Origin of the sequence: Streptomyces sp. CG 926 (assembly GCF_003148825.1) — a bacterium.
In the GTDB taxonomy this organism is placed as follows: Bacteria; Actinomycetota; Actinomycetes; order Streptomycetales; family Streptomycetaceae; genus Streptomyces.
Window position 1 is genome coordinate 113,694 of record NZ_QGGZ01000011.1, and the last position, 112,406, is coordinate 226,099.

Annotated in this window: 105 protein-coding genes, 1 tRNA gene and 1 pseudogene (2 of these 107 cut by a window edge); 58 read left to right on the forward strand and 49 right to left on the reverse strand. The window is 71.9% G+C overall.

Annotated elements, in window-relative coordinates; all coding sequences use genetic code 11:
• From trpC to lgt, 6 genes are all read left to right on the forward strand, one after another.
• On the forward strand, positions 1-204 hold the final stretch of the coding sequence (trpC, locus tag BCL76_RS27575) for an indole-3-glycerol phosphate synthase TrpC (RefSeq protein WP_109782100.1). The gene continues 606 nt to the left of window position 1, outside the view; the window shows 204 of its 810 coding nt (coding positions 607-810); its start codon lies beyond the left edge, outside the window; its stop codon occupies positions 202-204.
• Positions 205-213: 9 nt separating this feature from the next.
• Positions 214-423: a tryptophan biosynthesis modulator TrpM gene (trpM, locus tag BCL76_RS27580; RefSeq protein WP_109782101.1), complete on the forward strand. Its 210-nt coding sequence runs from the start codon at positions 214-216 to the stop codon at positions 421-423.
• Between the two features lie 205 nt (positions 424-628).
• A complete protein-coding gene (gene trpB / locus BCL76_RS27585) occupies positions 629-1,900 on the forward strand; it encodes a tryptophan synthase subunit beta (protein WP_109782102.1) in 1,272 nt (423 codons plus the stop codon).
• Complete coding sequence (gene trpA / locus BCL76_RS27590) at positions 1,897-2,724, forward strand: tryptophan synthase subunit alpha (RefSeq protein ID WP_109782103.1); 828 nt, start codon at positions 1,897-1,899, stop codon at positions 2,722-2,724. The genes trpB and trpA overlap by 4 nt, the downstream gene beginning before the upstream one ends.
• Positions 2,725-2,832: 108 nt before the next feature.
• Positions 2,833-3,846: a DsbA family protein gene (locus BCL76_RS27595; RefSeq protein WP_109782104.1), complete on the forward strand. Its 1,014-nt coding sequence runs from the start codon at positions 2,833-2,835 to the stop codon at positions 3,844-3,846.
• An 88-nt stretch (positions 3,847-3,934) separates the two neighbouring features.
• A complete protein-coding gene (gene lgt, locus BCL76_RS27600; protein ID WP_109782105.1) occupies positions 3,935-4,924 on the forward strand; it encodes a prolipoprotein diacylglyceryl transferase in 990 nt (329 codons plus the stop codon).
• An 83-nt stretch (positions 4,925-5,007) separates the two neighbouring features.
• Here lgt and BCL76_RS27605 read toward each other — a convergent pair whose 3' ends face one another.
• The 7 genes from BCL76_RS27605 to BCL76_RS27635 form a co-directional block, all read right to left on the reverse strand.
• The gene (locus tag BCL76_RS27605; RefSeq protein ID WP_109782106.1) at positions 5,008-5,823 is read right to left on the reverse strand and encodes an HpcH/HpaI aldolase/citrate lyase family protein; all 816 of its coding nucleotides are present in this window, start codon (positions 5,821-5,823) and stop codon (positions 5,008-5,010) included.
• Positions 5,820-6,995 carry a CaiB/BaiF CoA transferase family protein gene (locus BCL76_RS27610; RefSeq protein ID WP_109782298.1) on the reverse strand — a complete coding sequence of 392 codons (1,176 nt, stop codon included), beginning with the start codon at positions 6,993-6,995 and terminating at the stop codon, positions 5,820-5,822. Before BCL76_RS27610 ends, BCL76_RS27605 begins: the two co-directional genes overlap by 4 nt.
• A gap of 293 nt (positions 6,996-7,288) precedes the next feature.
• Complete coding sequence (gene rbsK / locus BCL76_RS27615) at positions 7,289-8,191, reverse strand: ribokinase (RefSeq protein ID WP_109782107.1); 903 nt, start codon at positions 8,189-8,191, stop codon at positions 7,289-7,291.
• On the reverse strand, positions 8,188-9,663 hold the full coding sequence (locus tag BCL76_RS27620; protein ID WP_109782299.1) for an ADP-ribosylglycohydrolase family protein: 1,476 nt from the start codon (positions 9,661-9,663) through the stop codon (positions 8,188-8,190). The genes rbsK and BCL76_RS27620 overlap by 4 nt, the downstream gene beginning before the upstream one ends.
• Before the next feature lie 74 nt (positions 9,664-9,737).
• On the reverse strand, positions 9,738-10,883 hold the full coding sequence (locus tag BCL76_RS27625; protein WP_109782108.1) for an ADP-ribosylglycohydrolase family protein: 1,146 nt from the start codon (positions 10,881-10,883) through the stop codon (positions 9,738-9,740).
• Between the two features lie 7 nt (positions 10,884-10,890).
• The gene (locus tag BCL76_RS27630) at positions 10,891-12,372 is read right to left on the reverse strand and encodes an ADP-ribosylglycohydrolase family protein (RefSeq protein WP_258309934.1); all 1,482 of its coding nucleotides are present in this window, start codon (positions 12,370-12,372) and stop codon (positions 10,891-10,893) included.
• Entirely contained in the window at positions 12,369-13,355 is a 987-nt protein-coding gene (locus BCL76_RS27635; protein WP_030773179.1) for an ADP-ribosylglycohydrolase family protein, read from the reverse strand. Before BCL76_RS27635 ends, BCL76_RS27630 begins: the two co-directional genes overlap by 4 nt.
• 259 nt (positions 13,356-13,614) lie before the next feature.
• Here BCL76_RS27635 and BCL76_RS27640 point away from each other — a divergent pair, with 259 nt between their 5' ends.
• The 3 genes from BCL76_RS27640 (at position 13,615) to BCL76_RS27650 (ending at position 20,711) form a co-directional block, all read left to right on the forward strand.
• Positions 13,615-14,346 carry a VIT1/CCC1 transporter family protein gene (locus BCL76_RS27640; RefSeq protein WP_109782109.1) on the forward strand — a complete coding sequence of 244 codons (732 nt, stop codon included), beginning with the start codon at positions 13,615-13,617 and terminating at the stop codon, positions 14,344-14,346.
• Between the two features lie 373 nt (positions 14,347-14,719).
• A complete protein-coding gene (gltB, locus tag BCL76_RS27645) occupies positions 14,720-19,258 on the forward strand; it encodes a glutamate synthase large subunit (RefSeq protein ID WP_181382773.1) in 4,539 nt (1,512 codons plus the stop codon).
• The gene (locus tag BCL76_RS27650) at positions 19,251-20,711 is read left to right on the forward strand and encodes a glutamate synthase subunit beta (RefSeq protein ID WP_109782111.1); all 1,461 of its coding nucleotides are present in this window, start codon (positions 19,251-19,253) and stop codon (positions 20,709-20,711) included. Before gltB ends, BCL76_RS27650 begins: the two co-directional genes overlap by 8 nt.
• Before the next feature lie 187 nt (positions 20,712-20,898).
• Here the strand turns inward: BCL76_RS27650 and BCL76_RS27655 are convergent, their stop codons facing one another.
• A complete protein-coding gene (locus BCL76_RS27655; protein WP_146228435.1) occupies positions 20,899-21,207 on the reverse strand; it encodes a hypothetical protein in 309 nt (102 codons plus the stop codon).
• Positions 21,208-21,668: 461 nt separating this feature from the next.
• On the opposite strand from BCL76_RS27655, the gene BCL76_RS27660 reads away from it, so the two are divergent.
• Positions 21,669-22,892 carry a DNA sulfur modification protein DndB gene (locus tag BCL76_RS27660; protein WP_109782113.1) on the forward strand — a complete coding sequence of 408 codons (1,224 nt, stop codon included), beginning with the start codon at positions 21,669-21,671 and terminating at the stop codon, positions 22,890-22,892.
• 132 nt (positions 22,893-23,024) lie between these two features.
• Here BCL76_RS27660 and BCL76_RS27665 read toward each other — a convergent pair.
• The 4 genes and pseudogenes from BCL76_RS27665 to BCL76_RS27680 form a co-directional block, all read right to left on the reverse strand.
• Positions 23,025-23,571 (reverse strand): annotated as a pseudogene (locus BCL76_RS27665) (UTRA domain-containing protein).
• On the reverse strand, positions 23,555-24,394 hold the full coding sequence (locus BCL76_RS27670) for an alpha/beta fold hydrolase (RefSeq protein ID WP_109782114.1): 840 nt from the start codon (positions 24,392-24,394) through the stop codon (positions 23,555-23,557). The pseudogene BCL76_RS27665 and the gene BCL76_RS27670 overlap by 17 nt, the downstream one beginning before the upstream one ends.
• Positions 24,391-24,777: a DUF1048 domain-containing protein gene (locus BCL76_RS27675; protein ID WP_109782115.1), complete on the reverse strand. Its 387-nt coding sequence runs from the start codon at positions 24,775-24,777 to the stop codon at positions 24,391-24,393. The genes BCL76_RS27670 and BCL76_RS27675 overlap by 4 nt, the downstream gene beginning before the upstream one ends.
• A gap of 2 nt (positions 24,778-24,779) precedes the next feature.
• Complete coding sequence (locus BCL76_RS27680; protein ID WP_109782116.1) at positions 24,780-25,109, reverse strand: PadR family transcriptional regulator; 330 nt, start codon at positions 25,107-25,109, stop codon at positions 24,780-24,782.
• A gap of 187 nt (positions 25,110-25,296) precedes the next feature.
• Here BCL76_RS27680 and BCL76_RS27685 point away from each other — a divergent pair, with 187 nt between their 5' ends.
• From BCL76_RS27685 to BCL76_RS27700, 4 genes are all read left to right on the forward strand, one after another.
• Complete coding sequence (locus BCL76_RS27685; protein ID WP_109782117.1) at positions 25,297-25,737, forward strand: GntR family transcriptional regulator; 441 nt, start codon at positions 25,297-25,299, stop codon at positions 25,735-25,737.
• On the forward strand, positions 25,734-26,627 hold the full coding sequence (locus BCL76_RS27690; RefSeq protein ID WP_109782118.1) for an ABC transporter ATP-binding protein: 894 nt from the start codon (positions 25,734-25,736) through the stop codon (positions 26,625-26,627). Before BCL76_RS27685 ends, BCL76_RS27690 begins: the two co-directional genes overlap by 4 nt.
• Complete coding sequence (locus tag BCL76_RS27695; RefSeq protein WP_109782119.1) at positions 26,624-27,658, forward strand: ABC transporter permease; 1,035 nt, start codon at positions 26,624-26,626, stop codon at positions 27,656-27,658. Before BCL76_RS27690 ends, BCL76_RS27695 begins: the two co-directional genes overlap by 4 nt.
• A 273-nt stretch (positions 27,659-27,931) precedes the next feature.
• Positions 27,932-29,221, forward strand: coding sequence for a DUF1906 domain-containing protein (locus BCL76_RS27700; RefSeq protein ID WP_109782120.1), 1,290 nt, complete (start codon positions 27,932-27,934; stop codon positions 29,219-29,221).
• A gap of 39 nt (positions 29,222-29,260) precedes the next feature.
• Here BCL76_RS27700 and BCL76_RS27705 read toward each other — a convergent pair whose 3' ends face one another.
• Genes BCL76_RS27705 through BCL76_RS27720 form a run of 4 tightly spaced genes read right to left on the reverse strand, consistent with a single transcriptional unit; the run spans position 29,261 to position 33,218 of the window.
• On the reverse strand, positions 29,261-29,773 hold the full coding sequence (locus BCL76_RS27705) for a pyridoxamine 5'-phosphate oxidase family protein (protein WP_109782121.1): 513 nt from the start codon (positions 29,771-29,773) through the stop codon (positions 29,261-29,263).
• Positions 29,774-29,808: 35 nt separating this feature from the next.
• Positions 29,809-30,537, reverse strand: a complete 729-nt coding sequence (locus tag BCL76_RS27710; protein WP_109782122.1) for a VWA domain-containing protein — start codon at positions 30,535-30,537, stop codon at positions 29,809-29,811.
• A gap of 30 nt (positions 30,538-30,567) precedes the next feature.
• On the reverse strand, positions 30,568-31,629 hold the full coding sequence (locus tag BCL76_RS27715; protein ID WP_109782123.1) for an acyl-CoA dehydrogenase family protein: 1,062 nt from the start codon (positions 31,627-31,629) through the stop codon (positions 30,568-30,570).
• Positions 31,626-33,218 (reverse strand): FadD3 family acyl-CoA ligase, encoded by a 1,593-nt coding sequence (locus BCL76_RS27720; protein ID WP_109782124.1) that lies wholly within the window; start codon positions 33,216-33,218, stop codon positions 31,626-31,628. Before BCL76_RS27720 ends, BCL76_RS27715 begins: the two co-directional genes overlap by 4 nt.
• A 101-nt stretch (positions 33,219-33,319) precedes the next feature.
• Here BCL76_RS27720 and BCL76_RS27725 point away from each other — a divergent pair, with 101 nt between their 5' ends.
• Positions 33,320-33,859, forward strand: a complete 540-nt coding sequence (locus tag BCL76_RS27725) for a flavin reductase family protein (protein ID WP_109782125.1) — start codon at positions 33,320-33,322, stop codon at positions 33,857-33,859.
• Here BCL76_RS27725 and BCL76_RS27730 read toward each other — a convergent pair.
• On the reverse strand, positions 33,772-34,365 hold the full coding sequence (locus tag BCL76_RS27730) for a PadR family transcriptional regulator (protein ID WP_181382759.1): 594 nt from the start codon (positions 34,363-34,365) through the stop codon (positions 33,772-33,774). The two genes, BCL76_RS27725 and BCL76_RS27730, sit on opposite strands and share 88 nt — an antisense overlap.
• Before the next feature lie 112 nt (positions 34,366-34,477).
• Between BCL76_RS27730 and BCL76_RS27735 the strand changes: the two genes are divergently transcribed.
• The 5 genes from BCL76_RS27735 to BCL76_RS27755 all read left to right on the forward strand — a co-directional run bounded on the left by BCL76_RS27735 (position 34,478) and on the right by BCL76_RS27755 (position 38,768).
• Positions 34,478-35,608: an LLM class flavin-dependent oxidoreductase gene (locus BCL76_RS27735; RefSeq protein ID WP_109782126.1), complete on the forward strand. Its 1,131-nt coding sequence runs from the start codon at positions 34,478-34,480 to the stop codon at positions 35,606-35,608.
• A 9-nt stretch (positions 35,609-35,617) separates the two neighbouring features.
• Entirely contained in the window at positions 35,618-36,343 is a 726-nt protein-coding gene (locus tag BCL76_RS27740; protein WP_109782302.1) for an SDR family NAD(P)-dependent oxidoreductase, read from the forward strand.
• Entirely contained in the window at positions 36,340-37,311 is a 972-nt protein-coding gene (locus tag BCL76_RS27745; protein WP_109782127.1) for an alpha/beta hydrolase, read from the forward strand. Before BCL76_RS27740 ends, BCL76_RS27745 begins: the two co-directional genes overlap by 4 nt.
• 70 nt (positions 37,312-37,381) lie before the next feature.
• Positions 37,382-37,930: a hypothetical protein gene (locus tag BCL76_RS27750; RefSeq protein ID WP_109782128.1), complete on the forward strand. Its 549-nt coding sequence runs from the start codon at positions 37,382-37,384 to the stop codon at positions 37,928-37,930.
• A 112-nt stretch (positions 37,931-38,042) separates the two neighbouring features.
• Positions 38,043-38,768 carry a class I SAM-dependent methyltransferase gene (locus BCL76_RS27755; protein WP_109782129.1) on the forward strand — a complete coding sequence of 242 codons (726 nt, stop codon included), beginning with the start codon at positions 38,043-38,045 and terminating at the stop codon, positions 38,766-38,768.
• On the opposite strand, the gene BCL76_RS27760 is transcribed toward BCL76_RS27755, so the two are convergent.
• The 3 genes from BCL76_RS27760 to BCL76_RS27770 are packed head-to-tail and all read right to left on the reverse strand — an operon-like array spanning position 38,749 to position 41,746.
• Positions 38,749-39,744 (reverse strand): acyl-CoA dehydrogenase family protein, encoded by a 996-nt coding sequence (locus BCL76_RS27760; RefSeq protein ID WP_109782130.1) that lies wholly within the window; start codon positions 39,742-39,744, stop codon positions 38,749-38,751. The genes BCL76_RS27755 and BCL76_RS27760 overlap by 20 nt on opposite strands.
• Positions 39,744-40,889, reverse strand: a complete 1,146-nt coding sequence (locus BCL76_RS27765; protein ID WP_109782131.1) for an acyl-CoA dehydrogenase family protein — start codon at positions 40,887-40,889, stop codon at positions 39,744-39,746. Before BCL76_RS27765 ends, BCL76_RS27760 begins: the two co-directional genes overlap by 1 nt.
• On the reverse strand, positions 40,889-41,746 hold the full coding sequence (locus BCL76_RS27770; protein ID WP_109782132.1) for an enoyl-CoA hydratase: 858 nt from the start codon (positions 41,744-41,746) through the stop codon (positions 40,889-40,891). Before BCL76_RS27770 ends, BCL76_RS27765 begins: the two co-directional genes overlap by 1 nt.
• 63 nt (positions 41,747-41,809) lie before the next feature.
• Between BCL76_RS27770 and BCL76_RS27775 the strand changes: the two genes are divergently transcribed.
• The 4 genes from BCL76_RS27775 to BCL76_RS27790 are packed head-to-tail and all read left to right on the forward strand — an operon-like array spanning position 41,810 to position 45,567.
• On the forward strand, positions 41,810-42,958 hold the full coding sequence (locus tag BCL76_RS27775) for an acyl-CoA dehydrogenase family protein (protein WP_109782133.1): 1,149 nt from the start codon (positions 41,810-41,812) through the stop codon (positions 42,956-42,958).
• Entirely contained in the window at positions 42,955-43,737 is a 783-nt protein-coding gene (locus tag BCL76_RS27780; protein WP_109782134.1) for an SDR family oxidoreductase, read from the forward strand. Before BCL76_RS27775 ends, BCL76_RS27780 begins: the two co-directional genes overlap by 4 nt.
• A gap of 15 nt (positions 43,738-43,752) precedes the next feature.
• Positions 43,753-44,382 carry a TetR/AcrR family transcriptional regulator gene (locus BCL76_RS27785; protein ID WP_030773955.1) on the forward strand — a complete coding sequence of 210 codons (630 nt, stop codon included), beginning with the start codon at positions 43,753-43,755 and terminating at the stop codon, positions 44,380-44,382.
• A gap of 27 nt (positions 44,383-44,409) precedes the next feature.
• Entirely contained in the window at positions 44,410-45,567 is a 1,158-nt protein-coding gene (locus BCL76_RS27790) for an acetyl-CoA C-acetyltransferase (RefSeq protein WP_109782135.1), read from the forward strand.
• A gap of 172 nt (positions 45,568-45,739) precedes the next feature.
• On the opposite strand, the gene BCL76_RS27795 is transcribed toward BCL76_RS27790, so the two are convergent.
• Positions 45,740-46,381, reverse strand: a complete 642-nt coding sequence (locus tag BCL76_RS27795) for an SIMPL domain-containing protein (RefSeq protein ID WP_109782136.1) — start codon at positions 46,379-46,381, stop codon at positions 45,740-45,742.
• 445 nt (positions 46,382-46,826) lie between these two features.
• On the opposite strand from BCL76_RS27795, the gene BCL76_RS27800 reads away from it, so the two are divergent.
• Positions 46,827-47,030: a cold-shock protein gene (locus tag BCL76_RS27800; protein ID WP_030010141.1), complete on the forward strand. Its 204-nt coding sequence runs from the start codon at positions 46,827-46,829 to the stop codon at positions 47,028-47,030.
• A 101-nt stretch (positions 47,031-47,131) separates the two neighbouring features.
• Complete coding sequence (locus BCL76_RS27805) at positions 47,132-48,817, forward strand: DEAD/DEAH box helicase (RefSeq protein ID WP_109782137.1); 1,686 nt, start codon at positions 47,132-47,134, stop codon at positions 48,815-48,817.
• Between the two features lie 75 nt (positions 48,818-48,892).
• Here the strand turns inward: BCL76_RS27805 and BCL76_RS27810 are convergent, their stop codons facing one another.
• Genes BCL76_RS27810 through BCL76_RS27830 form a run of 5 tightly spaced genes read right to left on the reverse strand, consistent with a single transcriptional unit; the run spans position 48,893 to position 53,355 of the window.
• The gene (locus tag BCL76_RS27810) at positions 48,893-49,825 is read right to left on the reverse strand and encodes a tyrosine-protein phosphatase (RefSeq protein WP_109782138.1); all 933 of its coding nucleotides are present in this window, start codon (positions 49,823-49,825) and stop codon (positions 48,893-48,895) included.
• A 30-nt stretch (positions 49,826-49,855) separates the two neighbouring features.
• The gene (locus tag BCL76_RS27815; RefSeq protein WP_258309952.1) at positions 49,856-50,974 is read right to left on the reverse strand and encodes an NAD(P)H-dependent flavin oxidoreductase; all 1,119 of its coding nucleotides are present in this window, start codon (positions 50,972-50,974) and stop codon (positions 49,856-49,858) included.
• A gap of 22 nt (positions 50,975-50,996) precedes the next feature.
• Positions 50,997-51,752, reverse strand: coding sequence for a CoA-transferase subunit beta (locus tag BCL76_RS27820; RefSeq protein ID WP_109782139.1), 756 nt, complete (start codon positions 51,750-51,752; stop codon positions 50,997-50,999).
• On the reverse strand, positions 51,749-52,609 hold the full coding sequence (locus tag BCL76_RS27825) for a CoA transferase subunit A (RefSeq protein WP_109782140.1): 861 nt from the start codon (positions 52,607-52,609) through the stop codon (positions 51,749-51,751). The genes BCL76_RS27820 and BCL76_RS27825 overlap by 4 nt, the downstream gene beginning before the upstream one ends.
• Positions 52,606-53,355 carry an enoyl-CoA hydratase family protein gene (locus BCL76_RS27830; protein WP_109782141.1) on the reverse strand — a complete coding sequence of 250 codons (750 nt, stop codon included), beginning with the start codon at positions 53,353-53,355 and terminating at the stop codon, positions 52,606-52,608. Before BCL76_RS27830 ends, BCL76_RS27825 begins: the two co-directional genes overlap by 4 nt.
• A 56-nt stretch (positions 53,356-53,411) precedes the next feature.
• On the opposite strand from BCL76_RS27830, the gene BCL76_RS27835 reads away from it, so the two are divergent.
• The 9 genes from BCL76_RS27835 (at position 53,412) to BCL76_RS27875 (ending at position 61,594) form a co-directional block, all read left to right on the forward strand.
• Positions 53,412-54,176: an SDR family oxidoreductase gene (locus BCL76_RS27835; RefSeq protein ID WP_109782142.1), complete on the forward strand. Its 765-nt coding sequence runs from the start codon at positions 53,412-53,414 to the stop codon at positions 54,174-54,176.
• Between the two features lies 1 nt (position 54,177).
• The gene (locus BCL76_RS27840) at positions 54,178-55,089 is read left to right on the forward strand and encodes an SDR family oxidoreductase (RefSeq protein WP_109782143.1); all 912 of its coding nucleotides are present in this window, start codon (positions 54,178-54,180) and stop codon (positions 55,087-55,089) included.
• 66 nt (positions 55,090-55,155) lie between these two features.
• Positions 55,156-55,593 (forward strand): VOC family protein, encoded by a 438-nt coding sequence (locus tag BCL76_RS27845; RefSeq protein ID WP_030773925.1) that lies wholly within the window; start codon positions 55,156-55,158, stop codon positions 55,591-55,593.
• Positions 55,594-56,189: 596 nt separating this feature from the next.
• Entirely contained in the window at positions 56,190-56,993 is an 804-nt protein-coding gene (locus BCL76_RS27850) for a 2-keto-4-pentenoate hydratase (protein WP_109782144.1), read from the forward strand.
• Between the two features lie 50 nt (positions 56,994-57,043).
• Positions 57,044-57,961, forward strand: coding sequence for an acetaldehyde dehydrogenase (acetylating) (locus tag BCL76_RS27855; protein WP_109782145.1), 918 nt, complete (start codon positions 57,044-57,046; stop codon positions 57,959-57,961).
• Positions 57,958-58,998, forward strand: a complete 1,041-nt coding sequence (gene dmpG / locus BCL76_RS27860) for a 4-hydroxy-2-oxovalerate aldolase (RefSeq protein WP_109782146.1) — start codon at positions 57,958-57,960, stop codon at positions 58,996-58,998. The genes BCL76_RS27855 and dmpG overlap by 4 nt, the downstream gene beginning before the upstream one ends.
• A gap of 43 nt (positions 58,999-59,041) precedes the next feature.
• A complete protein-coding gene (locus BCL76_RS27865) occupies positions 59,042-60,220 on the forward strand; it encodes a Rieske 2Fe-2S domain-containing protein (RefSeq protein ID WP_109782147.1) in 1,179 nt (392 codons plus the stop codon).
• Positions 60,220-60,495 (forward strand): hypothetical protein, encoded by a 276-nt coding sequence (locus BCL76_RS27870; RefSeq protein WP_109782148.1) that lies wholly within the window; start codon positions 60,220-60,222, stop codon positions 60,493-60,495. The genes BCL76_RS27865 and BCL76_RS27870 overlap by 1 nt, the downstream gene beginning before the upstream one ends.
• A complete protein-coding gene (locus tag BCL76_RS27875) occupies positions 60,488-61,594 on the forward strand; it encodes a ferredoxin--NADP reductase (RefSeq protein ID WP_109782149.1) in 1,107 nt (368 codons plus the stop codon). Before BCL76_RS27870 ends, BCL76_RS27875 begins: the two co-directional genes overlap by 8 nt.
• A gap of 86 nt (positions 61,595-61,680) precedes the next feature.
• On the opposite strand, the gene BCL76_RS27880 is transcribed toward BCL76_RS27875, so the two are convergent.
• Entirely contained in the window at positions 61,681-62,559 is an 879-nt protein-coding gene (locus tag BCL76_RS27880; protein WP_258309935.1) for an IclR family transcriptional regulator, read from the reverse strand.
• Between the two features lie 241 nt (positions 62,560-62,800).
• Between BCL76_RS27880 and hsaA the strand changes: the two genes are divergently transcribed.
• The 5 genes from hsaA to BCL76_RS27905 all read left to right on the forward strand — a co-directional run bounded on the left by hsaA (position 62,801) and on the right by BCL76_RS27905 (position 68,072).
• Positions 62,801-63,970, forward strand: coding sequence for a 3-hydroxy-9,10-secoandrosta-1,3,5(10)-triene-9,17-dione monooxygenase oxygenase subunit (hsaA, locus tag BCL76_RS27885; protein ID WP_109782150.1), 1,170 nt, complete (start codon positions 62,801-62,803; stop codon positions 63,968-63,970).
• Complete coding sequence (gene hsaD, locus BCL76_RS27890) at positions 63,970-64,830, forward strand: 4,5:9,10-diseco-3-hydroxy-5,9,17-trioxoandrosta-1(10),2-diene-4-oate hydrolase (protein ID WP_109782151.1); 861 nt, start codon at positions 63,970-63,972, stop codon at positions 64,828-64,830. Before hsaA ends, hsaD begins: the two co-directional genes overlap by 1 nt.
• Before the next feature lie 85 nt (positions 64,831-64,915).
• A complete protein-coding gene (locus BCL76_RS27895; protein WP_109782152.1) occupies positions 64,916-65,830 on the forward strand; it encodes a VOC family protein in 915 nt (304 codons plus the stop codon).
• The gene (locus BCL76_RS27900) at positions 65,818-66,378 is read left to right on the forward strand and encodes a flavin reductase family protein (RefSeq protein ID WP_258309936.1); all 561 of its coding nucleotides are present in this window, start codon (positions 65,818-65,820) and stop codon (positions 66,376-66,378) included. Before BCL76_RS27895 ends, BCL76_RS27900 begins: the two co-directional genes overlap by 13 nt.
• A gap of 32 nt (positions 66,379-66,410) precedes the next feature.
• Positions 66,411-68,072, forward strand: coding sequence for an FAD-dependent oxidoreductase (locus BCL76_RS27905; RefSeq protein WP_109782305.1), 1,662 nt, complete (start codon positions 66,411-66,413; stop codon positions 68,070-68,072).
• 82 nt (positions 68,073-68,154) lie between these two features.
• Here BCL76_RS27905 and BCL76_RS27910 read toward each other — a convergent pair whose 3' ends face one another.
• Entirely contained in the window at positions 68,155-68,841 is a 687-nt protein-coding gene (locus tag BCL76_RS27910) for an HAD family acid phosphatase (RefSeq protein ID WP_258309937.1), read from the reverse strand.
• A 112-nt stretch (positions 68,842-68,953) separates the two neighbouring features.
• Positions 68,954-69,889, reverse strand: coding sequence for a hypothetical protein (locus BCL76_RS27915; RefSeq protein ID WP_109782153.1), 936 nt, complete (start codon positions 69,887-69,889; stop codon positions 68,954-68,956).
• A gap of 176 nt (positions 69,890-70,065) precedes the next feature.
• Here BCL76_RS27915 and BCL76_RS27920 point away from each other — a divergent pair, with 176 nt between their 5' ends.
• On the forward strand, positions 70,066-70,818 hold the full coding sequence (locus BCL76_RS27920) for a serine protease (RefSeq protein ID WP_375137974.1): 753 nt from the start codon (positions 70,066-70,068) through the stop codon (positions 70,816-70,818).
• Between the two features lie 151 nt (positions 70,819-70,969).
• Positions 70,970-71,599, forward strand: coding sequence for a response regulator (locus tag BCL76_RS39995; protein ID WP_258309938.1), 630 nt, complete (start codon positions 70,970-70,972; stop codon positions 71,597-71,599).
• Here the strand turns inward: BCL76_RS39995 and BCL76_RS27930 are convergent.
• Both BCL76_RS27930 and BCL76_RS27935 read right to left on the reverse strand, forming a co-directional pair.
• The gene (locus BCL76_RS27930; RefSeq protein WP_109782155.1) at positions 71,576-71,914 is read right to left on the reverse strand and encodes a winged helix-turn-helix domain-containing protein; all 339 of its coding nucleotides are present in this window, start codon (positions 71,912-71,914) and stop codon (positions 71,576-71,578) included. The genes BCL76_RS39995 and BCL76_RS27930 overlap by 24 nt on opposite strands.
• Positions 71,911-72,330 (reverse strand): hypothetical protein, encoded by a 420-nt coding sequence (locus BCL76_RS27935; RefSeq protein ID WP_109782156.1) that lies wholly within the window; start codon positions 72,328-72,330, stop codon positions 71,911-71,913. The genes BCL76_RS27930 and BCL76_RS27935 overlap by 4 nt, the downstream gene beginning before the upstream one ends.
• Before the next feature lie 146 nt (positions 72,331-72,476).
• Between BCL76_RS27935 and BCL76_RS27940 the strand changes: the two genes are divergently transcribed.
• The 5 genes from BCL76_RS27940 (at position 72,477) to BCL76_RS27960 (ending at position 80,202) form a co-directional block, all read left to right on the forward strand.
• On the forward strand, positions 72,477-72,833 hold the full coding sequence (locus tag BCL76_RS27940; RefSeq protein WP_109782157.1) for a chorismate mutase: 357 nt from the start codon (positions 72,477-72,479) through the stop codon (positions 72,831-72,833).
• Positions 72,834-72,874: 41 nt separating this feature from the next.
• Positions 72,875-75,412: an aminopeptidase N gene (gene pepN / locus BCL76_RS27945; RefSeq protein WP_109782307.1), complete on the forward strand. Its 2,538-nt coding sequence runs from the start codon at positions 72,875-72,877 to the stop codon at positions 75,410-75,412.
• Positions 75,413-76,054: 642 nt separating this feature from the next.
• Positions 76,055-77,482 (forward strand): pyridoxal phosphate-dependent decarboxylase family protein, encoded by a 1,428-nt coding sequence (locus BCL76_RS27950; RefSeq protein ID WP_109782158.1) that lies wholly within the window; start codon positions 76,055-76,057, stop codon positions 77,480-77,482.
• Complete coding sequence (locus BCL76_RS27955) at positions 77,479-78,888, forward strand: lysine N(6)-hydroxylase/L-ornithine N(5)-oxygenase family protein (RefSeq protein WP_109782159.1); 1,410 nt, start codon at positions 77,479-77,481, stop codon at positions 78,886-78,888. The genes BCL76_RS27950 and BCL76_RS27955 overlap by 4 nt, the downstream gene beginning before the upstream one ends.
• A 162-nt stretch (positions 78,889-79,050) precedes the next feature.
• Positions 79,051-80,202, forward strand: coding sequence for an ALF repeat-containing protein (locus BCL76_RS27960; RefSeq protein ID WP_146228436.1), 1,152 nt, complete (start codon positions 79,051-79,053; stop codon positions 80,200-80,202).
• 111 nt (positions 80,203-80,313) lie between these two features.
• Here the strand turns inward: BCL76_RS27960 and BCL76_RS27965 are convergent, their stop codons facing one another.
• Positions 80,314-82,122 (reverse strand): bifunctional metallophosphatase/5'-nucleotidase, encoded by a 1,809-nt coding sequence (locus tag BCL76_RS27965; protein ID WP_109782161.1) that lies wholly within the window; start codon positions 82,120-82,122, stop codon positions 80,314-80,316.
• A gap of 127 nt (positions 82,123-82,249) precedes the next feature.
• Here BCL76_RS27965 and BCL76_RS27970 point away from each other — a divergent pair, with 127 nt between their 5' ends.
• Both BCL76_RS27970 and pyk read left to right on the forward strand, forming a co-directional pair.
• Complete coding sequence (locus tag BCL76_RS27970; RefSeq protein ID WP_109782162.1) at positions 82,250-82,951, forward strand: SIMPL domain-containing protein; 702 nt, start codon at positions 82,250-82,252, stop codon at positions 82,949-82,951.
• A 146-nt stretch (positions 82,952-83,097) separates the two neighbouring features.
• A complete protein-coding gene (gene pyk / locus BCL76_RS27975; protein WP_109782163.1) occupies positions 83,098-84,525 on the forward strand; it encodes a pyruvate kinase in 1,428 nt (475 codons plus the stop codon).
• An 82-nt stretch (positions 84,526-84,607) separates the two neighbouring features.
• On the opposite strand, the gene BCL76_RS27980 is transcribed toward pyk, so the two are convergent.
• Positions 84,608-84,859, reverse strand: coding sequence for an EF-hand domain-containing protein (locus tag BCL76_RS27980; protein ID WP_109782308.1), 252 nt, complete (start codon positions 84,857-84,859; stop codon positions 84,608-84,610).
• Between the two features lie 62 nt (positions 84,860-84,921).
• Here BCL76_RS27980 and BCL76_RS27985 point away from each other — a divergent pair, with 62 nt between their 5' ends.
• Complete coding sequence (locus tag BCL76_RS27985) at positions 84,922-85,380, forward strand: MarR family transcriptional regulator (protein ID WP_109782164.1); 459 nt, start codon at positions 84,922-84,924, stop codon at positions 85,378-85,380.
• Positions 85,381-85,690: 310 nt separating this feature from the next.
• Here BCL76_RS27985 and BCL76_RS27990 read toward each other — a convergent pair whose 3' ends face one another.
• On the reverse strand, positions 85,691-86,278 hold the full coding sequence (locus tag BCL76_RS27990) for a histidine phosphatase family protein (protein ID WP_109782309.1): 588 nt from the start codon (positions 86,276-86,278) through the stop codon (positions 85,691-85,693).
• Positions 86,279-86,362: 84 nt separating this feature from the next.
• Entirely contained in the window at positions 86,363-86,938 is a 576-nt protein-coding gene (locus BCL76_RS27995) for a TetR/AcrR family transcriptional regulator (RefSeq protein ID WP_109782165.1), read from the reverse strand.
• 72 nt (positions 86,939-87,010) lie between these two features.
• On the opposite strand from BCL76_RS27995, the gene BCL76_RS28000 reads away from it, so the two are divergent.
• On the forward strand, positions 87,011-88,168 hold the full coding sequence (locus BCL76_RS28000; RefSeq protein WP_109782166.1) for an FAD-dependent monooxygenase: 1,158 nt from the start codon (positions 87,011-87,013) through the stop codon (positions 88,166-88,168).
• Between the two features lie 39 nt (positions 88,169-88,207).
• Here BCL76_RS28000 and BCL76_RS28005 read toward each other — a convergent pair whose 3' ends face one another.
• The 3 genes from BCL76_RS28005 to BCL76_RS28015 form a co-directional block, all read right to left on the reverse strand.
• Positions 88,208-88,594 carry a VOC family protein gene (locus tag BCL76_RS28005; RefSeq protein ID WP_109782310.1) on the reverse strand — a complete coding sequence of 129 codons (387 nt, stop codon included), beginning with the start codon at positions 88,592-88,594 and terminating at the stop codon, positions 88,208-88,210.
• Positions 88,595-88,681: 87 nt separating this feature from the next.
• Positions 88,682-89,431, reverse strand: a complete 750-nt coding sequence (locus tag BCL76_RS28010) for a helix-turn-helix domain-containing protein (protein ID WP_109782167.1) — start codon at positions 89,429-89,431, stop codon at positions 88,682-88,684.
• Positions 89,432-89,540: 109 nt separating this feature from the next.
• Positions 89,541-89,615 (reverse strand) — tRNA-Leu (locus BCL76_RS28015).
• A 75-nt stretch (positions 89,616-89,690) separates the two neighbouring features.
• On the opposite strand from BCL76_RS28015, the gene BCL76_RS28020 reads away from it, so the two are divergent.
• Entirely contained in the window at positions 89,691-90,368 is a 678-nt protein-coding gene (locus BCL76_RS28020) for an ANTAR domain-containing response regulator (protein WP_109782168.1), read from the forward strand.
• Positions 90,369-90,437: 69 nt separating this feature from the next.
• Here BCL76_RS28020 and BCL76_RS28025 read toward each other — a convergent pair whose 3' ends face one another.
• From BCL76_RS28025 to BCL76_RS28060, 8 genes are all read right to left on the reverse strand, one after another.
• On the reverse strand, positions 90,438-91,154 hold the full coding sequence (locus tag BCL76_RS28025) for an ABC transporter ATP-binding protein (protein ID WP_109782169.1): 717 nt from the start codon (positions 91,152-91,154) through the stop codon (positions 90,438-90,440).
• Positions 91,151-92,233, reverse strand: a complete 1,083-nt coding sequence (locus tag BCL76_RS28030) for an ABC transporter ATP-binding protein (RefSeq protein ID WP_109782311.1) — start codon at positions 92,231-92,233, stop codon at positions 91,151-91,153. The genes BCL76_RS28025 and BCL76_RS28030 overlap by 4 nt, the downstream gene beginning before the upstream one ends.
• Before the next feature lie 5 nt (positions 92,234-92,238).
• Positions 92,239-93,975: a branched-chain amino acid ABC transporter permease gene (locus tag BCL76_RS28035; RefSeq protein WP_109782170.1), complete on the reverse strand. Its 1,737-nt coding sequence runs from the start codon at positions 93,973-93,975 to the stop codon at positions 92,239-92,241.
• 5 nt (positions 93,976-93,980) lie between these two features.
• Complete coding sequence (locus BCL76_RS28040; protein ID WP_030762336.1) at positions 93,981-94,913, reverse strand: branched-chain amino acid ABC transporter permease; 933 nt, start codon at positions 94,911-94,913, stop codon at positions 93,981-93,983.
• A 108-nt stretch (positions 94,914-95,021) separates the two neighbouring features.
• Positions 95,022-96,257, reverse strand: a complete 1,236-nt coding sequence (locus BCL76_RS28045) for a branched-chain amino acid ABC transporter substrate-binding protein (protein ID WP_109782171.1) — start codon at positions 96,255-96,257, stop codon at positions 95,022-95,024.
• A gap of 541 nt (positions 96,258-96,798) precedes the next feature.
• Positions 96,799-97,212, reverse strand: coding sequence for a hypothetical protein (locus BCL76_RS38620; protein ID WP_146228437.1), 414 nt, complete (start codon positions 97,210-97,212; stop codon positions 96,799-96,801).
• A gap of 237 nt (positions 97,213-97,449) precedes the next feature.
• Positions 97,450-97,926 (reverse strand): PaaI family thioesterase, encoded by a 477-nt coding sequence (locus tag BCL76_RS28055; RefSeq protein WP_030762345.1) that lies wholly within the window; start codon positions 97,924-97,926, stop codon positions 97,450-97,452.
• Between the two features lie 54 nt (positions 97,927-97,980).
• A complete protein-coding gene (locus tag BCL76_RS28060) occupies positions 97,981-100,251 on the reverse strand; it encodes an FdhF/YdeP family oxidoreductase (RefSeq protein WP_109782173.1) in 2,271 nt (756 codons plus the stop codon).
• Positions 100,252-100,515: 264 nt separating this feature from the next.
• Here BCL76_RS28060 and polA point away from each other — a divergent pair, with 264 nt between their 5' ends.
• Positions 100,516-103,170, forward strand: a complete 2,655-nt coding sequence (gene polA, locus BCL76_RS28065; protein WP_375137975.1) for a DNA polymerase I — start codon at positions 100,516-100,518, stop codon at positions 103,168-103,170.
• A 36-nt stretch (positions 103,171-103,206) separates the two neighbouring features.
• Here the strand turns inward: polA and BCL76_RS28070 are convergent, their stop codons facing one another.
• Positions 103,207-104,067 carry a DUF4184 family protein gene (locus BCL76_RS28070; protein ID WP_109782175.1) on the reverse strand — a complete coding sequence of 287 codons (861 nt, stop codon included), beginning with the start codon at positions 104,065-104,067 and terminating at the stop codon, positions 103,207-103,209.
• A 194-nt stretch (positions 104,068-104,261) separates the two neighbouring features.
• Here BCL76_RS28070 and BCL76_RS28075 point away from each other — a divergent pair, with 194 nt between their 5' ends.
• From BCL76_RS28075 to BCL76_RS28085, 3 genes are all read left to right on the forward strand, one after another.
• Positions 104,262-105,506 carry a lytic transglycosylase domain-containing protein gene (locus BCL76_RS28075; protein ID WP_109782176.1) on the forward strand — a complete coding sequence of 415 codons (1,245 nt, stop codon included), beginning with the start codon at positions 104,262-104,264 and terminating at the stop codon, positions 105,504-105,506.
• A gap of 174 nt (positions 105,507-105,680) precedes the next feature.
• Positions 105,681-105,821: an SPW_0924 family protein gene (locus BCL76_RS28080; RefSeq protein WP_106971437.1), complete on the forward strand. Its 141-nt coding sequence runs from the start codon at positions 105,681-105,683 to the stop codon at positions 105,819-105,821.
• Between the two features lie 14 nt (positions 105,822-105,835).
• Positions 105,836-106,828 carry a DUF3068 domain-containing protein gene (locus BCL76_RS28085; protein WP_109782177.1) on the forward strand — a complete coding sequence of 331 codons (993 nt, stop codon included), beginning with the start codon at positions 105,836-105,838 and terminating at the stop codon, positions 106,826-106,828.
• Here the strand turns inward: BCL76_RS28085 and BCL76_RS28090 are convergent.
• The gene (locus tag BCL76_RS28090) at positions 106,818-109,460 is read right to left on the reverse strand and encodes an ATP-dependent RNA helicase (RefSeq protein ID WP_109782178.1); all 2,643 of its coding nucleotides are present in this window, start codon (positions 109,458-109,460) and stop codon (positions 106,818-106,820) included. The genes BCL76_RS28085 and BCL76_RS28090 overlap by 11 nt on opposite strands.
• A gap of 1 nt (position 109,461) precedes the next feature.
• A complete protein-coding gene (locus BCL76_RS28095) occupies positions 109,462-110,310 on the reverse strand; it encodes a class I SAM-dependent methyltransferase (RefSeq protein WP_109782179.1) in 849 nt (282 codons plus the stop codon).
• 350 nt (positions 110,311-110,660) lie between these two features.
• Here BCL76_RS28095 and rpsA point away from each other — a divergent pair, with 350 nt between their 5' ends.
• Positions 110,661-112,172, forward strand: a complete 1,512-nt coding sequence (rpsA, locus tag BCL76_RS28100; protein ID WP_109782180.1) for a 30S ribosomal protein S1 — start codon at positions 110,661-110,663, stop codon at positions 112,170-112,172.
• Between the two features lie 233 nt (positions 112,173-112,405).
• Position 112,406, forward strand: a 1-nt sliver of a protein-coding gene (locus BCL76_RS28105) for a PAC2 family protein (RefSeq protein ID WP_109782312.1). 938 nt of this gene lie beyond the right edge of the window; just 1 of its 939 coding nucleotides falls inside the window; only part of the start codon is in view: it crosses the right edge, with 1 base visible at position 112,406; the stop codon falls past the right edge of the window.

Consider the following 112,406-nt stretch of genomic DNA (forward strand, 5'->3'; position numbering starts at 1 on the left):
GTCGTCGGCGAGATCCCGGACCACATCGTCAAGATCGCCGAGTCCGGCATCCGTGGCCCGCACGACCTGATCGCCTACGCCAACGAGGGCGCCGACGCCGTCCTCGTCGGGGAGTCCCTGGTGACCGGACGCGACCCGAAGGCGGCCGTGGCCGACCTCGTCGCCGCCGGCGCCCACCCCGCCCTGCGCCACGGGCGGAGCTGACCGGTACCCATGACCCACGACCGCTCCTGCGTCCGCACCCGCCCGGGCTCCCGCCCGGTCGGCGTGCAGACCGCGCACGCGCCCCTGGCGCGCGGCTGCCGCCCCCGCGGCTGTCGCGCCCCGGCCCGGCGCGTGCACGGGCGGCGGGTCCGGTACGTGATCGGCTCCGAGCCCGGTCAGGTCAACGGCATGCGATGGCGCCGCGGAGGCGCGCTGTAACGAGGATCGCCACGGCCCGGTACGCACGACGTACCGTGCCGTGCGCGGCTCTCGTACGGCCTGACGTCCCGAGCCGCCGGCTCCGGACGCGGGCCGCTCCGCTCCGTACCCACGACATCCCCCAGCGGGGTGTGCGCGGCACGGGCGGGCGGCGCAATACGGTGAATCCACCCCGCCGCATCTCGCACCCGTAGGAGCACTGGACATGTCCAGCGAGTTCTTCATTCCGGACCCGGAGGGTCACGTCCCCAACGCCGAGGGCTACTTCGGCGACTTCGGCGGCAAGTTCATCCCGGAGGCGCTCGTCGCCGCCGTGGACGAGGTCGCCGTCGAGTACGAGAAGGCCAAGGGCGACCCGGCCTTCGCGGCCGAGCTGAACGACCTCATGGTCAACTACACCGGCCGCCCGAGCTCCCTCACCGAGGTGCCCCGCTTCGCGGAGCACGCGGGCGGCGCCCGGATCTTCCTCAAGCGCGAGGACCTGAACCACACCGGCTCGCACAAGATCAACAACGTGCTGGGTCAGGCGCTGCTCACCAAGCGCATGGGCAAGACCCGCGTCATCGCCGAGACCGGCGCCGGCCAGCACGGCGTGGCCACCGCCACCGCCTGCGCGCTCTTCGGCCTCGAATGCACCATCTACATGGGCGAGATCGACACCCAGCGCCAGGCCCTCAACGTGGCCCGCATGCGCATGCTGGGCGCCGAGGTCATCGCCGTGAAGTCCGGCTCCCGGACGCTCAAGGACGCCATCAACGAGGCGTTCCGCGACTGGGTCGCCAACGTGGACCGCACCCACTACCTCTTCGGTACGGTCGCCGGCCCGCACCCCTTCCCGGCCATGGTCCGTGACTTCCACCGGGTCATCGGCGTCGAGGCCCGCCGGCAGATCCTGGAGCGCGCGGGCCGGCTGCCGGACGCCGTCGCGGCCTGCGTCGGCGGCGGCTCCAACGCCATCGGCCTCTTCCACGCCTTCATCCCGGACGCCGACGTCCGCCTGGTCGGCTTCGAGCCCGCCGGGCACGGCGTCGAGACCGGCGAGCACGCGGCCACGCTGACCGCCGGCGAGCCCGGGATCCTGCACGGCTCCCGCTCCTACGTCCTCCAGGACGAGGAGGGCCAGATCACCGAGCCGTACTCCATCTCGGCCGGCCTGGACTACCCCGGCATCGGACCGGAGCACTCCTACCTCAAGGACTCCGGCCGCGGCGAGTACCGCGCGGTCACCGACGACGCGGCGATGCAGGCCCTGCGCCTGCTCTCGCGCACCGAGGGGATCATCCCGGCCATCGAGTCGGCGCACGCCCTCGCGGGCGCCCTCGACCTGGGCCGTGAGCTGGGCAAGGACGGCCTGATCGTCGTCAACCTGTCCGGTCGCGGCGACAAGGACATGGACACGGCCGCCCGCTACTTCGGCCTGTACGACACCGACGGCGAAGTCGCCGCCGACGAGTTCTCCGAGGGGGACGACAAGTGAGCTCCACGCACGGGCGCGGCAACATCGACCTGCTGAGCGCCACCCTCGCCAAGGCGAAGTCCGAGGACCGCGCGGCCCTCGTCGCCTACCTCCCCGCGGGCTTCCCGACCGTCGACGGCGGCATCGAGGCGGTCAAGGCCGTCGTCGCCGGAGGCGCGGACGTCGTCGAGATCGGCCTGCCCCACAGCGACCCGGTCCTCGACGGGCCGGTCATCCAGACCGCCGACGACATCGCCCTGCGGGGCGGCGTCAAGATCGCCGACGTGCTCCGCACGGTCCGCGAGGCCCACGAGGCGACCGGCGCCCCGATCCTGGTGATGACCTACTGGAACCCCATCGACCGCTACGGCGTCGAGCGGTTCACGTCCGAGCTGGCGGCGGCCGGCGGTGCCGGCTGCATCCTGCCCGACCTGCCGGTGCAGGAGTCCGCGCTGTGGCGTGAGCACGCGCAGAAGCACGGTCTGGCGACCGTCTTCGTCGTGGCCCCCAGCAGCAAGGACGCGCGCCTGGCCACCATCACGGCGGCCGGCTCCGGCTTCGTCTACGCCGCCTCCCTCATGGGAGTCACCGGCACCCGCGAGTCCGTCGGCAACCAGGCCGCCGATCTGGTGCGCCGCACCCGCGCCACCAGCGACCTGCCGGTCTGCGTCGGGCTCGGCGTCTCCAACGCCGTCCAGGCCAAGGAGGTCGCGGGCTTCGCCGACGGCGTCATCGTCGGCTCGGCCTTCGTGAAGCTGCTCCTGGACGCACCGGACCTGCCCGCCGGACTGGACGCCGTACGGGCGCTCGCCGGCGAGCTCGCGGAAGGCGTACGCCGCAACTGACGCGCGTTCGAGCACGGGCACGGATGTCTGATCGGGTTCTGTAGCCCGATCGGGTGGAAGTGCGGGCAGGGAGGCACGCGAGTGCCTCCCTGCTTCGTTTGGCGGAACGTGAGCGAGAAGAACGACGGTGCGAACCGCGATGCGACGAAACGATCGGCCCGGGAACGACTCCTCGTGGAGCGCGAGCGGCAGAAGACCCGGGACAAGCGCCGGCGGACCCTGATCGTGGCGTCGGCGGTGGTCGGTGTCCTCGGCCTGGCCACCGTCGTGGGCGTGATCGCGGCCAACACCGGCAAGAGCGGCTCCGCCGAGGCGGGCCCGGTGGTCGCCCCCTCCGGGGCCACCGGCAAGGACGCCCTCGCCATCCAGTCCGGCAAGCCCGAGGCGAAGTCCACCCTCACCGTGTGGGAGGACTTCCGCTGCCCCTCCTGCAAGTTCTTCGAGGACAACTACCGCGACGTCATCCACGACCTGGAGGCCAAGGGGCTGCTCAAGGTCGACTACCACCTGGTCACGCTCATCGACCGGAGGATGGGCGGCAGCGGCTCGCTGAAGGCGGCCAACGCGGCCGCCTGCGCGCAGGACGCCGGCAAGTTCACCGCGTATCACGACCTCCTCTTCCAGAACCAGCCGCAGGAGATCGACGACGCCTTCGGCAAGAACGCCAAGCTGCTGGAACTGGCGGGCAAGGTCGACGGGCTGGACACCCCCGAGTTCCGCTCGTGCGTCGAGGACGGTACGCACAACAGCTGGGTGGCCAAGTCGGACGGCGCCTTCACCACCGGACAGTTCCGGGGCACCCCCACCGTGCTGCTCAACGGCAAGGACATCCTCTCCGACCAGGCGAACCAGGTGACCCCGCAGAAGCTGAAGGAACAGGTGGAAGCCGCGGCCAAGAGCTCGGGCGGCGCGGACGCCGGAGCCGAGGGCGGGAAGGCCTCACCGTCGACGAGCTCCACCCCCGGATCCGGGACCAAGGCCGGGGCGAAGGCCTCGCCGTCGGCCTCGCGCACCGGGTCGGGCGGATCGTCCGGCGGGTCCTCGAACCGGTCCACCGGCGGGGCCTCGGGCGGCTCGTCCGGCTCCTCCACCTCCTCTTCCAGCGGGTCCTCGCAGGACTGACCGAAGCCCCGTTCCATGTCTGGATTTGGTTTCGTCTGCCGGGCGGGTTGCCGTACGCACCGCCCGGCAGGGTAGCGTCATGTCTGCCATGGACATTGCTTACATCCCCAGTCCGTCGACCGGCGTGATCCATCTCGGACCGATCCCGCTCCGCGGCTACGCGTTCTGCATCATCATCGGCGTCTTCGTCGCCGTATGGCTCGGCAACAGGCGATGGATCGCGCGCGGCGGAAAGCCGGGCACGGTCGCGGACATCGCCGTGTGGGCCGTGCCCTTCGGCCTGGTCGGTGGTCGCCTGTACCACGTGATCACCGACTACCAGCTCTACTTCGGCGAGGGCCGCAACTGGGTCGACGCCTTCAAGATCTGGGAGGGCGGCCTCGGTATCTGGGGCGCCATCGCGCTCGGCGCGGTGGGTGCCTGGATCGGCTGCCGCCTGCGCGGGATCCCGTTGCCGGCCTGGGCGGACGCCCTGGCCCCCGGCATCGCGCTGGCCCAGGCCTGCGGCCGCTGGGGCAACTGGTTCAACCAGGAGCTGTACGGCCGGGCCACCGACCTGCCGTGGGCGGTACAGATCACCGCGGGCCCGAACCGGGACGCCGGGACCTACCACCCGACCTTCCTGTACGAGTCGCTGTGGTGCGTCGGCGTCGCGCTGCTGGTCATCTGGGCCGACCGCCGCTTCAAGCTCGGCCACGGACGGGCCTTCGCCCTGTACGTCGCCGCGTACTGCGTGGGCCGCGGCTGGATCGAGTACATGCGTGTCGACGAGGCGCACCACATCCTGGGCGTCCGGCTGAACGTCTGGACCTCGATCGTCGTCTTCGTCCTGGCCGTCGTGTACCTGGTGCTGTCGGCGAAGCTGCGGCCGGGCCGCGAGACGGTCGTCGAACCGGACCGGGACGCCTCCGACGGCAAGGACGGTGACGACGCGGCCAAGGACGCCGAGGCCAAGCCCTCGGCCGCCGCCGACGGCGCCGCCGACACGGAGAAGCCCGAGCCTGCCAAGGCAGGGGCACCTGTCCTCACGAAGGAAGCTCCGGCCGAGGCCGAGGCCCCGGAGGCCGGCAAGCGCTGACCGTACGGTCCCTGAAGGGGGCGCCGCGTAGACCGCGGCGCCCTCTTCGCGTTCCCCGACGCGGCCGGCCGCGCGCGGCAGGGTCAGCGCGACGCCATGCGCGTGGCGAGCGCCAGGGTGCGGTGCGCCGCCGCCACGACCGCCGGATCCACGAACCGGCCGTCGGGCAGGGCCAGTGCGCCCGGGGTGGCCCGGGCCGCGCTCAGCACCTCCACCGCGGCGTCGACCTCCTCGGGCGCCGGGAGGTAGGCCCGCTCGATCACCGGGAGCTGGCGCGGATGGATCGCCGCCCGTCCGAGGAACCCCAGGGAGCGGCCCCGGGCGCACGAGACGGCCAGCGACTCCAGGTCCCGGATGTCGGGGAACACCGACTGCGCCGGCGGAGCCAGGCCGGCGGCCCGGGCCGCGACCACCACCCGGGAACGGCACCAGTCCAGGCCCGTCTCCGCGCTGACGGCCAGATCGGCCCGCAGGTCCGCCTCGCCGAGGGAGAGCCCGCGCAGGGCGGGGTGCGCGCGGGCGATCTCGTAGGCGCGCTCCACGCCCACCGCCGATTCGAGCAGGGCGTGCAGGCTCACCCCGCCGGTGCGGTCGGCCACGGCCGCGATCTGCCCCGGGGCGTTGATCTTGGGCAGCCGCAGCCCCGAGAGGCCGTGCAGCCCGCCGAGCGCGGTGAGATCGGCGCCGCCCCAGGGGGAACCCAAGGCGTTGACGCGGACATGGACGGGCAGCGCCGGCGCTTCGGTGAGCAGTTCGGCGGTCGCCGCGCGCGCGTACTCCTTCCGCGAGGCCGGTACCGCGTCCTCCAGGTCGACGATGACGGCGTCCGCCCCGCAGCCGAGGGCCTTGGCGACCACCTCCGGGCGGTCTCCGGGCGCGTACAGCCAGGTCAGGATCACAGGGCTCCTTCGGTCCGCAGTGCGGTGATCTCGGCCTCGGTCAGCCCGAGCTCGGCCAGGACCTCATCGGTGTCCGCGCCGTGCGGGCGGCCCGCCCAGCGGATTCCGCCGGGGGTCTCGGAGAGCCGGAAGAGGACGTTCTGCATACGGAGCGGGCCCAGCTCCGGGTCCTGGACCTCGGTGACCGTGTCGAGGGCCGCGAACTGCGGGTCGGCCATCACGTCCCGGACGTCGTAGACCGGTGCGACGGCCGCCTCGGCCTCTTCGAAGGCGTCGACGACCTCGTCCGCCTTGTGGCGGGCGATCCAGCCGCCGACCGCCTCGTCGAGGACGTCGGCGTACCGGGCCCGTCCCGCGCCGGTGGCGAACCACGGCTCGGCGATCAGCTCGGGCCGGCCGACCAGCCGCACGACCCGCTCGGCGATGGACTGCGCGGAGGCGGAGACCGCCAGCCAGCGCCCGTCGGCACTGCGGTAGGTGTTGCGGGGGGCGTTGTTCGTGGAACGGTTGCCGGTGCGCGGCTGGACGTAGCCGAGCTGGTCGTACCAGAGCGGGTGCGGGCCGAGCACGGTGAGGATCGGCTCGACGATCGCCAGGTCCACCACCTGGCCGTGCCCGGTGCGCTCCCGCCCGGCGAGGGCGGTCATCACGGCGTACGCGCAGGTCAGCGCGGCGATCGAGTCGGCGAGCCCGAAGGGCGGCAGGGTCGGCGGACCCTCCGGCTCCCCGGTGATCGCGGCGAAGCCGCTCATCGCCTCGGCGAGCGTGCCGAAGCCGGGGCGGTGGGCGTACGGGCCGTGCTGGCCGAAGGCCGTGACGCGGGCCAGGACCAGGCGCGGGTTGGCGGCGGACAGCTCGGGCCAGCCCAGCCCCCACTTCTCCAGGGTGCCGGGACGGAAGTTCTCGACGATCACGTCGGCGGTGCGGGCGAGGCGTAGCAGGGTGTCCCGGCCGCCCGGGGTGGACAGGTCGAGGGTCATCGTCCGCTTGTTCCGGCCGAGGAGCTTCCACCACAGGCCGATGCCGTCCTTGGCGGGGCCGTGGCCGCGGGAGGGGTCGGGACGGCCCGGGTGCTCGACCTTGACGACCTCGGCGCCGAAGTCGCCGAGGAGGGTGGCGGTCAGCGGACCGGCGAAGAGGGTGGCGAGGTCGAGCACGCGGAGCCCGTGCAGTGGCCCGCCGGGGGGTGTGCCGGGGGTGGTGGCCTCGGTCGGGGCGCCGACCTCGGGGGCGGTGGCTTCGGGGGCGCCTGCTTCGGTGGGGCCGGGCGCGCGCCGGGGCGTCTCCTCGGGCGCCGAACGGGGCTCGGGGTCGGAAGGTGCGGCGGCGGTGCGTTCGGCGCCCTGCGGGGATCGCCCCGACACGCTCCCGGCCCCGGTCGAGTACACCCGGGTGGCGCCGCTGTCCTTGGCGCCGCTGCCCTGTGGAACACCCCGGTCCGTCGCGGGGCGGGGCCCGGCGGGGGTCACGAGATGGCTCCGGCCGCGAAGGCGTCGGTTTCGGCGCGGGTCGGCATGGAGTCCTGGGCTCCCGGGCGCTGGACGGAGAGCGCGGCCGCCGCCGAGGCCCAGCGCAGGGCGTCGGGCATCCGCCGGCCCTCGCCCAAGGCCACCGCGAGGGCGCCGACGAAGGTGTCCCCGGCGGCGGTGGTGTCCATGGCCCGCACCCGGGGCGCGGGCACGCTCAGCGGTTCCGCGCCCCGGGCGGCGTACAGCGCCCCGGCCGCGCCGAGGGTGATCACCACCTCCGGCACCTCGGCCAGCAGGGCCTCGGCGGCCTGGAGGGGGTCGGTGAGCCCGGTGAGGGCGGCCGCCTCGTGCTCGTTGGGGACGAGGAGGTCGGTCGCGGCGAGGAGCTCGGCGGGCAGCGGCCGGGCGGGGGCCGGGGTGAGCACCGTACGGACGCCGTGCGCGCGGGCGGCGCGGGCTCCGGCGAGCACGGCGCTCAGGGGGAGTTCGAGCTGCAGGAGGAGGGAACCGGCGGCGGCGATCCGGGCCTCGTCGCCCGCCTCCAGGCCGGTGACGGCGGCGTTCGCGCCGGGGATGACGATGATGCTGTTGCCGCCCTCGTCGTCGACGGTGATGTGGGCGGTGCCGCTGGCGCCCTCGACGGTGCGCAGGGCCGCCGTGTCGACGCGGGCCGCGGTGAGCGCGGAGCGCAGCCGTACGCCGAACTCGTCGGCCCCGACCGCGCCGATCATCACCACCTCCCCGCCGCAGCGGGCGGCGGCGACGGCCTGGTTGGCGCCCTTGCCGCCGGGGACCGTGCGGAAGGCCCGGCCGGTGACGGTCTCCCCGAGGCGGGGGGCCTTGGGGACGTAGGCGACGAGGTCCATGTTCGTACTGCCGAGCACGGCGATGGCCGTCATGAGCGTGCTGCCTCCTGTGCGGTGAGGTGGGCGAGGGTGTCGAAGCCGATGCCGTCGAAGCCGGGGACGGTGGTGGCGAGGCGGTTCTCGAGGGGCGCGGTCCAGCGGTGCGGGATGTCGTCCGGGGAGCCGGTGAGCAGTCCGGCGAGGGCGCCGGCGGTGGCCCCGTTGGAGTCGGTGTCCCAGCCGCCGGACACGGCGCCGCAGACGGAGCGGGTGAAGTCCCCGTCGGCGTGGGTGAGGGCGGCGGCGATCAGCGCGGTGTTGGGGACGGCGTGGACCCAGTGGTAGTGCCCGTAGCGCGCGTGCAGCCGGTCGACGACGAGGTCGAAGTCCGCCTCCTGGCCGGCTGCCCGGATCCCGAACCGGACGGCTTCGGCGAGGCGCGAGCGGGGCGGTACGAAGGCCAGCCCGGTCCGGAGCGCGGTGTGGACGTCGGAGCGGCCGGTGGCGGCGGTGGCGGTGGCGGCCGCGACGAACAGCGCGGCGTAGACGCCGTTGCCGGTGTGGGTCAGGGCGGCGTCCCGGTAGGCCTGGGCAGCGGCGGCGGCCGGGTCGCCCGGGTTGGTCCAGCCGTGGACGTCGGCGCGGATGAGGGCGCCGATCCACTCGCGGAAGGGGTTGTGGTGGGTGGCGGTGGCGGGGGGCTCCAGGCCGAGGAGGAGATTGCGGTAGGCGATGCGTTCGGCGGTGAAGGTCCGCCCGGCCGGCAGCTCGTCGAGCCAGAGGCGGGCCACGTCGGCGGTGGTGAAGCCCTTGCCGTGCCGCTGGAGCAGGAGCAGCCCGAGGAGGGGGTAGTTGAGGTCGTCGTCCTCGGGCATGCCGTCGATGTTCTCGGCGAGGGAGGTCGGGGCGGAACGGCGGTTCCAGGGGTATGCGGCCAGTACCTCCGGCGGGACGCCGCGGGCGGTGAACCAGTCGTCCAGCGGCCAGTTGCCCGCGGCGCGGGCGAGGGCGCGGATCCCGGCGAGCGGCAGCTTCTCGACGGGCTTCCCGAGCAGACACCCGACGGCCCGCCCCACCCAGGCGGCCTCCAACCTGGTCCGCAGGGCGGCCTCCGGCCCGGTCCGCGGAAGGGGGTCCTGCCCTGCCGACGGTGCCCCTGCCGCGCGGGGTGGCGCCTGGGCGTCGCCTTGCGGCGGTCCAGGGGCCGGGGGCGTGAATCGTTCTGTGGTCCGGCAGGCTGCCCGGATGGCCGGCCAGGACTCGGGCTCGTCGACTGTCGAGCGGGGTGGGAGCTGCGCCAGGGCGTCCAGGAGGCGGACGGCCAGTTCGCGCAGTTCCGGTGGGGCCGGGGTGGGGGAGGATCCGGCGCGGTCGGGGGCGGGGTGGCCGCCCGCCGCGAGCCAGGCGCGGAGGGCGGCGGCCGGGTCCCGGCCGTCCTCCGCGGCCTGGCGCAGTTCGTGCCCGACGAGGTCCTCGGGCTGGGCCCAGGTGAGGCGGACCGGCGGTTCGGGCGAGGCCGGGAGCAGCCCGGGCCCGCGGTCCGGTCCGGGGTGGGCCGCAGCACCCGTGGCCGGGGGGCGGCCGCCGCGGGCGGACGTGGTCACCGGGGGTCCGCGATCGCGGAGAAGGCCGACTCGTGGGACCGGCGGCGGGACCGGTCGAGCGCGAAGATCTCCCGGGCCACCGCGGCCAGCGCGTCGGCAGGGGCGTGCAGGTCGAGGCGGCTGGCCTCGGCGACCTGCTTGGCCCAGACGGCCGGGACCACGGCCTCGCCGCCCAGGGCCCCGGCGATCGCCCCCGCCATGGTGGCGATGGAGTCGCAGTCCCGGCCGTAGTTGACCGCCCCGAGCACGGCGCTCTCGTACCGGCCGTCCGCGACGAGCAGCATGCCCAACGCGATCGGGAGCTCCTCGATCGCGTGGAGGCGGGACGGGCGGCGGGCGTCCAGGGAGGGGGCGCGGTAGTCGGGGCCGACCGAGTCGTACGGGGCGACCGCCGCGCGCAGCGGGGCCTGCGCCGACTCGAAGTCCCGGTGGCACAACGCCACTTCGCGGACGGCGGCGATCGCGGCGCGCGTACCGTCCTTGGCCAGGGACAGGGCCGTGTCCACCACCGAGGCGGCCGTCGCCCCCGGCACGCACGCGGCCGCCACCGCCGCCGCGAACACACCCGCCGCCTCCCGACCGTACGAGGACTGGTGCGCGCCGGCGATGTCCAGCGCCTCCGCGTACGCGCCCGCCGGATTGCCCGCGTTGGCGATGCCCACCGGCGCCATGTACATCGCCGCGCCGCAGTTGACGATGTTGCCGCTGCCGGCCTCACGGGGGTCTACGTGCGCGTAGTGCAGCCGGGCCACGATCCACTTCTCGGCGAGGAAGATCCGCTGGAGCGGGAGGGCCTCGGCTTCGAGTTCGGGGATCCAGCGGGGGTTGGTCATCAGGTCCGGGACCAGGTGTTCGGCGACGGCGTAGGCGTCGAGGTGGTCGCGTACCGCCTCGTAGACCCGTACCAGCGCGTGCGTCATCAAGGTGTCGTCCGTGACGTGCCCGTCGCCCTTGTGGTACGGCGCGATGGGGCGGGCCGTGCGCCAGTCCTCGTGCCAGGGGCCGACGATGCCGTGCACGCGGCCGCCGTGCCGTTCCGCGATCTGGTCCGGGGTCCAGCCCTCCACCGGACCGCCGAGCGCGTCGCCGACGGCGGCCCCGACGAGAGCGCCGCGGGCCCGGTCCTCCAACGTGAGCGTCATGTCCGAATCATCCCTTGGGTGAGGTGAGTTCCGTGGCCGCGAGGAGCGCGGCGAGTTCCACGAGGTCGGTGCCGGCGAGGCGGGGGAGCGCGCAGCCGGACAGTGTGCGGCAGGCCTCGCGCCAGGCGGCGGGGATCGAGTCGCCGCCGCCGAGGACGCCGGTCAGCGCGCCGGCCAGGGCGGGGGCGGAGTCCGCGACGCGGGACAGGCAGGCGGCGGCCGGGACGGCCTCGGCCATCCTGCCGCGGGCGGCGGTGGCGAGGGCGAGGGCCACGGGGACGGTCTCGGCGGCGGCGATCCCGTAGCTGTAGACGTGGTCGACGATCTCGTGTTCGAGGGTGGGGACGATGGCGAAGGCGCCGCCGTCCTTGTGGGTACGGGCGAGGCGGACGGCGTGCCGGGCGTTGCGGCCGATCTCGGTGGTCTCGGGGAGCTGTTCGAGGGCGGCGTCCACGGCGGCGTCGACCGCGTCGTCGGTACCGGTGGCGCTCAAGGCGGTGGCGATGGCGGCGGCCATGGCACGGGCGCCGTGCACCCCGTCGCCGTCCTGGGTGTAGCGGGCGTCGAACTCGGCGAGGTCGGCCGCCGCGCGGGCGTCGCCGGGGTGGACGACGGCGAGGACGCAGGCGCGGACGCAGGCGGCGTCGTCGAAGTAGTGCGGGTTGTCGTGGCCGGTGGCGGGCGGGCGCAGACCGGTGGCGAGATTGCCGAGGCCGGCGCGGACGGAGATCCGGGCACGCAGGGGGAGGACGGCGGACTCGACCTCGGGGGCGCGTTCCGCCGCGGCGGCGACCTCGGAGGCCAGGGCGTTCCACGCGAGGTCGATGGCCGCGCGCATCCTCCTCGACCTGCTGAGGTCGCTGAGGAGGACGCCGGCGGCGGTGAGCACGGACTCGGCGACGAAGGCGGCCCATTCGGCGTCGTCGGAGGGGCCGAGGCGCAGGGGTTCGGGGGGCTGGTTGAGGGCGATGGGGACGGGGAGGGTGGTGGTGGCGTTCTGCTCGGCGAAGGTGTCGAGCTCGCGGGTCAGGCGGCGGGTCCACTCGGGCATCCGGCTGGCGCGGTGGCGGGCGGCGGGCCACCCGGCCGCGTCGCCTGCGGCGAGCCCGAGGAGGAGGCCTTCGATGGGTCGGGCCGGACCCCCTGCGGGGAGCTCGGCGGGATGTTCCCGGGTCAGGCTCCCGGCCCCGGCCCGGACCACGATCCGGGACCCCGTCCCGGGGGCGGGGGCGAGGCCGCCCCCGGCCGGGGCAGGCCCGGCGATCCGGGACCCCGTCCCCGGGATCGGGTGCGCCGGGCGCGTCGACAGCGTGCGCGGGGGCGCCGAGGCCCAGGCCTGACCGGCCGGAGCCAGGCCTACGGGCCCCTGCTCGCCCGGCACCGCGCCCCCGGACCGCGGCTCCGCCGGGGCCGTCCCGTCCGGTCCGGCGGGGGCCGGGTTCGGCTTCGGCGGGGGTGTGGTGGTCACGTCGTCCGGGGAGAGGGTCATCGGGCGGCCTCGCATTCCGGGGTGAGGAGGTCCGCGATGTCCAGGACGTGGTAGCCCCGCATCGACGGGAGGCAGCTGCCGCGGACCGGGCCGATGGCCGAGGACCAGGCGGCGGGGATCGCGGCGGCGCCCGACAGCGCGCCGGCCAGGGCGCCCGCCACCGCCGCCGTGGTGTCGGCGTCGCGGCCCATGTTCACGGCGGTGAGGACGGAGGACGGGAAGTCGCCCCGGCAGGCGGCGAAGGCGCCGAAGGCCAGGCCCACCGCCTCGGGGGCCAGGTCGGTCCACGGGTAGCCGCCGATGACCACCGCCGAGCGCACCGCCCGTTCGCCGCGCGGGGCGGCGGTGACCGCCCGGCGCAGGGAGCGGGCCGTCCACGAGTCGGACGGGATGACGGACAGGGCCGCCGAGACCACCGAGGCGGGGGAGCCGCCGGCCATGGCCGCGGCCACGCCCGCCGCGACCGCCTGGCCGCCGTAGATGCCCTCGCCGTCGTGGCTGACCGAGCCGTCGATGGCGACGAGCCGGGCCGCTTCCGCGGGCCGGCCCGCGGCGAAGACGCCGAACGGCGCGGCCCGCATGGCCAGGCCGTCCGACCAGGCGTGCCGGTGCTGGGCCGAGATGGGCGCGGCCAGGCCCCGGCGGAGGTTCTCCAGGGTGCCGCGCTCGGAGAATCCGGCGCCCCGGAACGGGCCTTCGTCGAGGTCGGCGATCCAGTGGTGCCAGGCCCGCTCCACATGGGAGACGGTGAGCGCCGAGCCGTGGCGGGCCAACAGCAGCCCGGAGAAGATCGCGTACTCGGTGTCGTCCGTGCCCGCCGGGTCCTCCGACACGAAACCCTCGATGCGGCCCCACTTGGCCCGGATCTCCGACGGCTTCATGTTCTCCGCGGGAGCGCCCAGCGCATCGCCCACCGCGAGTCCGAGAAGAGCGCCCCTGGCCCGTTCGAGGAGGACCTGCGGATTGCATGCAATCAGCTTCATCGGCTCCATGGCGCGCCTCTCCCACATTCGATGGGGCTCATCATGAGCCCTTGGGGGATTTGTGCCATGGCATGTGGTTTGTCGCCTGTCGCGAAACACCCCGCGAACACCCCCGTCACCCGGTCGCCGACCCACAAAAGCCCAGGTAAGTACGGCCTTCCTTGCTGGCGGGCGACAGAAATCGTGCGTAGTTTCGAGGTGTTCAGGGGGAGCGGGGCGCGTCTCGGCGTCCGTTCGCACATTTGGGGAGATTCCACGCATGTCCATCATCGACATCGAAGCACCACTGCACACCGCCCACCGTGACAACCACACCCACCGTGACGTCAACGGTGGATGGCTGCGGCCGGCCGTCTTCGGTGCCATGGACGGGCTCGTCTCCAACCTCGCCCTGATGACCGGCGTGGCGGGCGGCGCCGTCGCCCCGCAGACCGTCGTCATCACGGGGCTGGCGGGTCTCGCGGCCGGTGCCTTCTCGATGGCGGCCGGCGAATACACCTCCGTCGCCTCGCAGCGCGAACTGGTCCTCGCCGAACTGGACGTGGAGCGTCAGCAGTTGCTGGGGCACCCGATCGACGAGATGGAGGAGCTCGCCGAGCTCTACGTCTCGCGCGGGGTCGAGCCGCCGCTCGCCCGCGAGGTCGCCATGCAGCTGTCGCGCGACCCCGAGCAGGCGCTGGAGATCCACGCCCGCGAGGAGCTCGGGATCGACCCCGACGACCTGCCCTCGCCGCTGGTCGCCGCCGTCTCGTCCTTCGGCTCCTTCGCGCTGGGCGCGCTGCTGCCCGTGCTGCCGTACCTGCTCGGCGCCACGGCCCTGTGGCCCGCCGTGCTGCTCGCGCTGGTCGGGCTCTTCGCCTGCGGTGCGGTCGTCTCCCGGGTCACCGCCCGGTCCTGGTGGTACAGCGGTGTACGCCAGCTGGTCCTGGGCGGCGCGGCCGCGGGTGTGACGTACATCCTGGGAACCTGGATCGGTGCAGCCATAGGCTGACCGCCGCTGGAGTGAGACACTATGCAGTAGGCAACATAAGTAGTCCGTTACCCGGCGGTTTCGAATCCGTGTCCGCCGGGAATCACACCAGGGCTCCGGGCAACGATGCCCGCCCTGCACCGGGACCTCCGCCTCGCGCGATACCGCCGTAGAGCGCCGCGAAAGTCCCCTCTTTCTGCCTCGCGCAGTCCGCATGCTGGAATGACGTATCCGCTTCTCGGGATTGTCGTCATCATGTAATCTGCACGAAATTTCGCAGAGGGCCAACGTCGTCCCTCGGCTATGCACATATGCCACGACGACGACGGGAGAGCCGATGCGTTCCGCATCCACGCACTCCGCGACCGGCCCCAGCACCACCGCCTGGTCGCCCATGGACGGTCGCCCCGCCCAGCAGGGCATGTACGACCCGCGCAACGAGAAGGACGCCTGTGGCGTCGGATTCGTGGCGAACCTCACCGGCGAGGCCACCCACACACTCGTTGAGCAGGCCCTGACCGTATTGCGGAACCTCGAGCACCGCGGCGCGACCGGCTCCGAGCCGGACTCGGGCGACGGCGCCGGAATCCTCAGCCAGGTCCCCGACGCGTTCCTGCGCGAGGTGGCCGGCTTCGAGCTCCCCGAGGCCGGCGGCTACGCCGTCGGCATCGCCTTCCTCCCCGCCGACGGCACCGCACAGGCCGTCGCCGTGGAGCGGATCGAAGCCATCGCCGCCGAGGAGAACCTCACGGTCCTCGGCTGGCGCGAGGTCCCGGTCACCCCGGACCTGCTCGGCAACGGCGCCCGCGCCACGATGCCCGCCTTCTCGCAGCTCTTCGTCAGCAACGGGACCACCGGCATCGAGCTGGACCGCAAGGCCTTCGTGCTGCGCAAGCGTGCCGAGCGCGAGGCCGGCGTGTACTTCCCGTCGCTCTCCGCCCGCACCATCGTCTACAAGGGCATGCTGACCACCGGCCAGCTGGAGCCCTTCTTCCCGGACCTCTCCGACCGCCGCTTCGCCTCGGCCGTCGCCCTGGTCCACTCGCGCTTCTCCACGAACACGTTCCCGTCGTGGCCGCTCGCCCACCCGTACCGCTTCGTCGCGCACAACGGCGAGATCAACACGGTCAAGGGCAACCGGAACTGGATGAAGGCCCGCGAGTCCCAGCTGGCCTCCGCCGCCTTCGGCGAGGGCGCACTGGACCGGATCTTCCCGATCTGCACCCCGGACGCCTCCGACTCGGCCTCCTTCGACGAGGTCCTGGAGCTGCTCCACCTCGGCGGCCGGTCCCTCCCGCACAGCGTGCTGATGATGATCCCGGAGGCGTGGGAGAACCACACCTCCATGGACCCGGCCCGCCGCGCGTTCTACAAGTACCACTCCACCCAGATGGAGCCCTGGGACGGCCCGGCCTGCGTCACCTTCACCGACGGCACCCAGGTCGGCGCGGTCCTCGACCGCAACGGTCTGCGCCCCGGCCGCTACTGGGTCACCGACGACGGCCTCGTCGTCCTCGGCTCCGAGGTCGGCGTGCTCGACATCGACCCGGCCAAGGTCGTCCGCAAGGGCCGGCTGCAGCCCGGCAAGATGTTCCTCGTCGACACCGCCCAGAAGCGGATCATCGAGGACGACGAGATCAAGAACGAGCTGGCCGCCGCCGCGCCCTACGCGGAATGGCTGGAGACCGGCGAGATCGAGCTGTCGGACCTGCCCGAGCGTGAGCACATCGTGCACACCCACGCCTCGGTCACCCGTCGCCAGCAGACCTTCGGCTACACCGAGGAAGAGCTGCGCGTCATCCTCGCGCCGATGGCCCGTACCGCCGGCGAGCCGCTCGGCTCCATGGGTACGGACTCCCCGATCGCGGCCCTGTCCGAGCGCCCCCGGCTGCTCTTCGACTACTTCACCCAGCTCTTCGCGCAGGTCACGAACCCGCCGCTGGACGCCATCCGCGAGGAGCTCGTCACCTCGCTGCTGTCCTCGCTCGGCCCGCAGGGCAACCTGCTGGAGTCGACCGCCGCGTCCTGCCGCAGCGTCACCCTGCCGTTCCCGGTGATCGACAACGACGAGCTGGCCAAGCTCATCCACATCAACGCCGACGGCGACATGCCCGGCATGAAGGCCGCCACGCTCTCCGGCCTCTACCGGGTCTCCGGCGGCGGCGAGGCCCTGGCCGCCCGCATCGAGCAGATCCGCGCCGAGGCCGACGCGGCGATCGCCAACGGCGCCCGTCTGATCGTCCTCTCGGACCGTCACTCGGACGCCGAGCACGCGCCGATCCCGTCGCTGCTGCTCACCTCCGCCGTGCACCACCACCTCATCGCCACCAAGCAGCGCACCCAGGTGGGTCTGCTGGTCGAGGCCGGTGACGTCCGCGAGGTCCACCACGTCGCCCTGCTCATCGGCTACGGCGCGGCCGCGGTCAACCCGTACCTCGCCATGGAGTCCGTCGAGGACCTGCTGCGCGCCGGTACCTTCCTGTCCGGCCTGGAGCCGGAGCAGGCCATCAAGAACCTGATCTACGCGCTCGGCAAGGGCGTCCTGAAGGTCATGTCCAAGATGGGCATCTCCACCGTCGCCTCCTACCGCGGCGCCCAGGTCTTCGAGGCCGTCGGCCTGAACGACGAGTTCGTCGAGACCTACTTCAACGGCACCGCCACCAAGATCGGCGGCGCAGGCCTGGACGTCGTCGCCAAGGAGGTGGCCGCGCGCCACGCCAAGGCGTACCCCGTCTCCGGCATCGCGGCCACGCACCGCGCGCTGGAGATCGGCGGCGAGTACCAGTGGCGCCGCGAGGGCGAGCCGCACCTGTTCGACCCGGAGACGGTCTTCCGCCTCCAGCACGCCACCCGCAACCGCCGGTACGACATCTTCAAGCAGTACACGGCCCGGGTGAACGAGCAGTCCGAGCGCCTGATGACGCTCCGCGGCCTGTTCGGCTTCAAGTCGGACCGCGAAGCCATCTCCATCGACGAGGTCGAGTCGGTCGCCGACATCGTCAAGCGCTTCTCCACCGGCGCCATGTCGTACGGCTCCATCTCCAAGGAGGCGCACGAGACCCTCGCCATCGCCATGAACCAGTTGGGCGCCAAGTCCAACACCGGTGAGGGCGGCGAGGACCCGGACCGCCTGTACGACCCGGCGCGCCGCTCCTCCATCAAGCAGGTCGCCTCCGGCCGCTTCGGTGTCACGAGCGAGTACCTGGTCAACGCGGACGACATCCAGATCAAGATGGCGCAGGGCGCCAAGCCCGGCGAGGGCGGCCAGCTGCCCGGCCACAAGGTCTACCCGTGGGTCGCCAAGACCCGGCACTCCACCCCGGGTGTCGGCCTGATCTCCCCGCCGCCGCACCACGACATCTACTCCATCGAGGACCTGGCTCAGCTGATCCACGACCTCAAGAACGCCAACCCGGTCGCCCGCATCCACGTGAAGCTGGTCTCCGAGGTCGGCGTGGGTACGGTCGCGGCCGGTGTGTCCAAGGCCCACGCGGACGTCGTCCTCATCTCCGGCCACGACGGCGGAACGGGCGCCTCCCCGCTCACCTCGCTCAAGCACGCGGGCGGCCCCTGGGAGCTCGGCCTCGCCGAGACCCAGCAGACCCTGCTGCTCAACGGGCTGCGCGACCGCATCGTCGTCCAGACCGACGGCCAGCTCAAGACCGGCCGCGACGTGGTCATCGCCGCGCTGCTCGGCGCCGAGGAGTTCGGTTTCGCGACCGCGCCGCTCGTCGTCTCCGGCTGCGTCATGATGCGCGTCTGTCACCTGGACACCTGCCCGGTCGGCATCGCCACCCAGAACCCGGTCCTGCGCGACCGCTTCTCCGGCAAGCCCGAGTTCGTCGTCAACTTCTTCGAGTACATCGCGGAGGAGGTGCGCGAGCTCCTCGCCGAGCTGGGCTTCCGCACGATCGAGGAGGCCGTCGGTCACGCCGAGCTCCTCGACACCACCGCGGCCGTCACGCACTGGAAGGCGCAGGGTCTCGACCTGGAGCCGCTCTTCTACGTGCCGGAGCTGCCCGAGGGCGCGGTCCGCCACGCCCTGATCGAGCAGGACCACGGTCTGGAGAAGGCCCTCGACAACGAGCTGATCGAGCTCGCCGCCGACGCGCTGAACGCCGAGACCGCCGAGTCCGCCCAGCCGGTCCGCGCCCAGGTCTCCATCCGCAACATCAACCGGACCGTCGGCACGATGCTCGGCCACCAGGTCACCAAGAAGTTCGGTGGCGCGGGCCTGCCCGACAACACCATCGACCTGACCTTCACGGGCTCGGCCGGCCAGTCCTTCGGCGCCTTCGTGCCGAAGGGCATCACCCTCCGCCTGGAGGGCGACGCCAACGACTACGTCGGCAAGGGCCTCTCCGGTGGCCGCATCGTGGTCCGCCCGGACCGCGGCGCCGACCACCTCGCCGAGTACTCCACCATCGCCGGCAACACCATCGGCTACGGAGCCACCGGCGGCGAGATGTTCCTGCGCGGCCGCACCGGCGAGCGCTTCTGCGTCCGCAACTCGGGCGCGCTGGTCGTCTCGGAGGGCGTGGGCGACCACGGCTGCGAGTACATGACCGGTGGCCAGGCGGTCGTCCTGGGCGAGACGGGCCGTAACTTCGCGGCCGGTATGTCGGGCGGCGTCGCGTACGTCATCGACCTCGACCCGCACAACGTCAACGTCGGCAACGCGGGCGCCGTAGAGGCCCTGTCCGACACCGACAAGCAGTGGCTGCACGATGTGGTGCGCCGCCACGAGGAGGAGACCGGCTCGACCGTGGCCGCGAAGCTCCTGGCTGACTGGTCCGTCGCGGTGGACCGCTTCAGCAAGATCATCCCCACCACGTACAAGGCAGTGCTCGCCGCCAAGGACGCCGCTGAGCTCGCCGGACTCTCGGAATCCGAGACCACGGAGAAGATGATGGAGGCGGCGACCCATGGCTGACCCGAAGGGCTTCCTCACCACCCCGCGCGAGACCGCCTGCACCCGTCCCGTAGCCGACCGGCTGAAGGACTGGAACGAGGTCTACGTCCCGGGCTCGCTGCTGCCGATCATCAGCAAGCAGGCCGGCCGCTGCATGGACTGCGGCATCCCGTTCTGCCACAACGGGTGCCCGCTCGGGAACCTGATCCCGGAGTGGAACGACTTCTCGTACCGCGAGGACTGGACCGCCGCGTCCGAGCGTCTGCACGCGACGAACAACTTCCCGGAGTTCACCGGGCGGCTGTGCCCGGCCCCGTGCGAGTCGGCGTGCGTGCTCGGCATCAACCAGCCCGCCGTCACCATCAAGAACGTCGAAGTCTCGATCATCGACAAGGCGTGGGACAACGGCGACGTCACCCCGCAGGCGCCGGAGCGGCTGTCCGGCAAGACCGCCGCCGTCATCGGCTCGGGCCCGGCGGGTCTCGCCGCCGCCCAGCAGCTGACCCGGGCCGGCCACACCGTGGTCGTGTACGAGCGCGCGGACCGCATCGGCGGCCTGCTGCGCTACGGCATCCCCGAGTTCAAGATGGAGAAGGTGCACATCAACCGCCGCATCGAGCAGATGCGCGCGGAGGGCACCAAGTTCCGCACCGGCATCGAGGTCGGCCGCGACATCACCGCCACCGACCTGCGCAAGCGGTTCGACGCGGTGGTCATCGCGGCGGGCGCGACCGTCTCCCGCGACCTGCCGGTCCCGGGCCGCGAGCTGAACGGCATCCACTTCGCGATGGAGTACCTGCCGCTCTCCAACAAGGTCCAGGAGGGCGACTTCATGGCGCCCCCCATCACGGCCGAGGGCAAGCACGTGGTCGTCATCGGCGGTGGCGACACCGGCGCGGACTGCGTGGGCACCGCCCACCGCCAGGGCGCGGCCTCGGTCACGCAGCTGGAGATCATGCCCAAGCCGGGCGAGGACCGCAACGCCAACCAGCCGTGGCCGACCTTCCCGATGCTCTACAAGGTCACCTCGGCCCACGAGGAGGGCGGCGAGCGGGTCTACTCCGTCTCCACCACCCACTTCGAGGGTGACGAGGACGGCAACGTCCAGTCCCTCCACCTGGTCGAGGTCGCCTTCGAGGACGGCAAGCTCGTCCAGAAGCCGGGCACCGAGCGCGTCCTCCCCGCGCAGCTGGTGACCCTGGCGATGGGCTTCACGGGCACCGACCAGGCGAACGGCCTGACCCAGCAGTTCGGCCTGGAGATGGACGCCCGCGGCAACATCGACCGCGACGCCTCCTACGCGACCAACGTCGACGGCGTCTTCGTCGCCGGTGACGCGGGCCGCGGCCAGTCGCTCATCGTCTGGGCCATCGCGGAAGGCCGCTCGGCCGCCCGCGGCGTGGACCGCTTCCTGACCGGCAGCAGCGCCCTCCCGTACCCGGTCAAGCCGACGGACCGCTCCCTGACGGTGTAGGCCCTTCTCAACGCCGTGCTCGCACCGACCGGCGGTGCGGGGACCGGGCCACCGGCAGTACCCCCGCCTCGCGAAGGGCGGGACCCCTCATACGGTCCGCACAAGGGCGTGCGGAACTCCGACACAGCGCCCGCCACGTCCCCGACCAGGGGTGGCGGGCGCTGTGGCGTCCGGAAGAGGTCCACGATCAGGGCCGGTGTACGCGATGCAGCCGTACGAAGGTGGCCCCCGCGGCGACAAGCGCCACCACTGCGATGCGGAGGGCGAGGTCATAGGGCGAGGCCGGGGCGTCTGCCGCCCACGTGACCGCATCGGCGTCCGTGGTCATGCTGCGGACCGGGGTGGCGGCATCGGCGGGCCACACGACTGCGATGACGCTGCCCAACGCCGTGGTGAGTGCGCCGATCGCCCAGGCACTCCCGGTGGGCCGCGGGTTGATGTGGGGGACGAGGACGATGCGTCCGTTCCCGGGCGTGCCGACGTCGATCAATGACATGATGAAGCTCCATTGTCGCTTGCTCTGGTGGGCGTCCCGTAAGGCTGGCCCCAAACATGGCGATGATGGACTGGGAGGGCCGTTGGAGCGGCCCTCCCAACCCTCTCCTGCGCTTCCGCTGAGCGTACCGCAGTCGAGACGCCGAGAAGCCGTTTCCTGGAAGTGGGTTCGTCGGCGATGTTCTTCAACTCCCGCTCCATGATCAGACGTTCCATGGTGCTCGACCTATCCGGCTGCGGGGTGCATGGATCACCCAATGCCAACCCGTAGTTGGCATGCGCTAGTTGGGTCGAGCCCCTCCGAAACTCAACTGCGGGCGGTTAGTCTGTACCCGCAGTTGGCGTGACCCCATTGGGTTGGCCCACTCCAACACCCAACTGCGGGTGGCTAGTCTGTATCCACAGGTGGGTAGAGGTGGTTGCAGCGCGCCTGCGGCGCGAATAACAACGATGAGGTGGAACATGTCCGATCCTGTCCGCACTGGTCTGCCCGTCACGGTGATGGAAGTTCGACCACATCTGGCCCTTGGCGTGCTGGACTGGGAAAGCGTCCTCGCCATCGTGCACGACCCGCGCCTGGTGGAGTTGTCCATGTCGGGGCGAGTGGATCTGGGGCTCGGTGAGTACGGGGAGCTGCGGAGTCAAGTTCAGCGCTTGATCGGGACCGGGGCTACGGCGAAAGCGAAGAACATCGGTTCCTATGCCGAGTATCTGGCGGGGGGAATCAAGGGGAAGTTCGGGCACGGCTGGTCCGTGCCACCCCTCACCTTGTGGTGCCCACGGCCGCTGGCCATCGACAAGTCGGGCAAGACGCATCTGCCCCTACGAGATCTCATCATCGCCGTCGATGCCGAGACTCAAATCGCTGCGATGCACCGTGTTCGCAAGGGATATCGCGAGTACGGCCTTGAGGGATTCGACTTCGCGCAGGTGAATGCCGCCTTCGAGATCTTCCACGGCGTCTCGACCTCGGATGCGCGGCAGATCTTCCATGATCGGAATCTCAAGGGTGTGCCGGTCGACAAGTCCCTTGCACTCTCAATGGATGCGCGAGACCTTGCCACGGCTGTCACGCGCGAGCTGGTGGCCACCACGATGGTCAACTTGAAGGGTGAGGTGTTGCCCTTTTCCCGGTTCGTCCTCAGCAGCAGGCGTCAGATCGGGAAGACCGCCACGGAGTGGGTGACGCTGTCTGCCCTCCGGACCCTTGTGGTCACCACCTTGCTCGGGAAGTCGGGTATCCAGTCCACGTCCGGCGGAGTATCGGCGTCCGACCTGACGGAGGAGCTCACCGAGCAGCAAGTGCACCACGAGGTCTCCACGCTGTTGGCCGAGGTCATCGACAGGTTTGTGGTCGAGCTGTCCGAGCGGCAGGCCATTGCGACGCCTGCTGTCCTCGCCGGCCTTGGGGCTGCTCTCCATCATGCGATGCCTTGGTCGGCTTCGGGTACTGAGAACCCGCTGGATCGGGACGGGGTGATGAGACTCCTGGACGACGTGCGGTGGGAGCGAGATGCCCGTTACTGGGGTGGGGTCGCGGCTACCGTCCGGTCTGACGGCAAGGTGACCTGGGGCGGGGGCGCCAAGGACTCGGGATACAAGGTCTATGAGGCACTCACCCGTCCGGACTCGCGGGTGGGGCGCAGGGTCCGGGGTCTCCCCGAGCTACCTACGGACATTGCCTGATGTTCCCATGCATAGCCACACTCTCGACGAGCCACTGACTCGCCCAGGGTGTCACCCGCGAGTGGGAAAGGGGCACCGAGCTCGCGGGGGCCGGTCCCGTCCTCGTGGTCCAGGCTTCGGCGGGGGCTCCGGTCAGCCGGGCCGTGAAGGGTCGAGCCTGATCTCGTAGCGCAATTGCTGTCGTCCGGCGGGCATCAGGATCAGGTCCGCCTGGAGGGGGCGGTCCGCCGCGTCGTAGGTCGTGCGGGCCAGACGGGCACCGGTTCGCCCGCCGCGAGGCGCAGTCGCTCGCGCTCCTCCTCCAGCGGCGCCGCGCCGTCACGTCCTCGACGACCCGCACGCCGACGTGCCCGAGGGCGGCCAACAGGGTCACGGCGCCGCCGCGGATCTTCGCCGTGCCGGCGAGAGCGGTGCCGCCGGCGATCTCCAGGGGGTAGTAGGTGTTCGTCAACTCGGTCGGCTCGCCGTCGAGTTCGATGATCCTGCGGCGCATCACGACCGTACTTCCGACCGGCAGGCCGAGCATGGCGGCGACCTCGGCGGGAGCTGCCACTTCTCCCGCATGCGCGATGCGCTGACCGCCCCGCCGCCCGTTCGCCGCGGCCTCCTCCGTCCACGCGTCCGCCGCGCCGGGCGGCCGGGCGGTCAGGTACGGCAGTGACTTACTGGTCCACTCCATGGCCTCCACGGTAGGTGCGTTCCGGGCCGTACGGTGCGCTGCGGGCGAGCGCGGCCACCTCACGTACGGCTGTGGCGACGGCCGGGGCGTCCTTCTTCAGGATCGCGCCGTGGTTGCTGGGGACCTTCGCGCTGAGTTGGATGTTCGGCTTGCGCCGAAACACCGGGTCGAGGCCCGCGCGGATGCGTTCCTGCTCGTCGCCCTTGCTCCCGAAGGACGTTCCCGAGGCCAGTACGTACCGCACCGGGACGGTGATGCCGTCGAGGACGGGGCCCAGTTCGCGCTCGCGGGCGATCCGGCCGACCTCGATGTTGCTGTTCGCCATCTCCGCGGCGGTCATCCGCGGGGTCAGGCCCGTCGGGCGCAGCAGTGGCATGAGCCAGGCCATCCGCCGGAAGAACCTGCGGATCCCCTGCTCCATCTCCTCGCTGAGCCAGTCGTACGGCTGGGCGCCGTCCACCAGGACGGCGCCGAGGGCGCGGTCCGGATTCCGGCTGGCCCAGTGGGCCCCGACGAACGCCCCGTAGGACCAGCCCACCACCAGCGCCCGGTCGACGCCCCTGGCATCGAGGACGGCGCCGACGTCCCGGACGGCCGCCTCGAAGGAGTAGTCCGCCGAGCGCCTGGACTTCCTGCCGCGGGCCCGCTCGTCGTAGGTGAGGTGCCGCCATCGAGGGCCCAGGTCGGCGATGACCCGCCGCCAGTACCCCTGGGTGGCGAAGTGGCCGTTGAGGTAGACCACGGGGGTGCCGGGACCGCCGGTGTCCGTGACGGCCAGGGCCGTGTCGTCGACCGGCACCATGCCCGTCCACGCCGTCGTCATGCCGTCCTCCCGGCCGCGCCCTCGGCCTCCTCGGCGCGGGCGAGGGCGTCGGTCAGTTGCCGTCGCGCGCGGGCGGGGGCGTAGCCGCCCTCCGAGTAGTTCCGGGCGAACGTGTCGGCGAACTCCACCGGGTCCTCGCCGACGACCCCGCGGATCGGCGTTCCGTCCGCCGCGGCCTGCTCGAACAAGTCGGCGAGGACCTCGAACATCGATGCGTTGCTGTCGCTGTCGGTCGGCACGAAGTGCATCAGGTAGCGCTCGATCGCCTCGACCGCCGCACGCCGGTCCCCGGGAAGCTCCTTGACCCGTGCCCGGTAGGTCCACCAGCGCCTCTTCGGCCCGATCAACCTCGCGACGAATCCGCTCCTCTCGGCATCGGACATGGCTACGTGCCCCCTTCGCGGAGCTGGTCCAGTCGTTCCGTGAGGAAGCTCCAGGTCCTCCAGAACTCTTCGAGGTACTCCCGCCCTTCGGCGTTGAGGGAGTACACCTTGCGCGGCGGGCCCTTCTCGGAGGGGACCTTCTCCACATCGACGAGGCCGCGCTTCTCGACCCTGATGAGCAGGGCGTAGACGGTGCCCTCGGCGATGTCGGAGAACCCCTGCTCCCGCAGCCACGCTGTGATCTCGTAGCCGTACGCGGGCCGTCCGGACAGGGTCGCGAGGACGATGCCCTCCAGCGTGCCCTTGAGCATTTCCGTCACCAGCTTGGCCATGGCACACCTCTTCCCTGCGCTATTCAGTGTTGCTGACTACTGGTACACCGTAACGCTGACTACCGGTACTGAGCAAGACTTTATAGTGGCGCCGCCTGGACAACTGCGTGTTCGGGGAATGTGGTTGACGTCATCCGCATGCTCATAGTCCTATAGTGCTAGGAAGCTAGATGAATAGAGGTGGACGGTGATCGAGTTTCACCTCGATGCCCGGTCCGGCGTGGCTCCGTACATGCAGCTCATCCACCAGGTGAGGCAGGCCCTGCGGTTGGGGCTGCTGGCCGAGGGGGACCGGTTGCCGACGGTCAAGGACGTCGCCGCTTCGGTGGCGATCAATCCGAACACCGTGCTCAAGGCGTACCGGGAGCTGGAGTACGAGGGGCTGGTCGCCAAGAAGCCGGGGGTCGGGACGTTCGTCTCCGGGACGCTCGGTGACGCCTCCCGGTCCGAACACGAGCCGCTACGGCAGGAGTTGCAGCGGTGGCTGGAGAAGGCGCGGGGGGTCGGGTTGGACGAGGAGAGCATCGAGGCCCTGTTCCTGAGCACCTTCCGCGCCGCCCGCACCGGCACGGACCCGCACGCGAACACGCACCCGCACATGCACACGCACAACGAAGAGGAGAAATGACCGCCATATTGGAAGCCCGCGCGTTGGGCAAGCGGTACGGCCGCAAAGAGGCGCTCAGTGACTGCACCCTGAGCCTGCCGTCCGGGCGGGTCGTCGGGCTGGTCGGGCCCAACGGGGCCGGGAAGTCAACCCTGTTGCAGCTGGCCTGCGGACTGATCGGCCCGACCTCCGGCAGCATCGAGGTGCTCGGCGGCCGGCCCGCGTCCGGGCCCGAGCAACTGGCCAAGGTCGGTTTCGTCGCCCAGGACACGCCCACGTACGCGGGGCTGTCCATCGCCGACCACCTGAAGCTGGGCGCACGGCTCAACCCGGGGTGGGACGCGCAGCTCGCGCAGGACCGGATCCGACAGCTCGGACTGGACCCCGCGCAGAAGACCGGGAAGCTCTCCGGCGGCCAGCGCGCCCAGGTCGCGCTGACCCTCGCCGTCGCCAAACGGCCCGAGCTGCTGCTGCTCGACGAGCCGGTCGCCGCTCTGGACCCGCTGGCCCGCAGGGAGTTCCTGCAGAGCCTGATGGAGTTCGTGGCCGAGGAGGGGGTCACCGTCGTCCTCTCCTCGCACCTGGTCTCCGACCTGGAGCGGGTCTGCGACCACCTGGTCTCGCTCGTCGCCTCGCGGGTCCAGGTGGCGGGGGACGTCGACGACCTGCTGTCGAGCCACTTCCGGCTCACCACCGCGCGCCGGGACGCCGCCACGCTGCCCGAGGGCATGCGCGTCATCCAGGAGACCCGCACCGAGCGGCAGAGCACCTTCATCGTCCGGGCCGAGAAGCCGGTCCAGGATCCCTCCTGGGTCCTGGAGCCGCTCAACCTGGAGGACCTCGTCCTCACCTACATGAGCCGGGCCGCGGCCGGGTCCGGCCCCCGATCCACCCGGGAGAACCAGCGATGATCTGGCTGACCTGGCGCCAATACCGCGTCCAGACCCTCGCCGCGCTCGCCGTCCTGGCCGCGGTCGCGACCTTCCTCGTGTTCACCGGCCTCCAGATGCGCGAGGCCTACGACAGCACCGTCGCCGACTGCACCGGCGACTGCGCGTCGGCCAAGAACGCACTCGTCGTCGAGTACCAGACCCTGACCTACTACGTCACGAGCCTGCTGCTCGCCGCACCCGGCATCATCGGGATCTTCTGGGGCGCCCCGCTGATCGCCCGTGAACTGGAGACCGGCACCCACCGGCTCATCTGGAACCAGAGCATCGGTCGCGGCCGTTGGCTCCTCGCCAAGCTCGGAGGCGTCGGCCTGATCGCCGTCGCTGTCACCGGGGTGCTCAGCCTCCTGGTGACCTGGTGGGCCGCCCCCATCGACCGGGTCAACCTGGACCGGTTCACCGCCCTCATGTTCAGCGGCCGCGCGATCGTCCCCCTCGGCTACGCGGCGTTCGCCTTCACCCTCGGCGCCACGGCCGGACTCCTGATCCGACGTACCGTGCCCGCGATGGCCGCGACGCTCGTCGTCTTCGTCGCCGTCCAGATCTTCGTGCCCTTCGCGGTCCGCCCGCACTTCGTGACGCCGGAGCACACCGATGTGACGCTCAAGTCCCTCGTCATGGCGCCGGTCGGCGGTGGCGAGGAGTCCGGTGCGCCGAAGGACGGCTGGAACGGGAACCACATCCAGCTGAAGGGTCCCGGCGACGACGCCTACCTGCGGGTCGGAGTCCTGCGGCCCGGGGTCTGGGTCGTGTCCGACCCGGCCGCGCCGCTCGACCCGTCCGGCCAGGAGGTCCGCGGCGCCCGCGGCTGCGCGGAACGCATGACGGAGCCCTTCGACTGCTTCGCCACGTCGGACCTGCACATAGAGGTCGACTACCAGCCCGCCGACCGCTACTGGACCTTCCAGTGGATCGAGACCGGGATCTTCCTCGCGCTCTCCGGGCTGCTGGCCGGCTTCTGCTCCTGGTGGCTGCGCCGCCGGGCCACCTGAGGAGAAAGGGCGAGGAGAAGGGGTGAGGAGAAGGGGCGAGGACGAGAGGGGCGGCCGAAGCCAACGCAACTGGCTTCGGCCGCCCCCCGACCCTACTCCGCGCGCAGCCGATGACGGCGGGCCCGCAGCCATCGATGACGGGCCCGGGCCCGCGTCACTCGTGCAGGTGACGCGAGCCGGCGGGCCGGGCAGGGCGGGTATAGGCCGGACGGGCCAACTGCACGCCGAGTGAGCACAGTTCATCGAGGCCTGCGTCTGGTAACCATCTGGATCATGGCCCCCATCCGAACGCTGCTGAGCGGCCTGCTCGGCGCCGCCCTGCTGATCCCCGGCACATCCGTCGGCGCCACCCCCGCCACCGAGGACGGCCGGACCGTCGACTACCACGGGCTGCGTCTCGCCCTCCCGGCCGGCTGGCGGGTCGTCGACCTCGACCGGAACCCCGACGCCTGCCTGCGCCTGGACCTGCCCACCCTGTACCTCGGCCACGCCGGCACCCAGGCCGAATGCACCGGCCGGGCCGTCGCCGGCCGCGCCGACACCCTGCACCTCGAACCCCTCGACGGCGCCCCGGAACGCGCCGACGTCCCGACCCTCACCGTGGACTCCCGGCGTACGCCGCGCGAGGTTCCGGCCCGCTCCGACAGCAACGAGCTGCGATACGCCCTGCACCGGTCCGGGGTCATGGCCACCGTCTCCTACGGTGCCACGCCCGACGGCGTACGCGGGGTACTGGAGCGGGCCCGCAGGGTGGCCCCGCCACCCACCGGGACTCCCGTCGTGGCCGTACCGGCCGGCGGCGGCGCCACGCCCGTCAACGCTCAGAAGCCCTTCAAGGGCGAGGGCTTCGACGCCTGCACCGCCCCCGCCCAGAAGACCATGGACACCTGGCGGGCCGCTTCCCCCTTCGGCGCGATCGGCGTCTACATCGGCGGTCGCGCCCGGGCCTGCGCCCAGCCACGGCTCACGGCCCGCTGGGTGGAGCGGCAGGCGGCCAAGGGCTGGCACCTGATGCCGATCTGGGTGGGCCCGCAGCCCTGGTTCAACGCCGGCACCGGCCTGTCCGCCGACCCCTCCGAGGCCGACGGGCAGGGCCGGGAGGCCGCCGAGGGCGCGGCGGACGCGGCCCGGTCGCTGGGCCTGGCCGACGGCACGGTGCTCTACAACGACGTGGAGAACTACACGGACCGCACCACCTGGGACGCACCGGTCGTGGCCTACCTGACCGCCTGGACCGTCCGGCTCCACGAACTGGGCTTCCGCTCCGCCGCCTACGTCTCGGTGAGCTCCGGGGTCAAGGCGCTGAGCGCCCACTACCACCAAGCCCCCCAGGCCATGCCGGACGTGCTCTGGGCCGCCCGCTGGAACCTCTCGGCCACCGTCGGCGACGCCGACATGGGCCTACGCAAGCGCACGGCCAAGTGGGCCGGCCCCCGCCGCGCCCACCAGTTCCGCGGTGACCACAAAGCCACCTACGGCGGGGTCACCCTCACCATCGACCGCAGCTGGCTCGACGTCGACCCGACCGTCCTCGCCCGCAAGGACAAGAAGCCGACGGCCTAGCCGCACTCGGCCCGCTCGGCCCGCCCGGCCGCAATGGACCTAGTCCGTGTCGGGGTCCTCGCGGGGCGGTTCGTCGTCGTCGCCCCGGCGGAGGGTGCGCAGGCCGTGTTCCGGGGTCCACGAGCGCACCACCAGGTCGTCGCCCTGCACCCAGACGTGGACGACCTCCGTCAGGTCGGCGTGGAAGAGGTGGAACGGGTGCGGGGTCTCGGTCTCCTCCGCGTACCGGTGCAGCTCCGGCGGGTCCACGAGCTCCACCGCGCGCCCGGAGATCCGTACGTCCCCGTGCGGCATCTCCTCTCCCGCGCCCGGGTTGGTGTGCAGGGCGAAGCGCGGGTCGTGCTGGAGGTCCCTGGCCTTCATCGAGCCGAACATCATGCCGAGCCACAGCTCCCCGCCCCGGATGTCGACGTTCAGCCCGGTCGCGCGGGGGGAGCCGTCCTTGCGCAGGGTGGCCAGGACGTGGTGCGGGTACTGCGCGAAACGGGCCTGGACGGCCGCAGCGAACTCCGGTTCCGCCTTCTCGAAGACTGCCCAGCTGGTATGCGTCATACGTCCATCAAAGCGCGGGCACCGGCGGTCACCGGTCAGGCGCGCACGATGCCGGCAGTCCGCGCCGCCGCCAGCCAGGCCGGGAAATCCCCGACCAGACGGTCGTACAGTTCGCCGTCCGGCACCCTGCGGGGGTCCGCTCCCGCGTGGAAGTAGCCCGCGTTGTCCACGGCCCGCTGCGCCGGTACCGGCAGCTCGTCCAGCCGGCGCAGGAAGTCGAACTGCGTGCTGCGCGTGTTGCCGAAGCCGACGAACTGCCAGAAGAGCGGCAGCCGGGCCGCCTTGCACAGGTACCGCTCCGCCGCGAGCTTGTTGATCGGGCCGCCGTCGGTCTGGAAGACGACCAGGGCCGGTGCCGTCGCCCCCGAGTCCAGGTAGTGGTCGATGACCGCGTCCATCGCCGCGTGGTAGGCCGTCTTGCCCATGTGGCCCAGCCGGGAGGCGATCTCGGTGACCCGGCCCTCGTGCCCGACCAGGGAGATCTCCTCCACCGCGTCGACCTCGGTGGAGAAGAAGACCACCGGGACGCGGGCGTCGTCGTCCAGGTGCGCGGACAGCCCCAGCACCCGGTCCGCGAGGGCCTGCACGCTGCCGTCCGCGTAGTACGGCTTCATCGACCCGGAGTAGTCCAGGACCAGGTAGACCGCGGCCCGTCCGCCCTCCATGCCGTACTTGCGCAGGGAGACCCCGGCGCTCTTGTAGAGGCTCACGAGCGCCGGAGCCGTCTCCTCGACCTTGCGGAGGTTGATCGCACTGCCCGTCATGGGGCGAGGGTACGGCAGCGCGCCGCCCCGTCAGCCCGCCAGGGTGAAACCCAGGTCGGCCGCCAGTCGGGCCCGGTGCGTGGCCGGGGCGCCGAGCAGGAGGGCGGAGCCGTGGGCGCGCTTGAAGAACTCGTGCGCCTCGTGCTCCCAGGTGATGCCGATCCCGCCGTGCAGCTGGATCATCTCCCCGGCCACGTACGAGAACGCCTGCGAGCAGGCCGACTTCGCGGCGGCCGCGAGCCGCGGCGGGGCCTCGGCGGCGGCGGCCGCGCGGGCGAGCGCCCGGGCCGTCTCCACCGCCGTGTGCAGGTCGGCGAGCCGGTGCTTGACCGCCTGGAAGGAGCCGATGGGCCGGCCGAACTGGATCCGGTCCTTCGCGTACCGGACCGTCACCTCCAGGGCGCGCGCGGCCGCCCCCGCCTGCTCCGCGGCCAGCGCCGTACAGCCCAGGTCGCGGACCCGGGCCAGGACGGCGGCCCCGTCGGGCGAGATCAGCCGGGCCGGGGTCCGCTCCAGGGTCAGCTCCGCGAGGGGGCGGGTGCGGTCCAGGGTGGACCGTACGGTGAACCCGGCCGGCGCGGCGGTCAGTTCGAACAGCCCGAGCCTGCCGCTGTCGGCGGCCCTGGCGAAGGCCAGGACCAGGCCCGGCTCGGCCGGGCCGGCCGGCACGTACCGCTTGGTCCCGGTGAGCTGCCACCCGGCGCCGGTCGGCTCGGCCCGCGCCGTCAGGTCGGCGGCCTCCCAGCCGGGGGTCTCCGCCCAGGCCAGCGCACCCACCACCGAGCCCTCGGCCAGTCCCGGCAGGTGCCGGGAACAGGCCCCCGGGTCACCGGCGGCGAGCAGCGCGCCCGCGGTCAGCACCGCCGAGCCCAGATACGGTACGGGGCTCAGCGCGCGGCCCAGTTCCGCCATGACCACCCCGACCTCGGCCGCCCCGAGCCCCAGCCCGCCGTACTCCTGCGGCACGGCCAGCGCGGCCGCGCCCACCTGGGCGGTCAGCGGGGCCCAGGCCGCGTGGCCGGGGTGGCGGGCGAGCACCGCCCGTACGGCGGAGCCCAGTTCCGCGAGCTCCCGCGGGTCCGTGCCGCTCACGCCGACTCCCCTCGGGCGGCGCGCCGCAGTTCGGTCTTCAGCAGCTTGCCGCCCGCGTTGCGCGGGAGCTCCGGTAGTCGGGTGAAGCGTCGCGGCACCTTGAAATTGGCCAGCCGTTCCCGGGTCCAGGCGGTCAGCTCGGCGGCCGTGACGGGGGTGGAGGTGACCACGTAGGCCACCCCGACCTCGCCGAGCCGCTCGTCCGGGGCGCCGACCACGGCCGCGTCGGTGATGGCGGGATGGGTCAGCAGGACGTTCTCCACCTCCGCCGGGTAGGCGTTGAAGCCGCCGACCACGTACATGTCCTTCAGCCGGTCGGTGATCGAGAGGTAGCCGCGCGCGTCCAGCACGCCGATGTCGCCGGTGCGCAGCCAGCCGTCGGGCAGGACGGCCTCGACGGTGGCGGCGGGGTCGTCCAGATAGCCGGGGGTGACGTGGTAGCCGCGGACCTGCACCTCGCCGGGCTCCCCGGCGGGCAGCACCTCGCCGAGCGGGGAGGCGATCCGCACCTCGGTGTCGGGCAGCGGCAGACCGACCGTGTGGGCGACGGTCCAGGCGTCCGCGTCGGTGGGGCAGACGGTGACCACGCCGCCGGACTCGGTCAGGCCGTACGCCGTGAACACGTCCGGGGCGCCGAGCACCGTCCGGATCTCCTCGACGAGGGAGGTGGGCACGGCGGCGGCGCCGGTCCCGGCGAGCCGCAGCGCGGACAGGTCGAAGGCGGCGCGCCCGGGGTGGCGGATCAGGCCGTGGAAGACGGTCGGCGGGCCCATCAGACAGGACACCCGCTCGGCGGCCATCCGCACGAGGACGCGGTCGGTGTCGTAGACGGCCTCCGGGAGCATGGTCGCCCCGCGCAGCAGGCAGGCGAGGACACCGGCCTTGTAACCGAAGGTGTGGAAGAAGGGGTTGACCAGCAGATAGCGGTCCCCGGCGCGCAGGGTGACCAGCTCCGACCAGGAGGTGTAGAGCCGGATGGTCTGGCCGTGGGTGGTCGTCACGCCTTTGGAGCGGCCGGTGGTGCCGGAGGTGTAGAGGATGTCGCTCAGATGGTCCGGGCGGACGAGGTCGGCGCGGGCGAGGCGGTCCGCCTCCGTGACCGCGCTTCCGGCGGCCAGGTACGCCTCCCAGGACTCGGACCCCGTCCCGCCGCGCAGGATCACGGTGGAGGAGAGGGCGCCGAGGTCCTCGCCCGAGGAGTGCAGGTCCCGGGCGTAGTCGGTGCCGAGGAAGCCCCGCTCGGTGAACAGCACGCGGGCGCCGCTGCGTCGGACGATGTCGGCCGCCTCGGCGGGCTTGTAGCGGGTGTTGACGGGGACGAGGACGGCTCCGGCGCCGACGGCGCCGAGTGCGCAGGCGATCCACTCGCGGCTGTTGGGGGCCCAGATCGCGATCCGGTCGCCGGGCCGGATCCCGTGGGCGATGGCGGCGCGGGCGGCCGCCGCGATCTCGGCGGCCAGCCGGACGAAGGTCCAGCGGACCTCGCCGTCGGCCAGCGCCTCGCGCTCCCCGAACGCGGCGGCCGCGTACTCGGGGAGCCGGGCGAGTGTGGTGGGCGGTGGTGGTGCCAGGGGCGGCGGCGGTGGCATCGGACGGACCCTCCCTACTTGACGAGCGAGCGTGGGCGGTATCCAATCACACGTGTTTCGGTTAGGCATATACCTAGTAGGAATAATCAGGAGGCTCCTCCATGGCGTCCATGGACATGAAGTCCGCCCTGTCCAGCTTCTGTACCGGCGTCGCCGTCATCACGGCGTGCGGAGACGACGGCCGCCCCGTCGGGATGGCCGTGCAGTCCTTCTCATCGGTTTCGCTGGACCCGCCGCTGGTCTGCTTCTGCCCTGCGCACACCTCGGCCAGCTGGCCGCGGATCAGGTCCGCGGGCGCCTTCGCCGTCAACATCCTGGCCGCGGACCAGCGTGAGCTGTGCCGCGCCTTCGCCGTCACCGGCGGCGACAAGTTCGCCGGGATCCCCTGGCGGCCCGCCGGCAACGGCGCGCCCCTGCTCGACGGCGTGCTCGCGAGCGTCGAGTGCGAGCTCGCGGACGTGCTGGACGGCGGCGACCACGCCATCGCGCTGGGCCGGGTCACCGCCCTGGCCGTGCACCGGGACGGGCCGCCACTGCTGTACTTCCGGCGCTCCTACGGCAGCTTGCCGAGCCCGTCGGGCCCGTTCAGCGCGTCGATGTCGTCGAGCATGGCGGCCGCGAGGTCACGCTCGGAGGCGTAGTACCGCTCGGCCCACTTGAGGGTGAGCGTCGGGTACGCCCACGCGCTCTCGTCCTTCGCGCCCTCCCCGTCGGCCACCGCGCGACGGCGCATCTTCTCCGCGAACTCCTGGTGCTGGACGAGGACTTCGCGCATCTGCTCCGGCTCCAGCAGGTGGCCCAGCCACAGCCGCAGCATCGGTCCGTGCTTGAGGACCGGCGGGTCGACGGGGGCCTCGCGGGCCCACTCCCGTACGGCCGTCATGCCCTCGTCCGTGATCCGGTAGACCCGCTTGTCGCGCGTCCCGGTGTCCTGGGCGACCATCCGCGACGAGGCGTAGCCCGCCTTCTCCAAGCGCTTGAGCTCGCTGTAGATCTGGCTGAACGACGGGCTCCAGTAGAAGAACCGCAGCGACCAGTCCGACCACTTCTTCAGGTCGTAACCGGAGAGCTCCTCTCCGAAGGAGAGCAGCCCGAGCACCGCCCAGCTGGTCGCGGGGAGCGTGCGCCTGTTCGTCTCGTCTGCCACGCAGCGCAGTCTACGACCGGTCCCGACGACACCCTTCCCCCTGTGAAGTATGACTGCTAGAAGTATTCCTATTAGAAATAGTGTCGCGAAAGCCGGATGGAGGGACCTCACCGTGAAGTTCTCGATGATCTTCGAGGCGCAGCTCGTCGACCCCACCCCCGAACGTGAACGCCAGGTCATCCACGACTGCGTCGAACAGGCCGTGTACGCCGAGGAGATGGGTTTCGACCGGATCTGGGCCGTCGAGCACCACTCCCTGACCCGGTACGCGCACATGAGCGCCTCCGAGATCTTCCTGACCTGGGTGGCCGCCCGCACGCACCGGATCCGGATCGGCCACGGCGTCGTCACCATGCCCTTCGGCTACCAGCACCCGGTACGGGTCGCCGAGCGCGCCGCCATGCTCGACGTGCTCTCCGGCGGCCGCGTCGACATCGGCGCCGGGCGCGGGGCCACCCGCCAGGAGATGTCCATGTACGGGGTCAGGCCCGAGGACACCTACCCGCAGATGGAGGAGGCGCTGCGGATCTTCTCCTCCGCCTGGAGGGAGGAGACCTTCGAGTGGCACGGCTCGATCGACATCGGCCCCGGCGCGATCCTGCCCCGCCCGGTCCAAGGCCCGCACCCGCCGCTGTTCATGGCCTGCTCCAAGCACGACACCCTCAAGCTGGCCGCCGAGCTCGGCATAGGGGCCCTGGTGATGGGCTTCGCCGGCGCCGACGACGTACGCGCCATGCGCAAGGTCTACGACGAGGCCATCGCCACGCGCGACGGCGAGCGCCTCGTCTCGACCGAGGTCAACGACCACCTCTCCGCCCTCTGCCCGACCATCGTCCTCGACGACGCCGAGCGGGCCCTGCGCCTGGGCATCCGCGGGCAGCGCTTCTTCGCCGAGTCCATCGCCCACTGGTACGGCAACGGCCCCGAACCGACCGGATACGCCGACGACGAAAGCGCCGACTCCCATGTGGCGGCCCTGGCCAGGGGCCGGGAGGAACTCGTCGCCAAACTGCACGAGGCGAACATCCCCGCCCGCCCCGTCGACACCGGCACCTACAACGCCGAGCACGCGTACGGCAGCGCCGAGACCGCCATCGCCTACGTCGAGCAACTCCGCGAGATCGGCGTCGACGAGGTGATGTGCCTGATCCAGATGGGCACCGTCCCCCAGGAGGCGTGCATGGAGACCATCCGTCAGTGGGGCGAGAAGGTCATCCCGCACTTCCGCGCCCTGGAGGGCTGAACCATGGGGATGCAGCTCGACGACAAGGTCGTCGTGATCACCGGTGCCGGGCGCGGCCAGGGCGCCGCCGAGGCCCGGCTGTGCGCGGCGGCGGGGGCCCGGGTCCTCGTCACCGACGTACGGGAGGACGAGGGCCGGGCGGTGGCCGCCGAACTCGGCGACCAGGGACTGTACGTGCGCCACGACGTGGCCGACCCGGCGAGCTGGGCGACGGTGGTGAAGGAGGCGGTCCGCGCCTTCGGTACGGTCTCGGCCCTGGTCAACAACGCGGCCCTGTGGCGCACCGCCCACGTGGAACGGCAACGGCTGGAGGACTTCGAGGCGCTCCTACGGGTCAACCTGCTCGGGCCGTTCCTCGGCATCCAGGCGGTCGCGCCGGTGCTGCGCGCGGCCGGCGGCGGCTCGATCGTCAACATCTCCTCCACCGCCGGCCTGGTCGGGATCCCCGGCCACGCCGCCTACGGATCCACCAAGTTCGGGCTGCGCGGACTGACCCGGTCGGCGGCGCTCGACCTCGCCCGGGACCGGATCCGGGTCAACTCCGTCCACCCGGGGGCCATCGACACCCCGATGGTGGCCGAGGCGGTGGCCGGCCGGGACTGGTCGCACGTACCGCTGGGGCGGATGGGCCGCCCGGAGGAGGTCGGGGAGCTCGTCCTCTTCCTCTGCTCGGACGCGTCCTCGTACGTCACCGGCGGCGAGTTCACCGTGGACGGAGGGATGACGACGGCATGAGCGACCTCCACGCACCCGGCCTCCGCAGCCCCGGCCTCCGCACCCCCGACCCCCTCTCGCCCGGGGCCCGAGCGCTGTGCGACGCGATGACCGCCGGCTTCCCCGGTCCGGGCGACGTCCACGCCCTGCGGGCGGCCGCGGCGTCCGGGTCCGGCCGCGCGGGCCCCGCCATGGCCTCGGTGTCCGATACGGACGCGGGCGGGGTCCCGGTCCGGATCTACGATCCCGGGCCGGGCCCGGCCGACCGGCCCCTGATCGTGTACCTGCACGGCGGCGGCTGGGTCATGTGCGGCCTGGACTCCCACGACGCGACCTGCCGCTCCCTGGCCCTGGCCGCGGGCGCCGTCGTCGTCTCGGCGGACCACCGGCTCGCCCCGGAACACCCCTGGCCGGCGGCGCCGGACGACGCGCTCACCGTCCTGCTCAAGTCCCGCGAGTGGGCCCGCGCCCTCGGCTGCGACCCCGGCCGCGTGGTGGTGGCGGGGGACTCCAGCGGCGGCAACCTCGCGGCCGTGACCGCCCTGCGCGCCCCCGAACTCGTCGCGGGCCAGCTGCTGTTCTACCCGCCGCTGGACGCCCGGATGGAATCCGCCTCCGTGGAGAGGTACGCGCAGGGCTACTTCCACACCGCCGCCCACATGGCCTGGTACTGGGAACAGTACGGCGGCGACCCGGAGCACCCGCACGTCTCGCCGCTGCGCGCCCCCGACCTGTCGGGCCTGCCGCCCGCCCTGATCGTCCTCGCCGACTGCGACGTGCTGCGCGACGAGGGCATCGGCTACGCCCGCCGGCTGGCGGCGGCCGGCGTCGACTGCACGCTCCAGCTCCACCCGGGGGTCTTCCACGGCTTCCTGGGCCTGCCGCTACCGGCGGGCGCCGCCGCGCTCCGGGCGGCCGGGGCCTGGGTGGCGGGGGTGGCACGGGCGGGGCGGCCGGATGCGAACCGTCGTCCTCCCACCATGGAGTAGGCGCACTGCCCCGGCGCCACGGCCCCGCCCGGGTGGCGGTTCCCGCCGGCCCCCCGGGCATGATGTGTCCATGGCTGAACTGATACGGAGGCTGCCGGGCGCGGTCCTGCGCAACTGCCTCCTGCTGGCAGGGGAGTTCGGCGCGATCTGGCTGCTCCGGGGCCCCGAGGGCGCCTGGATCCCGGTCCTGCTGGCCGTCTTCGTCCTCGGCGCGGCCGTACCGCACGGCACCGGCGCGGAGTTCGTCGCCCGCACCTGCGTCGCACTCCTCGCGGTCGGCATCGCGGTGGCCGGCGGGACCGCCTGGGACCGGCACACCCTGCACGACCGCGGCCGGGAGGAACAGGCGGTCGTCGCCGAGCGGACCGTGGCGAAGGACGGCTCGACCTCCGCCCCGTCGCTGCGGCTGCGCACGGAGGCCGGCCGGGATCTGCCCGGCCCGGTGGCCACGGACCTCCCGGTCGGCGCCCGGCTGACCGTGACGGTGGACCCCGACGGCCCGGCCTGGGCCGTGGGCGGGCGCCCGGACCGGCCGCTCTGGCCGGTGGCCGGCGCCGGGGCCCTGATCCTGCTCCAGACCCTCCTCGTCGGCCGGATCTCCCTGCGCCCCCGGACCTGAAAGGCGTCCCCCGGCCCCTGCCGAGGAGCCCGCGCCTCGCCCACGTCGTCCTTCGCAGGGGTGCAAGTACCGCGATCTTGTTGCCGATTGTGTGATCGAAAAGAATGGACGCATGACAACACGCGCCCGTTCCTTCGACGCGGCGGCCGCTTCGTACGCGGCCCACCGCCCCAGCTACCCCCCTGCCCTCTTCGACGCCGTGGAGCACCTCACCGGTCGGCCGCTCGCCGGGGCCCGGGTGGCCGACGTAGGAGCCGGTACCGGGATCGCCACCACGCTCCTGCGCGAGCGCGGGGCCGAGGTCGTCGCCGTGGAGCCCGGCGACGGGATGGCCGCCGAGTTCCGCCGCACCCACCCCGACATCCCGATCGTGCGCGGCGACGGGGACCGGCTGCCGCTGGCCACCGACTCCGTCGACCTGATCACCTACGCCCAGGCCTGGCACTGGACCGACCCGGCCCGCTCCGTGCCCGAGGCCCGGCGGGCGCTGCGCCCCGGCGGCGCGCTCGCCCTCTGGTGGAACGACGCGGACACCACCGTCCCGTGGATCGCCGAGCAGGAGGCGCGGCTGCGCGTCTTCTTCGAGGTCGAGGGGGAGACCCACCGCACCCTGCCCGAGGGGCTCGGCGAGTTCACCACCCGCTCGGTGACGTGGACCCGGCGCATCACGCTGGACGACCACCTCGCCAACCTCGCCAGCCACTCCGCCTTCCTGGTCCTGGGCGAGGCCCGCACCCGCGCGTACTTCGCGGGGGAGCGGGAGTTGCTGAACGGGCTCTTCCCGGACGGCATCGTCGAGGAGCAGTACGTCGTGAGCCTCAACGTCGCGGTGGTGTGAGGGACCGCAGCACCTCGGCCCGGCAGGCCGCCGGCGTCCCCCAGGCGTCCCGCAGGGGGCGGGCCTTGCGCAGCCACAGCGACAGGTCCAGCTCCTCGGTGTAGCCCACCGCACCGTGGAGCTGGAGCGCCGTCATCGCCGCCCGGTACGACGCCTCGCCGGCCGCCAGTTTCGCCGCCGCCACCTCGCCCGGCCCCGGCGACAGGGCCGCCGCCCACACCAGCGGGCGCGCGAACTCCAGGTCGAGCAGGGTGTCCGCCAGCCGGTGCTTGACCGCCTGGAAGGTCCCGATCGGCGTCCCGAACTGCGTGCGCTGCTTCGCGTACTCCACCGTCCTGGCCAGCAGCGCCTCGCCGACGCCCAGGCACTGGGCGGCCGTCAGCAGCCGGGCCCACCGTCCGGCCACCTCGGCCGCCCGGGCCACCGCCGGACCGGCCGCCAGCAGTTCACCGCCGCCGGCCGGCGGGAGGGACAACCGGCGCGCGGGATCCGTCGACGGGAGCGGCTCACCGGGGCCAGCCGCCAGCCGCAGTTCGCCGGCCGAGGACACCGTGAAGCGGTACGTCGCCGAATCCGCGTCCACGGCGTACGGGCTGCCGCCCGGCAGGGTCAGCGTGGCCGAGGCCTCGCCCCGCGCCAGCCGCGGCAGGAGCCGCTCGGCGAGCGTCTTGTCCGCCAGCTCCGCCAACAGCACCGACGCCGCGGCGCTCTCCACCACCGGCCCCGGCACCCCGGCCCGGCCCAGCTCCACGAAGCCGAGCGACAGCTCCGACGGGAGCAGGCCCACCCCCTCGTAGGCCTCCGGCACGGCCAGCGCGAACAGACCGGTCTCGGCGAGCCGGGCCCACAGCGCCCGCCCGGGTCCGGCGTCGCCGTCCGCCCAGGCCCGTACCGCCGCCGGGACCTGCGCCGAACCCAGCAGGGAGCGCACCGTACGGGCGAAGTCCGACTGCTCGTCGGTCAGCAGGAAGCGCATCAGCGGCGGCCCTTCGGGAGGCCGAGCAGCCGCTCGGCGATGATGTCGCGCTGGATCTCGTTCGTCCCCGCGTAGATCGGCCCGGCCAGGGAGAACACCCACGGCTCGGCCCACTCGCCGTCCGCCAGCTCCGCGTCCGCGCCCAGCAGGTCCAGAGCCGTCTCGTGCAGGGCGATGTCGTACTGCGACCAGAACACCTTGTTCAGGCTGGACTCGGCGCCGATCGTGCCGCCCGCCGCGAAGCGGGAGGCGTTCGCCCAGGTGAACAGCTCGTACGCGCGGGCCCCGACCACCGCGTCCGCCACCCGGTCCCGTAGCGCGGTGTCGGCCGGGTCCCCGTGCGCGTGCCACAGGCCGACCAGCCGGTCCGCCGCCGCCAGGAACCGGCCGGGGGAGCGCAGGGTCAGCCCGCGCTCGTTCCCGGTCGTCGACATGGCGATGCGCCAGCCCTGCCCCGGCTCCCCGATCACGTCCTCGTCCGGTACGAAGACCTGGTCCAGGAAGAGTTCCGCGAAGGCCGGCTTGCCGTCGAGCCGGCCGATGGGCCGCACCGTCACCCCCGGCGCCCGCAGGTCGAACATCAGGTACGTCAGTCCCTGATGCGGTTTCGCGGTGTCCGGGTCGGTACGGAAGATCCCGAAGGCGCGGTCCGCGAAGGCCGCCCGTGAGGACCAGGTCTTCTGCCCGGACAGCAGCCAGCCGCCCTCCGTCCGGACCGCCCGCGACGTCAGCGACGCCAGGTCGGACCCCGACTCGGGCTCCGACCAGGCCTGCGCCCAGATCACCTCGCCGCTCGCCATCGACGGCAGCACCCGCGCGCGCTGCTCCGCGCTCGCATGGTCGAAGAGGGTGGGGGCGAGGAGGTTGATGCCGTTCTGCGAGACCCGGCCGGGCGCGCCCGCCGCCCAGTACTCCTCCTCGAAGACCAGCCAGTTGACGATGTCCACGCCCCGGCCCCCGTACTCCTCGGGCCACGACACCACCGACCAGCGGTCCGTGTGCAGCAGCGCTTCCCACTCCCGGTGCGCCGCGAAGCCCTCGGCCGTCTCCAGGGAGGGCAGGGGTCGGGCCGGGACATGGGCGCGGAGCCAGTGCCGGGCCTCGGCCCGGAAGGCCTCCACGTCCGCCGTGTGCGTGAGTTCCATCAGGTGTTCGCCTCCTTCAGGGCGGCGATGTCGACGCCGCCGAGCGAGTCCGCCGCGGTCTCCGCGTTGTGCGCGTGCGCCAGGTGGTGCAGGCCGAACACCGAGTCCATGCCGGTGTGCAGGCCCTGGAGGTCCTCGGCCTGGTTGACGGCCCGCTTGGTCAGCGCCAGTCCGAAGGCGGGCATCCCGGCGATCCGCAGCGCCAACCGCTCGGTCTCGGCCTCCAACTCCGGGTCCGCCACGACCCGGTTGACCATGCCGACCTCGTACGCGCGTCGGGCCGCCATCCGGTCGCCGGTGTAGAGGAACTCCTTCGCGATCCGCGGCGGCATCGCCCACGGGTGCGCGAAGTACTCGACCCCGGGGATGCCCATCCGTACGACCGGGTCAGCGAAGAAGGCGTCCTCGCTCGCCACGATCAGGTCGCAGACCCAGGCCAGCATCAGCCCGCCCGCCACACAGGCCCCGCGCACCGAGGCGATCACCGGCTTCGGCAACTCCCGCCAGCGCCGGCACATCCCCAGGTACACCTCCGACTCGCGCGCGAAGCGGGACTCGGCGCCGGGCCGCCCGGTGTGGTCCCACCACAGGCCGGCCCGCCGCTCGAAGGGCAGGTGGGCGTCGCGCCCGGGGGTGCCGATGTCGTGGCCCGCGGAGAAGTGCTCGCCGGCCCCGGCCAGGACGATCACCTTCACCTCCGGGTCCTCGGCGGCCCGGTAGAAGGCGTCGTCGAGCGCGTACGTCATCGCGCTGTTCTGCGCGTTGCGGTAGCGGGGGCGGTTCATGGTCACGTACGCGACCGGGCCGCGCCGCTCGTAGAGCACGGGTGTGTCGTCGGGCGTGCGGTCGTCGGGCATGCGGCGTCCATCCTTCACGAGCGAAGCTTCCCTAACAAGTGTTTGGTAGGTTAACGTACGGCCATGAGCAGCGTCGAGGAGTTCCGCATCGAGGTCCGGGGGTGGCTACGGGCCCACCTCACCGGCGAGTTCGCCGCCCTCAAGGGCCGCGGCGGACCCGGCCGCGAGCACGAGGCCTTCGCCGAACGCCTCGCCTGGGAGCGCCACATGGCCGCCCACGGCTGGACCTGCGTCGGCTGGCCCGTCGAACACGGCGGCCGCGGCGCGTCCGTCGCCGAGCAGATCGCCTTCCACGAGGAGTACGCCCTCGCCGACGCCCCCGCCCGCGTCGGCCACATCGGCGAGCAGCTCCTCGGCCCCACCCTCATCGCCCACGGCACCGAGGAGCAGAAGCGCCGCTTCCTCCCGCCGATCCGGGCCGCCCGGGAACTGTGGTGCCAGGGCTACAGCGAACCGGGCGCCGGCTCCGACCTCGCCGCCGTCCGCACCCGCGCCACCCTCCGGGACGGGCAGTGGATCGTCGACGGCCAGAAGACCTGGACCTCACTGGCCCACGCCGCCCAGTGGTGCTTCGTCCTCGCCCGCACCGAACCAGGCTCGCGCCGCCACCAAGGCCTGTCCTACCTCCTGGTCCCCATGGACCGACCCGGGGTCGAGGTCCGCCCGATCACCCAGCTCACCGGCACCTCCGAGTTCAACGAGGTCTTCTTCGACGGCGCCCGCACCGACGCCACCCACATCGTCGGCGCCCCCGGCGACGGCTGGCGCATCGCCATGGCCACCCTCGGCTACGAGCGCGGCGTCTCCACCCTCGGCCAACAGGTCGGCTTCCGCCGCGAACTCGAAGCCCTGGCCGCACTCGCCCGCACCAACGGCGCCCTCGCCGACCCCCTGATCCGCGACCGCCTCGTCCAGGCCTGGATCGGACTGGAGACCATGCGCGCCACCGCCCTCACCCCGGGCACCGCGCCCTCCACCGCCAAGCTGTACTGGTCCCGCTGGCACCGGGACCTCGGCGAACTCGCCATGGACGTCTGCGCCGCCCCCTCGCTCCTGGCCACCGGCGCGCACGGGGACCCGTACGACCTCGACGACTGGCAGCGGCTCTTCCTCTTCTCCCGCGCCGACACCATCTACGCGGGCTCGGACGAGATCCAGCGCACCCTCATCGCCGAGCGGATCCTCGGCCTTCCCAAGGAGGTACGGGCGTGAGCACCCCCGACTATGTCCCCGGGCACGGACTGCTGAAGGACCGAAACGCCGTCGTCACCGCCGCCGCCGGGGCCGGGATCGGCGGAGCCACCGCCCGCCGCCTCCTGGAGGAAGGCGCCCGCATCGTCATCGGCGACGCCCACGCCCGCCGCCTGAAGGAGACCGAGGAGGTGCTCGCCGCGGAGTTCGGCGCGGACCGCGTCACCTCCCTGCCCTGCGACGTCACCGACGAGGAGCAGGTTCAGGCCCTCTTCGCGCTCGCCGAACACACCCACGGCCGCCTCGACATCGTCGTCAACAACGCGGGTCTCGGCGGCACCGCCGCCCTCGTCGACATGAGCGACGAGCAGTGGTCCCGCGTCCTCGACGTCACCCTGAACGGCACCTTCCGCTGCACCCGCGCCGCCCTGCGCTCGTTCCGGGCGTCCGGCGGCGGCGGAGTGATCGTCAACAACGCCTCCGTCATCGGCTGGCGCGCCCAGACCGGTCAGGCCCACTACGCCGCCGCCAAGGCCGGGGTGATGGCACTGACCCGCTGCGCGGCCCTGGAGGCCGCCGAGTTCGGCGTACGCGTCAACGCGGTCGCCCCGAGCCTGGCCATGCACCCGCACCTGGTGAAGGTCACCAGCGAGGAGCTGCTGGCCGAACTGACCGCCCGCGAGGCCTTCGGCCGCTATGCCGAACCCTGGGAGGTCGCCAACGTCATCGTCTTCCTGGCCAGCGCCTACTCGTCGTACATGACCGGCGAGACGGTGTCGGTCAGCAGCCAGCACGCGTAGGCCGAGAATGGACGCGTGCCAACGAACAAGCCGACATCCCCGAAGAAGCCCCAGGTGACGGCCTCCCCCGAACGGCGTCGTGAACTCCTCGACACCGCCGCCGAGGTCTTCGCCGCGCAGGGCTACAACGCCACCACCGTCCGCAAGATCGCCGACGCCGCCGGCATGCTCGCCGGCAGCCTCTACTACCACTTCGATTCCAAGGAATCGATGCTCGACGAGATCCTCTCGGCCTTCCTGACCGAACTGTGGGACGGGTACGACACCGTCCTCGCCGCGGGCCTCGGCCCGAGGGAGACCATCGAGGCCCTCGTCACCGAGTCCTTCCGGGAGATCGACCGGCACCGCGCCGCTGTCGCCATCTACCAGAAGGAGTCCCGCACCCTCTCCGCCCAGCCCCGCTTCCACTACCTGTCCGACTCACAGCAGAAGTTCGAGAAGGCCTGGCTGGGGACGCTGCAGCGAGGGGTCGAGGCGCAGGTCTTCCGCGCCGACCTCGACATCCGCCTCACCTACCGCTTCGTGCGCGACACGGTGTGGGTGGCGGCCTCCTGGTACCGGCCGGGCGGACAGCACAGCCCCGAGGAGATCGCCCGCCAGTACCTGTCGATGGTGCTGGACGGGATCGCACTGCGCCCCACCTGACCGACCCGACCGTCCGAGGAGATCCCGATGCCCGAGGCCTACATAGTCGATGCGGTACGCACCCCCGTGGGGCGGCGGAACGGCGGCCTGGCCGCCGTCCATCCGGCCGACCTGGGAGCACACGTCCTGAAGGCACTGATCGAGCGGTCCGGGGTGGACCCGGCCGCCGTGGAGGACGTGGTGTTCGGCTGCCTCGACACGGTCGGGCCGCAGGCCGGGGACATCGCCCGGACGGCGTGGCTGGCGGCCGGCCTGCCCGAGGAGGTGCCCGGGGTCACCGTCGACCGCCAGTGCGGGTCCTCGCAGCAGGCCGTGCACTTCGCGGCGCAGGGCGTCCTGTCCGGCACCCAGGACCTGGTGGTCGCGGGCGGCACGCAGAACATGTCGATGATCCCGATCGCCTTCGCCTCCCGGCAGGCGGCGGAGCCGCTGGGCCTGACCGAAGGCCCGTACGCGGGCTCGGCGGGCTGGCGGGCCCGGTACGGGGACGCCCCGGTGAACCAGTTCCACGGCGCGCAGCTGATCGCGCAGAAGTGGGGGATCGCCCGGCAGGACATGGAGGAATTCGCGCTCCGCTCCCACCGGCGGGCGATCCGCGCCATCGACGAGGGCCGCTTTTCGCGCGAGACGGTGGCGTACGGGGAGGTGGGCGTGGACGAGGGCCCGCGCCGGGACACGACCCTGGAGAAGATGGCCGGCCTCAAGCCGGTGGTCGAGGGCGGCACCATCACGGCGGCCGTCTCCTCCCAGGTCTCGGACGGCGCGGCCGCGATGCTGATCGCCTCCGAGCGGGCGGTACGGGAACACGGCCTGCGGCCGCGCGCCCGCATCCACCACCTCTCGGTACGGGGCGAGGACCCCATCCGCATGCTGTCCGCGCCGATCCCCGCCACGGCGTACGCGCTGAAGAAGACCGGCATGTCCCTGTCCGACATCGACCTGGTGGAGATCAACGAGGCCTTCGCCCCAGTGGTGCTGGCCTGGCTGAAGGAGACCGGCGCCGACCCGGAGCGGGTCAACGTCAACGGCGGCGCCATCGCGCTGGGCCACCCCCTGGGCGCGACCGGGGTGAAGCTGATGACCACCCTCCTGCACGAACTGGAACGCACCGGAGGCCGCTACGGCCTCCAAACCATGTGCGAGGGCGGCGGCCAGGCCAACGTGACGATCATCGAGCGGCTCTAGGAGCCCCCGCCCGGAGCGGCAACCGCCGGCCGGAGGTCGGCGCAGGCCGCCGAAGCCTGTGAGGCCCCTGGGCCGAGGCGGCGCGAGGGGGCCGTGAGGGGAGGGGCCCATGTGCGAGGGCGGCGGCCGGGCCGACGTGACGATCATCGAACGGCTGTAGCCGCCGCAGGGGTCACTCGGGGAGCAGGGAGAAGCCGAGGAGGACGGCGGCCTCCACGCGGACCGAGCCCGGGGTGAGGGCGCCGTCGTCCTCCGGGTCCCCGCCCGTGCGGCGGCCGTGGCTGTGGCCGCCCATCGACTCCGGGTCGACGTCCTCGATGTGGATGACCGGCCCCAGCCGTAGTCCGCACGCCTGCGCGTACACCTCGGCCTTGCGCCGGGCGGCCGCCACCGCCCGGCGCCGGGCCTCGTCGCGCATCGCGGGCTTGTCGTCCACCTCGAACCGCACGGCGTCGACCCGGTTCGCGCCGGCCGTGACCGCGTCCTCGATCAGCAGCTCCAGCCCGGCCAGCTCCTCCGTCCGCACCGTGTACGTGGCCACGCAGGCGTAGCCGTGGAAGGTCCGGTCGGCGCCGTAGCCCCGGTACTGCGAGGTGAGCTGCAGCCGTGAGCCCGACACGTCGGAGTCCGGTATGCCGTGCTCGCGCAGGACGGCCCGCAGTCGGGTCACGGCCGTGCCCGCCTCGGCGAAGGCCGCCTTCGGGGTCGGGGCGAGGAGATCGACCGCCAGGTCCACGTGGGCGAGTCGGGGTTCGGCGGACACGCTGCCCGCGCCGAGCACACTGAGCCCCCAGGGCTCCTTGATCGCTGCCATTCCATGATCAAACCAGCTTGGGCGGGAGGTCGCCAGGGCCTTCCGCCGCCCACAGCCGTCCCAGGCCGCTCGCGGTGGTCCGTGCCGGCCGGCTCGGTCCGACCCGTAGGGATGAATCTTTTCGCCCTGGGCGGAGGCCGGCCCCCGCGGCGAGGTGAGCGCCCGCACCGACCGGGACCGCCCACGACCCAAGGGGGACGGGGCCTGTGGCCCGCCGAGCCCCCTTCCGGGCAGGTCGGCGCGCCGTCCGCCGATGGGGCGGAGGGCGCAGGTCACACCCCTCGACCCGGGACTCCCCGCAGCGAGATGTGCTAGCTTAGAGCTCGTTGCAGTTGTGGTACCCATGAACTTTATGTGCGCCTGACGGGAATGCTCCGCAGGCGCTTTTATTGTTTTGCCGGAATCTCCGGATGGGGCCCTTTGCCGCCTATTCAGGAGATTTAAAATGGCACTTGGCACCGTGAAGTGGTTCAACTCGGAAAAGGGCTTCGGCTTCATCGAGCAGGACGGTGGCGGCCCGGACGTCTTCGCCCACTACTCGAACATCGCCACCCAGGGCTTCCGTGAGCTCCAGGAGGGCCAGCGCGTGTCCTTCGACGTCACGCAGGGCCAGAAGGGCCCCCAGGCGGAGAACATCATCCCCGCCTAAGTCCTTCAGCATGCCGGGGTCCGCACCGCGAGGTGCGGGCCCCGGCTTGTCTGCTGTTTCGACCTTTGTTTTACCTGCCGGTTTCAGGAGGGCTTTCTCGCATGACCAGCTCCAGCTCCGCACGACCCAGCCGCCGCCCCACCCGGGGTCGAGGTGCGGCCCAGGGGCGTCCGAAGTCTGGCGCGGGACGGCAGAAGTCCGCGCCCGTTGCCCGGCCCCAGGAATTCACCATGCCCGAGCCGATCGCACCGGCGCTGCCGCCGGTCGAGTCGTTCGGCGACATGGACATGCCCGAGGCGCTGCTGAAGACCCTCGCCGCCCAGGGCGTCACCGAGCCGTTCCCGATCCAGGCCGCGACGCTGCCGAACTCCCTCGCCGGCCGTGACCTGCTCGGCCGCGGCCGTACCGGCTCCGGCAAGACGCTGGCCTTCGGCCTGGCGCTGCTCGCCCGCACCGCCGGCCGCCGCGCGCAGCCGAAGGCGCCGCTCGCGCTGGTCCTCGTACCGACCCGTGAGCTCGCGCAGCAGGTCACCGACGCGCTGGCCCCGTACGCCACCGCCGTCAACCTGCGCATCGCCACCGTCGTCGGCGGCATGTCGATCAACCGGCAGTCGGGCGCCCTGCGCCGCGGCGCCGAGGTGCTCGTCGCCACCCCCGGCCGCCTGAAGGACCTCATCGACCGCGGCGACGCCGACCTCTCGCAGGTCTCGATCACCGTCCTCGACGAGGCCGACCAGATGACCGACATGGGCTTCATGCCGCAGGTCACGGCGCTGCTCAAGCAGGTCGAGCCCGGCGGCCAGCGGATGCTGTTCTCGGCCACGCTGGACAAGAACATCGACAAGCTCGTCAAGATGTTCCTGACCGACCCGGTCGGCCACTCCGTCGACCCGTCGGCCGGCGCGGTCACCACCATGGAGCACCACGTCCTGTACGTCATGGACGAGACCGACAAGAAGGCCGTGGCGACGCGTATAGCCGCTCGCGACGGCCGGGTGATCATGTTCGTCGACACCAAGCGCGGGGTCGACCGCATGGTCAAGAAGCTCCTCGCGGACGGCGTACGCGCCTCCGGCCTGCACGGCGGCCGCTCCCAGCCTCAGCGCAACCGCACCCTCGACTGGTTCAAGACGGGCGAGGTCACCGCGCTGGTCGCCACCAACGTCGCGGCGCGCGGCATCCACATCGACGACCTCGACCTCGTCGTCAACGTGGACCCGCCCACCGACCACAAGGACTACCTGCACCGCGGCGGCCGTACCGCCCGCGCCGGTGAGTCCGGCAGCGTGGTCACCCTGGTGCTCCCCGACCAGAAGCGGGACATGACCCGCCTGATGTCGGACGCCGGGATCTCCCCGCGCACCGCGCAGATCAAGTCCTCCGACGCGGAACTGGCCCGACTGACCGGCGCCAAGGAGCCCTCGGGCATCCCGGTGGTGCTGGAGGTCCCGCAGCCGACCGCGCCCAAGCAGCGCTCCGGCTCCGGTACGGGCTCCGGCGCACGCCGCCGCTCGGGCGGCGGGCCGCGCACCGGTGCCGCCACGGGTGGTGCTCCGGCGGCCGGCGGTCGTGGCCGTCGTTCCGGTGGGGGTGCCTCCTCCGGGCAGGCCCCGGCGGCTTCCGGTTCGGGCCAGGCCCGACGCGGCGGCCAGGGCGGCGGCGCGGCGGCCGGTGGCTCCGGCGAGCGCGGCCGACGCGGAACCGGCAGCGGTGGCGGTGGCGCCGCGGCGGCCTCCGCGCGCAGCCGGGTCGGCTCCGGCGGGCAGGGCCGCCGCCGGGCGGTCTGACCCACCCCGTACGCGAACACGACGACGCCGGGCAGCGCGAGCAGCGCTGCCCGGCGTCGTGCTGTCCGCCGTCCGTTACCGGACCATGCGGTCCTGCAGCTTCGCCAGCGTCCACACGTCCAGGCCGAGGCCCTTGGTCAGATAGCCGTAGAAGCTGCCGTAGTCGGCCTCCAGCTGCGTCGTCGCCGAGTCCAGGTAGTCCTGGCGGACCTCCTGGAGCGGGATCAGCAGGTCCGGGTTCTGCATCCGGCCCGACTGCTTGAGGCCGGCCCGCACCTGGGCGTCGTAGCCGGAGCGGAAGGTGTTCGACGCCAGGTAGTCGCGCTCCGCGGTGTCCTCGGGGACGGCGAGGGAGCGCAGCAGGACGTAGCTCATCCAGCCGGTCCGGTCCTTGCCGGACGTGCAGTGGTACAGGATCGGGCCCTGCCGGCCGTCGGCGATCTCCCGCAGGGTCGCCGCGAACTGCGCCCGGTTCTCGGGGCTGCTCACGAAGGTGCGGTAGATGTCGCGCATGTAGGCCTCGGCGCGGCCGCCGCCGAGCATCTGCTCCTGGACGACGGGATCACCGCTGCCGATCGCGCCGACGAGGGTTCCGTAGAGGCCGAGGTCGCTGACGGGGCGCGAGGTGGGGGAGAGCCCAGCGGGCAGCCGGTCGGCGCCGTCGTACTGGAGCTCCATCGGAATGCGGAAATCGACGACCTTCTTGAGGCCGAGACCGGCGACGGTGGTGACGTCGGCTGCGGTCAGCTTGCTCAGTGCGTCGGAGCGGTAGACCAGTCCCTGGCGGACCTGACCGCCGGTCCAGGTGCGGTAGCCGCCGATGTCCCGGAGGTTGACGGCGCCCTGGAGGGGAATCTGGCGGATCGTTTCGGCTTGCAGCTGGTGCTGGTGGTGCCGGGCACTGACCCCGGCTCCGGGCGCCGCCGCGTACGCGGAGGCGGGCAGGGTCCCGACGGCGAGAGCGGCGGCGGCCGCCGCGATCGTCAGGCGGATACGGGCACGGCTCATATGGGCGACTCCTGTGACGGAGAAGGGGGATCACCCTGGTGGTGGCAGGGTGCGGAGCGAGTGCGGTACTTCGAGCGATGTGCGTGATTCGTGAGAGGTGAATGCTTCGAGTGATTCGAGTGCCTGTCGTGCTTCGGCCATGACGCGGGAGACGAGCTCCGCACAGGACGGAAGATCGTCGATCACCCCCGCGACCTGGCCCGATGCCATGACGCCGAGATCCGTACGGCCCTCGACCATGGACGCCTTGAGGAGCATCGGGGTGTTCGCGGCGAGCAGGACCTGGCTCCAGGACAGGTCCTTGCCGTGTTTCATCGCGAGGCCGTCGCGGACCATCTGCGACCAGCTCAGCCCGGACAGCTTCCGGAAGCCGGCCGCGTGCCGCACCGCCCGGACCAGCGCCCGCGTGCGGCCCGCCCGCTCCAGCGAGTCGACCAGCTCCGTACGGAGCATGCGGTGCGGCAACCCGTCGACGGCCGTGGTGACGGTGACGTCCTTGACCGTGGCCTTCAGGTACTCGGCCTTCACCGCGTCAGGGACGGTCGAGTCCGAGGTCAGCAGGAACCGGGTGCCCATGGCGATACCCGCGGCCCCGTACGACAGGGCCGCGACCAGGCCGCGCCCGTCGCTGAAGCCGCCCGCCGCGATCACCGGGATGTCCACGGCGTCCACGACCTGCGGCAGCAGTACCGTCGTGGCCACGTCCCCGGTGTGACCGCCGCCCTCGCCGCCCTGCACGATCACCGCGTCGGCCCCCCAGGCGGCCACCTTCTCCGCGTGCCGCCGGGCCCCGATCGACGGGATGACGACCACACCCGCGTCCTTGAGCCGCCCGATCAGCTCCTTCGACGGCGCCAGCGCGAACGAGGCGACCCGTACCCCCTCGTCGATGATCAGCTGGGCGCGCTCGGCCGCGTCCCCCGCGTCCGCCCGCAGGTTGACCCCGAAGGGCGTCCCTTCCGGCGTGCGGGACTTCACCTCGTGGACCGCCGAACGCAACTGGTCCAGGGTCATCGTGGCCGAGGCCAGGATGCCCAGCGCCCCCGCGTTGGCCGCGCCCGACACCAGGCGGGGCCCGGCGACCCAGCCCATGCCCGTCTGCACGAGCGGGTGCTCGACCCCGACCAGCTCGGTGAACGCCGTCCGCATCGTCATCGCCCTCCCCATCGCCTCAGACCCGCACTTCGCGGTCGCGCAGCCCCTTGGGGTCGATCACCTCGCGGATCAGCCGCAGCTCCTCGGCCGTCGGCTCACGGGTGAAGGGGACCTCGCCGGTGACCGCCGGCTCGAAGCCCGTCGCCGCCAGGACGTCCTCGACGGTGACGCCCGGATGCACGGAGGCCAGACGCATCGAGTGACCGGGGCCGGCGAAGTCGAAGACCCCGAGATCGCTGACCACCCTGGGCAGCCGGTGGAAGCGGGTCACCCCGGCGGCCTCCGCACGGTCGTAGCCGACCCCGCTGACCATGTCGACGCGCTCGACGAACACCCGCTTCGAATGCTTGGGCACCCAGTAACTCACCGGATTGTTCAGCGTGTTCACGGGCGCGCCGCGCACCCCGAGGAGCTGGCGGGTCGGCCGCTCCCAGTCGCCGATGCAGGAGATGTTCTGGTTGCCGAACCGGTCGATCTGACTGGCGCCCATCATCACGTGCCGCCGACCGCCGGTGACCATCGTCAGGTGGCGCCGGTACGGGAGCCACCCCTCGGCCGTGCCGTCCAGCCCGACCAGCATCGCCTCGCCGTCGGTCAGCAACAGGTCGGGGGAGAAGGTCCGCTTCGCCAGCCGGGCGCCGAAGGAGGGGATCAGGCCCATCGGGCTGGCCAGCACCTCGCCGTTGTCGCGCCAGGCCTCGGCGCAGGCGATCACGCAGTACTCGGCGCGGGAGACGGTGCGCGGGGCGGTGGTGGTGTCGGAGGTCGTCACTGCTGCTCCTCGTGCCAGGTCCGGACGGCCAGCTGGTAGTCGTGCTCGCCCGCCCCGGACAGGAAGCGCGCCGAGAACTCGTCCCAGGGGGTGGTCGCGTACAGCTTCTGGAATGCCTCGTCGCGGTCGTGGTCGGGGACGCAGGAGGTGAAGTGCGCGCCGTTCGGGGTCTCCACGACCCCGGTCACGGAGTGCCGGCTGACGAGAAGGGACTGCGGGGGGCCGGACTTGGCGAGCTCGGCGGTCTCGACGAGCTGCTCGCAGGAGACGTAGGCGGCGTCGGCGGCCTCGCAGAACAGGTCGTCGAAGTACGGGTCCGGGCCCAGGTACTGGGCGTTGCCGAGGCGGTCGGCGCGGTTGAGGTGGACCAGCGCGGCGTCCATGCGCAGGGCCGGGACGGCGACGAGCTCCTCGCCGTCGTCGTAGGGGGAGGTGACCGTACGCAGCTCCGGGTTGACCCGCATCACGTCGGAGCCGAGGCCGGCCCGGACGGGGAGGAAGGGGAGCCGGTTGGCGGCGGCGTGCAGGCCCCACATGAACATGGCCTCGTCCAGCTCGGTGAGGGTGAAGGCGGCGCGCTCGCGGGCGGCCCGGAAGTGGGGCTCCAGCGGGATCGAGTCGAGGGTGACGAAGGGCGCCACCAGCCTGCGGATCCGGCCGGCGGCGGCCAACAGCCCGACGTCGGGGCCGCCGTAGGAGATCACCGTCAGATCGGTGATCTCGGAGCGGAGCAGCGCTCGCACCAGGGCCATGGGCTTGCGCCGGGACCCCCAGCCGCCGATGCCGATGGTCATACCGCTGCGCAGCCGGCCGACCACCTCGTCGAGGGTCAGTACCTTGTCCGTCGCGCCGGTCATGCGCGCTCTCCCTTCCCGAAGGTGTCGCGGACCCGGTCGGCCACCCCGCTGAGGTTGGCCTCGAAGGTGAAGCCCTGCTCGAAGCGGTAGCTGCGGCGCACGTCCACGGGGTCGATCCCGTTGATGGCCGCCTTCGCCAGCCGGATCAGGTAGCCGTCCTTCTTCGCCATCTCGGCGGCCAGTTCCAGGGCGGTGGCGCGCAGCTCCGCGCGCGGCACCACCCGCCAGACCGAGCCGTGGGCGTGCAGTTCGGCGGCGGTCGCGGTGCGCGAGGTGTAGTACAGCGCGCGCATCAGGTGCTGCGGGACCAGCCGGGCCAGGTGGGTGGCGGCGCCGAGCGCGCCCCGGTCCAGCTCGGGCAGCCCGAAGGTGGCGTCCTCGGAAGCGACGATCACGTCGGCGTTGCCGACGAGCCCGATGCCGCCGCCCAGACAGAACCCGTTCACGGCCGCCACCACCGGCACCTCGCACTCGTAGACCGCGGCGAAGGCCTCGTAGCAGCCCCGGTTGGCGCCGACGAGGGCGGTGTGCCCGGTGTCGCGCTGCATCTCCTTGATGTCGACGCCGGCGTTGAAGCCGCGGCCCTCGGCGGCGAGCACGACGCACCGGATCTCGGGGTCGCGGCCGGCCGCCCGCAGGGCGTCGGCGAGGTCGTACCAGCCCTGCACCGGCAGCGCGTTGACGGGTGGGAAGTCGACTGTGACGAGTGCGATGCCCTTGTCGGGGCTTGAGGTGGAGACACCCATGAGCGGATCAGCTACCTTTCCACCAAACATTTGTTAGGTGAGGAAGGTAGCAGCCTATGGAGCTCGACGGGAGGGTTGTCGTCGTCACCGGAGGAACCCGGGGCGTCGGCGCCGGAATCGCCCGGTCGTTCCTCGCGGCCGGCGCGGACGTGGTCGTCTGCGCCCGGCGACCCCCGCAGGAGACGGTGTCGGCGGACGGCCGGAAGGCCACCTTCACCCCGGTCGACCTGCGCGACCCCGCCGCCGTCCAGGACCTCTTCGGCGCGGTCGCGAGCCGGTACGGACGACTCGACTGCCTGGTCAACAACGCGGGCGGCACACCGTACCGGCTGCTGGGCGAGGGCGAGGCACAGCGCCACGCACGGGTGGTCGAACTCAACCTGCTCGCCCCGCTGGCCGCCTCTCTCGCGGCCTACCCCTGGCTGCGCGAGGCCCGGGGCTCGGTGGTCATGATCGGCAGCGTCAGCGGGACCCGCCCCTCACCCGGCACGGCCGCCTACGGCGCCGCCAAGGCGGGGCTGGAGAACCTGGCCCGGTCCATGGCCGTCGAATGGGCCCCCGACGTACGGGTCAACTCGGTGGTCCTCGGCATGGTGCGGACGGAACTGTCCCACCTGCACTACGGCGACGAGGCCGGCATCGCTGCGGTCGGCGCCACCGTCCCGCTGGGGCGCCTGGCCGAACCCTCGGACGTGGGGGAGGCGGCCGTGTTCCTGGCCTCGGACCGGGCGGCGTACGTGAGCGGGGCGAGCCTGCTCGTGCACGGGGGCGGGGAGCGCCCGGCGTTCTTGGATGCGGCAACTGTCAACAAGGAGAACTGAGATGGCGGGACTGTGCGAGGGCCGGGTCGTGATCGTGACGGGCGCGGGGCGGGGGCTGGGGCGCGCCCATGCCCTGGCCTTCGCGGCGGAAGGGGCGAAGGTCGTCGTCAACGACCTCGGGGTCGGGCTCGACGGGCTGCCGGGGCCGGACAGCCCGGCCGCGCAGGTGGTCGCCGAGATCGAGGCACTGGGCGGGCAGGCCCTCGCGCACGGCGGGGACATCGCCACCTCCGAGGGAGCGGCCTCGCTGGTGGCGGCGGCCGTGGACGGCTTCGGCCGCCTCGACACCCTCGTCAACAACGCGGGGTTCCTGCGGGACCGCATGCTGGTCAACCTCGACGAGGACGACTGGGACGCCGTCATGCGGGTCCACCTGAAGGGCCACTTCCTGCCGCTGCGGGCGGCGGCCGCGTGGTGGCGGGCGGAGGCGAAGGCGGGCCGGCCGGTCGCGGCCCGGGCGGTCAACACCTCCTCCGGGGCCGGCCTGCTGGGCTCCGTCGGCCAGGGCAACTACAGCGCCGCCAAGGCCGGGATCCTCGGCCTCACCCTGGTCGCGGCGCAGGAGATGGGCCCCTACGGCGTCCAGGTCAACGCGATCGCCCCGGCGGCCCGGACCCGGATGACGGAGGGGACCTTCGCCGAGACCATGGCCGCCCCCGAGGCCGGCGGCTTCGACGCGATGGCCCCCGAGAACGTCTCCCCGCTGGTGGTGTGGCTGGGCGCGGACGCCTCGGCGGGGGTCACGGGCCGGGTCTTCGAGGCGGAAGGCGGCCGGATCACCGTCATGGAAGGCTGGCGGCCGGGCCCCACGGCGGACCGGGGCGCGCGGTGGACCCCGGCGGAGGCGGGGGAGGCCGCCGTGAAACTCCTCGCGGCGGCGCAGGCACCGCTGCCGGTGTACGGGGCGCGGTAGGCCTAGGGTGCTGGTCCCGGAGCACCGGCAGGACCGGGATGCGAACGAGAGGGACAGGACTCAGCGATGGCCATCACACCGAGCCCGCAGAAGATCACCACGTTTCTGATGTTCGAAGGGCGGGCGGAGGAGGCGATGACCTTCTACCTCTCGCTGTTCGACGACGCCGAGGTACTGGGCATCAGCCGCTACGGCGCCGACGACGCCGGGGGCGGCGAGGAGGGCAAGGTGCGCCACGCCTCCTTCTCCCTGGCCGGGCAGACGCTGATGTGCATCGACAGTTCGGTCAAGCACGAGTTCGGCTTCACGCCCGCCGTGTCGCTCTACGTCCAGTGCGACAGCGCGGCCGAGATCGAACGCCTCTACGGAGCCCTCGCCGAGCAGGGCACGGAGCTGATGCCGCTGGGCTCCTACGGGTTCAGTGCCCGGTTCGGCTGGGTGAACGACCGCTTCGGCGTCTCCTGGCAGCTGAACCTGCTGGACGAGGCAGGCACGGAGGCCTGAACGCCGCCCCTGCCCGCCGAGGCCCGCCCACCGGACCGGAGCCGAGCCGGAGCCGAGCCGGAGCCGGGCCCGAGCCGGAATCACCGGCCCGGGCCCGGCGGCCGGCCAGAGCCCCGGCACCACCGCACCCGAGCCCGGGCCGGGTCGGAGCCTGGCGGAGTCGGGATCACCGGCCCGGGCCAGGCGCGCGCCCGAGCTGAGCGGAGCCGGGCCCGGGCCGAGTCCGGGCCGAGTCCGAGCAGGGCAGGGCAGGGCAGGCAGGGTAGGGCCAGGCGTGCAGCCGCCCCGCGACTGAGCCGGGCCCGCGCAACCGCAGCCCGCGCCCGGGCCGAGCCGCGCCCGCGCCTGGCCGAGCCGCGCCCGGGCCGAGCTGAGTCGGGTCGGGCACGCGCTCCGCAATTCCCGCGCCCGGGTCGGGTCGGAGCCTGGCGGAGTCGGGATCACCGCCCCTGGGGTAGGCGGGCGGTCGGGCGGTGCCACGCACCCCCCCGCGGCCCGGCAGGCTTTCCCGCTCAGCGGGAACACGGCCTCCCGCCCGCGCCCGCCCCCCGCCTACCGTCTGCGGCACCACACACCACCGCAGCCGGGAGGACCCCATGCTCAGCGACCGGCACCGGCGCGAGGCCGCCGAGATCCTGTACGAGGCCGAGCGCCGGCGAGCCCCCGTACGGCCGCTGACCGAGCGGTACGAAGGCATCGGCGCGCAGGACGCGTACGAGATCCAGCTCCTGGGCATCCGCCGCCGCCGCGCCGAGGGCGCCGTCGTCACCGGGCACAAGGTCGGCCTGTCGTCCCCCGTGATGCAGGCCATGATGGGCGTCGACGAACCCGACTACGGCCACCTCCTCGACGGCATGGAACTGCGCGAGGACACGCCCGTCGACGTCACCGCGTACTGCGCGCCCCGCATCGAGGTCGAGGTCGGCTTCGTCCTCGGCGCGGACCTGCCCGGCGAAGGCTGTACCGAGGCCGATGTCCTGGCCGCCACGGAACGGGTCGTCCCCGCCCTGGAGTTGATCGACAGCCGCATCGCCGACTGGCGGATCTCCCTCGCCGACACCATCGCCGACAACGCCTCCTCCGCCGGCTACGTCATCGGGGAAGGCCGCGACCCGCGCGAACTCGACCTGAAGGCCGTCGACGTCAGCCTCCACGAGCGCGGCCCGGCCCCCGACGCTCCCGGCCGGACCCTCGCCACCGGCCGCAGCGACGCCGTACTCGGCGATCCCGCCACCGCCGTCGCCTGGTTGGCCCGCACCGTCGCCCGCTTCGGCGTCCCGCTGCGCAAGGGCCACCTCGTCCTGCCCGGCTCGTGCACCCGCGCCGTGGACGTGACCGCCGGACGCACCTACACCGCCGACTTCACCGGGCTCGGCCCGGTGTCCCTCACCTTCTCCTGACCGACCGATCGACCGACAGCCCGACCGACCGACGCCCCAGGGGGCCCAGCATGAAGAAAGCGACCGCCGCCATCGTCGGCTCCGGCAACATCGGCACCGACCTGCTCCACAAGCTCCTGCGCTCCCCGTACATCGAGCCCCGCTGGATGATCGGGGTCGACCCCGACAGCGAAGGCCTCGCCCGGGCCCGCCGCGCCGGACTCGACGCCTCCCACCACGGCGTCGACCACCTGCTCGGCCGGGCCGAACTGCCCGACCTGGTCTTCGAGGCCACCTCGGCCTACGTGCACCGTGCCAACGCCCCGCGCTACGCCGAACTCGGCATCAAGGCCGTCGACCTGACCCCGGCCGCCGTCGGCCCCGCCGTCGTACCGCCCGCGAACCTGACCGCCCACCTGGACCGGTCCAACGTCAACATGATCACCTGCGGCGGGCAGGCCACCATCCCCATGGTGTACGCCGTCACCCGGGTGGTCCCCGTCGCCTACGCCGAGATCGTCGCGTCGGTCGCCTCCGTCTCCGCCGGCCCCGGCACCCGCGCCAACATCGACGAGTTCACCCGCACCACCGCCCGCGGCATCGAGGAGATCGGCGGCGCCGACCGCGGCAAGGCGATCATCATCCTCAACCCCGCCACCGAGACGTCCGCGGCCGGCGCCACGGGGCCCGTCGTCATGCGCGACACCGTCTTCTGCGCGATCCCCCCGGACGCCGACCACCAGGCCATCACCGCCTCCGTCCACCGGATCGCCGCGGAAGTGGCCTCGTACGTACCCGGCTACCGGCTGCGCGCCGAGCCGCAGTTCGACGGACCCTCCGAGGCGAACGGCGGGACGGCCCGCGTCGCGATCTTCCTGGAGGTGGAGGGCGCGGGCGACTACCTGCCCCCGTACGCCGGAAACCTCGACATCATGACCGCCGCCGCCACCAAGGTCGGCGAGGAGTTCGCTAAGGGGATCACCGCGTGACGACCTACTCCGACACCCTCGACATCCGCGTCACCGACTCCTCGCTGCGCGACGGCTCGCACGCCAAGCGCCACCGGTTCACCGGCGAGGACGTACGGTCGATCGTCGCCGCCCTCGACGCCGCCGGTGTCCCCGTCATCGAGGTGGCCCACGGGGACGGCCTCGGTGGCTCCTCCTTCAACTACGGCTTCTCCAAGACCCCCGAGCAGGAGCTCATCAAGATCGCCGCCGATACCGCCCGGAACGCGAAGATCGCCTTCCTGATGCTGCCGGGACTGGGCGTGAAGGACGACATCCGCGCGGCCCACGCCGGCGGCGGCGAGATCTGCCGGATCGCCACCCACTGCACCGAGGCGGACATCTCCGTCCAGCACTTCGGGCTCGCCCGCGAGATGGGCCTGGAGACCGTCGGCTTCCTGATGATGGCCCACTCCACCACCCCCGAGAACCTCGCCCGCCAGGCCCGGATCATGGCCGACGCCGGCTGCCAGTGCGTGTACGTCGTGGACTCCGCCGGCGCCATGGTCATGGACGAGGTCACCGACCGCGTCGCGGCCCTCGTCGCCGAGCTCGGCGACCACGCGCAGGTCGGCTTCCACGGCCACGAGAACCTCGGCCTGGGCGTCGGCAATTCGGTCGCCGCCGTACGGGCCGGGGCGCTCCAGATCGACGGCTCCACCCGGCGGCTCGGCGCGGGCGCCGGCAACACGCCCGTCGAGGCCTTCGCCGCCGTCTGCCAGAAGATGGGCATCCGCACGGGCATCGACGTCCTCGCCGTCATCGACGCGGCCGAGGACGTGGTCCGGCCCGTCATGGACGAGGAGTGCACGCTCGACCGGATGGCCCTGCTGATGGGCCATACCGGGGTCTACTCCAGCTTCCTGAAGCACGCCGACCGGCTGGCCGAGCGCTACGGGGTGTCCGGCGCGCACATCCTGCTGCGCGCGGGCGAACGCCGGCTCGTCGGCGGGCAGGAGGACCAGCTCATCGACATCGCCGTCGAACTGGCCGCCGCGCCCGTCCCCACCGGCACATGAGCCGCACCCGCACCGCTCTCACCCCAACGAAGTGGAGGGTCCCATGACCGCACCGACCGAAGTCGACGAAGGACCCCGCGTCATCGAGGCGGCCCCCGCACCGGCCCGCTTCGCCCGCGGCTGGCACTGCCTGGGACTCGCCCGCACCTTCCAGGACGGCGCCCCGCACGAGGTCGAGGCCTTCGGGACCCGCCTCGTCGTCTTCCGCGGCGAGGACACGGGCGAACTGCACGTCCTGAACGCCTACTGTCCCCACATGGGCGGCAACCTCGCCCACGGCACCGTCAAGGGCGACACCCTGGCCTGCCCCTTCCACGACTGGCGCTGGTCCGGCAACGGCCGCTGCGCCGCCATCCCCTACGCCCGCCGCGTCCCGCCCCGGGCCCGGACCCGCGCCTGGACCACCCTGGAGCGCAACGGCCAGCTCTACGTCTGGCACGACCCCGAGGGCAACCCGCCCCCCGCCGACGTGACCGTCCCGCACATCGAGGGGGTGGGCAGCCCCGACTGGAGCGACTGGAGCTGGAACTTCCTGCGCGTGGAGAACTCCAACTGCCGCGAGATAGTCGACAACGTCGTGGACATGGCCCACTTCTACTACGTGCACTACGCCTTCCCGCACTACTTCAAGAACGTCTTCGACGGGCACGTCGCCACCCAGTACATGGAATCCACCCCGCGCGGCGACGTCGACCTCGGCACCCTCTCCACCGGCGGCGGCCTGCGCTCCGACGCCTCCTACTACGGCCCCTCGTACATGATCGACAAGCTGTGGAGCGATGTCGGCGGCGGTGTGGAACTCGAATCCGTCCTCATCAACTGCCACTACCCGATCGACGAGAACAGCTTCATGCTCATGTACGGGGCGATCGTCAAGAAGCTCCCCGGCATGACGGACGCCCAGGCCGCCGACGCCGCCCGCCTGACCTCCGAGGGCCTTGCCGTCGGCTTCGAACAGGACGTCGAGATCTGGCAGAGCAAGACGCGCATCGACAACCCCCTCCTCACCGAGGAGGACGGCCCCGTCTACCAACTCCGCCGCTGGTACCAGCAGTTCTACGTGGATGCCGCCGACGTCGAGGACGAGATGGTCCGGCGCTTCGAGTTCGAGATCGACACCACCCGGGCCACCGCCGCCTGGCGGGCCGAGGTCGCCGACAACCTGGCCCGCCGTGCCCAGGCCCAGGCCCAAGAGGCCCAGGCGCAGGAACAGGGCGCCTGATGGGTGCCGGACACCGGCCGGGCACCGGACACCGGACGTCCACCGGATCGCCCGTCACCTGCCGGGAGTGCGGGAACCGGGTGCTCTGCGAGAAGTTCAGCCCCGCCCACACCCAGATCCAGTGGACCGGCGACGCCGCCACGCGCTGCCCGCGCATCGCTGCCCGGGTCGCCGCCGGCGAGCTCAGCGCCCGCGTCCGTTCCTGCCCGCAGCTGCGGGCGAGCATCGAGGACGCCGTCCGGGAGGGCACCCTGGAGGTACCCGCCGATGCCTGACAGTCGGCTCCGGGAACACGACACGGCCGCGCCGCCGGGCGGAGCCACCATCGGGCTGCGGGTCCGGGTCGGGAAACGCGTCCAGGAGACCCCCGACGCGGTCTCCCTCGTCCTGGACGCGGAACTCCCGTACCGCCCGGGCCAGTTCCTCACCGTCCGGATCCCGGGCGGCGCGGCCCGCTGCTACTCCCTGGCGAGCTCCCCGCACACCGGGGAGCCGATGCGGATCACCGTCAAGCGGGTGCCCGGCGGGCTCGGCTCCGGCTGGATCTGCGAGGAGGTGGCCGCGGGGGACGAGCTGGAGGTCCTGCCGCCCGCGGGTACCTTCACCCCGGGCCCCGGCGGCCTGGACCGGGACCTCCTGCTGATGGCGGGCGGCAGCGGGATCACCCCGGTGCTCTCCCTCGCCAAGTCGGCCCTGGCCGCGGGCCGGGGCCGGGTCACCCTGGTGTACGCCAACCGGGACGCCGAGTCGGTGATCTTCCGGGACGAGCTGTGGGGGCTGGCCGAGGCGCATCCGGGGCGGCTGGCCGTCGTGCACTGGCTGGAGAGCCTCCAAGGGCTGCCGACGGCCGCGCTGCTCGGGCCGCTGTTGGCCCCGTACGCGAGCCGCGAGGCCTATCTGTGCGGGCCCGGCCCGTTCATGGACGCCGCCGAGGCGGCGCTGCGCCGGGCCGGGGCCGCGCCGCGCGAGATCCACCGCGAGCGGTACTTCTCGCTGGGCGCGGACGTCTTCGCGGCCGGCGAACCGGGTCCCGCCGCCCCACGCCCCGGCGCCCCACGCCCCGCCGAACCGGGTCCCGACGAGCCCGCCACGGAGCGGGCCATCGCGGAAGTACAGCTCGACGGGACCGTGCACACCGTGCCCTGGGCGGCCGGTACCCCACTGCTCGACGCCCTGCTCGCCGCCGGACTCCCGGCTCCGTACTCCTGCCGGGAGGGCGCCTGCAGCGCCTGCTGCTGCCGGATCGTCGAGGGGGAGGTGGAGATGGCGCGCAACGAGGTCCTGGACGAGGTGGACCTCGCCGAGGGCTACATCCTGGCCTGCCAGGCGCTGCGGCTCGGCGCCGACCGGGTGCGCATCACCTACGAGGGCTGAAAACCGCGTGACACGGAAGCGGGCCCGGCCCCCTGGCGAGGGGTCGGGCCCGAGTCTTCATCGGTGCGATGGTCTATGACTACCCGCTACATCCACTCGCTGAACCGCAACCAGCCCATCATGTTGTCCATTTCCTGTTCCGAGACCGCCGGCCGCGGGTCCTCGGGCCGTGCGGCCGCCGGCCGGCCGACCCGTCCGGCGCGCCCCGGACCGTAGAGCTCGCGCCACACGGCCCGCGCGCAGGCCAGTACGGCCGGTCCCAGCCGGACCAGTTCGCGCTCCGCTCGGCAGGAGGACACCGAGATCGCGGCCACGGCCCGGCCCGCGCCGCGCAGGGGAGCCGCCACGCAGTTGATGCCGCGGAAACTCTCCTCCCGGTCGTGGGCCACCCCGCGCTCGCGGACGGCGGCCAGTTCCGCGCGCAGTGCGTTCGGCCTGGTCAGCGTCCGGGCCGTGCGCGGCCGCAGCCCCTGCGCGAGGACGTGTTCCAGCGCGCCCGGTTCACCGAAGGCGAGCATCGCCTTGCCGGCCGCTGTGCAGTACGCGGGCATCCGGCCGCCGACCCGCGAGGGCACGGTGGTGGCCTCCGAGCCGCCGATCCGCTCCAGCCAGACCACCTCCGCGCCGTCCAGCACCGACAGGTGCACCGGTTGCCCGGTCTGCTCGTGCAGGGCGTGCAACAGGGGGAGGGCGGCCCGGCGCAGCCGGTTGTGGTGGGAGGCCAGCGCGCCGAGTTCCAGCATGCGCATGCCCATCCGGTAGTCCCGGCCCTCACGGTCCAGCCAGCGCAACCGCACCAACTGGTCGAGGATCCGGTGCGCGGAGGAGCGCGGGATGCCCGAGCGGCGCACGACCTCGGTGAGCGACAGACGTGGCTGCGGACCTTCGAAGGCGCCCAGCACCAACGCGGCCTTCTCCAGCAACGACAGCGGTGCGAGCTCGGTCTCCATGACCTGGTCGAGCACGAGGAACCCCCTGCGTGAGGCGTTGGGGCGACCCTGCCACGGGCGTCCGGGCGGAGGGAAGGCACGGGAAGCACATATTTTAATCAGTAATACTCCGGGTAGCTCGACCGGACCGGATCGAGGACCCGGACCAGGGCCCCGACCGCCTTCCCACTCAGCGGGAACGACGCGTTCCACGCCCCCGAGCCCCCGACGTACGTTCACCGCACCTCGAATCCGCCGACCCCGAGAAAGGGACACCATGAGCGACGAAGACGTCCTCGACGCAGTCCGCGCCCTCGCACCGGCCCTGCGCGAGCGGGCCGCCGAGGCGGAGGACCGGCGCAAGGTCCCCGAGGCGAGCATCAAGGAGCTGGCGGACACCGGATTCTTCCGCCTCCTCCAGCCCAGAGCGTACGGCGGACACGCCGCGAACCCCACGCTCTTCTACACGGCCGTCAAGGAGATCGCCCGGGCCTGCGGCTCCACCGGCTGGGTCGCCTCCGTCGTCGGCGTCCACCCCTGGCACGTCGCGCTCTTCGACCCCCGCGCCCAGCAGGAGGTCTGGGGCCAGGACCCGGACACCCGCATCTGCTCCTCCTACGCCCCCACCGGCAAGGTCACCCAAGTCGACGCCGGCTTCACCCTCAGCGGCCGCTGGCACTTCTCCTCCGGCTGCGACCACACCGACTGGGCCCTGCTCGGCGGGCTCGTCACCGACCCCGAGGGCCGGCCCGTGGACATGCGGACCTTCCTCGTCCCGCGCGCCGACCTGCGCATCGACGAGGTCTGGGACACCGTAGGCCTGCGCGGCTCCGGCTCCAACGACATCACCCTCGACGAGGTGTTCGTCCCCGAGCACCGCGCCCTGAGCTTCGGCCCCGTCACCGCCCTCCAGGTGCCCGGCCACGCGGTCAACCCCGAGCCGCTCTACCGGCTCCCGTACGCCTCCGTCTTCACCACCACCATCTCGACCCCCATCGTCGGGATCGCCGAGGGTGCCTACGAGGGCTACGTCGAGGCCACCCGCCACCGACTGCGCGTCTCCTACGGCCAACAGGTCGCCGAGGACCCCTTCGCCCAGGTCCGCATCGCCCGCGCCGCGGGCGACATCGACGCCTCCTGGCTCCAACTCCGCCGCAACATCGACGAGCTCTACGCCCTCGCCGAACGCGGCGCCGAACTCCCCACGACCCTGCGCACCCGGGTCCGCCGCGACCAGGTCCTCGCCACCGAACGCTGCGTCGCGGCCGTCGACCTCCTCATGGAGAACGCCGGCGGCAGCGCCATGCGCACCGGCCCCGACCGCGTCCAGCGAGCCTGGCGCGACGTCCACACCGGGCGCGGCCACGCCGCCAACGACCCCGAACGAGCACTGGTCCTCTTCGGCCAGGGTGCGCTCGGCCTCGACATCCAGGACACGATGTTGTGATGATCACTTACGAGAGCACCTCACGCACGGCCAAGGCCGCGGACCTGCGCCTCCACTTCCACGAGGCGGGCCCGGACCACCCCGACGCCCCCGTCCTCATCCTGCTCCACGGCGGCGGCCCCGGCGCCTGCGCCTGGTCCAACTTCGGCCCCAACCTGCCGTTCTTCGCCGAGCGGTTCCGCACCCTGCTCGTCGACCAGCCCTGCTACGGCCGTTCCGACAAGCCCGAACCCGACCGCGACTACTTCAGCTTCAGCGCCGCCGCGATCGCCGCCCTCATGGACGAACTCGGCATCGAAAAGGCCCACTTCATCGGCAACTCCCTCGGCGGCGGCACCGCCGTCCGGATGTCCCTGAACCACCCGGCCAAGGTCGACAAGCTGCTGCTCATGGGCCCCGGCGGAATCTCGGTCAACCTCTTCTCGGCCGACCCCACCGAAGGCATCCGGCGCCTCTTCGCCTTCGCCGCCGACCCCGAACCCACCCGCGAGCAGATGCGCGCCTTCCTCACGACACTCGTCCACGACCCCGCGCTCGTCACCGACGAACTCGTCGAGGAGCGCTACACCCGGGCCATCGACCCGGACGCCCGGCTCGGCAACGCCCGCATGGGCGCCTCCTTCGCCAACCCGGCCTGGCAGCAGGACACCCTGCTCTGGCGCGAGGCCCACCGCATCGGCCACCCGACCCTGCTCACCTGGGGCCGTGAGGACCGCGTCAACCCCCTCGACGGGGCACTGCTCGCCCTCAAGGCCATCCCCGACGCCCGCCTGCACGTCTTCCCGCACTGCGGCCACTGGGCGCAGACCGAGGCCTTCGACGACTTCAACCGCCTCGCCGCGGACTTCTTCACCCACTGAACCCCGCCTGTGAACCCCGCCTCCGGGGAGCCCTCCCGCACCGAGCGCGGGGCTCCCCGGAGCTCCTCCAGAACTGAGGACACCCATGGCACCGGACATCCGCGCACTCGGCTACCTCCGCATCGAGACCGCCGACCTGCCCGCCTGGCGCACGTACGTCCTGGACATCCTCGGCATGACCGTGGCCGAGGGCAGCACGGACACCTGCCTGAACGTGCGCATCGACGACCGCATGCACCGCTTCCAGTTCGTCTCCGGCAGCCAGGACCGGCTGCTCGCCGCCGGCTTCGAGGTCGCCGGCGCCAAGGCCCTGGCGGAGGTGGCCGCCGCACTGGAGGCCGCCGGACACCCCGCCGGGCCCGGCGACGCCGCCACCCTCGCCGACCGGCGCGTCCAGGGCCTGATCCACTGCGAGGACCCCAGCGGCAATCCGCTGGAGATCTACTGGGGCCAGGCCCAGGACCACAGCCCGCTCGCCGCCCCGTACGGGAACCGCTTCGTGACCGCCACCCCTGCCGGCGAGGGCCTCGGCCTCGGCCACGTCGTCCTGCCCGCCCCCGACACCGAGGCCACCCTCGACTTCTACGAGAACGTCCTCGGCTTCCAGCCGCGCGACTCGATGCGCCTGCCCCCGGTGGCCGTACCCACCGGCCGGCCCGGCCAGGACTCCTACCGGATGCACTTCCTCAGCCCCAACCGCCGTCACCACAGCCTCGGCCTCTACCCGGGCGCGCTGCCACCCGGCATCGTCCACTTCATGGTCGAACTGGAGACCCTCGACGACGTCGGCCACTGCCTGGACCGGATGGACCGGGCGGGCATCCCCATCGCCTCCACCCTCGGCCGGCACTCCAACGACCGCATGGTCTCCTTCTACGCGCAGGCCCCCGGCGGTTTCCAGGTCGAGTACGGCTGGGACGGGCTCGTCGTCGACCCCGCCACCTGGACCACGAAGGAGATCACCGCGGACAGCTTCTGGGGCCACCGGTGGAACGGCTGACCGCGACCGCCGGGACGACGGGGACCGCGGGGCCCACGGACACCGCGGGGACCTCCGTGGACCCGGCCGCTCTCCGGGAGGTCCTCGGCACCTTCGCCTCCGGCATCACCGTCGTCGCGGCCGCCGGCGCCGACGGCCGCCCGGCGGGCCTGGCCTGCCAGTCCTTCGCCTCCCTCTCCCTGGACCCGCCGCTGGTCATGCTCTGCGTCGGCCGGTCCTCCGCCAGCTGGCCCGCCGTACGCGAGGTGGGCGGCCGGTTCGGGGTCAGCATCCTCGCCGAGGAGCAACGCGCGGTGTGCGAGGCCCTCGGGCGGCCGGGCCCGCGGCAGGGCGCGGAGAAGTTCGACGGGGTGCCGTGGGAGCCGTCGCCGGGCGGCGCCGTCCACATCCGCGGAGCGCTCGCCACCCTCGACTGCGCCCTCGACACCGTCCACGAGGCCGGGGACCACTACCTGGTCACCGCCCGGGTCCTGGCCCTGGCCGCCCGCGACGAGGGATCGCCCCTGCTGTACTTCCGCAGCGCCTACGCCACCGGAGCCTTCGAGTGACCGTGCCCGTACCCGTGACCGTACCCGTACCTGTGACCAGTGACCGTGACCTCACCTACGACGTGGTGGTCGTCGGCTCCGGCGCCGCCGGACTCGCCGCCGCCGTCACCGCCCGCCTGCGCGGCCTGACCGTCCTGGTGGTCGAGAAGACCGACAAGTACGGCGGCTCCACCGCCCTGTCCGGCGGCGCGATATGGGTCCCCGGCAACCTCCACCTCGACCGCGCCGGCCTCGCCGACACCTACGACAAGGCCCGCGCCTACCTCGACGCCACCGTCGGCGACCGGGTCCCGGCCGCCCGCAAGGACGCGTACCTCGCCCACGGGCCGCGCATGGTCGAGGAGTTCCACGAACGCACCGAGATCCGCTTCATGTACACCCCCGGCTATCCGGACTACTTCCCCGAGGCCCAGGGCGGCATGGCGCAGGGCCGCTCGATCGAACCGTGCATCGTGGACCTGAAGCGGCTGGGGAAGGCGGGCCGCACCATGCGCCGGGCGGGCCTGCCCACGTACGGACTGACCATGACCTCCTACGACTTCCGCTTCCTGAACATGGTCGGCCGGACCTGGGCGGGCCGCAGGACCTCGCTCAAGGTCGGGGCGCGGGCGGTCGGGGCACTGGTCACCGGTCGCACGCTGCTCTCCCTCGGCGAGGCGCTGATCGCCCGGATGCGGCTCTCGCTGGACCGGCTCGGCGGGGACCTGTGGCTGTCGGCCCCGCTGACCGGGCTGGTCACGGACGCGGCGGGCCGGGTCACGGGCGTACGGATCACCCGGGCCGGCCGAGAGGTGACCGTGGCCGCCCGGGGCGGGGTGGTGCTGGCCTCGGGCGGTTTCTCGCACGACCAGGCCCTGCGCGAGAAGCACCTGCCGCACCCCACGTCCACGGCCTGGACGCACGCCTCGGAAGGGCAGACCGGCGACGCCCTGCGGTGCGGCGAGGAACTGGGCGCCGCCACCGACCTGCTGGACCGGGTGTGGGGCGCGCCCTCGGTGTGCCCGCCGGGGGAGAGGCCGTTCTTCCTCGTCGCCGACCGGGGCATCCCGGGGATGGTCATCGTCGACGGGGCGGGCGAGCGGTACGCCGACGAGGCCCTGCCCTACCACGCGTTCGTGGACCGGATGTACGCCGCCGACCGGCCCGAGGCGCGGACCGTACCGTCCTGGCTGATCCTCGACGCCCGCTCCAAGGCCCGGTACCTCTTCGCCGGGCTCTTCCCCGGACAGCCCTTCCCGAAGCGGTGGTCGGAGAGCGGCTTCCTGAAGAAGGCGGACACGGTGGAGGAGTTGGCCCGGTTGATCGGGGCGCCCGGCCTGCCCGCCGCGATCGACCGGTTCAACGGGCACGCCGACCGGGGCGTGGACGAGGACTTCGGGCGCGGGAACAGCGTCTACGACCGCTACTACGGCGACCCGACCCTGGCGAACCCGAACCTCGCGCCGATCGACAAGGGCCCCTTCTACGCGGTCCCCGTGCACCCGGGGGACATCGGCACCAAGGGCGGCCTGGTCACGGACGGGGACGGCCGGGTGCTCCGCGAGGACGGCGGGCCGATCCCCGGCCTCTACGCCTCCGGCAACTGCTCGGCGGCGGTGATGGGGGAGACCTACCCCGGCCCGGGCGCGACCATCGGCCCGGCCATGGCCTTCAGCTGGGCGGCGGTCAACGCCATCGCCGCCGGGCTCGGCTGAGCGCTACGGGGGCGCCGGGGCGGCGCGGGCGTCGGGGCGGCGGGCTCGCACCGCCCGCCGCCCCCGCGTCACCGCTGCCGGGTCAGGAGAGCTTGCCGTTGTAGTCCGGCAGCTTGACGGTGCGCTCCGCGTGACCGCCGACGAGGTCGGTCGGGCTGTTGCCGATGTTGGCGATGATCGTGTAGCCGCGCGCCTCGATCTCCGCCCGCTTGCCCGTCTTGTAGGCGCTGACCTCGTCGAACAGGTCGGGCAGGTCACGGACGTAGAGCCCCGAGACCGGGTAGCCCACGGCCTTGAGGTTGTGCTCGGTGAGCGAGTGGATGATCCCCGGGCGGGCGGTGACGAAGAAGATCGCGACACCCCGCGCGCTCGCGTACTGGGTCAGCGCGCGGACCTTGCTGATCGCGGGCGTCGGGAAGGTCCAGAACCAGTGGAAGTCCGTCTCCAGCGAGGTGTTGTCGATGTCCAGGACGAGGGCGGGCTTCTCCCCGGCGGGCGAGGCGGCGATGCGCGCCTCGATGGCGGGCCGGGCCGCGTCGATCACGGCGGCGACGTCCCGCTGCCAGGTGGCGTAGTCGATGCCGAGGATCGCGGCGTTGCCGCCGGGCGCGGAGGCGGCCGGGGCGGCCGACGGCGCGGACACGGGCGCCGGCGCCGGGACGGGCGCCGCCTGGGCGACGGCGGCCGGAACCAGCGTCAGGACGGCGGCCGCCGCGGCGACGCCGACGGCGGCGGTACGGGGCATACGGGTGCGGCGGGTGCTGCGCATGGGGGGCGCTCCTCGGTCACGGGATTGGCATGTACGTGACCAGAGTTGGCGAGAACCGACCCCCTGTCTACTGGCCGGTAGGAAACTTTTCGTGGCCGCGTGATGAATGGATCTACGTCGTGCAGTCGAGGACGGTGCGACACAACCCGCACCGGGCCCGCAACCGCCCGCCCACCGGCACCCGCAACCGCTGCGCGCACACCGGACACGGGAAGCTCACCCGCAACCCGGCGCCACTCCCGTCCCGTTCGAAGCGGTAGGCGGAGCCGTCGGCACCCGCACCCGCCCCGACACCCACCTCCGCCCCGGCATCCGTACCCGCTCCGGCGCGCCGCGCCTTCGCGTACCGCCGCCGCGCCAGTGGCCCGGCGGCCGTCAGTGGGGCCCGGCGGTGGTCGCGCTCGGCCTGCGCGCGCCCGCGCACGTAGGCCTCGTACGCCTGGGGGCTGGTGAACCAGGTGGCCGGATCCTCGCCGAACAGGGCGGCCCGCTTGGCCAGGACGTAGCCGAACTCCTCCGGCGTGAGGTAGCCGAACCGCTGGTGGGTCAGCGCGTCCTCGCGGTAGGCGTCCAGGAGCAGCCAGCCCGCCCCCAGGTACGTGGCGGCGGTGTCGGTGAGGATCTCGTTCTCGGTGGTCCCCGGGAAGCGCAGGTCCAGGCGGTGCAGCAGGACGTGGGTCACCTCGTGCGCGAGGGCGGCCGCCAGGTCCCGGCGGTGGGTGCGGAAGCGGTCGTTGACCTCGACGAAGTACTCCGGACCCGCGGCGAGCTCCACGGTGGCGGCCTGCTCCATCTCCCGGAAGGAGACCACCATGCGCGCGTCGGGCAGCCGTAGCGCCCGCACCGTCGCGGCGGCCACCCGCTGCGCGCCCAGGTGGAGGTCGTCGCCCGCGTCGAAGGCGGCGTCCGCGGGGGCGAAGCTCGTGTCGTAGGCGCGGATCCCGTCGGCCGACAGCCGACGGAAGAGCGCGGTGATCGAGGCGCGCACGATCGCCAGATGCGGAAATCCGTGCTCGACGGGTCCGTTCCGCCCCCGGTTCTGCGTCATCGAGCCCTCCTTACCGCAATCCCTGTCGCTGGGGCGGGAGTTGGCCGAAATTGCCTTCTTGATGTCTGCCACACGCCTGTTGTGTCATGGACCCGTCATTCACCCGATGACGCGCACGCACAGCCCAACCCCCCACGAAAGGCAGTGTGTTGACTGTGACCACCCTTGTGCAGTTGATGAAGCGCACCCTCGCCGTCGGCGCCGTCGCCCTCGCCGCCGTCAGCCTCCAGCCCGGCACCGCCACCGCCGGCCCGGCACCCGTCGTCGGCGGCACCCGCGCCGCCCAGGGCGAGTTCCCCTTCATGGTGCGCCTCTCCATGGGCTGCGGCGGCGCCCTCTACACCCAGCAGATCGTCCTCACCGCCGCCCACTGTGTGAGCGGCTCCGGCAACAACACCTCCATCACCGCCACCGCCGGAGTCGTCGACCTCAACAGCTCCAGCGCCATCAAGGTCAAGTCCACCAAGGTCCTCCAGGCCCCCGGCTACAACGGCAAGGGCAAGGACTGGGCCCTCATCAAGCTCGCCAAGCCCATCAACCTGCCCACCCTCAAGATCGCCGACACCAAGGCCTTCGACAGCGGCACCTTCACCGTCGCCGGCTGGGGCGCCACCCGTGAAGGCGGCGGCCAGCAGCGCTACCTGATGAAGGCCACCGTCCCGTTCGTCTCCGACGCCAGTTGCAAGGCCGCGTACGGCAACGACCTCGTCCCGAGCGACGAGATCTGCGCCGGCCTGCCCCAGGGCGGCGTCGACACCTGCCAGGGCGACTCCGGCGGCCCCATGTTCCGCCGCGACAACAACAACGCCTGGATCCAGGTCGGCATAGTCAGCTGGGGCGAAGGCTGCGCCCGGCCGAACTACCCCGGCGTCTACACCGAGGTCTCCACCTTCGCCGCCGCGATCAAGAGCGCCGCGGCCGGCATGTAGCCCCCACCGCCCGGCCCCCTCGCCCTTCCGGCCCCCCACGCAGCGGCCGGAAGGGCGAGGCCGCGTGTGGTGCGGTTGCGGGCCGACCCGCGCCCCGGTCCCCTGGGGAACGACCGGTGGCGGCAGCGGGCGTGCGTGGGCCAGGTGGCGCATGACGACCGGAGTGGTCATCGCGGACGACCAGGAGATGGTCAGGATCCTCGACAACGTGCCGGACACCGAGGTCGTCGCCGTCGCCGAGCACCGGCCGGACGTCCTGCTCCTCGACGGCCTCGAAGTCACCCGGCACCTGTCCGGCACGCCCGACCCGCCGCGCATCGTCATCGTCACCACCTTCGACCTCGACGAGTACGTCCACACGGCGCTCCACGGCGGAGCGTGCGCCTTCCCCCTGAAGGACGCCGGCCCGGCCCTGCTGGTTGAAGCGGTCCGCGCGGCAACCGTCGGCGACTCCCTCGTCCCACCCGCCATCACGGTCCACCTGCTCCGCGAACCGGCCCCGCATCCAGCCGCGCCGGTGTTCCCGCCGGGCTCCGGTCCGGCCCCGAATCCAGCCTCGCCGGCATTCACGGCGGGCTCCGGTCGTGCCCCGATCCCAGCCGCGCCGGTGTTCCCGCCGGGCTCCGGTCCGGCCCCTGATCCAGCCTCGCCGGCGTTTGAGGCGCGGGGTCCGGGGCGGAGCCCCGGGAAGCTTCGGCGCAGCCGGCCCACCCGAGGGCGGCCCGCTCGTCACGGCCACCCCGCCGCTCCGACCGGCCTAGCCCAGCGCGATGGCCCGTAGCGCCGCCAGATGCCGCTGGTAGACCGCCCGGCCTTCGGTGGTCAGCGAGAGCCAGGTGCGCGGACGCCGCCCGACCCGGCCCTTGCGGACCTCCACCCAGCCCGCCTCCTCCAGTGCCGCGACCTGCTTGGACAGCACCGAGTCCGACACCTCGACCAGGTCCCGTACGAAACCGAACTCGGCCTTGTCCAGCGGAGCCAACGCCGCCACCACCGACAGCCGCACCGGCGCGTTGAGCAACGGCGCCAGATCGTGCCGCGGATGCCCGCCCCGCTTCGGCTCCGCCCCGCCGTCCACGGTCGGCTCGTCCGTCATGCCGCACCTCGCGTCTCGGTCCACGCGCCGACGGCCGGCGCCGCCGCACACGCCACCGCGGCCACCGCCGCGAAGGCCACGCCGTGGCCGAACACCGAGGTGCCCAGCGTGATCGCCAGGGCGAACACCACCGCCCAGGACCCGATCGTCACCCCGTGCTTCACACCGAACCCCCGCCGTATCACGCGCTGCCGCGCCGCGTACACGCTCAGCCCGCTCACCAGCAGCGCGTTGGTCACCCCGAACACCACTCCCGAGACCGGACCCCGCCACAGCACGGCCATCGGTACGAGCACCAGCTGCCCGGCCGCGAACGCCCACAGGTAGCGCGCGTACCAGCCACTGCGCTGCCGCGCCACCCGCTCCAGAGCGACCGCCCGGCCCAACGCCCCGACCGCCTTCGCCGTCTCCTCCATGGTTCCCCCTCGCTCGCACACGGATGATCGTTCCCCGTCGATTTCCACTATGGCGAGTACTTTCCAATCCGGCAAGTAGATGGCGGGCGTCTCACAGGCCGACTGCCCGAGGAAGTGACGGCCGCCGCCACGTATTCTCGGGAACCATGAACATCAGCGACCTCGACAACGGCACCGGCACGGGCGCGGGCGACGACGCCGCGGGCATCGACGAGAGCGTCACCGCCGAACTCGCCCGCCTGCGCGACAGCATCGACAACATCGACGCCGCCGTCGTCCACATGCTCGCCGAACGCTTCAAGTGCACCCAGCAGGTCGGCCACCTCAAGGCCAGGCACCAGCTGCCCCCCGCCGACCCGAGCCGCGAAGCCAGCCAGATCGCCCGCCTGCGCCAGCTCGCCGAGAACGCCAAACTCGACCCCGCCTTCGCCGAGAAGCTCCTCAACTTCATCATCGCCGAGGTCATCCGCCACCACGAGACGATCGCCGCGGGCGAAGAGTAAAGGTCCGGGGTCCGGCCGCCCTCTGGGGCAGCATGGGCCCCATGTCCGCACTGACGCGCAACGAAGCGCAGCTCCGAGCCCAGCTCCTCGACGTCCAGCACTACGCCGTCACCCTCGACCTCACCGGCGACGACGAAACGTTCGACTCCATCACCGTCGTCCGGTTCACGGCCCGCACCGCCGCAGACACCTTCATCGAGCTGAAGCCCGTCGAGCTGCGCTCCGTCACCCTCGACGGCAACCCCCTCGACCCGGCCTCCCTCGCCGACGACCGCCTCCCCCTCACCGGCCTCACCGAAGGCCCCCACGAGCTGCGCCTCGACACCCGGATGCGCTACTCCCGCACCGGCGAGGGCCTGCACCGCTTCACCGACCCCGCCGACGGACAGACGTACGTCTACAGCCAGATGTTCCTGGACGACGTCCAGCGGGTCTTCCCGGCCTTCGACCAGCCCGACCTCAAGGCCGTCTTCGAATTCACCGTCACCGCCCCCGCCCACTGGACCGTCCTCGCCAACGGCATCACCACCCGCATCGCCGCCGCCCCCGACGGCAGCGGCGCCGCCATCTGGCAGTCCGCCCCCACCCCCCTCATCTCCACCTACCTCGCCGCCGTCGCCGCCGGCCCCTGGCACAGCATCCGCACCGAACACGCCGGACTGCCCTTCGGCATCCACTGCCGCCAGTCCCTCGCACCCCACATGGACGTCGACGCCGAGGAAATCCTCTCCGTCACCAAGGCCTGCTTCGACCGGTACCAGGAGAAGTTCACCGAGCCCTACCCTTTCGACTCCTACGACCAGGCCTTCGTACCCGAGTTCAACGCCGGCGCCATGGAGAACCCCGGACTGGTCACCTTCCGCGACGAGTTCATCTTCCGCTCCGCCGTCACCGACACCGAACGCCAGTCCCGCGCCATGGTCATCGCCCACGAGATGGCCCACATGTGGTTCGGCGACCTCGTCACCCTCGCCTGGTTCGACGACATCTGGCTCAACGAATCCTTCGCCGAATACATGGGCTACCAGACCCTCACCGAAGCCACCCGCTTCACCGACACCTGGACCGACTTCGGCGTCACCCGCAAGCCCTGGGGCTACGACGCCGACCAGCGCCCCTCCACCCACCCCGTCGCCCCCACCCCCGAGGACGTCCCCGACACCGCCTCCGCCCTCCTCAACTTCGACGGCATCTCCTACGCCAAGGGCGCCTCCGCCCTCCGCCAACTCGTCGCCTGGCTCGGCGAGAAGGACTTCCTGGCCGGGATCAACACCCACTTCGCCCGCCACAAGTTCGCCAACGCCTCCCTCGCCGACTTCATCGACTCCCTCGCCGCCCACACCGAACGCGACGTCCGCGCCTGGGCCGACATCTGGCTGCGCACCACCGGCATCGACACCCTCACCCCCCGCATCGAGGAGTCCGAGGGCCGCCCCGACACCCCCGCCGGCTGGACCCTCGCCGTCGACCGCCGCGGCAGCCGCCCCCACCACATCGCCGTCGGCGTCTACGACCGCGACCCCGCCGACGACCGCTTCCTCGAACTGCGCGAGCTCCTCGACCTCGACGTCCCCTCCGACGAGATCATCTCGGTGACCGGAGCCCGCCCCGCCCTCCTCGTCCTCAACGACGTCGACCTCACCTACGCCAAGGTCCGGCTCGACGACACCTCCCTCGACACCGTCCGGCGCGCCCTCTCCGGCATCCCCGACGCCCTCACCCGCGCCGTCGTCTGGAACGCCCTGCGCGACATGGTCCGCGACGGCGAACTCGACCCGCACGACTACCTGACCACCGCCTCCGCACACCTGCCCGAGGAGGACGACCTGGCCATCGTCCAAGGCGTCCTCGCCTTCGCCCGCACCCAGGTCGCCGTCCGCTACCTCGCCCCCGAACAGCAGTCCGCCGCACTCGCCACCCTCACCACCATCGCCCGCGACCTGCTCCGACGCACCGAGGACGGCTCCGAACCCGGCATGCGGCTGACCGCCGTACGCACCCTCGTCGACAGCGCCACCCAGCCCGACACCATCGCCGCCTGGCTCACCGACGACACCGTCCCCGGCGGCCCCGCCCTCGACCCCGAACTGCGCTGGCGCATCCTCGGCCGCCTCGCCGTCCTCGGCGCCGTCGGCGAGGACGAGATCGACGCCGCCCTGGCCTCCGACACCAGCGCCACCGGCCAGGAAGGCGCCGCCCGCTGCCGCGCCGCCCTCCCCACCCCCGAGGCCAAGGCCGCCGCCTGGGACCGCCTCTTCCACGACGACAGCCTGTCCAACTACCTCTTCAGCGCCACCGCCCAGGGCTTCTGGCAGCCCGAACAGGCCGAACTGCTCGCGCCGTACGTCACCCGCTACTACCCGGAGGCCGTCGCACTCGGCGCCCGCCGCGGCCCGGCCATCGGCGAAGCCGCCGGCCGCTGGGCGTTCCCCGCGTACGCGATCGACGAGTCCAACCTCCAGGCCGGCCACACCTGCCTCCAGGACCCGGACATCCTCCCGCTCCTGCGCCGCAAACTGGTCGACCAGCTCGACGACCTGTCCCGCGCCCTCAAGGTCCGGACGGCCCGGGAGAACTGACAGGGAGCCGCGAAATCCAGGGTGGGTAAGCCAAGGCCGGGGACGGGGACGGGGTGGGGTGTCGTTCGGGACGTAAAACGTGATTTGTTGGCGCGACAACGGCCCGTACACGGCGCCACCGCCAAGGCGCCATAAATCATGCAGTCCCGAACGACACCCCGCCCCGGCCCCGGCCCCGGCCACCACCCCGGCCCCGCCCGGCCCCGGTCCCGCCCGGCCCCGGCCGCGGCCGCCGCCCGGCCCTGACCGTCACCCCGGCCGCGGCCGCCGCCCGGCCCCGGCTGTCACCCCGGCCGTGGCCCCCGCCCCGGCCACCGCGGCCCCGGGCCCGGCTTCGACCACCGCCCCGGCGCCGCCGTGCCCGTTCCGGCCCCGCCGGTGTTCGAGGCGCGACTCCGACGGAGCCCTGTCGGTCGACCGGCCGACTCCGGACAAACCCCGGCGGTTACCCCATTCGGGTCTGATCGTTGTACCAGCCGGGCATGCCGCCCCACCCCGCCCGCACCGCACCGCCACACCCGCACCGCACCACCCCCCGCCCGCACCACCCCCACCGCCCGCGCCCGGCCGACCCGGCCACCCGGCCGACCAGGCCACCCCGGCCACCCCGCCGACCCGGCCACCCGGCCCCGGAGGACCCCGATGACCGCGCCGCCCGGCAACCGCGCACACGCGACACCCCCGCTCGCCGGAGGCCCCACCGGCGCCACCGCCCTGCGCCCCCTCCTCGACACCGTCCTCGACGCCCTCACCACCGGCGCCGAAGCACGCAACGGCCCCCTCCCCGCCGGCGGCCCCGCCGCCGTCACCGCCCGCGTCCACACCGCACTCGGCGACGCCGGCGTACTCCCCGCCCACGGCACCGGCGCCCACGAAGCCCTCCGCACCCTCGTGCACACCCTCGCCGCAGGCGCCGCCGACCCCGCCGACCCGCTCTGCGCCGCCCACCTGCACTGCCCCCCGCTCGCCGTCGCGGCCGCCGCCGACCTCGCCGCCGCCGCCCTGAACCCCTCCCTCGACTCCTGGGACCAGGCCCCCGCCGCCTCCGTCCTCGAAGCCCTCCTCACCCGCACCCTCGCCGCCGAGTTCTACGACACCCCCCACGCCGACGCCCTCGTCACCACCGGCGGCACCGAAGCCAACCAACTCGCCGTGCTCCTCGCCCGCGAACGCCACGGCCCCGCCCTCACCGTCCCCCACGGAGCCAACGCCCACCACTCCGTCCCCCGCGCCGCCTGGCTCCTCGGCCTGCCCCCGGCCACCGAGACCCCCCCCCCCGCCGGCGTACTCGACCCCGCCCGCCTCGCCGAGGCCCTCGCCGGCACCCTCGGCACCCCCGGCACCACCCCCGGCCCCACCCTCGTCACCGCCACCGCCGGCACCACCGACGCAGGCCTCATCGACCCGATCCACCGCATCGCCGACCTCTGCGACCGCTACGGCGCCGACCTCCACGTCGACGCCGCGTACGGCGGCCTCCTCGCCCTCAGCCCCCGCCACCGCGACAAACTCGCCGGACTCGGCCGCGCCCACTCGATCACCGTCGACCTGCACAAACTCGGCTGGCAGCCCGTCGCCGCAGGCCTCCTCGCCGTCCCCGACACCGCCCTCCTAGCACCCCTCGCCCACCAGGCCGACTACCTCAACGCCACCGACGACACCGAAGCCGGCCTGCCCGACCTCCTCGGCCGCTCCCTGCGCACCACCCGCCGCCCCGACGCCCTCAAGATCGCCACCACCCTCCGGGCCCTCGGCCGCGACGGCCTCGCCGCACTCATCGACCGCACCATCGACACCGCACACCACCTCGCCCGACTCCTCGACGCCCACCCCGGCTTCGAACTCCACGCACCCCCCACCCTCACCACCGTCCTCTTCCGGCCCACCCACGCCGACGACGACCAGCTCGCCACCCTGCGACGCACCCTCCTGCACCAAGGCCGCGCCGTCCTCGGCCGCACCCACGCCGACGGCCGCCTGTGGCTCAAAGCCACCCTGCTCAACCCGCACACCACAGCGGGGGACCTGGACCAGCTCATCTCCCTCCTGGAAGGCAGCACCCACCGATGACCGCCCAGCTCGACGCCCCCTACGACCTCGTCGGAATCGGGATCGGCCCCTTCAACCTGTCCCTCGCCGCCCTCGCCGAGGGCCTGCCCCGACAAGGCGCCGGCGAACTCGCCACCGCCTTCTACGACCAGCGCCGCGACTTCCGCTGGCACCCCGGACTCCTCATCGAAGGCGCCACCCTCCAGGTCCCCTTCCTCGCCGACCTCGTCACCCTCGCCGACCCGGCCAGCCCCTGGAGCTTCCTCAGCTACCTCAAGCACAAGGAACGGCTCTTCCCCTTCTACTTCGCCGAGCAGTTCCACATCCACCGCGCCGAGTACGACGCCTACTGCCGCTGGGTCGCCGGCCGCGTCCCCGGACTCCACTTTGGCCACCAGGTCGACGCCGTCCGCTGGAACCCCGAACGCGACCTCTTCGAAGTCGACTTCACCCAACTCGACGCCTCCGGCGAAGCCGAAGCCCTCGGCCGCACCTACACCCGCAACCTCGCCCTCGGCATCGGCACCGCCCCCTACGTCCCCGAACCCCTGCGCCCCCTCGCCGACGCCCCCACCGTCCCCGTCATCCACTCCGCCGACTACCTCGACAACCGCGCGCGCATCCTCGGCGCCGAACACGTCACCGTCATCGGATCGGGCCAGTCCGGCGCCGAGGTCTTCCTCGACCTCCTGCGCGCCCGCCCCGTAGGCCACGAACGCCTCACCTGGCTCGCCCGCACCCCCTCCTTCGCCCCCATGGAGTACTCGAAGCTCGGCCTCGAACACTTCACCCCCGACTACACCCGCTACTTCCACTCCCTGCCCGAACCCGTACGCGACCAGCTCGTCCCCGCCCAATGGCAACTCCACAAGGGCATCGACGCCGACACCATCGCCGCCATCCACGCGGAGCTCTACCGCCGCACGCTCCACGGAGGCTGGCCCGACACCGTCCTCACCCCCGGAGTCAGCGTCCGCACCGCCGGCCGCGTCGCCACCACCAAGGTCGAACTCCACCTCGAACACACCGAGCAGGGCACCCGCTCCCGTCTGACCACCGACGCCGTCGTCCTCGCCACCGGCTACCAGGAACGCCCCCTCGGCAGCCTCCTCGCAGGCCTCGACCCCTACCTGCGCAAGGACTCCTCCGGCCGCCCCCGCATCGACGACCGCTACCGGATGATCCTCGACCCCACCGTCAGCGGCAGCATCTTCGTCCAGAACGGCGAACGCCACACCCACGGCGTCGGCGCCCCCGACCTCGGCCTCGCCGCCTGGCGCAGCGCCGCCATCCTCAACACCCTCACCGGCAAGGAGCCCTACCCCCAGCCGGACCGCACCGCCTTCACCACCTTCGGCCTCGAACAGCGCGAACACACCCGCCCCCGTCCCGCCGGCGAACTCCGCCCCCTCGTCGACCACCCCTGAGCCCCCAGAGGCCGTGCCGACCGGTGACCGAACCCCCGGACCGAACCCCCGGACCCGTCGCGCCGTCCCACGCACCGAGGAGGCGGGAACGTTCCCGATACAACTATCCGCACCGGTCGAACGTCTCTTCTGTCGAAGAAACGTTTCCAGGGGGTTTTGTCTGTGAAGTTTTCCCGGATCGCCGCAGCGGTGACCACCGCCGCCCTTGCTCCGGCCGTTCTCATGGCGTCACCGGCGTTCGCCGCCGGACCCGACGCCCCGGCCACCGGCACCCAGCCGGCACCGACCGCGCCCGACCAGGCCGTCCCGGACCCGACCGCGCCCGACCAGGCCGAAGAGGACCGCAAGACCATCCTCGCGATCATCGCCCACCCGATGGCCAGCGAGTTCATGAAGGAAGCCGGCCGCAAGGCCATCGCCGACGGCCCCAAGGCCATGCGCAAGTTCATCGAGGTCGACCAGCACAACATCCGCATGGACGACTACCGCATCGCGATCCTCCGCCTCCTCCCGGACGCCGGACCCGGCCTGAAGGAGGGCGTCAACAAGGTCCTCACCCACGGCAACACCATCGAGAAGCTGCGCCACTTCTACGACGTCACCCAGCACGAGCTGCGCGACGACGACAACAAGGTCGAGATCTCCCGGCTGATCGGCACCGGCGGCACCGGCGTCAAGGAAGCCGGGAAGAAGGCCCTCAAGGGCACCCCGGCCGACCGCACGGAATTCCTCAAGACCGGCCGCCACCTCGCCCAGGCCCAGGACGACCTGGTCGAGCTGGCCCGCATCGACGAAGGCTGGGACGGCCCCATCCTCAGCGCGGCCATCAGCAAGCTGATGAACGGATCGCCCACCCCGGCCGAACTGCGCCACTTCCTGGAAGTGACCCAGTACGAGCTGCGCGACCAGGACAACCGCGTCGCCATCGCCAAGATCATCGACGGGGCCGGTCCGGAACTCCTCAAGGCGGGCCGCGCCGCACTCGCCGGCACCCCCGCCGACCGGACCGAGTTCCTCAAGACGGGACAGCACGAGGCCCGCGCCAAGGACCAGGCCGCCAAGGACAAGGAGAAGCCCGCCCCCGGCAAGGGCGGCGACACCAAGGACAACAACACCGGCACCGGCACTGCGACCACCGGCACCGGCACCGGCAACACCACCGTCACCGCACAGGGCAACAACGGCGCCCCCCTCGCCACCACCGGCGCCGGCGACCACACCACCCTGATCGCCGGCGGCGCGGGCACCGCGCTCGTCGCCGGCGCAGGACTGCTGCTCGCCGCCCGGATGCGCCGCGCCGGCGCGGAAGGCTGAGCGGACCCGCACCACACAAGGGTGGCCGGCCGCAGCACACCGCGACCGGCCACCTCGCCCGGGAGGAACCCCGGACCCGGGCTCACCCGAGCAAGATCCGAAAGAGACGGCCTAGAACACCGCGACCCCGGCCCGCGTCAGACGCCAGTCCACCGCCGCGAACTGCGCCGGGTCGATCGTCCCCTTCGCCTTCACCCACTGGATGATCGTGTTACGGATCTCGTCCGAGTTCGCCCACAGCTGCTTGGCCTGCGGAACATGCGGGAAGTTCCCGCCACCCGACGCCCGGTAGTTGTTCACCGCCAACACGAACTGCGCCGCCGGATCCACCGGCTTCCCCTGGAACGACAACCCCGTGATCCGCGAACCCGCCGGCTGCGCGATGTCGATGTCGTACGCCAGCCCGTACACCGCGTCGTAGTTGTAGTCCGGAATGCTCTCCGCGTTCGTCAGCTTCGCCGGATCCACCACATCACCCGGCGCCGTCCGCACGAAATACCGCGCCGAGTACTCCAGGTAGTCCTTCACCTGCGCACCCGTCAGCAGCCTTGCCTCCATCGTGTTCTCGAACGGATACAGACCCGCCGCGTCCTTGATCGTCACCTGACCCGCCGGGATCGCCGCCGTACGCGAGAAGCACGACGCCTGCGACAGCACCGGCAGCGCCGCCCACTGGGAACCGGCCAGCGCCCCCTTCACCGTCTCCGCCTGCACATGGTTGATCAGGTCGATGATCGCGACGTCCTTGAACGCCCCCTCCGCCGACGACATCGCCTGCGTCGACGTACCGATCACCTGATTCACGTACGCCACGACCTTGCGGTGCTCGTCCGACAGCAGCCGCGTGATCTTCTTGTCCTCCGCGACCGTGTTCGAGTTCAGCACCTTCGCCGCGACCTTCGCCACCGACCAGCGGCCCTTCTCCCACGTCAGCTCGAAATCGAACAGCGTCAGCCGCTGACCCCACTTGAGCGGCTCCGACAGCACTACGTCCTTGCCGGTCGCCTTGTTCTTCACCCGGTACTCCGGGATCTCCGTGTGCGCGTGACCCACCAGGATCGCGTCGATCCCCGACACCTGCTCCGCCACCAACGCCGCCGCGTTCTCGATGTACGGCAACTGGTCCCCGTACGAGGACGTACCGCTCGAACCGGAGTGCGCCGAGACGATCACCACGTCCGCGCCCATCGACCGCAGCTTCGGCACGTACTTCGCCGCCTGCTCCTCCAGCCCCGGGAACGTCATCTTCCCCTGCACGTTCGCCTTGTCCCAGATCGCGATACCCGGGTTCGTCAGCCCCAGCACCGCCACCTTCACATCACGCCCGCACGGGGTCCGCAGCTTGTGCATGCTGTACGGCGCGAACGCCGGCCGCAGCGTCCGCGCATCCAGCGCGTTCGCCCCCAGCAGCGGGAAATCGCACTGCTCCTCGAACTTCCGCAGCACCGGTATGCCGTAATTGAACTCGTGGTTCCCCAGCGCCGCCGCGTCATAACCGATCGCGTTCATCGCCTGCGCCATCGGGTGCACCGGACCACGCCGCGCGGTGATCGGATCCACCTTCGCGTAGTAGTACGACAACTGCGTGCCCTGGATCGTGTCACCCGCGTCGATCAGCAGCGTGTTACGCCGCCCCTTCTCCGCCCGCACCTGCTCCACCAGCGTGGAGATCTTCGCCAGACCGACATCGTTGTGCGCCTTGTCGTCGAACTCCTTGTCCGTGAAGTAGTCCCAGTTGAAGACATTCCCGTGCAAGTCGGTCGTACCCATCACCGTGAACGCGTACGTCCTCGCCCCCGCACCGGACCCCTTCACATCCTGCACAGCCGCCACGGCCGGGGAGCTCGTGGCCCCCGCCAACGCCACAGCGGCACCCGTAGCAGCCGAAGTGCCCAGAAAAGTCCTACGGTCGAACGCCATGCCATCTCCCTTTTGAGGCGTGAACAACGCGCGTAGATTCTGACCCAGCAGCAACAAGCCGCAACACCCCCGACAGGTTTCGATCCGGTGACCACACCCGAACGAGCGACAGTGCGACAGTGAAACCATGACCCAGGACGCATCGCACCAGCCCTACGGAACCCCCGAAGTACCCCGCGTAGCAGTCCGCGGCGAAGCCCGCATCGAAGTCGACCCCGAGATCGCCCGCATCGGAATCACCGTCAGCGCCCGCGGCACCGACCGCCGCACCGCACTCGAAGACCTCACCCGCCGCAACAACACCGTCCTCGACCTCATCAAGAGCTACGGCGACCCCGTCGAAAAACTCGAAACCGGCGCCCTCTCCATCACCCCCGAACTCACCCGCCACGGCCGCGCCGAACGCGTCCGCGCCTACCACGGCCGCGTCCACATCACCGCCGAACTCAGCGACTTCACCACCCTCGGCGAACTCACCACCCGCCTCGCCGACCTCGAACTCACCGAGGTCGACGGCCCCTGGTGGGCCCTGCGCCCCACCTCGCCCGCCCACGGCCAGGCCCGCCGCCAAGCCGTCCTCGAAGCGGTCCAGCGCGCCCGCGAATACGCCGAAGCCCTCGGCGCGAACCTCGCCGCCCTCGTCGAACTCGCCGACCTCGGCGCCGAGAACGCCGCCCCCTTCAACCCCGCCCCCGGCGGCGGCATGCGCACCATGGCCTTCAGCGCCACCGAGGACGCCGGCCCCCCGCCCCTCGACCTCGAACCCCAGCGCCAGACCGTCTACGCACAGGTGAACGCCCGCTTCACCATGACCCCTCCGCAACTCTGAAGAACCCACAAATTGCCGCCCCGGGGGTGCTCATCAGAGCACCCCCACGCACATTCAACAGTTGTCAACAAGCTTTTGCTCAAAGGTTGTTGAGTGGACACCCGGAAGCGATTTCCTACCCGCAGGTAGGGGAATACGCTCGCCTCATGCGCCGAGCGAAAATCGTATGTACCCTGGGCCCCGCCACCGACTCATACGACCAGATCAAAGCCCTGGTCGAAGCCGGAATGGACATCGCCCGCCTCAACCTCAGCCACGGCACCACCGCCGAACACGAGGAGCGCTACCAGCGCGTACGCAAGGCCTCCGACGAGACCGGCCGCAGCGTCGGCATCCTCGCCGACCTTCAAGGCCCGAAGATCCGCCTCGGCCGCTTCCGCGAAGGACCCGTACTCCTTGAACGCGGCGACGAATTCACCATCACCGTCGAGGACCACGAAGGCGACCGCCACACCTGCGGCACCACCTACAAAGGCCTCGCCACCGACGTCACCACCGGCGAACTCATCCTCGTCGACGACGGCCGCGTCACCCTCGAAGTCACCTCGGTCGACGGCCCCCGCGTCCACACCCGCGTCGTCGAAGGCGGCATGGTCTCCGACCACAAAGGCCTCAACCTCCCCGGCGTAGCCGTCTCCGTCCCCGCCCTCTCCGAAAAAGACATCGAAGACCTCCGCTGGGCCCTGCGCACCGGCGCCGACGTCATCGCCCTCTCCTTCGTCCGCAGCGGCCGCGACATCGAAGACGTCCACCGCATCATGGACGAGGAAGGCCGACGCCTCCCCGTCATCGCCAAGGTCGAAAAGCCTCAAGCCGTCGAGAACATCGACGACATCGTCGCCGCCTTCGACGGCATCATGGTCGCCCGCGGCGACCTCGGCGTCGAAATGCCCCTCGAACAAGTCCCCATCGTCCAAAAGCGCGCCGTCAAACTCGCCAAGCGCAACGCCAAACCCGTCATCGTCGCGACCCAGATGCTCGACTCGATGATCGACAACTCCCGCCCCACCCGCGCCGAAGCCAGCGACGTCGCCAACGCCATCATCGACGGCACCGACGCCGTCATGCTCTCCGGCGAAACCAGCGTCGGCAAATACCCCATCGAAACCGTCCGCACCATGTCCCGCATCGTCGAAGCCGCCGAAGAAGACATCCTCGCCAAGGGCCTCCCCCCACTCACCGACCGCAACAAGCCCCGCACCCAAGGCGGAGCCGTCGCCCGCGCAGCCGCCGAAATGGGCGACTTCCTCGACGCCAAATTCCTCGTCGCCTTCACCCAGAGCGGCGACACCGTCCGCCGACTCTCCCGCTACCGCTCACCCATCCCCCTCCTCGCCTTCACCCCCGACCAGGCCACCCGCTCCCAGCTCAACCTCACCTGGGGCGTCGAAACCTTCCTCGGCCCCCACGTCGACTCCACCGACGCCATGGTCGCCCAGGTCGAAGAAGAACTCCTGCGCATCGGCCGCTGCGTACCCGGCGACATCGTCGTCATCACCGCCGGCTCACCCCCCGGCGTCACCGGATCCACCAACCTCGTCCGCATCCACCACATCGGCGACGCGGTCCGCTGACGCACGCGACACACGCGACACAAACGACGCACGCGACACACCGCGTCGGGCCCCACCACCCGCCCGACGCGGTCACCCGCACCTACCAACCGAACCGCCGATCCACCACCGCCGCGAACTCCTCGAACGACAACACCGCATCGCCATTCGCATCAGCCGCGTCGAACAACGCCGACGACGCCACCGCATCACCCACACCCCAGAACGGCAGATCCCCCCGCGCGGCCAACGTCGGCCCCTTCGACCGCAGAGCCGAGATCACCTCCGCCCGCGTCAGCTCCCCGTCCTCGTCCAGATCGAGCGCGTCGAACAGCTTCCGGGCCTTCTCACTCATCACACAGTCCCTCGTCGAAACAGCCTTGACCTCAACCTAACCTGAGGTCATACGGTCGCAACATGACGACCAAGACGTACTCCCAGGAACAGCTCGCCGCCCAGCCCATCGGCTACTGGGCCCGAGAAGCGGCCGGCCTGGTCATCGGCGGCCTCCGCACCGCCCTCGCCGAAGAACAGCTCACCCAGCCCCACTGGTGGACCCTCAACCACATCGCCCGCGCCCCGGGCACATGGACCCGCACGGCCCTCATCGAGAAGCTGACCCCCTTCGACGACCAGGACACCGACTTCGAGGCCGTCCACGCCGACCTCACCACCCGAGGCTGGATCACCGAGACCGACCACCGCCTCACCCTCACCGAAGCCGGCGAAGCAGGCCGCCTCCGCGCCCACGACCGCAACGCCAAGGTCCACGCACGCATGCGGGCAGGCATCGACGACACCGCATACGCGGCCACCATCGACACCCTCCGCCACCTGGTCGCCAACCTCGGCGGCAACGGCGACCTCCCCTCCTGAGCCCCCCGACGACCCCGCAGACACAGGTCCAGGATCGCGGCCGGACCCACCCCCTCGGCCCAGCCGGCGCCATCATGGCCGCACCGGCCGGAGAGGTTGCGGGCTCCGGCGACCGCGGGCCGACCGCCGACGGCGCGGACCTGGACGAGGGTTCCGGAGCCTCATCCGGATCGGACCCACAGGCACCGCGACGGACGCCGACACCATCGCGGACATCTACGACCACGTCGAACCCGGCGCCGACCAGGCCGCCTTCTGCCGGACCGCGCGCTGACGACACGCCCGACGCACAGGCCAGGACGGGCGGCCCCTACAGGACGTTCCAAGCGGAGACGCAGGGCTGCCCACCCTCGACGGACAGGAAACCGAGACTGCCCGGGTGCGGGTGACCGAGCAGTCGACTCGCGGACGCGTCCAGACCGAGCCACCGCACGGCGAGCACGCGCGCCAGATGACCGTGCGCCACGACCGCGACGTCACCGTCGCCCAGCAGCCTACGGATACGCTCCAACACCGCATCCACCCGCGCGGCCACCTCCGCCAACCGCTCGCCAGGATGCTCCACATCGCCCGCAACGACGCCGTCCCGCCACAAGTCCCAGCCCGGCCGCGACGCACTGATCTCCTCGGCGGTCAGGCCTTCGTAGCCGCCGTAGTCCCACTCCAACAGATCGGGATCGGCCTCCGCCCCGACCAGGCCCGCCAACTCGGCCGTCCGCATGGCACGGCTCAGCGGACTGCTGAACACGGCGACCGGACGGCGACCGGCCAGCCTCGGACCAAGAGCCCTGGCCGCCGCCTCACCCGACTCGGTCAACGGAACATCGGTCCGACCGGCGTGCCGACCCGACAGACTCCACTCGGTCTGACCGTGCCTGATCACTATCAGCTCACCCATGGCCACGCACGCTAGCCGATCACACCTCCAACTCGGCATGGTTGCAGCCGAATCGGGCCGCAACGAGAGCCGAACCCGGCGCGATCACCCCGGCGAGTCGCCCCCACGCAGAGCGGCCGCGACCAGCCCCGCCAAAGCCTCACGCGGCACCTCACCACCGCTCACCAGCCGATCGAAGACCAACCCGTCGATACACGTCAGCAGGGTGTGCGTGCGATTCTCCACATCCGGCACACCACGTGCGACGAGGAAGAGACGCACGGCCTCACGACCCGCGTTCTCGCGAGGAACGAGGATCTCGCGCAGCTCAGGATCGCGCACACTCTCGACGGCACAGGCATACCGGGCGAGCGAGCGGCGACGCCCCTCGCCGGTCAACCGCTGCCGGGTGAGCAGCACCATGCCGTCCACCAACTCCTCGACCGTGCGAAGCGCCGGAAGCGCCTCCGCCGTCGCCCGCAGCTCCGCCTGGTCGACCTGAACCAGACGGGCGACGAGACCGGCGAGCAACGCCGCCCGGGTGCGGAAGTACGCCGACGTGGTACCGGGCGGCAGGGCAGCCCTGCGGTCGACCGCCCGATGCGTCAGGCCACGCATCCCCTCATCGGCCAGTACGTCGAGAGCCGCGTCCGCGAGCAAGGTACGTCGATCCGAAGCCATACCCCTTTCTACACCTGTAGACCCTCAGGTAACCTCCACCTTCTACAGGTGTAGAAAAATGGGGGTCGCAGCATGAACAACACAGCCGTAGTGGTCGGAGCCGGCATCGGCGGACTCGCCACCGCCATCGGACTCCACCGCATCGGATGGAACGTCACCGTCATCGAACGCTCCCCGACCCCCGAAGACGCCGGAGCCGGCATCTCACTCGCCGCCAACGGCCTCCGCGCACTCGACGAACTCGGCATCGGCCACGCCGTACGCGCCGCCTCCCGCAACCAATACACCGGCGGCACCCGCACACCCGACGGCACCTGGCTCACCCACATGAACGGCACCGCACTCGAAGACGCCGTAGGCACACCCATTGTCGGCATCCCCCGCGCCACCCTCCACCGACTCCTGCGCGAACACCTCCCCACCGACACACTCCACATCGGCACCGAAGCCGGCCCCGTCGAACAGACCGACCCCACCACGGTCCGCGTCACCCACGGCACCACCACCCTCAACGCCGACCTCGTCGTCGCGGCCGACGGAATCAACAGCCGGCTACGCAACCAGCTCTTCCCCACCCACCCCCACCCCACCTACAGCGGCTCCACGGTCCTGCGCGCCATCACCGACCACCCGATCGACCTGCACACCGACTTCGAACTGACCTGGGGCCACGGAGTCGAATTCGGACACATCGCCTTCCTCGACGGCCGAGCCGAATGGCACGCCGTCCTCGACCTCCCCGCCCGGACCCGCTTCACCGACCCACTCACCGAACTACGCCGACGATTTGGAACCTGGCACGACCCCATCCCCGCCCTCCTCGACGCCACCCACCCCGACGCCGTACTGCACCACGACATCAACGAACTCCCCACACCCCTGCCCACCTACACGGTCGGCCGGATCGCCCTCCTCGGCGACGCGGCCCACGCGATGACCCCCCACCTCGGACAAGGCGCCTGCCAGGCCCTGGAAGACGCCGTCACCCTCGCCGCCGCACTCGCCACCGAGCCCACCATCCCCGCCGCCCTCACCCGCTACGACACCGAGCGCCGACCCCGCACCCAAGCAGTTGCACGAGCCGCCCGACAGGCCGGACGGATGGGCCAGCAACTCTCCCACCCCCTGGCCGTCGCCCTGCGGAACACCGCCATGCGACTGACCCCCTCCCACGCCGCCACCCGCATGATCCTCCGCCACCACGCCTGGGTCCCGCCGAGACTGGACTGAACCGCCCCCCTTGCAGCGGCGGGGGGCAGCCCGACCGACCTACACCTGCTCCTTGTACACGGCCTCGACGTTGTTGCCGTCCGGGTCGTCGACGAACGCGCAATAGGCGCGGTACTCGGGCCACAGCCGAGGTTCGTGCCGGGACGTGCCACCGGCGGCCAGGGCGGCCTCGTAGAACGCGTCGACCGAGGCCCGGTCACGCGCGGTGAACGCGATGTGCGCGCCCCGCGTCACCGTGGCGTCGCCCGCGGAGTAGAGACCGAAGGACGGAGTGTCCCTCTCCTCCTCCCAGAACTCTGCCCCGAAGTCGGGCGCTTCCCAGACGACACCGAGAGGCTCGAGCGCGGCGATGTAGAAGCGGGTACTCGCCTGGAGGTCCGAGGCGATGAAGGTGACGTGGTGGATGAAGGGCCATCGTTGTGTCATGACCGCGCAGTCCACGAGCGTCAACTCCAGGGCCTGGCGCCGGGCGTGACCCCGGCGTCGGCAAGGGCTCGCACGCTCCGGCCGGTCTCAGTACTTCGGCCCGATGTGGGCGTCCATCAACGCGACGCACGCCTTGCGCGCGACGGACACGTTGAACGGGTCGCTACCCCGGGCCAGGACGGTCCACCGGACGCCGACCTTGGTCAGCGTGTCCGTGCACAGCTTCCGGATGTCGTCGGACTTGTTGGTGAAGAAGTACCGCGGATACTCGTACCGCTTGCCGTTGCGGACGGTCCAGTTGGTGATCCGGCACCCGTCGGAGTGGATCAGCCCCCGCAGGAACTCCCAGGGGTGGGCGTCGACGATCTCCTGCTGCCAGCCTTCGAGGACGATCCGCCGCTCATGCTTCTTGCCCGGCCCGTGCTGCGGGAACAAGCACGTCCAGTGGCGCCCGTAGCTGGTGACGGCTACACAGCCTTGCTTCTGCTGGGAGCTGACTCTGTCTCCTGGGCGTACAGCAGTGACGGCCGCTCGGCACAATTCGATAAGGCCTGGCCAGGCATCCGCACATGCGATCCGGAGGTAGTGACCACCGCGAGGGTGGGGGCTGATGCAGCCGTCGCCGAGGTAGAGGCCGAGAAGGTATGCGTACGAGGCGGTATCGGCGGGCCCAGCGCAAGGCGAGGCTTGGTTGAATAGGCGGGGTAACGGCTCCACCCGGGATCGCCAGGATCGGATCGCGGCGCGGGATATCCCGGTTGCCTTGCTGACGGAGTTCAAACTGTGCCCGTCGGCGAGCAGGTCCAGCGTGCGCATGCGTGTTTCCACGTCGTACATGCAGTCGATGCTGTCGGGTGAAATGGTCGTACGCCCCGCATTTCGGCGGGCTTCCCCGAAACGAGTCATGGTCACGCGAAGATCGCGTGACCATGGAATCCAAGATATGTGCCCCAGGTGGGATTCGAACCCACACTGTCCGCTGTTTGAGAGCGGCCTCTCTGACCAGTTGGAGTACTGGGGCCTAAGAAACGAAGGCCCGGGTGAGCCCTGCGCGAGACCACCTTACCGTAGCTAGGTAGGCTCAGGGGAGCTTGTTATGCCCCGTAAAGAGGAGCCACCCGTGACCGCCGAGCACGAGTCGACGCCCACGCCCGACGCCGACCAGTCGCACGTTCCGCCGCTGACGACCCGGGTCGTCATCGCCGAGGACGAGGCGCTCATCCGTCTCGATCTCAAAGAGATGCTCGAAGAAGAGGGCTACTCCGTCGTCGGTGAGGCCGGCGACGGGCAGACGGCCGTCGAGCTCGCTCGCGAGCACCGCCCCGACCTGGTGATCCTCGACGTGAAAATGCCCGTCCTGGACGGGATCTCCGCGGCCGAGAAGATCGCGGAGGAGTCCATCGCGCCCGTCCTGATGCTCACCGCGTTCTCGCAGCGCGACCTCGTCGAGCGGGCTCGGGACGCCGGTGCGATGGCGTACCTGGTGAAGCCGTTCAGCAAGAGCGACGTGGTGCCGGCCATCGAGATGGCCGTCTCCCGCTTCGCGGAGCTGCGGGCGCTGGAGAAGGAGGTCGAGGACCTTTCCCAGCGGCTGGAGACGCGCAAGCTGGTGGACCGGGCCAAGAGCATTCTGCAGACGCAGTACGGGCTGACGGAGCCGGCCGCCTTCCGGTGGATCCAGAAGTCGTCCATGGACCGTCGGATGTCCATGCAGCAGGTCGCCGAGGTCGTCATCGAGGACGCCGAGGCGAAGAAGAAGGAGAGCGGCAAGTAGCGGCCGCCCCCGGACATGCGTGAGGCCCGCCTCCCCCCGAGGGGAGGCGGGCCTCACACGTTCGTCGGATCAGTCTTCGCCGAGGTAGGCCTTGCGGACGTCCTCGTTGTGGAGGAGGTCGCGGCCGGTGCCGGAGAGGACGATCTTGCCGATCTCCATGACGTGCGCGGAGTCGGAGAGCGAGAGCGCCGCCTGGGCGTTCTGCTCGACGAGCAGGATGGTCATGCCCGTGCTCTTGAGTTCCTTGATGGTCGCCATGATCTTCTGCATCATCAGCGGGGACAGGCCCATGGAGGGCTCGTCCAGCATCAGGAGCTTGGGGCGGGACATGAGCGCGCGGCCCATGGCGAGCATCTGCTGCTCACCACCCGAGAGGGTGCCGGCGGCCTGCTTGCGACGCTCGCCCAGGATGGGGAACATCTCGTAGGCGCGCTGGACATCCGCCTCGATGCCTTCCTTGTCGGTGCGCAGGAAGGCGCCGAGCTGGAGGTTCTCGGCGATCGTCAGCCGAGGGAAGATGTGGCGTCCCTCGGGGGAGTGGGCGAGGCCCAGGGAGACGATCTTGTGGGCGGGGACGGCCGCGAGGGGCTGTCCGTCGAAGGTTATGCTGCCGCTCTTGGGCTTGATGAGCCCGGAGAGGGTGCGCAGGGTGGTCGTCTTGCCGGCGCCGTTGGTGCCGACGAGGCAGACGATTTCGCCTTCGTTGACCTCGAAGGAGATTCCCTTGACGGCTTCGATCTTGCCGTAGGCGACTTTGAGGTCTTCGACCTTGAGCAGTGCGGTCACTTGGTCTCTCCTTCCGTGCTGGTGGTGCTGGTGGTGCTGGTGGTGCTGTCCGCGTCGGTGGCGGTGTCCGTGGCGGGGGCCGCGTCCGTGTCCGGGGCGGCGTCCGCGTCGGTCTCGGTCTCGGTGGCGGTTTCCGGCTCGGCGGCGGCCTCGACCTCGGCCTCGGTCACAGCGTCGGCGTCGGCTTCTGCCTCGGCCTCGGCTTCCGCCGGGGCGGCCGTGGCTTCGGCTGCGGCTTCCGCTGCCTCGACCGCGGCGACCTCGGCGGCGCCCGGGTCGCCCTCGAAGGGCTCGCCGAGGTAGGCGGCGATGACGCGCTCGTCGCCCTGGACCTCGGACGCGGTGCCCTCGATGAGCTTCTCGCCCTGGACGAGGCAGGCGACGCGGTCGCAGAGGTTGAAGATGAAGCGCATGTCGTGCTCGATGACGAGGACGGCGATGCCCATGTCGCGGATGGCGAAGATGAGTTCTTCGGCAGCGCGGGTTTCCTGCGGGTTCATGCCGGCGGTGGGCTCGTCCAGGAGGATGAGGCCGGGGTCGCTGGCGAGGGCGCGGGCGATTTCCAGCTTGCGCTGTTCGCCGTAGGGGAGGTTCTTGGCCAGGTGCTGGGCCTTGTTCTCCAGGCCGATGAACTCGAGGAGTTCCATGGCGCGCGCTTCGCTGGCGGCTTCGGCCTTCTTGAAGCCGGGGCCGCGCAGCAGTGCGGACCAGAGGCCTTCCTTGGTGCGGGTGTGGCGTCCGACGAGGACGTTCTCCAGCACGGTCATGTTGTGGAAGAGCCGGATGTTCTGGAAGGTGCGGGCGATGCCGGCCTCGGTGACCTTGTGGGGCTTGGGAGGCAGGACGGTGCCCTTGTAGCTGACGCTGCCCTCGGTGGGGACGTACAGCCCGGTGAGGCAGTTGAAGAAGGTGGTCTTGCCGGCGCCGTTGGGGCCGATGAGTCCGACGATCTCGCCCGCGTTGACCTGGAGGTCGACGCCCTTGACGGCGGTGAGGCCGCCGAAGCGCATGGTGACGCCCTTGGCTTCGAGAACCGTGGTCTTGGTGGTGGTGGACGTGGTGTCCGTGGTGGTCGTCATGTTGTTCACGCCCCCGCCTTGGCGGTGGCCAGGTCCGTGGGGGCCTGGTCAGCGGTGTCGTCGTGGAACTCGAGCTGCGCGCGCTTGTTGGCGATGAGGCCTTCGGGGCGGAAGCGCATGAGCAGGATGAGGGCGATACCGAATGCGAGGAGCTGGTAGTCCTGGAGGAAGGCCAGCTTCGCCGGGATCAGGAAGAGGAGTGCGGCGCCGAGGATGGGGCCGCGGATGGTGCCCATGCCGCCGAGGATGACGGCGGCGAGGAGGAACGCGGAGTTCGGCGGGACGGGCCCGGCGAAGACGTAGTTCTCGGGGACGACCGTGCTGTTGACGTGTGCCTGGACGGTGCCGGCGAGGCCGGCGAGGGTGGCGCCGAGGGCGAAGGCGATGAGCTTGACCTTGAAGCCGTTGATGCCCATGGCTTCGGCGGCGGTCTCGTCCTCGCGGATGGCGACCCAGGCGCGGCCGATGCGGCTGCTGCCGGCGCGGGCGAAGACCACGACGACGAGGGCCATCACGAGCAGCATCAGGAAGTAGTAGTTGGCGTAGGCGCCGAGGGTGATGCCGCCGACCACGTGGGATTCCCCGAAGTTCCACCCGAAGATTTCGAGGTGGGGGATGTTGGGGATGCCGTTGGGGCCGTTGGTGATGTCGGGGCCGGAGGTGCCGTCGAGGTTGCCCATGGCGATGCGGAAGATTTCTCCGAAGCCGAGGGTGACGATGGCGAGGTAGTCGCCGCGCAGGCGCAGGGTCGGGGCTCCGATGACCACGCCGAAGATGAGCGAGGCGAGGGCGCCGACGATGACCGCTGCCCAGAAGGGGAGGTGGATGCCGAAGGCGGATGCGGTGCTTCCGGAGACCAGGGCCGCGGCGTAGGCGCCGACGCCGAGGAAGGCGACGTAGCCGAGGTCGAGGAGGCCGGCGAGGCCGACGACGACGTTGAGGCCGAGGGCGACGGTCGCGAAGATCAGGATGTTGACCGCGATGAGCGTGTAGGTGTCGCCGCTCTGCTGGATGAACGGGAAGGCGATGGCGGCGGCCGCGGTGCCGAGCAGGGTGACCTGGCGGTACTTGGCGGTGAGGCCGCCGAGGCGGGCGAAGAGGCCGGACTTGTTCAGCGCGAAGGCGGCGAGGCCGACGGTGATCAGGTAGGCGACGAAGAGCTGCGGTTCCTTGTCATCGGTGTCGATGCCGTAGGTGATGACGAAGAGACCGATGGCGAAGACGGCGGTGATGATGAGGATTTCGGCCCAGGAGGGCAGCTGCTTGGCGGGGGCCGCCTTGCGGGTGTCGTCGGCGAGCTTGTTCACGGCGAGGACCGGGATGAGCGAGCCGACGAGGGCGACGTAGGCGCCGGGTTCCAGGTTGACGACTCCGCCGAGGACGACGGTGATGGCGATGACCGTGAACCAGGTGGCGGCGAGGTTGCCGAGGGTGAGGAAGAAGAGCGCCTTGCGGGAGCCGCTGGGGGTGAGCCAGCCGAGGCCCTTGACGCCGAGAGCGGAGAGCGCGTGGGCGAGGGTGAGGGCGGCGCCGGCGAGGGTGACGTACTGGAGGCCCGCGGGGCTGCCGTAGTAGGTCAGGTCGCCGGGGAATTCGGCGGTCCAGGTCCACGCGAGGAAGGCGCTGACGATGGTGAGGAGGCTGCCGGCGATGACCGCGTAGAGGAGGGTGGTGGGCGCGGGGCCCTGCTTCACCGTGTCGGCGGTCTGCGGGGTCTGCGGGGTGGTGTTGGTGGTGGTCATGGTTCTCACGCCCGATCCGCGACGCGCTCACCGAGCAGGCCTTGTGGCCGCACGAGGAGGACGACGATGAGGAGTACGAAGGCCCAGACGTTGGACCAGGCGCCACCGCCGAGCTGCGACATGCCGGGGATGTCTTCGATGTAGGCGATCGAGAGGGCTTCGGCGAGTCCGAGGACGACGCCGCCGACCATGGCTCCGTAGATGTTGCCGATGCCGCCGAGGACGGCCGCGGTGAAGGCCTTGAGGCCGAGGATGAAGCCCATCTCGAAGTTGATCTGGCCCTTGTCGAGGCCGTAGGCGACAGCGGCGACGGCGGCGAACGCGGCACCGATGGCGAAGGCCATGACGATGATGCGGTCGGTGTTGATGCCCATCAGCTTCGCGGTGTCGGGGTCCTGCGCGGTGGCCTGCATGGCGCGGCCGCTGCGGCTCTTCTGGACGAAGATGCCGAGGGCGAGCATGCAGAGCGGGGCGAGGATGAGGACGAAGAGGTCCGCGCGCTGGATCGCCAGGCTGTCGGTGATCTTGAAGGCGGCTCCCTTGAACTCAGGGAAGCTGACGGCCTTCTTGGCGTCCGGGTAGAACTGCCAGACGAGCTGCTGGAGCGCGATCGAGAGGCCGATTGCGGTGATGAGGGGTGCGAGCCGGGGGGCGCTGCGCAGTGGGCGGTAGGCGAAGCGTTCGGCTGCGCAGGCCACGGCGACGGAGGTGGCGGCACCTCCGACGATCATGACGGGTATCGCGATCAGCAGGGAGGTGCCGGTCGGGAGGATGGCGTAGGCGCTGAGCGCGCCGAAGCCGCCGATCATGAAGATCTCGCCGTGGGCGAAGTTGATGAGCTGGACGATGCCGTAGACCATGGTGTACCCGATGGCGATGAGACCATAGAGAGCACCGAGGGCCAGGCCGTTGGCCAGCTGTTGCGGCAGTTCGTGCACCGCAGGGCCTCCGATGAGCGTGTCGGATAAGACTCCGCGCGAGGGCACTGTTTGCGCCCTCGCGCGGCGTTGGTTCAGGTGGTGCGGGTGGTGCTGGGGACTACGGGCTTACTGGTTGAAGGTGTCGCTCTTGACGTCGACCCACTTGCCGCCCTCGACCTTGTAGACGGTGAGCTGCTTGTTGGTGGTGTCGCCGTACTCGTCGAAGGCGACCTTGCCGGTCACGCCTTCGAAGGAGACCTTGCCGAGCGCCTCGACGACCTTGGCGCGGGCGTCGGTGGGCAGCTTGCCGCTGTTGGCGGCGACGGCGGCCTTGACGGCCTGGATGACGGCCCAGCCGGCGTCGTAGGAGTAGCCACCGTAGGCGGCGTACGGGTCCTTGTAACCCTCGGCCTTGTAGTCCTCGATGAACTTCTTGGCGGTGTCGAGCTTCTCGACGGGGTAGCCGATGGAGGTGGCGAGGTCGCCCTCGTTGGCCTCACCGGAGGCGCTGATGAAGGCCGGGTCCTGGATGCCGTCGCCGCCCATGAGGGGGACGTTGGCGCCGGTCTTCTTGATCTGGTCGGCGAGCAGGCCGCCCTCGGGGTACTGGCCGCCGAAGTAGACGGAGTCGGCGCCGGAGGTCTTGACCTTGTCGGCGGTGGAGGAGAAGTCGGTCTCCTTCACGGTGACGTGGTCGGTGCCGACGACCTCGCCGCCGAGCTTCTTGAACTCCTCGGCGAAGATCGCGGCGAGGCCGGCGCCGTAGGTCTGCTTGTCGTCGACGATGAAGACCTTCTTCTTGCCGGCGTCCTTGAAGAGGTACTGGGCGGCGAACTTGCCCTGGACCACGTCGGTGGCGGCGGTGCGGAAGTAGGTCTTGAAGCCGCGCTTGAACTCGCCCTTGCCCCAGTTGTCGCCCTGGCTGAGCGCGGGGTTGGTGTTGGCGGGGGAGACCTGCGCCAGGTTGGCGGAGGCGAAGACGCCCTGCATCTGCTGGGCGACGCCGGAGTTCAGCGGGCCGACGACGCCGAGGACGTCCTTGTTGCCGACGAGCTTGGTGGCGTTGGCCTGGCCGGAGGCGGGGACGGCCTGGTCGTCGAGGGCCTCGACCTTGAACTCGATGCCCGGGACCTCGTTGTTCTTGTTGGCCGTCTTGGCCGCGAGGTCGACGGAGTTCTTGATGCCCTGGCCGAGCGCGGAGAGCGAGCCCGTGAGCGGGGCGTCCACACCGATGACGACGGTGGTCTTCTTGCCGCCGCCGTTGTCCTTGGAGTCTCCGCCGTCGCGCGATCCGCAAGCGGTGAGGGTCAGTGCTCCCGTGGTGATCACGGTGGTGAGGACGAGCAAAGAACGGTGTCGCACGATTCTTCCTTTCCCTGGCGCGGCTCTCTCGTGAGAGGTGCCGTTAGGTCGCCGGGCCGCACTGGGAGGTCCACGGCCGTGCTGATTGCGCCCTGCGGCGCGGTGACTGGCCGTGACTCTAGGCCCGAGGTGGCGAGCACGGGGAGCAGGGAAAGGAGGATGTGACGCTCTTGTTATGCCAAGGCCAAGAATGTGTAGCGGGAGTGTGGACAAAACGGACGTTTTCTTACTTTGGCGGGTGTCCGCATCCTGAGAAATACCTGTTCTCCTAAGGGGCTTGAGGCCCTCATGCACCTGTCTTAGATCATTTTCGGCCGAATGTGGCTGCGCGTGGCCAAAGGAATCCTCCGAGTGGTCTTTCTTAAGGGAAAAGGCGGATTCCGGCCCTCATGTGCATTACGCAGAGTGACGGTCAAGAGGTCACTTTCGCAATCGAATGGATCTTGTCCGAGCGGCGGCATGGCCCCCGACCTGCGGTTCGGTCGCACGGGGGTATCTGCCCGGAAGCCGGACACCGCATTCGGGAATGCGGTGACCTCGGTCACGTCGGGGGACGCCAGTTCTCCGAACTCGTCGTCGCGCCGCCCTCGTCGGCGCAGCGCTGCGCCACGAACCGGTCGATCAGCTCAAGTGCCTTGTCCCGTCCGGTAGTTCGTTCCTCGGCGCGACCTGCGGCGACGGCGTCCTCGTGAATCGCGTACTGGGCGTTGGACAGGCCCTTCTGCTCCCAGTCGAGACCCGACCACGTGGTGCCCAGAAGGGTCTCTTTCGCCCAGTAGGACACGAGGCTCGTGCACACCTGTACGGGCGAGGGCGGGGCGGGCGTGGCGGGGCCGGCGGAGGGGCTCGCGGAGCCCGCCGCGGGGGGTGGCGCGGAGGATGAGCATCCGGTCAGGGCGAGCGCCGCGAGAAGGGTGTGGGCGGCGTACCGGGCCGTTCGTGGCATGGTCCCCATGAGGGGGACGGTAGGCGGTGACCATCGGTCACACAACAGATGTCGCCTCGAAGCGTGCGGACTGGCGGATTCCGGGCGGTTGGCAGGCGTGGTTGGCGGGCGTGGTTGGCGGGCACGGCGCCGTCCGGGAGCGCGCGCAGGCCCGGATCCGCCGCCGTGCGGGCGGGGTCCGGGCCTGTCGGGTGGTGCGGTGGTGCGGCCGGGCGGTGGTGCGGCCACGCGGTCGGCGGCCTTCGGTCAGGCTCCCGCGGCGGCGGCCTGGTCGGCGTCGCGCAGCAGGCAGGTCAGGCGGGCGGTGCAGATCCGCTTGTCCTGCTCGTCGGTGATGACGATCTCGAAGGTGGTCGTCGAGCGGCCGCGGTGGACCGGGGTGGCGACGCCGGTGACGATGCCGGAGCGGGCGCCCCGGTGGTGGGTGCAGTTCAGGTCCACGCCGACGGCGATCTTGGTGATGCCACCGTGCATCATGGCGCCGACCGAGCCGAGGGTCTCGGCCAGCACGGCGGAGGCCCCGCCGTGCAGGAGCCCGTACGGCTGGGTGTTGCCCTCGACGGGCATGGTGCCGACGACACGGTCGGCCGAGGCCTCCAGGATGCGGATGTCCATCCGCTCGCCGAGGTGTCCCGCCGAGAACAGCGAGGGCAGGTCGATGCCCAGGGCCGCGTACTCGTCGAGGACCTCCTGCGGGAACTTCACTGCGTGCTGCTCGCCCATGGTCAGGCTCCGTTCGTCAACGATCGTTAACCATCTTGTCCTGAGGTCGTTCTATCAGGCCGGTTCGAAGCGCACGACGACGGACTTGCTGGCCGGGGTGTTGCTGGTGTCCGCCGTCGAGTCCAGCGGGACCAGCACATTGGTCTCGGGGTAGTACGCGGCCGCGCAGCCGCGGGCCGTCGGGTAGTGCACGACGCGGAAGCCGGGCGCGCGCCGCTCCACACCGTCCTTCCACTCGCTCACCAGGTCCGTGTACGAGCCGTCGGCCAGGCCCAGCTCGGCCGCGTCGGCCGGGTTGACCATGACGACGCGGCGGCCGCCCGTGATGCCGCGGTAGCGGTCGTCGAGGCCGTAGATCGTGGTGTTGTACTGGTCGTGGCTGCGCAGGGTCTGCAGGAGCAGCCGGCCCGCCGGGACGCGCGGGTACTCCACGGGCGCGGCGGTGAAATTGGCCTTGCCGGTCTTCGTCGGGAAGCGGCGCTCGTCGCGCGGGGCGTGCGGGAGCTGGAAGCCGGCCGGGCGCGCGACGCGGGCGTTGAAGTCCTCGAAGCCGGGGACCACGCGGGAGATCCGCTCGCGGATCGAGGCGTAGTCGCGCTCGAACTCCTCCCACGGGGTGGCGGAGGCCGCGCCGAGGACCGCGCGGGCCATGCGGGCCACGATCGCGGGCTCGGAGAGCAGGTGCGGGGAGGCCGGGGGGAGGTTGCCGCGGGAGGCGTGGACCATGCCCATGGAGTCCTCGACGGTCACGAACTGCTTGCCGCTCGCCTGTATGTCCTTGTCGGTACGGCCGAGGGTGGGCAGGATCAGGGCCCGCCGGCCGGTGACCGCGTGGGAGCGGTTGAGCTTGGTGGAGACGTGCACGGTCAGGGCGGCCTTGCGGATGGCGGCCTCGGTGACCTCGGTGTCGGGGGTGGCGCCGACGAAGTTGCCGCCCATCGCGAAGAGGACCTTGGCCTTGCCGTCGCGCAGGGCCTGGATGGAACGGACCACGTCGTAGCCGTGCCCGCGCGGCGAGGTGATGCCGAATTCCTTGTCGAGGGCGTCGAGGAAGGCGGGCGCGGGGCGTTCGAAGATCCCCATGGTGCGGTCGCCCTGCACGTTGGAGTGGCCGCGGACGGGGCAGACGCCGGCGCCGGGGCGGCCGATGTCGCCGCGCAGCAGGAGGAGGTTGACGACCTCGCGGATGGTGGCGACGGCGTGCTTGTGCTGGGTGAGGCCCATGGCCCAGCAGATGATGGTGCGCTTCGAGGCCAGGATCATGGCCAGCGCCCGCTCGATCTCGGGGCGGGTCAGGCCCGTCGCGGTGAGGGTCTCGTCCCAGTCGGCCTGCTTCGCGGCGGCCGCGAGTTCCTCGTAGCCGTGGGTGTGCTCGCGGATGAAGGCCTCGTCGGTGGCGCCGTCCGTCTCGATGACGAGCTTGTTGAGGAGGCGGAAGAGGGCCTGGTCGCCGCCGATGCGGATCTGCAGGAAGAGGTCGTTGAGGGCGGTGCCCTTGAGCATGCCGACGGGGGTCTGGGGGTTCTTGAACCGCTCCATCCCGGCCTCGGGCAGCGGATTCACCGAGATGATCTTCGCGCCGGCGGTCTTGGCCTTCTCCAGGGCGGAGAGCATGCGCGGGTGGTTGGTGCCCGGGTTCTGCCCGGCGACGATGATCAGGTCGGCCTGGTGAAGGTCTTCGAGGGAGACGCTGCCCTTGCCGATGCCGATGGTCTCCGTCAGTGCGGAGCCCGAGGACTCGTGGCACATGTTCGAGCAGTCCGGCAGGTTGTTGGTGCCGAACTCGCGGGCGAAGAGCTGGAAGAGGAACGCGGCCTCGTTGCTGGTGCGGCCCGAGGTGTAGAAGAGGGCCTCGTCGGGGGAGTCGAGGGCGGTCAGCTCCTCGGCGATGATCGCGAAGGCCCGCTCCCAGCCGACCGGCTCGTACCGGTCGCCGCCCTCGGGGAGGTACATCGGCTCGGTGATGCGGCCCTGCTGGCCCAGCCAGTAGCCGGAACGCGTGGCCAGATCGGGCAGCGGGTGCGCGGCGAAGAACTCGGGGGTGACCCGGCGCAGGGTGGCCTCCTCCGCGACGGCCTTGGCGCCGTTCTCGCAGAATTCGGCCGTGTGCCGCTTGTCGCCCTCGGGCCAGGCGCAGCCCGGGCAGTCGAAGCCGTCCTTCTGGTTGACCTTGAGGAGCGTGCGGGCCGTGCGGGCCACGCCCATCTGCTGCTGGGCGATCCTCAGGGTGTGCCCGATCGCGGGCAGGCCGGCGGCCGCGTGCTTGGGCGGTGTGACCTGCGGTGCGTCCTGTACCGGATCGCCTGTGGGCGGCTTGGTCGCCATCGCGCTCCCCTTCGAGCGTACGTACGTATGCAGCACGTGTGGCCGCGTCCTTCGATCCTTGCACGGACCACGGACCGAGGGGAGGGCGGTCCGGTGCTCACCGAGCCCGGCCGGGTGCGCCGGGGGCGTCCGGTGGGGAGGATGCGCCGGGGGAGGCGACGGGCCGGAATTGTCGGTGGGGGCGCCTAGGATCGGGGCGTGGCAGATTCATCAGCGAAGAAGACCGACCAGCCGCCCGCAGCGGACCGTCCCCGCCTGATGCTCATGGACGGGCACTCCCTGGCCTACCGGGCGTTCTTCGCGCTGCCCGCGGAGAACTTCACGACCGCGACGGGGCAGCCGACGAACGCCATCTACGGGTTCGCGTCGATGCTGGCGAACACGCTGCGCGACGAGGCGCCCACGCACTTCGCGGTGGCGTTCGACGTCTCCCGCAAGACGTGGCGCTCGACGGAGTTCCCCGAGTACAAGGCGAACCGTTCCAAGACCCCCGACGAGTTCAAGGGGCAGGTCGAGCTGATCGGCGAGCTGCTCGACGCGATGCACGTGCCGCGCTTCGCGGTCGACGGCTTCGAGGCCGACGACGTGATCGCGACGCTGGCCACGCAGGCCGAGGCGGCCGGCTTCGACGTGCTGATCGTCACCGGTGACCGGGACTCCTTCCAGCTCGTCTCCGCGCACACCACCGTGCTCTACCCGACCAAGGGTGTCTCCGAGCTCACCCGGTTCACCCCGGAGAAGGTCGAGGAGAAGTACGGGCTCACCCCGCAGCAGTACCCGGACTTCGCGGCGCTGCGCGGCGACCCGTCCGACAACCTGCCGGGCATCCCGGGCGTCGGTGAGAAGACCGCGGCCAAGTGGATCACCCAGTTCGGGTCGTTCGCGGAGCTCGTGGAGCGTGCCGACGAGGTCAAGGGCAAGGCCGGGCAGAACTTCCGGGACCACCTGGAGGCCGTCAAGCTCAACCGGGTCCTGACCGAGATGGTCAAGGACGTGGAGCTGCCCAAGGCCCCGGCCGATCTGGCCCGCGTCCCCTACGACCGGACCGCCATGCTCGGCGTGCTGGACGTGCTGGAGATCCGTAACGCCTCGCTGCGCGAGCGGCTGCTCGCCGTCGACCCGGGCGCGGCCGTGGAGGAGGCCCCGGCCCCGGCGGCCGGGGTGGAACTGGACGCCTCGGTGCTCGCCGCCGGCGAGCTGGCGCCGTGGCTGGAGAGCCACGCGGGCGGGCCGCTGGGTATCGCGACCGTCGACAGCTGGGCACTGGGCCAGGGCAATGTCACCGAGATCGCGCTGGCCGCGGCCGGCGGCGCCGCCGCCTGGTTCACGCCCGCCGAGCTCGACGAGGCGGACGAGCGGGCCTTCGCGGCCTGGGCCGCCGACGCGGCGAAGCCCAAGGTCGTGCACAACGCCAAGGGCCTGATGCGGGTCTTCCCCGAGCACGGCTGGACCCTGGCCGGTGTCGCCATGGACACCGCGCTCGCCGCCTACCTGGTCAAGCCGGGCCGGCGGTCCTTCGCGCTGGACGCGCTGTCCATGGAGTACCTGCACCGGGAGCTGGCGCCCGCCGCCGCCGACGGCCAGCTCGCGTTCGGCGCCGACGAGACCGCCGAGGCCGAGGCCCTGATGGCGCAGGCCCGCGCCGTCCTGGACCTGGGCGACGCCTTCACGGACAAGCTCGCCGAGGTGGGAGCCGCGGAGCTGCTCCACGACATGGAGCTGCCCACCTCCGAACTCCTCGCACGGATGGAGCGGTCCGGCATCGCCGCCGACCGCGAGCACCTGGAGGCCATGGAGCAGCAGTTCGCGGGCGCCGTGCAGCAGGCCGTGAAGGAGGCGCACGCCACCGTCGGCCACGAGTTCAACCTCGGCTCGCCCAAGCAGCTCCAGGAGGTGTTCTTCGGCGAGCTCGACCTGCCGAAGACGAAGAAGACCAAGACCGGTTACACCACGGACGCGGACGCGCTGGCCTGGCTGGCCACGCAGACCGACCACGAACTCCCGGTGATCATGCTCCGGCACCGGGAGCAGGCCAAGCTGCGCGTCACCGTCGAGGGCCTGGTCAAGACCATCGCCGCCGACGGCCGGGTGCACACCAGCTTCAGCCAGATCGTCGCCGCGACTGGCCGACTGTCCTCCACCGACCCCAACCTGCAGAACGTGCCGGTGCGCACCGACGAGGGTCGCGCAATCCGCCGCGGCTTCGTCGTCGGCGAGGGCTTCGAGTCCCTCATGACCGCCGACTACAGCCAGATCGAGCTGCGCGTCATGGCCCACCTCTCCGAGGACGAGGGCCTGATCGAGGCCTTCGCGACCGGCGAGGACCTGCACACCACCGTTGCCTCCCAGGTGTTCGGCGTGGAGCGGTCCGCGGTCGACGCCGAGATGCGCCGCAAGATCAAGGCCATGTCGTACGGACTGGCCTACGGGCTCTCCGCGTTCGGCCTCGCCCAGCAGCTGAACATCGAGCCCGCCGAGGCGCGCGGTCTGATGGAGACCTTCTTCGAGCGGTTCGGCGGGGTCCGGGACTACCTCGGCCGGGTCGTCGACGAGGCCCGCGCCACCGGATACACGGCGACGATCTTCGGGCGCCGCCGGTACCTGCCCGACCTCAACAGCGACAACCGCCAGCGCCGCGAGGCCGCCGAGCGGATGGCGCTCAACGCCCCCATCCAGGGCACCGCCGCCGACATCGTCAAGGTCGCGATGCTGCGCGTGGACAAGGCGATCGCCGAGGCCGGCCTGCGCTCGCGGATGCTGCTCCAGGTCCACGACGAAATCGTGCTGGAGATCGCCCCCGGCGAGCGCGAGCAGGTCGAGGAGCTGGTGCGGCGCGAGATGGGCGCCGCCGTCGAGCTCCGGGCCGCGCTGGACGTGTCGGTGGGTGTCGGCCCGGACTGGGAGTCCGCCGCGCACTGATCCCCGTACGGCAGGCCCGGCGCCCGTCCCCGCAGCTCAGGCGGTGGGGACGGGCGTCCGTGTCTCCTCGTCCGCGGGGCGCCCGGTCCGGTCGTGGCGGTGCCGCAGCCGTACGAGGGCCCCGTAGACCAGCAGCGCCACGATCAGTCCGCCGCCCGCGCCGAAACAGATGGTCGGGATGATGTCGAGCGGCGTACGGATGCGGTCGAAGAAGTCGAAGAAGCGGAACACGCGCCGGGTTGCCCCGGCCGCCACGCACACCACGAGCAGGGCGAGCGCTCCCAGGAGTTCGCCGCGGGAGAGCATCGGCACGGACGCGGGGGCCGGGAGGGCCGGCAGCCGGCGCAGGGCGGTCACCGTGAACCAGAGCAGGGCGCAGGCGGCGACGGCCGAGGTGCCGTACTGGAGGAAGGAGTAGCCCGGCAGGCCGTAGGCGAGCGGCTGGGCGAGATCGGGCAGCGCGTTCGTGCCCCAGCGGTCGTTGTGCGTGAAGCTGTCCCACCCCACGTGGGTGAGGGACCCGACGACCGCCGAGACGTAGAACCAGCACACGAGCGCGGCCGGCCGGGGACGTTCGCGCCATGCCTCGCCCCGCACGAAGGCGTGCACCCTGCCCCGCCAGTTGTGCGGCAGGAGCGCGACGAGCGGCTCGCGCAGCAGAAGCCAGAAACCCACCAGGACGGCGGTCAGTACGGCGTCCAGCGTGAAGACGCCCAGGAGCGAGTGCGTGAAGGCCCCGTACGTCAGCACGCCTTCGACGACCGCGTCCGTGAAGTAGAAGGTGTCCGGTGCGAACGACCCGAGGACGAGCGCCGAGGCGACAAGGGGGCCCCGCGCACGCCCGGTCCGACGGATGGCCGGAAGGACGGCGGCCGCGTGGCTGAGAGTGAACGGCATGGCACCTCTTCTGCGTGTTCCTGCGTGTTCCTGTGGGCGTCCCTTACTTCGGGCCAATGCTCCCGAAGGGTCCCGACAGTATGCGTGAGCTGCTGCGGGACGTGGGGATCCGGTGAATTCCCGCCCACCTTGCGTGCTGTGTGAAGGGAGTTGACGTAGGGTCACGCGGACGTCGAGGGGGAGGGGTCCGACCCATGTCGGCTCGAATATTCGGACGCAGGTTGCGCAGGGGAACGACGGCCGCTCTGGTCTCCACCCTGGTGGTCGCGGCGGTGACCGCGTCCCAGGGTCCGGTGGACGGGAGCACCGACCGGCTCTCCGCCGCCGGGGAGAACATCGCGCAGCCGGCGGAGGTCGCGGACACGGCGGGCGGCGACTCCGCCTACCTCACCGAACTCCCGCCACCGGTGGGCCCGCTGCCACCGGAGGTGCCGCCGTCGCAGCAGGGGCAGCCGCAGCCACCGGCGCAGGCGCCGACGGCCCCCGAGGCGGCCGCCGCGGCACCGGTCGTGACCGGGCCCGCGGAAGGGGCCCAGGGCATACCGGCAAGCGTGCTGGCCGCGTATCTGCGCGCGGAGAAGACCGTGGGGCAGAGCGACCCCGGCTGCGGACTGCGCTGGCAACTCCTCGCGGCCATCGGCAAGGTGGAGTCCGGACAGGCGCGCGGCGGGCAGGTCGATCCGACCGGGACCACACTGCGGCCGATCCTGGGGCCCGTGCTCGACGGCAACGGCTTCGCGAACATCTCCGACACCGACGGCGGGGCCTACGACGGGGACGCCCGCTACGACCGGGCGGTCGGGCCGATGCAGTTCATCCCCTCCACCTGGGCGGCGTGGGGCCAGGACGCGGACGGCGACGGCCGGCGCAACCCGAACAACGTGCACGACGCGGCCCTCGCGGCCGGGCGGTACCTGTGCGCGGGCAGCCGCGACCTGCGGGTGGACGCGGACCTCGACCGGGCCGTGCTGTCCTACAACCGGTCCGCGGAGTACCTGCGCACGGTGCGGTCCTGGTTCACGTACTACCTGAAGGGGACACACGCGGTTCCCGACCGGCCGGGCGCGGGCACGGGTACGCCCGAGCCCGCCCCGAAGCCGACGCCTACGCCGACCCCGACGCCCACGCCTTCTCCGACGCCGGACCCGAAGCCCACGCCGACGCCTACGCCGACCCCGGACCCGACGCCGACGCCTACGCCTACGCCGACCCCGGACCCGACGCCGACGCCGACGCCCACGCCGACCCCGACGCCCACGCCGACGCCCACGCCGACGCCGACCCCGACGCCCACCCCCACCCCCACCCGGACGGCGCCGGCTCCCACTCCCACTCCCACTCCCACCCCGTCCGCGTCGCCCAGCCGTACCCCGGCGTCCACGCCCACCCCGAAGCCGGCCCGTACGCCCTCGGCGTCACCGTCCGCGTCCGCCCGCTGACCGGCACGCCCCCCCGCACCGTCCCAGCGACCCCCGTCAGGGACACCCGTGAAGCCACCCGTCGTCGCGGCGGGTGGCTTCACCTCGATCGGTGCGCCCGGGACGTTCTCATCTCGCCTCCGCGTTGCTACGGTGCCCCATCTCTGACGCCTCATCAGATTTCGGAGCCCCGGCATGCGCGCATTCGTCGCCGCCGTCATCGGCCTCGCGGCCGCGCTGGCCCTCGTGTTCGCCATCACGGCGTTCGGGGTGCCCGAAGGCGAGACCTCACCCAAGCCCCTGCTCACCACCGCGCCCCCCGCGCCCGGAAAGTAGAGGAGGGCCCGGCCGTGCGACGCAGAGCGAGCCTTGTCCTGCTGGCCCTAGCCGTGTTCTGCGCAGCCCTCGCGCCGCTGCTGCGCTGGTACGCGTACCCCCGCCTCGCCAAGATCCCGCCGAACCAGTACCAGGAGGTGGTCCTGGAGGCGAAGGACGCGACGCTCCTCGACTACACCGGCGGCATGCAGCCCAAGAAGGTCGACAAGGTCACCATCGTCCAGACCCTCAAGGGCAACGTGGAGGCGTCCGAGGAGATAGAGGCGAGCGCCGGCAAGGACGTCGTCGTCTGGGACACGCTGTCCTACATCATCGGCCCGGACGGGAAGATGGTCTCCCAGATCCCCGAGCGCTACATCTTCGACGCGCACACCCAGGACCCGGTCCACGCCACCGGCGAGATGGTCGACGGGGACCCCGTCAAGCGCGAGGGCATCGAGTTCAAGTGGCCCTTCTTCACCGAGCCGCGCGACTACCTGTACTTCGACGCGCAGACCCGCACCGCCTCACCGATCCACTACGTCGGACCGCGCACGTTCAAAGGCATGGACGTCTACTACTTCGAGCAGACCGTCCCCTGGACCAAGGTCGCCATGCCCAAGAAGATGCCGATCGAGGGCATCGACCCGGCGACGATCGAGGCGGCCACCGGCACCACCCTCTGGTACACCGTCAAGGCGAGGTTCTGGGTCGACCCGGTGACCGGCGCCCCCGTCAACGCCGAGCAGGACATCCAGCAGGAGATGCGCGGCGGCATCGCGGCCGGCGGCCCCGACGGCAAGCTCACCGCCTTCGCCGGACACGTCACGATGCGCGAGGACTACTCCGACCACACGGTCGCCCTCGTCAAGGCGAACCGTACGAAGGTCCTCGCGCTGCACACCTACGCCCCGATCGGCCTGGCCACCACCGGGCTCGTCCTGCTCGGAGCGGCCCTGTGGCTGGAGGCGCGCGGCCGCCGCGTACGGGAGGCGGGAGCCGCGAGGGCGGACGGGGTCAGCGCCTGAGCCGGGCGTTGGTGTGCCGGGTGGGCTCGGCGGTGGCCGGGTCCTCCGGCCAGGGGTGCTTGGGGTAACGCCCGCGCAGTTCCGCGCGCACGGCCCGGTAGCCGCCCTGCCAGAAGGAGGCGAGGTCCGCCGTGACGGCGGCGGGCCGGCCGGCGGGCGACAGCAGGTGCACCAGCACCGGTACGCCCGCCACCTTCGGGGTCCGCGCCAGCCCGAACAGCTCCTGCAACTTCACCGCGAGCACCGGCTGCCCGTGCTCGGCGGAGTAGTCCACCCGGATCCGGGACCCGCTGGGCACCTCCAACCGTTCCGGAGCCAGCTCGTCCAGCCGGACGGCCTCTCCGGTGGCCCACGGCAGCAGCCGGTTCAGGGCCTGCCCGGCGTCGATCCGGGCGAGGTCGGCGCGGCGCCGGGCCCGCGACAGCTCGGGCTCCAGCCAGTCGTCGGCGCGCTCCAGCAGGGCCAGGTCGTCGGCCACGTCGGGCCAGCCGCCGCCGAGCGTGCGGTGCAGGAAGGCGAGGCGGGCCCGGAGCGTCAGCGCGTCCGGGGACCAGCGCAGCAGGCCGAGCCCCTCGGTGCGGAGCCCGTCGAGGAGGGCGGCCCGGACGAGCGCGGGATCGGGGGTGCGCAGCGGACGTACGGCCAGCTCGATCGCCCCGAGGCGCTCGGCGGCGCGGGCGACCAGGTCGCCGTCCTCCCAGTGGACCTCCTCCCCCGCGGTGAGCAGGTGCGCGGCGGCGGCGCGGGCGGTGTCCTCGTCGACGAGCGCGGCCAGCCGCACCCGGGCGGACGCGGAATGCGGGGGCCGGTCGGCGACGGCGACCGCCAGCCAGGGCGCGCTGCGCAGCCGCGAGCCGTCGCCGAGCTCGGCCGCGGTGCCGTTGGCCATCAGGAAGGCCCCCGAGCCCTTGGTCTTCGCCACCCGCTCGGGGAAGGCCGAGGCCGCGATCAGGCCTGCGGCGGCATCGTCGGGTACGGCGCCGCCGCCGGGGCTCCGCCCCGAACCCCACGCCTCGAACGCCGGCGGGGCGGATTCTTCGGCCCCGCCGGCGCCTGAGGAGGTGTGGGGCGCGGCCCCGGCCCCGGTTTCGCCGGAGCGCCCCGGAGGGGAAACGGCACGCTCCAGGCGGCGGGCCTCCGCCCGCCAGCGGACCGCGTAGCCGTCGCCGCCCGCGCGGGCCTGTCGCCACGCGCCGGCCAGGTCGTCCCCGTACTCCCGCGGCGGCTCCTCGCTGATCAGGGCCACCACCTCCGCCGCCCGCCGGGCACCCAGCGCGGCCGAGCCGTCGAGCAGGGCCCGGGCCAGTCGCGGGTGCAGCCCGAGCCGGGCCATCCGCTGCCCGCGCGCGGTGACCGCACCGGCCGGGGACACCGCGCCGACGGCCACCAGCACCTCCCGCGCCGCGGCCATCGCCCCGGCCGGCGGCGGGTCCAGCAGGGCCAGCCCGGCCGCGTCCGGGTCGCCCCAGCACGCCGCCTGCAGGGCGAACTGCGCCAGGTCGGCGATACGGATCTCCGGCGAGGGGAACGCGGCCAGCCGGCCGTCCTCCGCCTCGGCCCAACAGCGGTACACCGCGCCCGGTGCCTCGCGCCCGGCCCGGCCCGCCCGCTGCCGTCCGGCCGCGCGGGACGCCCGTACGGTGGCCAGCGCGCCCAGCCCGCGCGCGTGGTCCACGCGGGGCTCGCGGGCCAGCCCGGAGTCCACCACCACGCGTACCCCGGGGACGGTCAGGCTCGACTCCGCCACGGCGGTGGACAGGATCACCCTGCGGTGATCGGCGACGGAGAGCGCCGCGTCCTGCACCGCGGCAGGGGCCCGGCCGTGTATCTGCAGCACCTCCGCGTGCACCCCGGCCAGCTGCCCCGCGACCCGGGCGATCTCGCCGACGCCGGGCAGGAAGCACAGGACGTCGCCGTCGCGTTCCGCCAGCGCCCGCCGCACCACCGAGGCCACGTGCGTCAGCTGCGCCGGATCCACCCGCATCCCGTGCGGAGGCCGCACCGGCCGGGCCGGCGGGGCCCAGACCGTCTCCACGGGGTAGGAGACCCCCGCGGCCTCCACCACCGGCGCGCCGCCCAGGCTTCCCCGGCCGAGAACGTGGGCCCAGCCGGCGGAGTCCGTCGTCGCCGAGGCCGCCACCAGCCGGAGCTCCGGGCGCAGGGTCTCGCGTACGTCGAGGAGGAATGCGGCGACCGTGTCGGCGTCCAGGTGCCGCTCGTGGCACTCGTCCAGGACCACCACATCCACGCCGGTCAGCTCCTGGTCACGCTGGAGGCGCTGGAGCAGCACCCCGGTGGTCACCACCTCGACGGCGGTGTCCGGGCCGACCACCCGCTCCCCGCGCACGGTGAAACCCACCGCCCCGCCGACCTGCTCGCCCAGCAGCCAGGCCATCCGGCGCGCCGCGGCCCGGGCGGCGATCCGCCGGGGCTCCGCGACGACCACCCGGCGCCGTGGCCCGCCGCCCGGCCCGCCACCCACCAGGCCGGCCAGGACCAGCGGCACCAGCGTGGTCTTGCCGGTGCCGGGCGGGGCGCAGAGCACCGCCGTGCCGTGGTCGTCCAGCGCCGAGACGAGCGCGGGCACGACCTCCCGTACGGGCAGGGCGTCGAGGGCGGCGGTACGGATCACGTCAGTCGCGCTCGCAGACGAAGATCGCGGTGCCCGGGATCAGGTTGCCGCGCAGCGGGGACCAGCCGCCCCACTCCTGGCTGTTCCACTCCGGCCACTCGGGTTCGACCAGGTCCAGCAGGCGGAAGCCGCCCGCCACCACGTCGCGCACCCGGTCGCCGATCGTGCGGTGGTGCTCCACGTACAGGGCGCGGCCCTGCTCGTCCTGCTCCACGTACGCGGTGCGGTCGAAGTAGGAGGCGGAGACGGACAGCCCCTCGGGTCCGGGCTCGTCCGGAAAGGCCCAGCGGACGGGGTGGGTCACGGAGAAGACCCAGCGGCCGCCGGGGCGCAGTACGCGGTGCACCTCGCGCATGACGCCCGCGGGGTCGGCGACGAAGGGGACGGCGCCGTAGGCGGAGCAGGCCAGGTCGAAGGTGCCGGCGCGGAAGGGCAGCCGTCCGGCGTCCGCCTCGACCAGCGGGAGGTCGTCGCCGATGCGCAGGGCGTGCTGGAGCTGGCGGTGGGAGAGGTCGAGGGCGACCGGGCGGGCGCCCTGGGCGGCCAGCCAGCGCGAGCACTGGGCGGCGCCGGCGCCGATCTCCAGGATGTCCTTGTCCCGGAGGGAGGCGACGGGGCCGAGGAGGGCAGCCTCCGCCTCGTCCAGGCCTTCGGGGCCCCAGACGAAGCGGTCGTCGCCGAGGAAGGCGCCGTGGTCGTTCTGGTACTCGTCGGCGTTGCGGTCCCACCAGCTGCGGCTCGCCCGGCTGCTCTCCGCTTCCCCCGCGTCACGCCGGGTGGCCTCGGGGTCGTCCCCGGATACCGGATCGGCTTCGTGTGCTACTTCGGAGGCGTAGTCCTCTTGGTTCATGGGGCCCGTCGTCGTAGTCTGCGAATGTCTTGGGAATGTGGCAGGAAGCGCCATGAAGGCCTTCCCGCCCATGAATTGTGCCGGTTGTGCGGTGATCCGCCCGGGGTGTGCGCCTTCGCGCATTGACCCTGTCCGGCTGCCCCCGTATGCTACAAGTTGCGCTGCGAGCCTGTGCTCCTCAGACCTAGCAGGCTGCGCTTGTATTTGTTGAGGTCCCCTCGGTTCTCGAGGCCCCTCCGCGTCTGCGGAACGGGGGTCTCCTTGGCTGTCCGGCTTCGGCAGATGCCGATAAGGGCTCCCGGCGTAGCAGTACCTACGACTTTCTGTCCGTAACCGGAGCCCTTTCCCACATGACGAGCAGCACCGAGACCACCGCCACCACTCCGCAGGTTGCGGTCAACGACATCGGCGACGCGGACGCGTTCCTCGCGGCGATCGACGAGACGATCAAGTACTTCAACGATGGCGACATCGTCGACGGCGTCATCGTCAAGGTTGACCGGGACGAGGTTCTCCTCGACATCGGTTACAAGACCGAAGGTGTCATCCCGAGCCGCGAGCTCTCGATCAAGCACGACGTCGACCCGAACGAGGTCGTCAAGGTCGGCGACGAGATCGAGGCCCTGGTTCTCCAGAAGGAGGACAAGGAAGGCCGCCTGATCCTCTCGAAGAAGCGCGCTCAGTACGAGCGTGCCTGGGGCACCATCGAGAAGATCAAGGAAGAAGACGGCATCGTCACCGGTACCGTCATCGAGGTCGTCAAGGGTGGTCTCATCCTCGACATCGGCCTCCGCGGCTTCCTGCCGGCCTCTCTCGTCGAGATGCGTCGCGTCCGCGACCTCCAGCCCTACGTGGGCAAGGAGCTCGAGGCGAAGATCATCGAGCTGGACAAGAACCGCAACAACGTGGTCCTGTCCCGCCGCGCCTGGCTCGAGCAGACCCAGTCCGAGGTTCGCCAGACGTTCCTCACCACCCTGCAGAAGGGTCAGGTCCGCTCCGGCGTCGTTTCCTCGATCGTCAACTTCGGTGCCTTCGTGGACCTGGGTGGCGTCGACGGTCTCGTGCACGTCTCCGAGCTGTCCTGGAAGCACATCGACCACCCGTCCGAGGTTGTCGAGGTCGGCCAGGAGGTCACCGTCGAGGTTCTCGACGTGGACATGGACCGCGAGCGTGTCTCCCTGTCGCTGAAGGCGACGCAGGAGGACCCGTGGCAGCAGTTCGCCCGGACCCACCAGATCGGTCAGGTCGTCCCGGGTAAGGTCACCAAGCTGGTTCCGTTCGGTGCGTTCGTCCGCGTGGACGAGGGCATCGAGGGTCTGGTCCACATCTCCGAGCTGGCCGAGCGCCACGTGGAGATCCCGGAGCAGGTCGTCCAGGTCAACGACGAGATCTTCGTCAAGGTCATCGACATCGACCTCGAGCGTCGCCGGATCTCGCTGTCGCTGAAGCAGGCCAACGAGTCCTTCGGTGCCGACCCGGCGTCGGTCGAGTTCGACCCGACCCTGTACGGCATGGCCGCGTCCTACGACGACCAGGGCAACTACATCTACCCCGAGGGCTTCGACCCCGAGACCAACGACTGGCTCGAGGGCTTCGACAAGCAGCGCGAGGCCTGGGAGACCCAGTACGCCGAGGCGCAGCAGCGCTTCGAGCAGCACCAGGCTCAGGTCATCAAGAGCCGCGAGGCCGACGAGGCCGCCGCTGCCGAGGGTGCTGCCGCCCCGGCCGCCGGTGGCAGCAGCGCCGGTGCGGGCATCTCGGGTGGTTCGTACTCCTCGGAGTCGGACGAGACCTCCGGCGCCCTGGCGTCGGACGAGGCCCTGGCCGCGCTCCGCGAGAAGCTGGCCGGCGGCCAGAGCTGATCGCAGCGCGCATCACACTCCGGTGTGAGCCGAGCTGAACTGCGTTGAACGGTAAGGCCCGTCCCCTTCGGGGGGCGGGCCTTACCGCGTTCTCCCGCCGCCCCTTTCCGGGCGATCCGCGGCGTTCCTTCGTCCCGTTCCTGCGTCGCTCCCTGTGAATGCGGCCAACTGGGGAATGGCCGGGCCGCCTTGGACGTTCTTGGCTGAGAACGAGGCGAGGAGGAGTGGTGACGG

Excerpts from the sequence above, each read along its gene's own strand:
- pepN (WP_109782307.1), top strand. The coding sequence starts at position 72,875 with ATGTCCGCACTGACGCGCAACGAAGCGCAGCTCCGAGCCCAGCTCCTC.
- BCL76_RS28070 (WP_109782175.1), bottom strand. The coding sequence starts at position 104,067 with ATGCCGTTCACTCTCAGCCACGCGGCCGCCGTCCTTCCGGCCATCCGT.
- BCL76_RS38620 (WP_146228437.1), bottom strand. The coding sequence starts at position 97,212 with ATGGGGACCATGCCACGAACGGCCCGGTACGCCGCCCACACCCTTCTC.
- BCL76_RS27920 (WP_375137974.1), top strand. The coding sequence starts at position 70,066 with ATGAAGCGCACCCTCGCCGTCGGCGCCGTCGCCCTCGCCGCCGTCAGC.
- hsaD (WP_109782151.1), top strand. The coding sequence starts at position 63,970 with ATGATCACTTACGAGAGCACCTCACGCACGGCCAAGGCCGCGGACCTG.
- BCL76_RS27660 (WP_109782113.1), top strand. The coding sequence starts at position 21,669 with ATGTCCGATCCTGTCCGCACTGGTCTGCCCGTCACGGTGATGGAAGTT.
- BCL76_RS27845 (WP_030773925.1), top strand. The coding sequence starts at position 55,156 with ATGGCCATCACACCGAGCCCGCAGAAGATCACCACGTTTCTGATGTTC.
- BCL76_RS27745 (WP_109782127.1), top strand. The coding sequence starts at position 36,340 with ATGAGCGACCTCCACGCACCCGGCCTCCGCAGCCCCGGCCTCCGCACC.
- BCL76_RS27955 (WP_109782159.1), top strand. The coding sequence starts at position 77,479 with ATGACCGCCCAGCTCGACGCCCCCTACGACCTCGTCGGAATCGGGATC.
- BCL76_RS27950 (WP_109782158.1), top strand. The coding sequence starts at position 76,055 with ATGACCGCGCCGCCCGGCAACCGCGCACACGCGACACCCCCGCTCGCC.
- BCL76_RS27970 (WP_109782162.1), top strand. The coding sequence starts at position 82,250 with ATGACCCAGGACGCATCGCACCAGCCCTACGGAACCCCCGAAGTACCC.
- BCL76_RS28010 (WP_109782167.1), bottom strand. The coding sequence starts at position 89,431 with ATGTACGACGTGGAAACACGCATGCGCACGCTGGACCTGCTCGCCGAC.
- BCL76_RS27640 (WP_109782109.1), top strand. The coding sequence starts at position 13,615 with ATGTCCATCATCGACATCGAAGCACCACTGCACACCGCCCACCGTGAC.
- BCL76_RS27720 (WP_109782124.1), bottom strand. The coding sequence starts at position 33,218 with ATGCCACCGCCGCCGCCCCTGGCACCACCACCGCCCACCACACTCGCC.
- BCL76_RS27700 (WP_109782120.1), top strand. The coding sequence starts at position 27,932 with ATGGCCCCCATCCGAACGCTGCTGAGCGGCCTGCTCGGCGCCGCCCTG.
- BCL76_RS27765 (WP_109782131.1), bottom strand. The coding sequence starts at position 40,889 with ATGGAACTCACGCACACGGCGGACGTGGAGGCCTTCCGGGCCGAGGCC.
- BCL76_RS27810 (WP_109782138.1), bottom strand. The coding sequence starts at position 49,825 with ATGAGCCGTGCCCGTATCCGCCTGACGATCGCGGCGGCCGCCGCCGCT.
- BCL76_RS27750 (WP_109782128.1), top strand. The coding sequence starts at position 37,382 with ATGGCTGAACTGATACGGAGGCTGCCGGGCGCGGTCCTGCGCAACTGC.
- BCL76_RS27965 (WP_109782161.1), bottom strand. The coding sequence starts at position 82,122 with ATGGCGTTCGACCGTAGGACTTTTCTGGGCACTTCGGCTGCTACGGGT.
- BCL76_RS27635 (WP_030773179.1), bottom strand. The coding sequence starts at position 13,355 with ATGAAGCTGATTGCATGCAATCCGCAGGTCCTCCTCGAACGGGCCAGG.
- BCL76_RS27895 (WP_109782152.1), top strand. The coding sequence starts at position 64,916 with ATGGCACCGGACATCCGCGCACTCGGCTACCTCCGCATCGAGACCGCC.
- BCL76_RS27990 (WP_109782309.1), bottom strand. The coding sequence starts at position 86,278 with ATGGGTGAGCTGATAGTGATCAGGCACGGTCAGACCGAGTGGAGTCTG.
- BCL76_RS27630 (WP_258309934.1), bottom strand. The coding sequence starts at position 12,372 with ATGACCCTCTCCCCGGACGACGTGACCACCACACCCCCGCCGAAGCCG.
- hsaA (WP_109782150.1), top strand. The coding sequence starts at position 62,801 with ATGAGCGACGAAGACGTCCTCGACGCAGTCCGCGCCCTCGCACCGGCC.
- rpsA (WP_109782180.1), top strand. The coding sequence starts at position 110,661 with ATGACGAGCAGCACCGAGACCACCGCCACCACTCCGCAGGTTGCGGTC.
- BCL76_RS27690 (WP_109782118.1), top strand. The coding sequence starts at position 25,734 with ATGACCGCCATATTGGAAGCCCGCGCGTTGGGCAAGCGGTACGGCCGC.
- BCL76_RS28080 (WP_106971437.1), top strand. The coding sequence starts at position 105,681 with ATGCGCGCATTCGTCGCCGCCGTCATCGGCCTCGCGGCCGCGCTGGCC.
- BCL76_RS27915 (WP_109782153.1), bottom strand. The coding sequence starts at position 69,889 with ATGACGCAGAACCGGGGGCGGAACGGACCCGTCGAGCACGGATTTCCG.
- BCL76_RS27995 (WP_109782165.1), bottom strand. The coding sequence starts at position 86,938 with ATGGCTTCGGATCGACGTACCTTGCTCGCGGACGCGGCTCTCGACGTA.
- lgt (WP_109782105.1), top strand. The coding sequence starts at position 3,935 with ATGGACATTGCTTACATCCCCAGTCCGTCGACCGGCGTGATCCATCTC.
- BCL76_RS28055 (WP_030762345.1), bottom strand. The coding sequence starts at position 97,926 with ATGGGCGAGCAGCACGCAGTGAAGTTCCCGCAGGAGGTCCTCGACGAG.
- BCL76_RS28035 (WP_109782170.1), bottom strand. The coding sequence starts at position 93,975 with ATGACCACCACCAACACCACCCCGCAGACCCCGCAGACCGCCGACACG.
- BCL76_RS27800 (WP_030010141.1), top strand. The coding sequence starts at position 46,827 with ATGGCACTTGGCACCGTGAAGTGGTTCAACTCGGAAAAGGGCTTCGGC.
- BCL76_RS28060 (WP_109782173.1), bottom strand. The coding sequence starts at position 100,251 with ATGGCGACCAAGCCGCCCACAGGCGATCCGGTACAGGACGCACCGCAG.
- BCL76_RS27855 (WP_109782145.1), top strand. The coding sequence starts at position 57,044 with ATGAAGAAAGCGACCGCCGCCATCGTCGGCTCCGGCAACATCGGCACC.
- BCL76_RS27875 (WP_109782149.1), top strand. The coding sequence starts at position 60,488 with ATGCCTGACAGTCGGCTCCGGGAACACGACACGGCCGCGCCGCCGGGC.
- BCL76_RS27680 (WP_109782116.1), bottom strand. The coding sequence starts at position 25,109 with ATGGCCAAGCTGGTGACGGAAATGCTCAAGGGCACGCTGGAGGGCATC.
- BCL76_RS27795 (WP_109782136.1), bottom strand. The coding sequence starts at position 46,381 with ATGGCAGCGATCAAGGAGCCCTGGGGGCTCAGTGTGCTCGGCGCGGGC.
- BCL76_RS27805 (WP_109782137.1), top strand. The coding sequence starts at position 47,132 with ATGACCAGCTCCAGCTCCGCACGACCCAGCCGCCGCCCCACCCGGGGT.
- BCL76_RS27910 (WP_258309937.1), bottom strand. The coding sequence starts at position 68,841 with ATGCGCAGCACCCGCCGCACCCGTATGCCCCGTACCGCCGCCGTCGGC.
- BCL76_RS27770 (WP_109782132.1), bottom strand. The coding sequence starts at position 41,746 with ATGCCCGACGACCGCACGCCCGACGACACACCCGTGCTCTACGAGCGG.
- BCL76_RS27695 (WP_109782119.1), top strand. The coding sequence starts at position 26,624 with ATGATCTGGCTGACCTGGCGCCAATACCGCGTCCAGACCCTCGCCGCG.
- BCL76_RS27940 (WP_109782157.1), top strand. The coding sequence starts at position 72,477 with ATGAACATCAGCGACCTCGACAACGGCACCGGCACGGGCGCGGGCGAC.
- BCL76_RS27865 (WP_109782147.1), top strand. The coding sequence starts at position 59,042 with ATGACCGCACCGACCGAAGTCGACGAAGGACCCCGCGTCATCGAGGCG.
- BCL76_RS27985 (WP_109782164.1), top strand. The coding sequence starts at position 84,922 with ATGACGACCAAGACGTACTCCCAGGAACAGCTCGCCGCCCAGCCCATC.
- BCL76_RS27705 (WP_109782121.1), bottom strand. The coding sequence starts at position 29,773 with ATGACGCATACCAGCTGGGCAGTCTTCGAGAAGGCGGAACCGGAGTTC.
- BCL76_RS27825 (WP_109782140.1), bottom strand. The coding sequence starts at position 52,609 with ATGACCGGCGCGACGGACAAGGTACTGACCCTCGACGAGGTGGTCGGC.
- BCL76_RS28020 (WP_109782168.1), top strand. The coding sequence starts at position 89,691 with ATGCCCCGTAAAGAGGAGCCACCCGTGACCGCCGAGCACGAGTCGACG.
- BCL76_RS27870 (WP_109782148.1), top strand. The coding sequence starts at position 60,220 with ATGGGTGCCGGACACCGGCCGGGCACCGGACACCGGACGTCCACCGGA.
- BCL76_RS27755 (WP_109782129.1), top strand. The coding sequence starts at position 38,043 with ATGACAACACGCGCCCGTTCCTTCGACGCGGCGGCCGCTTCGTACGCG.
- BCL76_RS27980 (WP_109782308.1), bottom strand. The coding sequence starts at position 84,859 with ATGAGTGAGAAGGCCCGGAAGCTGTTCGACGCGCTCGATCTGGACGAG.
- BCL76_RS27725 (WP_109782125.1), top strand. The coding sequence starts at position 33,320 with ATGGCGTCCATGGACATGAAGTCCGCCCTGTCCAGCTTCTGTACCGGC.
- BCL76_RS27930 (WP_109782155.1), bottom strand. The coding sequence starts at position 71,914 with ATGACGGACGAGCCGACCGTGGACGGCGGGGCGGAGCCGAAGCGGGGC.
- BCL76_RS28030 (WP_109782311.1), bottom strand. The coding sequence starts at position 92,233 with ATGACGACCACCACGGACACCACGTCCACCACCACCAAGACCACGGTT.
- BCL76_RS27830 (WP_109782141.1), bottom strand. The coding sequence starts at position 53,355 with ATGGGTGTCTCCACCTCAAGCCCCGACAAGGGCATCGCACTCGTCACA.
- BCL76_RS27655 (WP_146228435.1), bottom strand. The coding sequence starts at position 21,207 with ATGTCATTGATCGACGTCGGCACGCCCGGGAACGGACGCATCGTCCTC.
- BCL76_RS28005 (WP_109782310.1), bottom strand. The coding sequence starts at position 88,594 with ATGACACAACGATGGCCCTTCATCCACCACGTCACCTTCATCGCCTCG.
- trpB (WP_109782102.1), top strand. The coding sequence starts at position 629 with ATGTCCAGCGAGTTCTTCATTCCGGACCCGGAGGGTCACGTCCCCAAC.
- BCL76_RS27835 (WP_109782142.1), top strand. The coding sequence starts at position 53,412 with ATGGAGCTCGACGGGAGGGTTGTCGTCGTCACCGGAGGAACCCGGGGC.
- trpM (WP_109782101.1), top strand. The coding sequence starts at position 214 with ATGACCCACGACCGCTCCTGCGTCCGCACCCGCCCGGGCTCCCGCCCG.
- BCL76_RS27710 (WP_109782122.1), bottom strand. The coding sequence starts at position 30,537 with ATGACGGGCAGTGCGATCAACCTCCGCAAGGTCGAGGAGACGGCTCCG.
- BCL76_RS27625 (WP_109782108.1), bottom strand. The coding sequence starts at position 10,883 with ATGACGCTCACGTTGGAGGACCGGGCCCGCGGCGCTCTCGTCGGGGCC.
- BCL76_RS27670 (WP_109782114.1), bottom strand. The coding sequence starts at position 24,394 with ATGACGACGGCGTGGACGGGCATGGTGCCGGTCGACGACACGGCCCTG.
- polA (WP_375137975.1), top strand. The coding sequence starts at position 100,516 with ATGGACGGGCACTCCCTGGCCTACCGGGCGTTCTTCGCGCTGCCCGCG.
- BCL76_RS27815 (WP_258309952.1), bottom strand. The coding sequence starts at position 50,974 with ATGCGGACGGCGTTCACCGAGCTGGTCGGGGTCGAGCACCCGCTCGTG.
- BCL76_RS28095 (WP_109782179.1), bottom strand. The coding sequence starts at position 110,310 with ATGAACCAAGAGGACTACGCCTCCGAAGTAGCACACGAAGCCGATCCG.
- BCL76_RS39995 (WP_258309938.1), top strand. The coding sequence starts at position 70,970 with ATGACGACCGGAGTGGTCATCGCGGACGACCAGGAGATGGTCAGGATC.
- gltB (WP_181382773.1), top strand. The coding sequence starts at position 14,720 with ATGGACGGTCGCCCCGCCCAGCAGGGCATGTACGACCCGCGCAACGAG.
- BCL76_RS27740 (WP_109782302.1), top strand. The coding sequence starts at position 35,618 with ATGCAGCTCGACGACAAGGTCGTCGTGATCACCGGTGCCGGGCGCGGC.
- BCL76_RS27650 (WP_109782111.1), top strand. The coding sequence starts at position 19,251 with ATGGCTGACCCGAAGGGCTTCCTCACCACCCCGCGCGAGACCGCCTGC.
- BCL76_RS28000 (WP_109782166.1), top strand. The coding sequence starts at position 87,011 with ATGAACAACACAGCCGTAGTGGTCGGAGCCGGCATCGGCGGACTCGCC.
- BCL76_RS27850 (WP_109782144.1), top strand. The coding sequence starts at position 56,190 with ATGCTCAGCGACCGGCACCGGCGCGAGGCCGCCGAGATCCTGTACGAG.
- BCL76_RS28075 (WP_109782176.1), top strand. The coding sequence starts at position 104,262 with ATGTCGGCTCGAATATTCGGACGCAGGTTGCGCAGGGGAACGACGGCC.
- pyk (WP_109782163.1), top strand. The coding sequence starts at position 83,098 with ATGCGCCGAGCGAAAATCGTATGTACCCTGGGCCCCGCCACCGACTCA.
- BCL76_RS27935 (WP_109782156.1), bottom strand. The coding sequence starts at position 72,330 with ATGGAGGAGACGGCGAAGGCGGTCGGGGCGTTGGGCCGGGCGGTCGCT.
- BCL76_RS27760 (WP_109782130.1), bottom strand. The coding sequence starts at position 39,744 with ATGCGCTTCCTGCTGACCGACGAGCAGTCGGACTTCGCCCGTACGGTG.
- rbsK (WP_109782107.1), bottom strand. The coding sequence starts at position 8,191 with ATGACGGCCATCGCCGTGCTCGGCAGTACGAACATGGACCTCGTCGCC.
- BCL76_RS27675 (WP_109782115.1), bottom strand. The coding sequence starts at position 24,777 with ATGTCCGATGCCGAGAGGAGCGGATTCGTCGCGAGGTTGATCGGGCCG.
- BCL76_RS27790 (WP_109782135.1), top strand. The coding sequence starts at position 44,410 with ATGCCCGAGGCCTACATAGTCGATGCGGTACGCACCCCCGTGGGGCGG.
- BCL76_RS27775 (WP_109782133.1), top strand. The coding sequence starts at position 41,810 with ATGAGCAGCGTCGAGGAGTTCCGCATCGAGGTCCGGGGGTGGCTACGG.
- BCL76_RS27840 (WP_109782143.1), top strand. The coding sequence starts at position 54,178 with ATGGCGGGACTGTGCGAGGGCCGGGTCGTGATCGTGACGGGCGCGGGG.